General features: G+C 37.3%; 94 protein-coding genes, 5 tRNA genes and 6 pseudogenes (1 of these 105 running past the window's edge). 38 read left to right on the top strand and 67 right to left on the bottom strand.

The window, feature by feature from the left end; all coding sequences use genetic code 11:
* Positions 1-165: 165 nt before the first annotated feature.
* Together NPX99_RS03815 and NPX99_RS03820 are read right to left on the bottom strand one after the other, a co-directional pair.
* Positions 166-239 (bottom strand) — tRNA-Gly (locus tag NPX99_RS03815).
* Between the two features lie 28 nt (positions 240-267).
* A tRNA-Tyr gene (locus NPX99_RS03820) sits at positions 268-351 on the bottom strand.
* A 203-nt stretch (positions 352-554) separates the two neighbouring features.
* Between NPX99_RS03820 and NPX99_RS03825 the strand changes: the two genes are divergently transcribed.
* Positions 555-1385, top strand: coding sequence for a TrmH family RNA methyltransferase (locus tag NPX99_RS03825; RefSeq protein WP_269030587.1), 831 nt, complete (start codon positions 555-557; stop codon positions 1383-1385).
* On the opposite strand, the gene NPX99_RS03830 is transcribed toward NPX99_RS03825, so the two are convergent.
* From NPX99_RS03830 to NPX99_RS03855, 6 genes are all read right to left on the bottom strand, one after another.
* Positions 1375-2115 (bottom strand): rhomboid family intramembrane serine protease, encoded by a 741-nt coding sequence (locus NPX99_RS03830; RefSeq protein WP_269030588.1) that lies wholly within the window; start codon positions 2113-2115, stop codon positions 1375-1377. The two genes, NPX99_RS03825 and NPX99_RS03830, sit on opposite strands and share 11 nt — an antisense overlap.
* A 559-nt stretch (positions 2116-2674) precedes the next feature.
* Entirely contained in the window at positions 2675-3079 is a 405-nt protein-coding gene (locus NPX99_RS03835) for a DUF2155 domain-containing protein (RefSeq protein ID WP_269030589.1), read from the bottom strand.
* Positions 3080-3162: 83 nt separating this feature from the next.
* A complete protein-coding gene (locus tag NPX99_RS03840; RefSeq protein ID WP_269030726.1) occupies positions 3163-3561 on the bottom strand; it encodes an NADH:ubiquinone oxidoreductase subunit NDUFA12 in 399 nt (132 codons plus the stop codon).
* A 186-nt stretch (positions 3562-3747) separates the two neighbouring features.
* Positions 3748-5250: an Asp-tRNA(Asn)/Glu-tRNA(Gln) amidotransferase subunit GatB gene (gene gatB, locus NPX99_RS03845; RefSeq protein ID WP_269030590.1), complete on the bottom strand. Its 1503-nt coding sequence runs from the start codon at positions 5248-5250 to the stop codon at positions 3748-3750.
* 129 nt (positions 5251-5379) lie between these two features.
* The gene (gene tig / locus NPX99_RS03850) at positions 5380-6807 is read right to left on the bottom strand and encodes a trigger factor (protein ID WP_269030591.1); all 1428 of its coding nucleotides are present in this window, start codon (positions 6805-6807) and stop codon (positions 5380-5382) included.
* Between the two features lie 135 nt (positions 6808-6942).
* Positions 6943-7025: transfer RNA gene (locus tag NPX99_RS03855), tRNA-Leu, on the bottom strand.
* 165 nt (positions 7026-7190) lie between these two features.
* On the opposite strand from NPX99_RS03855, the gene trmFO reads away from it, so the two are divergent.
* A complete protein-coding gene (gene trmFO / locus NPX99_RS03860; RefSeq protein ID WP_269030592.1) occupies positions 7191-8603 on the top strand; it encodes a methylenetetrahydrofolate--tRNA-(uracil(54)-C(5))-methyltransferase (FADH(2)-oxidizing) TrmFO in 1413 nt (470 codons plus the stop codon).
* Between the two features lie 835 nt (positions 8604-9438).
* Here the strand turns inward: trmFO and NPX99_RS03865 are convergent.
* The 5 genes and pseudogenes from NPX99_RS03865 to NPX99_RS03885 form a co-directional block, all read right to left on the bottom strand.
* Positions 9439-9717, bottom strand: coding sequence for an HU family DNA-binding protein (locus NPX99_RS03865; RefSeq protein WP_074380782.1), 279 nt, complete (start codon positions 9715-9717; stop codon positions 9439-9441).
* Between the two features lie 230 nt (positions 9718-9947).
* Positions 9948-12371, bottom strand: coding sequence for an endopeptidase La (gene lon, locus NPX99_RS03870; RefSeq protein WP_269030593.1), 2424 nt, complete (start codon positions 12369-12371; stop codon positions 9948-9950).
* A gap of 173 nt (positions 12372-12544) precedes the next feature.
* Positions 12545-13819, bottom strand: a complete 1275-nt coding sequence (clpX, locus tag NPX99_RS03875; protein WP_269030594.1) for an ATP-dependent Clp protease ATP-binding subunit ClpX — start codon at positions 13817-13819, stop codon at positions 12545-12547.
* Positions 13820-14000: 181 nt separating this feature from the next.
* Entirely contained in the window at positions 14001-14633 is a 633-nt protein-coding gene (gene clpP / locus NPX99_RS03880; protein WP_269030595.1) for an ATP-dependent Clp endopeptidase proteolytic subunit ClpP, read from the bottom strand.
* Positions 14634-14771: 138 nt separating this feature from the next.
* Positions 14772-15511: pseudogene (locus tag NPX99_RS03885) on the bottom strand (hypothetical protein).
* Between the two features lie 93 nt (positions 15512-15604).
* Here NPX99_RS03885 and NPX99_RS03890 point away from each other — a divergent pair.
* Complete coding sequence (locus NPX99_RS03890; RefSeq protein WP_269030596.1) at positions 15605-15874, top strand: hypothetical protein; 270 nt, start codon at positions 15605-15607, stop codon at positions 15872-15874.
* Positions 15875-16061: 187 nt separating this feature from the next.
* Here NPX99_RS03890 and NPX99_RS03895 read toward each other — a convergent pair.
* From NPX99_RS03895 to NPX99_RS03910, 4 genes and pseudogenes are all read right to left on the bottom strand, one after another.
* Positions 16062-16225, bottom strand: a pseudogene (locus NPX99_RS03895) (thiamine pyrophosphate-dependent enzyme); the annotation flags it as partial.
* Complete coding sequence (locus NPX99_RS03900; RefSeq protein ID WP_269030597.1) at positions 16200-16478, bottom strand: hypothetical protein; 279 nt, start codon at positions 16476-16478, stop codon at positions 16200-16202. The pseudogene NPX99_RS03895 and the gene NPX99_RS03900, both read right to left, overlap by 26 nt.
* Complete coding sequence (locus tag NPX99_RS03905) at positions 16475-16657, bottom strand: hypothetical protein (protein WP_269030598.1); 183 nt, start codon at positions 16655-16657, stop codon at positions 16475-16477. The genes NPX99_RS03900 and NPX99_RS03905 overlap by 4 nt, the downstream gene beginning before the upstream one ends.
* 198 nt (positions 16658-16855) lie before the next feature.
* Positions 16856-18640: pseudogene (locus NPX99_RS03910) on the bottom strand (hemagglutinin repeat-containing protein); the annotation flags it as partial.
* A gap of 256 nt (positions 18641-18896) precedes the next feature.
* Here NPX99_RS03910 and NPX99_RS03915 point away from each other — a divergent pair.
* Complete coding sequence (locus tag NPX99_RS03915; RefSeq protein WP_269030599.1) at positions 18897-19682, top strand: DUF1499 domain-containing protein; 786 nt, start codon at positions 18897-18899, stop codon at positions 19680-19682.
* 689 nt (positions 19683-20371) lie between these two features.
* Here NPX99_RS03915 and NPX99_RS03920 read toward each other — a convergent pair.
* The gene (locus NPX99_RS03920; protein WP_269030600.1) at positions 20372-20809 is read right to left on the bottom strand and encodes a hypothetical protein; all 438 of its coding nucleotides are present in this window, start codon (positions 20807-20809) and stop codon (positions 20372-20374) included.
* 249 nt (positions 20810-21058) lie between these two features.
* Here NPX99_RS03920 and NPX99_RS03925 point away from each other — a divergent pair.
* From NPX99_RS03925 to NPX99_RS03940, 4 genes and pseudogenes are all read left to right on the top strand, one after another.
* Positions 21059-21879, top strand: a pseudogene (locus NPX99_RS03925) (ABC transporter transmembrane domain-containing protein); the annotation flags it as partial.
* Positions 21880-22161: 282 nt separating this feature from the next.
* Entirely contained in the window at positions 22162-22725 is a 564-nt protein-coding gene (locus NPX99_RS08760; RefSeq protein WP_329957935.1) for an ABC transporter ATP-binding protein, read from the top strand.
* Positions 22715-24040, top strand: a complete 1326-nt coding sequence (locus NPX99_RS03935; RefSeq protein ID WP_269030602.1) for an HlyD family type I secretion periplasmic adaptor subunit — start codon at positions 22715-22717, stop codon at positions 24038-24040. Before NPX99_RS08760 ends, NPX99_RS03935 begins: the two co-directional genes overlap by 11 nt.
* A complete protein-coding gene (locus NPX99_RS03940; RefSeq protein WP_269030603.1) occupies positions 24040-24504 on the top strand; it encodes a toxin-activating lysine-acyltransferase in 465 nt (154 codons plus the stop codon). The genes NPX99_RS03935 and NPX99_RS03940 overlap by 1 nt, the downstream gene beginning before the upstream one ends.
* Before the next feature lie 191 nt (positions 24505-24695).
* On the opposite strand, the gene NPX99_RS03945 is transcribed toward NPX99_RS03940, so the two are convergent.
* From NPX99_RS03945 to NPX99_RS03960, 4 genes are all read right to left on the bottom strand, one after another.
* Complete coding sequence (locus NPX99_RS03945; protein ID WP_269030604.1) at positions 24696-26081, bottom strand: amino acid permease; 1386 nt, start codon at positions 26079-26081, stop codon at positions 24696-24698.
* A 497-nt stretch (positions 26082-26578) separates the two neighbouring features.
* The gene (locus tag NPX99_RS03950; protein ID WP_269030605.1) at positions 26579-26947 is read right to left on the bottom strand and encodes a hypothetical protein; all 369 of its coding nucleotides are present in this window, start codon (positions 26945-26947) and stop codon (positions 26579-26581) included.
* Between the two features lie 346 nt (positions 26948-27293).
* Positions 27294-28832 (bottom strand): histidine ammonia-lyase, encoded by a 1539-nt coding sequence (gene hutH, locus NPX99_RS03955; RefSeq protein WP_269030606.1) that lies wholly within the window; start codon positions 28830-28832, stop codon positions 27294-27296.
* Positions 28833-29771: 939 nt separating this feature from the next.
* A tRNA-Arg gene (locus NPX99_RS03960) sits at positions 29772-29848 on the bottom strand.
* A 253-nt stretch (positions 29849-30101) separates the two neighbouring features.
* Between NPX99_RS03960 and NPX99_RS03965 the strand changes: the two genes are divergently transcribed.
* Both NPX99_RS03965 and NPX99_RS03970 read left to right on the top strand, forming a co-directional pair.
* Positions 30102-30875, top strand: coding sequence for an NAD kinase (locus tag NPX99_RS03965; RefSeq protein ID WP_269030607.1), 774 nt, complete (start codon positions 30102-30104; stop codon positions 30873-30875).
* A gap of 148 nt (positions 30876-31023) precedes the next feature.
* On the top strand, positions 31024-32427 hold the full coding sequence (locus NPX99_RS03970) for a DEAD/DEAH box helicase (RefSeq protein WP_269030608.1): 1404 nt from the start codon (positions 31024-31026) through the stop codon (positions 32425-32427).
* Between the two features lie 62 nt (positions 32428-32489).
* On the opposite strand, the gene gltX (NPX99_RS03975) is transcribed toward NPX99_RS03970, so the two are convergent.
* The 7 genes from gltX (NPX99_RS03975) to NPX99_RS04005 all read right to left on the bottom strand — a co-directional run bounded on the left by gltX (NPX99_RS03975) (position 32490) and on the right by NPX99_RS04005 (position 42731).
* Positions 32490-33869 (bottom strand): glutamate--tRNA ligase, encoded by a 1380-nt coding sequence (gene gltX / locus NPX99_RS03975; RefSeq protein WP_269030609.1) that lies wholly within the window; start codon positions 33867-33869, stop codon positions 32490-32492.
* Between the two features lie 10 nt (positions 33870-33879).
* Positions 33880-35541: an NAD+ synthase gene (locus NPX99_RS03980; RefSeq protein WP_269030610.1), complete on the bottom strand. Its 1662-nt coding sequence runs from the start codon at positions 35539-35541 to the stop codon at positions 33880-33882.
* 117 nt (positions 35542-35658) lie between these two features.
* On the bottom strand, positions 35659-37038 hold the full coding sequence (locus NPX99_RS03985; RefSeq protein WP_269030611.1) for a class II 3-deoxy-7-phosphoheptulonate synthase: 1380 nt from the start codon (positions 37036-37038) through the stop codon (positions 35659-35661).
* A 72-nt stretch (positions 37039-37110) separates the two neighbouring features.
* Positions 37111-38502 carry a glutathione-disulfide reductase gene (gene gor / locus NPX99_RS03990; RefSeq protein ID WP_269030612.1) on the bottom strand — a complete coding sequence of 464 codons (1392 nt, stop codon included), beginning with the start codon at positions 38500-38502 and terminating at the stop codon, positions 37111-37113.
* Positions 38503-38702: 200 nt separating this feature from the next.
* On the bottom strand, positions 38703-39260 hold the full coding sequence (locus NPX99_RS03995; RefSeq protein ID WP_269030613.1) for a DUF2059 domain-containing protein: 558 nt from the start codon (positions 39258-39260) through the stop codon (positions 38703-38705).
* Between the two features lie 110 nt (positions 39261-39370).
* Positions 39371-40075 (bottom strand): ribose-5-phosphate isomerase RpiA, encoded by a 705-nt coding sequence (rpiA, locus tag NPX99_RS04000; RefSeq protein WP_269030614.1) that lies wholly within the window; start codon positions 40073-40075, stop codon positions 39371-39373.
* Between the two features lie 316 nt (positions 40076-40391).
* The gene (locus NPX99_RS04005) at positions 40392-42731 is read right to left on the bottom strand and encodes a ComEC/Rec2 family competence protein (protein WP_269030615.1); all 2340 of its coding nucleotides are present in this window, start codon (positions 42729-42731) and stop codon (positions 40392-40394) included.
* Between the two features lie 115 nt (positions 42732-42846).
* On the opposite strand from NPX99_RS04005, the gene gltX (NPX99_RS04010) reads away from it, so the two are divergent.
* The 7 genes from gltX (NPX99_RS04010) to NPX99_RS04040 all read left to right on the top strand — a co-directional run bounded on the left by gltX (NPX99_RS04010) (position 42847) and on the right by NPX99_RS04040 (position 50825).
* The gene (gltX, locus tag NPX99_RS04010; RefSeq protein WP_269030616.1) at positions 42847-44271 is read left to right on the top strand and encodes a glutamate--tRNA ligase; all 1425 of its coding nucleotides are present in this window, start codon (positions 42847-42849) and stop codon (positions 44269-44271) included.
* Between the two features lie 696 nt (positions 44272-44967).
* Positions 44968-46263 carry a citrate synthase gene (gene gltA, locus NPX99_RS04015; protein WP_269030617.1) on the top strand — a complete coding sequence of 432 codons (1296 nt, stop codon included), beginning with the start codon at positions 44968-44970 and terminating at the stop codon, positions 46261-46263.
* A gap of 320 nt (positions 46264-46583) precedes the next feature.
* Positions 46584-47336 carry a transporter substrate-binding domain-containing protein gene (locus tag NPX99_RS04020; RefSeq protein WP_269030618.1) on the top strand — a complete coding sequence of 251 codons (753 nt, stop codon included), beginning with the start codon at positions 46584-46586 and terminating at the stop codon, positions 47334-47336.
* A gap of 381 nt (positions 47337-47717) precedes the next feature.
* Positions 47718-48470 (top strand): transporter substrate-binding domain-containing protein, encoded by a 753-nt coding sequence (locus NPX99_RS04025; RefSeq protein ID WP_269030619.1) that lies wholly within the window; start codon positions 47718-47720, stop codon positions 48468-48470.
* A gap of 75 nt (positions 48471-48545) precedes the next feature.
* Positions 48546-49265, top strand: coding sequence for an ABC transporter permease (locus tag NPX99_RS04030; RefSeq protein ID WP_269030620.1), 720 nt, complete (start codon positions 48546-48548; stop codon positions 49263-49265).
* A complete protein-coding gene (locus tag NPX99_RS04035) occupies positions 49265-49972 on the top strand; it encodes an ABC transporter permease (protein ID WP_269030621.1) in 708 nt (235 codons plus the stop codon). The genes NPX99_RS04030 and NPX99_RS04035 overlap by 1 nt, the downstream gene beginning before the upstream one ends.
* 79 nt (positions 49973-50051) lie before the next feature.
* Positions 50052-50825, top strand: coding sequence for an amino acid ABC transporter ATP-binding protein (locus tag NPX99_RS04040; protein ID WP_269030622.1), 774 nt, complete (start codon positions 50052-50054; stop codon positions 50823-50825).
* Positions 50826-50828: 3 nt separating this feature from the next.
* On the opposite strand, the gene lpxB is transcribed toward NPX99_RS04040, so the two are convergent.
* The 13 genes from lpxB to NPX99_RS04105 all read right to left on the bottom strand — a co-directional run bounded on the left by lpxB (position 50829) and on the right by NPX99_RS04105 (position 64939).
* Entirely contained in the window at positions 50829-52034 is a 1206-nt protein-coding gene (gene lpxB / locus NPX99_RS04045) for a lipid-A-disaccharide synthase (RefSeq protein ID WP_269030623.1), read from the bottom strand.
* Positions 52027-52899: an LpxI family protein gene (locus NPX99_RS04050; protein WP_269030624.1), complete on the bottom strand. Its 873-nt coding sequence runs from the start codon at positions 52897-52899 to the stop codon at positions 52027-52029. Before NPX99_RS04050 ends, lpxB begins: the two co-directional genes overlap by 8 nt.
* 2 nt (positions 52900-52901) lie before the next feature.
* Positions 52902-53726 (bottom strand): acyl-ACP--UDP-N-acetylglucosamine O-acyltransferase, encoded by an 825-nt coding sequence (lpxA, locus tag NPX99_RS04055; protein ID WP_269030625.1) that lies wholly within the window; start codon positions 53724-53726, stop codon positions 52902-52904.
* A 25-nt stretch (positions 53727-53751) separates the two neighbouring features.
* Positions 53752-54219, bottom strand: a complete 468-nt coding sequence (gene fabZ / locus NPX99_RS04060; RefSeq protein ID WP_269030626.1) for a 3-hydroxyacyl-ACP dehydratase FabZ — start codon at positions 54217-54219, stop codon at positions 53752-53754.
* 1 nt (position 54220) lies between these two features.
* Positions 54221-55267 (bottom strand): UDP-3-O-(3-hydroxymyristoyl)glucosamine N-acyltransferase, encoded by a 1047-nt coding sequence (gene lpxD / locus NPX99_RS04065; protein ID WP_269030627.1) that lies wholly within the window; start codon positions 55265-55267, stop codon positions 54221-54223.
* A 64-nt stretch (positions 55268-55331) separates the two neighbouring features.
* Positions 55332-57728: an outer membrane protein assembly factor BamA gene (gene bamA, locus NPX99_RS04070; protein ID WP_269030628.1), complete on the bottom strand. Its 2397-nt coding sequence runs from the start codon at positions 57726-57728 to the stop codon at positions 55332-55334.
* Between the two features lie 203 nt (positions 57729-57931).
* A complete protein-coding gene (locus NPX99_RS04075; RefSeq protein ID WP_269030629.1) occupies positions 57932-59071 on the bottom strand; it encodes a M50 family metallopeptidase in 1140 nt (379 codons plus the stop codon).
* A gap of 15 nt (positions 59072-59086) precedes the next feature.
* Positions 59087-59902: a phosphatidate cytidylyltransferase gene (locus tag NPX99_RS04080; RefSeq protein ID WP_269030630.1), complete on the bottom strand. Its 816-nt coding sequence runs from the start codon at positions 59900-59902 to the stop codon at positions 59087-59089.
* 756 nt (positions 59903-60658) lie between these two features.
* Positions 60659-61219 (bottom strand): ribosome recycling factor, encoded by a 561-nt coding sequence (gene frr / locus NPX99_RS04085; RefSeq protein ID WP_269030631.1) that lies wholly within the window; start codon positions 61217-61219, stop codon positions 60659-60661.
* Positions 61220-61256: 37 nt separating this feature from the next.
* Complete coding sequence (gene pyrH, locus NPX99_RS04090; protein WP_269030632.1) at positions 61257-61976, bottom strand: UMP kinase; 720 nt, start codon at positions 61974-61976, stop codon at positions 61257-61259.
* Positions 61977-62132: 156 nt separating this feature from the next.
* Positions 62133-63056, bottom strand: a complete 924-nt coding sequence (gene tsf / locus NPX99_RS04095; protein ID WP_269030633.1) for a translation elongation factor Ts — start codon at positions 63054-63056, stop codon at positions 62133-62135.
* Positions 63057-63161: 105 nt separating this feature from the next.
* A complete protein-coding gene (rpsB, locus tag NPX99_RS04100; RefSeq protein WP_269030634.1) occupies positions 63162-63956 on the bottom strand; it encodes a 30S ribosomal protein S2 in 795 nt (264 codons plus the stop codon).
* Positions 63957-64114: 158 nt separating this feature from the next.
* Positions 64115-64939 carry a cell envelope integrity EipB family protein gene (locus NPX99_RS04105; RefSeq protein WP_269030635.1) on the bottom strand — a complete coding sequence of 275 codons (825 nt, stop codon included), beginning with the start codon at positions 64937-64939 and terminating at the stop codon, positions 64115-64117.
* 145 nt (positions 64940-65084) lie between these two features.
* Here NPX99_RS04105 and NPX99_RS04110 point away from each other — a divergent pair, with 145 nt between their 5' ends.
* Together NPX99_RS04110 and NPX99_RS04115 are read left to right on the top strand one after the other, a co-directional pair.
* Positions 65085-65546, top strand: a complete 462-nt coding sequence (locus NPX99_RS04110) for a RidA family protein (RefSeq protein ID WP_269030636.1) — start codon at positions 65085-65087, stop codon at positions 65544-65546.
* A gap of 123 nt (positions 65547-65669) precedes the next feature.
* Positions 65670-66092, top strand: coding sequence for an HIT family protein (locus tag NPX99_RS04115; RefSeq protein WP_269030637.1), 423 nt, complete (start codon positions 65670-65672; stop codon positions 66090-66092).
* Between the two features lie 7 nt (positions 66093-66099).
* Here NPX99_RS04115 and clpA read toward each other — a convergent pair whose 3' ends face one another.
* Positions 66100-68451, bottom strand: a complete 2352-nt coding sequence (clpA, locus tag NPX99_RS04120) for an ATP-dependent Clp protease ATP-binding subunit ClpA (RefSeq protein ID WP_269030638.1) — start codon at positions 68449-68451, stop codon at positions 66100-66102.
* 6 nt (positions 68452-68457) lie between these two features.
* Complete coding sequence (gene clpS, locus NPX99_RS04125) at positions 68458-68877, bottom strand: ATP-dependent Clp protease adapter ClpS (RefSeq protein WP_269030639.1); 420 nt, start codon at positions 68875-68877, stop codon at positions 68458-68460.
* Positions 68878-69061: 184 nt separating this feature from the next.
* Between clpS and NPX99_RS04130 the strand changes: the two genes are divergently transcribed.
* A complete protein-coding gene (locus tag NPX99_RS04130; RefSeq protein ID WP_269030640.1) occupies positions 69062-70411 on the top strand; it encodes a D-alanyl-D-alanine carboxypeptidase in 1350 nt (449 codons plus the stop codon).
* 31 nt (positions 70412-70442) lie between these two features.
* Entirely contained in the window at positions 70443-70721 is a 279-nt protein-coding gene (locus NPX99_RS04135) for a hypothetical protein (protein WP_269030641.1), read from the top strand.
* A 1039-nt stretch (positions 70722-71760) separates the two neighbouring features.
* Here NPX99_RS04135 and NPX99_RS04140 read toward each other — a convergent pair.
* From NPX99_RS04140 to NPX99_RS04150, 3 genes are all read right to left on the bottom strand, one after another.
* Positions 71761-73158, bottom strand: a complete 1398-nt coding sequence (locus NPX99_RS04140; RefSeq protein ID WP_269030642.1) for an L-serine ammonia-lyase — start codon at positions 73156-73158, stop codon at positions 71761-71763.
* 311 nt (positions 73159-73469) lie between these two features.
* The gene (locus NPX99_RS04145; protein WP_269030643.1) at positions 73470-74150 is read right to left on the bottom strand and encodes a nitroreductase; all 681 of its coding nucleotides are present in this window, start codon (positions 74148-74150) and stop codon (positions 73470-73472) included.
* Between the two features lie 384 nt (positions 74151-74534).
* Positions 74535-74744: a hypothetical protein gene (locus tag NPX99_RS04150; RefSeq protein ID WP_269030644.1), complete on the bottom strand. Its 210-nt coding sequence runs from the start codon at positions 74742-74744 to the stop codon at positions 74535-74537.
* 252 nt (positions 74745-74996) lie between these two features.
* On the opposite strand from NPX99_RS04150, the gene NPX99_RS04155 reads away from it, so the two are divergent.
* Positions 74997-75134, top strand: coding sequence for a hypothetical protein (locus NPX99_RS04155; protein WP_269030645.1), 138 nt, complete (start codon positions 74997-74999; stop codon positions 75132-75134).
* 320 nt (positions 75135-75454) lie between these two features.
* On the opposite strand, the gene NPX99_RS04160 is transcribed toward NPX99_RS04155, so the two are convergent.
* Positions 75455-75595 carry a hypothetical protein gene (locus NPX99_RS04160; protein WP_269030646.1) on the bottom strand — a complete coding sequence of 47 codons (141 nt, stop codon included), beginning with the start codon at positions 75593-75595 and terminating at the stop codon, positions 75455-75457.
* Between NPX99_RS04160 and NPX99_RS04165 the strand changes: the two are divergent.
* Both NPX99_RS04165 and NPX99_RS04170 read left to right on the top strand, forming a co-directional pair.
* Positions 75588-75905, top strand: a pseudogene (locus NPX99_RS04165) (hypothetical protein); the annotation flags it as partial. The gene NPX99_RS04160 and the pseudogene NPX99_RS04165 sit on opposite strands and share 8 nt — an antisense overlap.
* Positions 75888-76150 (top strand): annotated as a pseudogene (locus NPX99_RS04170) (tyrosine-type recombinase/integrase); the annotation flags it as partial. The pseudogenes NPX99_RS04165 and NPX99_RS04170, both read left to right, overlap by 18 nt.
* Before the next feature lie 72 nt (positions 76151-76222).
* Here the strand turns inward: NPX99_RS04170 and NPX99_RS04175 are convergent.
* Positions 76223-76297 (bottom strand) — tRNA-Gln (locus NPX99_RS04175).
* Positions 76298-77173: 876 nt separating this feature from the next.
* Here NPX99_RS04175 and NPX99_RS04180 point away from each other — a divergent pair.
* Positions 77174-77776 (top strand): superoxide dismutase, encoded by a 603-nt coding sequence (locus NPX99_RS04180; protein WP_269030647.1) that lies wholly within the window; start codon positions 77174-77176, stop codon positions 77774-77776.
* Between the two features lie 79 nt (positions 77777-77855).
* Here NPX99_RS04180 and NPX99_RS04185 read toward each other — a convergent pair whose 3' ends face one another.
* The gene (locus tag NPX99_RS04185) at positions 77856-79949 is read right to left on the bottom strand and encodes a S9 family peptidase (RefSeq protein ID WP_269030648.1); all 2094 of its coding nucleotides are present in this window, start codon (positions 79947-79949) and stop codon (positions 77856-77858) included.
* 847 nt (positions 79950-80796) lie between these two features.
* Between NPX99_RS04185 and NPX99_RS04190 the strand changes: the two genes are divergently transcribed.
* Positions 80797-81234 (top strand): MucR family transcriptional regulator, encoded by a 438-nt coding sequence (locus NPX99_RS04190; protein WP_269030649.1) that lies wholly within the window; start codon positions 80797-80799, stop codon positions 81232-81234.
* 92 nt (positions 81235-81326) lie between these two features.
* Here NPX99_RS04190 and NPX99_RS04195 read toward each other — a convergent pair whose 3' ends face one another.
* Together NPX99_RS04195 and NPX99_RS04200 are read right to left on the bottom strand one after the other, a co-directional pair.
* A complete protein-coding gene (locus NPX99_RS04195; RefSeq protein ID WP_269030650.1) occupies positions 81327-81740 on the bottom strand; it encodes a SufE family protein in 414 nt (137 codons plus the stop codon).
* 111 nt (positions 81741-81851) lie between these two features.
* Positions 81852-82229, bottom strand: a complete 378-nt coding sequence (locus NPX99_RS04200; RefSeq protein ID WP_269030651.1) for a DUF5330 domain-containing protein — start codon at positions 82227-82229, stop codon at positions 81852-81854.
* A 954-nt stretch (positions 82230-83183) separates the two neighbouring features.
* On the opposite strand from NPX99_RS04200, the gene NPX99_RS04205 reads away from it, so the two are divergent.
* On the top strand, positions 83184-84029 hold the full coding sequence (locus tag NPX99_RS04205) for a peptidoglycan-binding domain-containing protein (RefSeq protein ID WP_269030652.1): 846 nt from the start codon (positions 83184-83186) through the stop codon (positions 84027-84029).
* A 415-nt stretch (positions 84030-84444) separates the two neighbouring features.
* Here the strand turns inward: NPX99_RS04205 and ppdK are convergent, their stop codons facing one another.
* The 3 genes from ppdK to NPX99_RS04220 all read right to left on the bottom strand — a co-directional run bounded on the left by ppdK (position 84445) and on the right by NPX99_RS04220 (position 88531).
* Entirely contained in the window at positions 84445-87111 is a 2667-nt protein-coding gene (gene ppdK / locus NPX99_RS04210) for a pyruvate, phosphate dikinase (RefSeq protein WP_269030653.1), read from the bottom strand.
* 179 nt (positions 87112-87290) lie between these two features.
* Positions 87291-87947, bottom strand: a complete 657-nt coding sequence (locus tag NPX99_RS04215; protein WP_269030654.1) for a DsbA family protein — start codon at positions 87945-87947, stop codon at positions 87291-87293.
* Positions 87948-88030: 83 nt separating this feature from the next.
* Positions 88031-88531: a DUF721 domain-containing protein gene (locus NPX99_RS04220; protein WP_269030655.1), complete on the bottom strand. Its 501-nt coding sequence runs from the start codon at positions 88529-88531 to the stop codon at positions 88031-88033.
* A gap of 204 nt (positions 88532-88735) precedes the next feature.
* Here NPX99_RS04220 and mutY point away from each other — a divergent pair, with 204 nt between their 5' ends.
* Positions 88736-89797 (top strand): A/G-specific adenine glycosylase, encoded by a 1062-nt coding sequence (gene mutY / locus NPX99_RS04225; RefSeq protein WP_269030656.1) that lies wholly within the window; start codon positions 88736-88738, stop codon positions 89795-89797.
* Positions 89798-90048: 251 nt separating this feature from the next.
* Here mutY and NPX99_RS04230 read toward each other — a convergent pair whose 3' ends face one another.
* Positions 90049-91185, bottom strand: coding sequence for a site-specific DNA-methyltransferase (locus tag NPX99_RS04230; RefSeq protein ID WP_269030657.1), 1137 nt, complete (start codon positions 91183-91185; stop codon positions 90049-90051).
* 319 nt (positions 91186-91504) lie between these two features.
* Here NPX99_RS04230 and NPX99_RS04235 point away from each other — a divergent pair, with 319 nt between their 5' ends.
* The 7 genes from NPX99_RS04235 to NPX99_RS04265 all read left to right on the top strand — a co-directional run bounded on the left by NPX99_RS04235 (position 91505) and on the right by NPX99_RS04265 (position 101329).
* Positions 91505-92206, top strand: a complete 702-nt coding sequence (locus tag NPX99_RS04235; RefSeq protein WP_269030658.1) for an HAD family hydrolase — start codon at positions 91505-91507, stop codon at positions 92204-92206.
* A gap of 952 nt (positions 92207-93158) precedes the next feature.
* On the top strand, positions 93159-93515 hold the full coding sequence (locus tag NPX99_RS04240; protein WP_269030659.1) for a hypothetical protein: 357 nt from the start codon (positions 93159-93161) through the stop codon (positions 93513-93515).
* Positions 93516-93694: 179 nt separating this feature from the next.
* Positions 93695-94060: a hypothetical protein gene (locus tag NPX99_RS04245; RefSeq protein ID WP_269030660.1), complete on the top strand. Its 366-nt coding sequence runs from the start codon at positions 93695-93697 to the stop codon at positions 94058-94060.
* Between the two features lie 209 nt (positions 94061-94269).
* A complete protein-coding gene (locus NPX99_RS04250; protein WP_269030661.1) occupies positions 94270-94629 on the top strand; it encodes a hypothetical protein in 360 nt (119 codons plus the stop codon).
* A gap of 618 nt (positions 94630-95247) precedes the next feature.
* Positions 95248-96645 carry a threonine synthase gene (gene thrC, locus NPX99_RS04255; RefSeq protein WP_269030662.1) on the top strand — a complete coding sequence of 466 codons (1398 nt, stop codon included), beginning with the start codon at positions 95248-95250 and terminating at the stop codon, positions 96643-96645.
* Positions 96646-96728: 83 nt separating this feature from the next.
* Complete coding sequence (locus NPX99_RS04260) at positions 96729-98003, top strand: M16 family metallopeptidase (RefSeq protein ID WP_269030663.1); 1275 nt, start codon at positions 96729-96731, stop codon at positions 98001-98003.
* 440 nt (positions 98004-98443) lie between these two features.
* The gene (locus tag NPX99_RS04265; protein WP_269030664.1) at positions 98444-101329 is read left to right on the top strand and encodes an EAL domain-containing protein; all 2886 of its coding nucleotides are present in this window, start codon (positions 98444-98446) and stop codon (positions 101327-101329) included.
* A 36-nt stretch (positions 101330-101365) separates the two neighbouring features.
* Here NPX99_RS04265 and NPX99_RS04270 read toward each other — a convergent pair whose 3' ends face one another.
* Positions 101366-101950, bottom strand: coding sequence for a YqgE/AlgH family protein (locus NPX99_RS04270; protein WP_269030665.1), 585 nt, complete (start codon positions 101948-101950; stop codon positions 101366-101368).
* Between the two features lie 71 nt (positions 101951-102021).
* Here NPX99_RS04270 and NPX99_RS04275 point away from each other — a divergent pair, with 71 nt between their 5' ends.
* Entirely contained in the window at positions 102022-102900 is an 879-nt protein-coding gene (locus NPX99_RS04275) for a protein-disulfide reductase DsbD domain-containing protein (RefSeq protein WP_269030666.1), read from the top strand.
* Between the two features lie 33 nt (positions 102901-102933).
* Here NPX99_RS04275 and rnhA read toward each other — a convergent pair whose 3' ends face one another.
* The 4 genes from rnhA to cyoE all read right to left on the bottom strand — a co-directional run bounded on the left by rnhA (position 102934) and on the right by cyoE (position 106528).
* Positions 102934-103395, bottom strand: coding sequence for a ribonuclease HI (rnhA, locus tag NPX99_RS04280; RefSeq protein WP_269030667.1), 462 nt, complete (start codon positions 103393-103395; stop codon positions 102934-102936).
* 5 nt (positions 103396-103400) lie between these two features.
* Positions 103401-104360 (bottom strand): homoserine kinase, encoded by a 960-nt coding sequence (locus NPX99_RS04285; RefSeq protein ID WP_269030668.1) that lies wholly within the window; start codon positions 104358-104360, stop codon positions 103401-103403.
* On the bottom strand, positions 104360-105409 hold the full coding sequence (ispH, locus tag NPX99_RS04290; RefSeq protein WP_269030669.1) for a 4-hydroxy-3-methylbut-2-enyl diphosphate reductase: 1050 nt from the start codon (positions 105407-105409) through the stop codon (positions 104360-104362). The genes NPX99_RS04285 and ispH overlap by 1 nt, the downstream gene beginning before the upstream one ends.
* A 186-nt stretch (positions 105410-105595) precedes the next feature.
* On the bottom strand, positions 105596-106528 hold the full coding sequence (cyoE, locus tag NPX99_RS04295) for a heme o synthase (RefSeq protein ID WP_269030728.1): 933 nt from the start codon (positions 106526-106528) through the stop codon (positions 105596-105598).
* 378 nt (positions 106529-106906) lie between these two features.
* Here cyoE and NPX99_RS04300 point away from each other — a divergent pair, with 378 nt between their 5' ends.
* Both NPX99_RS04300 and tldD read left to right on the top strand, forming a co-directional pair.
* Positions 106907-107446: an invasion associated locus B family protein gene (locus NPX99_RS04300; RefSeq protein ID WP_269030670.1), complete on the top strand. Its 540-nt coding sequence runs from the start codon at positions 106907-106909 to the stop codon at positions 107444-107446.
* Positions 107447-107551: 105 nt separating this feature from the next.
* Positions 107552-108970 (top strand): metalloprotease TldD, encoded by a 1419-nt coding sequence (gene tldD, locus NPX99_RS04305; protein WP_269030671.1) that lies wholly within the window; start codon positions 107552-107554, stop codon positions 108968-108970.
* A 62-nt stretch (positions 108971-109032) separates the two neighbouring features.
* Here the strand turns inward: tldD and NPX99_RS04310 are convergent, their stop codons facing one another.
* From NPX99_RS04310 to aroC, 6 genes are all read right to left on the bottom strand, one after another.
* Positions 109033-110286: a class I SAM-dependent RNA methyltransferase gene (locus NPX99_RS04310; protein ID WP_269030672.1), complete on the bottom strand. Its 1254-nt coding sequence runs from the start codon at positions 110284-110286 to the stop codon at positions 109033-109035.
* Positions 110283-111029 carry a TlyA family RNA methyltransferase gene (locus NPX99_RS04315; RefSeq protein ID WP_269030673.1) on the bottom strand — a complete coding sequence of 249 codons (747 nt, stop codon included), beginning with the start codon at positions 111027-111029 and terminating at the stop codon, positions 110283-110285. The genes NPX99_RS04310 and NPX99_RS04315 overlap by 4 nt, the downstream gene beginning before the upstream one ends.
* A 7-nt stretch (positions 111030-111036) precedes the next feature.
* Entirely contained in the window at positions 111037-112953 is a 1917-nt protein-coding gene (gene dxs, locus NPX99_RS04320; RefSeq protein ID WP_269030674.1) for a 1-deoxy-D-xylulose-5-phosphate synthase, read from the bottom strand.
* Positions 112954-113185: 232 nt separating this feature from the next.
* Positions 113186-113440, bottom strand: a complete 255-nt coding sequence (locus tag NPX99_RS04325; protein ID WP_126602778.1) for an exodeoxyribonuclease VII small subunit — start codon at positions 113438-113440, stop codon at positions 113186-113188.
* A 7-nt stretch (positions 113441-113447) separates the two neighbouring features.
* The gene (ribB, locus tag NPX99_RS04330; protein ID WP_269030675.1) at positions 113448-114554 is read right to left on the bottom strand and encodes a 3,4-dihydroxy-2-butanone-4-phosphate synthase; all 1107 of its coding nucleotides are present in this window, start codon (positions 114552-114554) and stop codon (positions 113448-113450) included.
* A gap of 3 nt (positions 114555-114557) precedes the next feature.
* Positions 114558-115343 carry the 3' portion of a chorismate synthase gene (gene aroC, locus NPX99_RS04335; protein WP_269030676.1) on the bottom strand. 315 nt of this gene lie beyond the right edge of the window, so only the last 786 of its 1101 coding nucleotides appear in the window; its start codon lies off the right edge, out of view; the stop codon is at positions 114558-114560.

The following is a 115343-nucleotide window of genomic DNA, read 5'->3' on the forward strand; positions in this document are numbered from 1 at the left end:
CGCTATCAATCTCTTTTTTTAGCACCTAGAAACAGAACTGCACAACCGAATTAAACTAAATTTGCATATCAGTTCAACCATTACAACTCTTAGACAAAAAAAACCGTCTAACGTGACAACAGAAAAACCTCACATCATATTAGTTGCCTAGCTATTAATAACTTTTGGAGCGGGTAGCGGGAATCGAACCCGCATATTCAGCTTGGAAGGCTGCTGCTCTACCATTGAGCTATACCCGCAACCATGTACTAACTCTCCTTCGATGAATGGTGGAGGGGGTTGGATTCGAACCAACGTAGCATACGCAACGGATTTACAGTCCGCCCCCTTTAACCACTCGGGCACCCCTCCATTACATCGGCAAAGTTGTACAATAAGGCATCACCACAATACTTTGATCACTCATTCAATTCAATAGGTTGCGGGGCGGTTATGACGATTACTATCGCCTCTGTCAACAGAATAAATATGATTCTGTACAAATTTCCTGCTAATAATTTTAAATCACAGCTTTTTTCTATCTTTTTTTGCTATGAATACGCTATAAATAAGCTATGAAAGAAGAAATATCAAAAAATTCTCATTATGCTCGTTTGCGTCGCCGATATCGTAATACAAAAGGCTCCCATTCTCGCTCGGACACCTATCTGAAAAAGAAAGCTGTTTTCCCGCAACAAGAGAAAATTCATCTTTATGGCATCCATTCGGTTCACGCTGCTTTAAAAAACCCAAAGAGAATTTTTGGGCATCTCTATGTTACAGAAAATGCCTTAAAACGATTGAATATACCCGAATCAGATTTACCTTGTCCTATTACATTATGTTTACCCAAACAACTTGATGCACTCGTTGGAAGTGATGCAGTTCATCAAGGTGTTGTTGTGGAAACTGCTCCCCTCAAACCATGCCAATTGCCTGAACTCATCAATACCGATCTTGTCATCATAATGGATCAAATTACCGATCCCCATAATGTCGGTGCTATTATGCGCTCTGCTGTTGCATTTAAAGCTGAAGCTCTTATTACCACTTATCGCCACTCACCCCAAGAAAGCGGAGTTCTCGCTAAAGCCGCATCTGGAGCTTTAGAACTGATTAATTATATCACCGTGCGAAACCTTGCCGAAACACTCCAAGAACTTCATAAAGCAGGTTTTATGAGCTTTGGACTCGATTCAGAAGGTGAAATTCCTTTAGAAACAGCATTAACAGGAAATAAAATTGCTCTTGTTGTAGGAGCAGAGGGAAAAGGACTCCGTAAAAAAACACGAGAAACCGTTTGTGCATTAACGCGTCTTGATATGCCTGGAAATATTAAATCACTCAATGTTTCAAACGCAGCAACAATAGCGCTTTATGCAACGCATAAGTATCTTAGATCGTAGTGTTACATTTTTTTGGCGAAACATCAAAAAAACCAATCAACAAAAAGCCCGCAAAAAAACCACCAATATGAGCCTCCCACGCTATTGAAATACCATCTCCTTCAAACAGAAGAGAGGAAATGCCTATAATAAAATCAACACCCAGCCATATGCTGACATAAACAAGTACACCCTTTGAACAAAGAGCCTGTTTGAGAGATAATAAGGAACCTAAAAATCTTTCATTGTGTGTATTGCTTCCTAAATAGATCAGAGGAAAACCATAACGCACAATAGCACCCATCATCCCAGACACTGCACCCGATGCACCAACAAGCGGTACCACGCTCTCTTGATGAAAGACAAAATAAGTCAAAGCAGCTATCATTGCTGTTGTTGCCCAAAAAATCAAAAAGCGTATCCCGCCAATCTGTCTTACCAAAGGAGACCCAAAAATTAAAAGCCAAACCATGTTAAGAGTGACATGTCTCACACTACCATGCATGAATGAATAACTCATCATGGTATAAAAAAATGTTAAAGGCTCTGTTTTAAATACTACGGGGATAAATGAAAAAAATCCAAGACTTTTAATATAGAGCTGATCAGAAAAAAAATACTGGTGAACAAAATAAATACAAAAACAAAGCGCTATCAAAACGACTATAGTGAATGGAACATTCAACAATGGTTCTCTAGGTTGTTTGGGCAAAAAGGGAGTATTTCTAAATTGATGATCAATATTTTTCATTATAAAAACCTAATTGAATAAATCTCATACTCTCTGAAGAAGAGCTCGTTGCGCGAAACATCTTTTTATTGATCGTAAGAGATTTTTAAACTTGGTACCTTCTTCGTTTCCCGTTTCTAAACGTTAAATATCTCTTTGTAAAAATACTTGTATCTTAAATATAAGATATCTTAAAAGAACTGGATATGAAGAGTATTATCTACAAAATTCCGTACCATACTAAATGAAATGGAATCGTTTAAGATATCTGAAGCTTTTATGGGCTTAAGAAATCTTTTATTTCTCAATCGAAAAAACTCTCTCCATCCATTGGTGATGTCTTTATATAGTATAACAATCTAATAATTCACCAATTTGATAGCGAGCCCCCTCATAAAAACCGATATAAAGGTGAGATAGACACCTTGCCAATGAAATACAAAAATATCAACAAGCCTTTACCTTCAATATCTAAACACTATAGCTTCAAAAGTCATCGCGAGAAAATATTCATTAATTTGAAACTTGATTTCAATACATTATTTGTAAAATAAAGCTTCTTGAAGTAGTGCAGCCTTTATTAAGATTGCTTACAATCTTTTAACCAAACATCGTAAATAGGATGCTCTACAGCATTCAAGCCAGGACTATCTGCAAACATCCATCCTGTAAAAATACGCCGTATTTTTTTATCTAATGTTACCTCATTGACTTCAATAAATCCGGTTGTACGAGTTGGCTCATCCTTAGAACTCGTATAACATGCCCGCGGCATCACCTGCAAAGCACCATATCGATAAACCTTACCAAGCGAAACCTCAAAACGCGTAGTCCGACCCGTAATTTTATCAAGACCTGCAAAAACAGCAATGCCATTGCTAATACGTTCAGCCTGTACTCCACCAGCAGAGAACATAACTACGATAATTTCCATGAATAAAAGACAAAAAAAGCGCCTCAATCCTAACACTAAAAAAACTCTCATCACTTCAAATGAATCACATCTAAAAAACAATTCTAACCATAAGATAGCGCAAAATAAGAAAAATACACACACATCAAAATATTTTACTGTTTAGGTGACCATGCATCATAATCTTCATGCACACAAGGACGTTTTCCACTGTAAGTGATCGCCCCCTTTGGTCGATAAGCTTCATTTGTCCCTGTCATATTCGCAACATGAGGCTTTTCCCATTCATACGCTTTATAATTCTCCTGCGGAGGTGGACACTCACAACGATGATGAATCCAGCCATGCCACCCTGGTGGAATAGTAGAAGCTTCGGAATAACCTTTATAAATGACCCAACGGCGTGGATATCCATCTTTATGAATGCCGCCCTCATAATAAATATTCCCAAACTGATCTTCCCCTATACGCTTACCTTTCCACCATGTAAAAAAGCGCGTATTTATGGTATTTCCGTTCCACCATGTAAAGATTTGCTTCAAGAAACTAGCCATCTTCTCTTTCATCTCTTCTAATATACCTACGAAATTAATCCTTAGAACAAATATGTTATGACACTTTAAATGAATGGAAACAAAATCTTACTGGTAAAAACCGATTGCCTCTTCATTTGAGAGACACATTCATATTCCTTAACGACAAAACAGTCTATCTATGAGTTTTTCTCTCTTCTCTAAAACTTAATCCTCTAAGCCAAGTTTTACCCTAATCAATTCATTAACAGTTTGAGGATTTGCCTTTCCCCCCGTCACTTTCATGACTTGTCCAACAAACCAACCAGCTAAAGCAGGCTTTTGTTTTGCTTGCATCACTTTCTCAGGATTTTTGGCAATAATTTCATCAACGGCATGCTCAATAGCTTTTGTATCCGTTACCTGCTTCATATTGCGCTCTTCTACAATCTGACGCGGATCCCCACCCTCATTCCAAATAATCTCAAAAAGATCTTTGGCAATTTTTCCAGAGATTGTTCCTTCTTTGATAAGATCAATAATACCCCCTAATTGCTTTGGTGTCACCGGCGTCGCTTCAATCCCACGATTATCTTTGTTTAAAGCACCTAAAAGATCATTAATCACCCAATTGGCAACAATTTTTCCATCACGCCCCCGTGCTACTTCTTCAAAATAATCAGCAATGGCTTTTTCTGTCACAAGAATAGAAGCATCATACACTGTCAACCCCATCTCCTTGACAAAACGTGCTTTTATGTCATCCGGTAATTCCGGTAATTCCGCCGCCAAAGCATCAACAAAGGCCTGATCAAATTCCAACGGTAAAAGATCTGGATCAGGAAAATAACGATAGTCATGCGCTTCCTCCTTTGAGCGCATAGACCGCGTTTCACCTTTAGCGGCATCAAACAGTCGCGTTTCTTGATCTATTGTACCGCCATCTTCTAAAATTGCAATCTGACGACGTGCCTCATACTCTATCGCTTGCCCAATGAAACGAATAGAATTCACATTTTTAATTTCACAGCGTGTTCCAAAACTCTCACCAGGACGACGAACTGATACGTTAACATCCGCACGCATAGATCCTTCATCCATATTGCCATCGCAAGTCCCCAAATAACGAACAATTGTACGCAATTTAGTCATATAAGCTTTGGCTTCGTCTGATGAACGCATATCTGGTTTGGAAACAATTTCCATAAGAGCGATACCAGAACGATTGAGATCTACGAAAGACATTGTTGGATGTTGATCATGCATCGACTTTCCAGCATCCTGCTCAAGGTGTAATCTCTCAATCCCAATTTCAATGTCCTCAAACTGGCCATTCGAATCTGGACCAACAGATATCATAATCTTTCCCTCTCCTACAATTGGATAGTGAAATTGAGAAATTTGATATCCCTGCGGTAAATCTGGATAAAAATAATTCTTACGATCAAAAACAGATTTTAAATTAATCTTTGCCTTTAATCCCAAACCCGTTCGAACAGCTTGACACACACATTCTTGATTAAGTACAGGCAACATACCAGGCATAGCAGAATCAATAAGCGAAACATTATTATTTGGCTCAGCACCAAATTTTGTTGACGCACCTGAAAAAAGTTTTGAATTTGATATGATTTGTGCATGAACTTCCATGCCAATTATGACTTCCCAATCACCTGTAACACCAGAAATGAAACGTTTAGAATCAGGAGTGCGCGTATCAACGATATCCATTGCCAATCCACTATCAATATTTCCGAATACATCTGATGGCTAATCTAAAATCACTCTGAGTGCAAGCTTAGAATATTGTTCTCATAAAAAAAGCCCGGTTTTACCGAGCTTTTTTTATGAATGTAAATATTAATCTTTTTTAGGCGCTTTCTTTTTCGCTGGAACCTTCTCAGTACCTTTTTCTTTTGTTTCAGATTTTTTCTTTACCGTTTTTTTTTCTATTAAATCTGTTTCGTCATCCTCTTTCATCAGCTCTTCAACTGACACTTCTTTATCTGTGACTTTTATTCTTGCTAACAAATGATCAATGACTTTTTCTTCAAAAATTGGAGCACGTAAATTTGCAACAGCCTCCGGAGTCTTACGGAAAAAATCCATAATCTCCTTCTCTTGTCCAGGATACTGGCGAACCTGATCAAAAACCGCTGCTTTTAGCTCATCTTCACTTACTTTAACACCAACCTTCATTCCAATTTCAGAAAGCACCAAACCTAAACGAACACGGCGCTGTGCAAGTACACGATATTCTTCTCGTGCCAGCTCCTCTGTAACACCTTCATCTTCAAAACTGCGCCCAGCCTTTTTTAAATCGTCATTAACCTGAGCCCATATATTATTAAATTCGATTTCTAAAAGCCCTTCAGGAATCTCAAAATTATAATCAGCATCTAAAGCATCAAGGATCTGACGCTTAATTTTTTGACGTGTCATTGAGCCATATTGACTTTCAATCTGTCCGCGGACAACTTCACGCAAGCGATCTAGAGATTCTAAACCAACTTTTTGCGCAGCCTCATCATCGATCTTTAGCGCATCAGGTTTAGAGACAACTTTAACAGTGATATCAAATTCTGCATCCTTACCAGCCAAATGCACTGCAGTGTAATTATCAGGAAATTTAACAGAAATTGTTTTAGCATCTCCTGCTTTCACACCAATCAATTGTTCCTCAAAACCAGGAATAAACTGTTTTGAGCCAAGAACTAATTGTGCATCACTATCTGCTCCCCCCTCAAATGGAACGCCCTCAAGCTTGCCAAGATAATCTATTGTAACACGATCTCCTTCTTCAGAAGGACCATCTTTTAGTGAATAATTACGTGTAGAAGAAAGGATACGCTCTACTTGATCATCAATCTCTTGTTCAGGAATAGCCGCAATTTCGCGGGTAATTTCAATATGTTCGAAATCTTTAATTTCAAATTTTGGCAAAACTTCATATTTTAAACGAAAAACAAAGTCAGCTCTACCGTCCAGAATTTGTTCATCTTCATCTATATCAATTTGCGGCTGCATTGCCGAACGTTCATTGCGATTAGCTAAAACAGAATGCGGCGCATCATTGACAATCTCATTGAGAATTTCCGCCATAAAGGACTTACCATACATTTTTCGTAGGTATCCAGCAGGAACCTTACCAGGACGAAAACCATTAAGCTTAATCTTACTCTTGGTATCATCTAACCGTTCATTTAACTTTTTTTCTAAATCTCGCGCTGGAACCACGATCTTAATTTCGCGCTTCAGTCCTTCATTAAGCGTCTCGGTAACCTGCATGAAACAACCTTTATTTTCTGAGGAGAGTGAATAAGCTCACTCTAATAATACTACCATTCTAACACTTGAGTGTTAAATCACCATGAAGCGGAATTCCAAACACATAAAAATTCTTAGTGCTCAGAACAATTCCTTTGGTGCGGATGGAGGGACTCGAACCCCCATGGTCTCCCGCCAGAACCTAAATCTGGTGCGTCTACCAATTTCGCCACATCCGCTCAAGCTTACAAGCCAATAACCTTATACAAGCGGCGTTTCTATAGCATTAATTAAAGAAAAAAAGCAAATAAATATATTAAAAAAAACAAATATGCATCATTCTTACAAAATTATAAAAAAATCTATGCTTCCCATATAGAAATGCTTCCGCTAAAAGTTAAGTTATGTCAAATACATTGAATACTCCAATTCATATCATCGGCGGTGGTCTAGCAGGCAGTGAAGCATGCTGGCAAATTGCTCAATCAGGAATCCCCGTTATTTTGCATGAAATGCGTCCTCATAAGAAATCTGAGGCCCATAAAACCGACAAGCTTGCAGAACTGGTCTGCTCAAATTCATTCCGTTCTGATGATTCATCAACAAATGCCGTAGGACTTTTACATACCGAAATGCGATTGGCAAAATCCCTTATTATGAAAGCCGCTGATGCCAACAAAGTTCCAGCTGGAAGCGCTCTTGCCGTTGACCGCGATGGTTTTTCCAAAGCTGTTACAGTCGCACTTGAAAATCACCCTCTTATAACAATAGAACGTGAAGAAATTCAAGAGTTCCCTGAAGATTGGCATCATATTATCATTGCAACAGGTCCTCTTACCTCACCAGCACTGACACAAGCAATACAAGCAATAACCGGAACAGAAGCGCTTTCTTTTTTTGATGCCATTGCTCCTATTATCTATACTGACAGTATTGATATGGATATTTGTTGGTATCAATCTCGCTATGACAAAATCGGACCAGAAGGAACGGGAAAAGATTACCTTAATTGTCCTCTTAATAGAGAACAATATGAGGACTTTATTCAAGCGTTAAAAAGTGCGGAAAAAACAAAATTCCGTGACTTTGAAAAAACTCCCTATTTTGATGGATGCCTACCAATTGAAATTATGGCTGAACGCGGGTTTGAAACCCTCAGACATGGTCCTATGAAACCTATGGGATTAACCAATACTCATAATCCCACAGTTAAACCCTATGCAGTCGTCCAATTACGCCAAGATAACAAGCTTGGAACCCTATATAATATGGTTGGTTTTCAAACAAAACTGAAATACGGAGAACAAATCCGTATTTTTAGAATGATCCCTGGTCTTGAAAAGGCTGAATTTGCACGCCTTGGTGGTCTCCATCGCAATACCTATCTCAATTCCCCCATCATTCTTGATCAAACACTTCGTTTAAAACAAAAAAACCAACTGCGTTTTGCAGGACAAATCACGGGATGTGAAGGTTATGTCGAATCATCCGCCATAGGGCTTCTTGCTGGGCGTTTTGCCGCTGCAGAATATCACAATAACTGCCCTTGCCTACCACCATTAACCACAGCATTTGGAGCCCTTTTAAACCATATTACGGGAGGACATATCGTAGACAAAGAAGAAAAAAAGCAATCCTTTCAACCAATGAATATCAATTTTGGACTTTTCCCCCCTGTCAAGCCTATGAAGCACTTAGGAAAGCGCTTACCAAGCAAAGAAAAAAAAATAGCAAAAAAACAAGCACTAACGGCCAGAGCTCTTAATGATTGTATACAATGGTTAGCAAATAAAGAGCAAAACAGCTCTTTTCTATGAAAAACGCACTCTCTGTTCAATATATCTCAATGACTTTCATAGCAAATCATTCTAAATGACTTTTTATGATACTGACTATCATACTTAATAAACATCGCACTCCAGTCTATTATTTATGAAACACTATCAAAAATCTTAAAAAACTTCTTTATTGTAAAGGAAACCCATACTACCGTAAAAATTAAAATATATTCCAATTATTTAAGATAACGAATAATATAAAATATCTCATCTCAAATAAGACAATTAAACATATACCAAACTCTCACGAGAATGACTTGTTTATCGCTTACATTGTCACTCTAATATATTGATTATAATAATAACCTATCGTTTTGCATATTAAATTGAGAGTTCAAGATAATATAAATTTCACGCATTTATAACCTAATCATGATAAATTAAAGCCCTCCCCTTGCACATCACAAACGGGATTATCATGTGAGTAAAAAACTTGAAGAATGGAGCAACAATGCCTCCAACAAACTGCTTCAATGCAAGAGTTATTGCAACATAGGGAGCTAAAAAATACAATGATAGTACTCACTTACTCCTTGATAAGCGTAAAGATAGTGAAACCCAACAGCTTTTGCGTTATATTATTCATATTATTTTCGGATAGGTATCATTGCATAATGGGCTTGAAAGTATTGAGAATGTTTCTTTAAAACAGCCCATAAATTTGCAACACAAAACTAAACTCTAAAATTTTTAAAAAGCACTAAATAACCTTAAAGTAAATACATACTATAACTACCCACGTAAATAAGCACGCAAAAAACCTCTAAAAAAACCCGATTTTATTTATAAGCGGGTTTTTTTAGGGCTATTCAAATTACTTTTTATTAACAGCTTCTTTAAGACTTTTTCCTGCAGAAAATTTAGGCACAGAACGTGCTGGAATATTAATTTCAGCACCCGTTGAAGGATTCCGTCCCTTTGTAGCAGCACGATGAGAAACTTCAAAAGAACCAAAACCTGGAAGACGAACATCTCCTCCTGAAGCCAAAGCTTCTGTTACAGAAGCTATAAAAGCGTCGACAACAGAGCCAGCTTGCGCTTTCGAAACACCCGCTTTTTCAGCAACGGAGCTAACCAATTCACTTTTATTCATGGAACATTTCCTTTCCTACATTACCGAATAACACAACTTAATCGTGTTATTGAACAGTTTATTGAAAAGTACAGCAAACTGAAGCCTTATTTTTATACAAAGCATTGTTTTTTTAGCAATAATCACAGTTATTCACGGAATTTTTTACTTTTTTTCAAAATAAATAGAAAAACAACTACAAAAATACCTTCTGCTGCTTTTAAAATGCTATTTCAAATGGGATAAATGAATCAGTGTGCAATTTGTATTCCCTCACTGTCACTCTCTGCCCTAAGAGGAACAGGCACCGTAGAAGGCTCTGTCCATTCAATAGGTTCAGGAAAACGAACCAAAGCGTGCTTAAGAACTTCACTCACATGATTTACCGGAATAATTTCCATATTATTTTTGACATCATCGGGAATATCAACCAAATCTTTTGCATTCTCTTCAGGGATAAGTACTTTTTTTATTCCTCCTCGAAGAGCTGCCAATAATTTTTCTTTTAAGCCTCCAATCGGTAAAACACGCCCACGTAAAGTAATTTCACCAGTCATTGCTATATCTTTATGTACTGCTATCCCTGTGAGGACTGAAACAATTGCCGTTACCATCGCAACCCCTGCTGATGGCCCATCTTTAGGTGTAGCACCCTCTGGAACATGAACATGAATATCACGTTTATCAAAAAGTGGAGGTTCAATACCAAAATCAACTGCACGAAAACGCACATAAGATGCGGCTGCTGAAATTGATTCTTTCATAATATCACGTAAATTTCCAGTTACAGTCATTTTGCCTTTACCCGACATCATAACGCCTTCAATGGTCAAGAGCTCTCCACCAACTTCTGTCCACGCAAGGCCTGTCACAACACCAATTTGATTTTCTCCTTCAATCTGGTTGTAGTGATAACGTTTAACACCTAGGAAATCATCAATATTATCTTTTGTAATCTTTATGGATTTTTGGTGTGTTTTAAGAATTCTTGTCACTGATTTACGTGCGACTTTCATTAATTCGCGCTCAAGGTTACGAACTCCTGCTTCACGTGTGTAAAATTGAATAATTGACTTTATGGCGTCTTCAGAAACACTGAATTCTTTTTTAGTCAAACAATGATCTTTCAATGCTTTTGGTAAAAGATGCTGTTTAACTATCTCTATTTTCTCACACTCAGTATAGCCCGCAATACGAATAATTTCCATTCTATCCAATAACGGCCCTGGAATATTAAGCGTATTTGCAGTTGTAATAAACATGACATCAGAAAGATCGTATTCTACTTCTAAATAGTGATCAATAAATGTACCATTTTGTTCAGGATCAAGTACTTCCAATAAAGCTGATGAAGGATCTCCACGAAAGTCTTGCCCCATTTTATCAATTTCATCAAGTAAAAAAAGCGGATTCGATTTTTTAGCTTTTTTCATAGATTGAATAATTTTTCCGGGCATAGAGCCAATATATGTCCGGCGATGCCCGCGAATTTCCGCTTCATCCCGCACTCCTCCTAAGGAAATGCGAACATATTCACGCCCCGTCGCTTTTGCAATAGAGCGCGCTAGTGATGTTTTTCCGACACCCGGAGGTCCCAATAAACAAATAATAGGACCTTTTATCTTCGATGCACGACTTTGTACCGCTAAATATTCGATAATGCGCTCCTTGACTTTTTCAAGACCAAAATGCTCATTATTCATAACTTTTTCAGCAAAGTCTAAATTGTTTTTAATCTTCGATTTTTTGCCCCAAGGCATTGCTAATAGCCAATCAAGATAGTTACGTACAACTGTCGCCTCTGCAGACATAGGGGACATATTCCGTAATTTTCTCAATTCTGCTCCAGCTTTTTCGTGCGCTTCCTTCGAAAGTTTTGTTTTCTTGATGCGTTCTTCTAATTCAGAAAGCTCATCACGGCTATCATCACCCGCTCCCAACTCTTTCTGAATAGCCTTCATCTGCTCATTGAGATAATATTCTCGTTGGTTTTTTTCCATTTGCCGTTTAACATGTGAACGGATACGCTTTTCAACCTGTAAAACAGAAATTTCTCCTTCCATGAAAGAAAGAACACGTTCAAGGCGACGACGTATAGGTAATAACTCTAATATCTCCTGCTTTTCTGAAAGTTTAATCATTAAGTGAGAAGCAATAGTATCAGCAAGCTTAGAAGGATTATCAATCTGTCCAATAGCATTGACAACTTCAGGAGAAATTTTTTTATTAAGTTTTACATAATTTTCAAAATACGAGATTACTGACCTTGAAAGAGCTTCAATCTCAACACCATTCTCTCTAGATTCTTCTGTAGCAAAAGCATAGGCCTGATGATAATCCTCATTCGCAGCAAACTGGCTAATTTTTGCACGTGCTGTGCCTTCAACCAAAACCTTTACAGTTCCATCAGGAAGCTTTAAAAGTTGAAGGATATTCGCAAACGTACCAATATCATAGATATCCTCTGATTTTGGATCATCATCAGAAGCATTTTTTTGTGTGACTAAAAGTATTTGTTTGTCAACCGCCATTGTTTCTTCAAGAGCACGAATCGATTTCTCTCGACCCACAAAAAGCGGAACAATCATATGTGGGAAAACAACAATATCACGAAGAGGTAAAACAGCATAAAACCCCTCTCTTACTTCATCTGTCTTTTCATCAATATATTGCATAACTCTCCTTTCTGGAGCCTATAATCTACCCACTACACAAACCCACCCTTAGAAACCTCAACTTTCCACAATACATGAAGTGGTAACTGCGAACATATAAATCAAGCATTATGACTATAATATTCAGAAACATCCATCCTCAAATAGTTTTTATTACCACTTATCACACGACATCATGCCGATACATTTTCTTTATCTTCTACACGTTCTGAGTAAATGTAAAGAGGACGTGCTTTTTCATCAACCACATCACTTGAAATGACCACTTTTTGAACACCTTCAAGAGACGGTAGTTCAAACATCGTTTCAAGAAGTATTTTTTCCATAATAGAACGTAAACCACGCGCACCAGTTTTACGCTCAATCGCCTTCTTAGCAATAACCCGTAAAGCATCTTCATGAAATGCTAACTCAACATTTTCCATCTCGAAAAGACGCTGATATTGCTTCACCAACGCATTTTTAGGTTGTGATAAAATTTGAACAAGGGCATGAACATCCAAATCCTCCAAGGTGGCTACAATAGGAAGACGCCCAATAAACTCTGGTATCAAACCAAACTTTATAAGATCTTCAGGCTCTAAATCACGGAAGATTTCACCTACACAACGTTCATCAGGTGCCTTAACGGTAGCAGAAAAACCAATAGAAGTTTTCTCACCACGTCCTGAAATAATCCGTTCTAAACCAGCAAAAGCCCCCCCACAAATGAATAAAATATTTGTTGTATCAACCTGCAAGAACTCTTGTTGTGGATGCTTACGACCACCTTGAGGAGGAACAGAAGCAATCGTTCCTTCCATAATTTTTAACAATGCTTGCTGAACACCCTCCCCCGAAACATCCCTTGTAATAGAAGGATTTTCAGCTTTGCGAGAAATCTTATCGACCTCATCAATATAAACAATACCACGCTGCGCACGTTCAACATTATAATCAGCAGCTTGAAGAAGCTTTAGAATAATATTTTCAACATCTTCACCGACATAGCCTGCTTCAGTTAAAGTGGTTGCATCTGCCATCGTAAAAGGCACATCAATAATACGCGCCAGCGTTTGTGCTAGATAAGTTTTACCACATCCCGTTGGACCAACAAGAAGAATATTTGATTTTGCCAACTCAATATCATTGCTCTTAGACTGATGCGCAAGTCGTTTATAATGATTATGGACAGCAACAGAAAGAACACGCTTTGCATGTTGTTGACCAATGACGTAATCATCAAGAACTGTTATAATTTCCTGTGGAGTAGGAACACCATCACGTGCCTTAATCCCAGAAGATTTATTTTCTTCACGAATAATATCCATACAAAGCTCTACGCATTCATCACAAATGAATACAGTAGGCCCTGCGATAAGCTTACGCACCTCATGCTGACTTTTGCCGCAGAACGAGCAATAGAGAGTATTTTTTGATTCGCCCCCACTATTGCCAATTTTGCTCATTTTTCTTTCCTTTCACCACAGTATATGAATACTTCGTCTTTTCAAAGGAAGCTTTTCATAACAAAAATTAAAAGACATATAAAAACTGCGTTTCATAATATCTTTAGGTATTTTTCCTTATATTTCACGATACTCTTACAAAGCTCTCTTTTTAAAGTAGTTCTTTTTTCTATAAAAACTCTTAATCTTTTTCTTCTTTTTCAGTTTCTACTCGATATTGTATAACATCATCAACTAAACCAAATTGCTTGGCCTCTTCCGCCGTCATAAAATGATCACGATCAAGAGTCCTCTCAATAACTTCATAACCCTGACCTGTGTGTTGAACATAAATTTCATTTAAACGCCGTTTCATCTTTATAATATCTTGTGCATGCCGTTCAATATCTGAAGCTTGACCTTGAAAACCACCAGATGGCTGATGCACCATAATACGTGCATTTGGTAATGTAAAACGGTGACCTTTTGCTCCAGCCGTTAAAAGTAATGATCCCATAGATGCAGCCTGCCCCATACAAAGTGTAGAAACAGGCGGGCGAATAAACTGCATAGTATCATAAATTGCCATACCAGACGTCACAACACCACCAGGTGAATTGATATAAAGACTAATTTCTTTCTTAGGATTTTCGGCTTCCAAGAAAAGCAGTTGTGCACAAACAAGCATCGCCATATTATCTTCAACAGGACCATTAATAAAAATAATTCGTTCTTTTAAAAGACGAGAAAAGATATCATAGGCCCGCTCACCACGATTAGTCTGTTCAATAACCATAGGCACAAGGCTTAAAGCTGTTTTCATTGGATCACTCATGTTTTTACTTTCTGTTCATATAACAATCGCTCTTTACGCATTCAATGTATTTTCCATAGGCTAATATCTTACAAAAGTCACCATTAATGCTCTTCAAGCAAGGTTAAAATCCCAGTGGTTAAAATAGTAATAATAACTCTATCTAAACAAATCGCGCCCATCAGGTATGCGAGACACTGCCCAATGGTAAAAGTTTTCCTTCTGAGCTCTTTGAATAGTCTTTATCTTTCTGTGAATATGAAATCCTATTAAACATGAATCTGTAAGCAGTTTAACACCAAAAGCAGGGTCAAAGATATGTTCAGTTTTTTGCCTCATCCAATAATAAAAAATTTTCTTTTCCTTTGCTTCATGAAAAAAACATATCGTTTAGCTAATTGGAGAATACTACCATTGCCAAATATCATAACCCCAAGACTTCCGGGTAAAATTGGCATTTTTTCCTCTTTAACCAGAATAGTTTCCAAACACAACGTTTAAATCCAAGCCAATTGGGAATAATCTCTGTTCCTGCCCAATAATCTTCAAACACTTTTATAATAGGGTTATCGAATGGAAAATAAAGTACAGAAACACCTACTTTTTTTGCAAGCCAAATTTCATCCGCATCTGGATGAAATTGTTTAACGAGATAAACATTTTTATCTCACCAATCGCCTTGCCAATATTTCATCAGCATAACACGAAAAAAATCTGAAAATTGAACAAAAATTGAACAATTGTGCAACTCTTTTTACTATCAGAAAAAAATGCGGGAGAATTGATTCGGATTCGTGCTATTTAACATCAACTGGTAAATTTTCTATTTTATCATAGCAGAAAAGTTTAACGTGTTGTCCAGTTTTAATCGTTAAAAACAAAGATAGTCTATCAATCAGCCTTAATTGTCTCCCATATGGTGGTCTTGAATATTCGGTTGAGCTAAAAAAATAGTATTTTCGCTGCTACCACAGAGAATATTGACAATTCTTATGAATCAAAAGGTGTCTATTACCCCGAGACCATATTTAATCTTTGAAAACCTTCCAATTGATAGACAAATTAATACGTCACCTCATCCCTATAATTTAGATGCGTCTTGTAAAAGTGGCTATATGAGCGAAAATTTAATTATGATGTTTTCTTTATTGATCGGAGAGCCTTATTCAATTCAGTTTGAAGGCGGACATATAGTAAATAACCTAGTTCCTTTAAAGGATAATAAAAAAGATGATACAGGATTAGAATCTGAAGTTGAGTGAGGTTTTCATATAGAAAATGCTGCACTAAAATTTATAAGTGGTTTTAATTTATCTTCTAAAGGGATATTTTTATCTGGTGTTCGCAATGATGTTAATGGTCCGTTGTTGAGAATATCTGATGCACGTCTCACTTTAAAACTTTTAAGTGAGGAGAATGTGCGTAGCTTAAGGGATAATTTATATATTGGGAAAAACGATTGCCATGCAAACAATTGTTGCCATTGGCGAACCATACCCATATACTGATTATTTAAAAAAAATTTTCACCGGCGTATTATGCTGCATTGCTGTTGCAAGCTCTTGAATATTCATCTAGATTGAAGTGTCACTGGAAATACATACGACAAGTGCATACTGTCATAGCGCCACGGCTATGTGCATTCGTACGCAATCCTGTATTGCCATAAAGAGAGAGCAGATTCTGGTACTTCTTGGTCGAATTGGTTAGGTCTACAAAATTACCTTCTAGAAATTTTTGATACCCCGCAATAAATCCCTCTACCAAAAAGGAATCACTCTGTGGAAAGACCAAAATATAGTGAGAATCCTTCTTGTTATCAGCCAATTGAACCGCATTACGCGCTGCGTCATCTGGTGTCGTCAAAATACCATTGAGGAAAATATGAACCAGACCATCAAAGCTTTTTTTAAATGCTGTTCTTCCTCTGGCTTTAAATAATAATATAGTGGCTGTAATTCTCCATTACTGTCTTTTATATATTTTCCATTTTCATCGGTTAAATAAAGTACATTACCATCTTTATCGTGCTCATCAGTAGCCAAATAATGTTCTTTGTACAACATGTTTAGAAAGCCCTGACAGCGATTTCAAATCATTCTTCCAATAATCCTATTGAACCCTGGCGCATTACCATAGCTATATTTTCCAGTTTTGCTACATCCAGCGGCACTACAGCTTGATGGGCTGCTGCGGTGTTGCGGTTGAGAGAGGCGATAATTTGTCCAGCGTCTTGCCCCATCGCCCTTTGGTTTTTCGAATGCAATATCTGCATATTCAGATGTTTCGGTGATAACCGGCGTGCTATCGGCTTCGTTTTTGAGGGTGGTAGTCTGGATATTCAAGTTTCCACCGGCTTGAATAAAACCTGCTTTGTTGACAAGCGAAAGGCTCTTGCCCATGCCCTCTGCATTGCTGAACAACAAATCCCCCTCTGCCATAATGGCACCAAAATCATTCAACACTGCGCCATCAACTTGTAAAGCACCATTGCCCTTCACATAGATTAAACCTGTTTTGCTGTTGGTGACATCGCCCGTAACGTTAAAGATTAAATCCTGTCCCGATGCCAATTGACCGCTATTCTCTAAACGGCCCGTTTTGATCACAAAATCGCGCGCCGCTAAAACCGATGTAGTCTCATCCACCATAACGCCTGGAGCAACAAAGAGAATATCTCTTGTCCCGCCTTCATCCCTTATGGCACGTAAAAGAGCATGGGTACTGTTAAAATCCAATCCCCCATAAATCAATGTGCTCCCAGAAACATCAATATGATCCCCCTGCAAAAACAGCGTTTGCGGCGTGTAAATATGAGAACGATCATTGCTTAAATCGAGGGTTGTTGCCGTCAATCGCACATCCCCCTTAACAGACAGCACATTCTCAACACTAATCCCTCCAGACTCCGACGTCAGGGTCGCTGTACCATAGCCCATAACATGATCATAATAAATATCGTTGCCAGCAAAAAGATCAATATTCTCACCACTAACAATCTGCCCAACGGTTATCCCTTCGCGCGCTGTCACCGCAAAAGAGCCTTTATCACGCAAAACAATCTCCCCACTCCCCGTCGATTGGGCAAAATCAACAGCTGTTATAACGGTTCCAGCAGCCAAACTGCCAACAGTTAAAATGGCATCATCGCCCGTCATCAAAGAGGCAAAATCAACCGCTCCACCCTCAATCCTAGCCTTGCCATAGGCTAAAAGCTGTCCAAAATGAACAGGAGCATTGCTGTTTGGTTGCCCATGGATGAATACATCGTGATGCGACAAGATCGTTTGAGAAACAAAAAGCCCATCATGCGAAACCAGTCGCACATCTCCTGCCCCATAAATATTGGCGGCATGAATGCTTCCTCCCACACTTTCGAGCGCAACATCCCCTTGAGCACCAAGAACAACAACACCCGCAGCACCCGTGGACTCCATATCAACACCACCAGCTAAAAAACCCGCCTTAATATTTCCACCAGCCTGTGCTTTGAGAGCCCCTTGGACTAAAACAATCCCATCAATGTTGAGATCGCCCCCTGTCGCAAAGGTCAAATCCGCTCCAGAGCCAACTTGAGAAACTTTCATAGCATCCCGTGAAGACAGCTGCATATTGCCCCCAGAGGTCGCTTTGCCTGAAATCGATAAAACCCCACCTTGCGCATCGGCTCTCAAATGACCATCCGCTCCAACTTTTTCTAACGTGACATCCTTGGAAGCGGAAATCTCAACATCCTTTTTCGAGGTGATGCTTTTTGCCAAAACGCTCTTGCTCTTTGATTTCAGGACAACACCGCCATGACCAAAAACATTCTTCAAGGAAATTCTCCCGTCCGCAGAAAGCTGCAATTGCCCCGCATTCGTCGCCATATCATGACGCATCCGAACGCCAACACCTTGTTCTGTCGCTACAAGTTTAATGCGATCCCCCTGTAAGGCACCCAACGCAGAACCATCTATCGCATATTCCGGTTTGCCCGTAATATCCGTGAGGTCTTTCATTTGACGGGAAGCATAATCAAAGTAACCCTTTCGAGAACATCGTCATATCTGATAGAAAAAGTCTTCTCATAAAATTGAGACAATTATGATAAACTATAGAGGAAATGATTATTCTCCTCAATGAATTCGCCTAAATAATCATTGGAAATTAAGAGAGCATCACGCGTCCTTGACCTCAAAAATAAGTGCTTTACTTTTGTCATATGATCAGAAGTATTCTGTAAGATATGAAATCTGAAGAGAATTTTGCTTATGGTTCATAGTTGAGGGAAAAGAGAACTTCATGAAAAAAAATTATGTTCAATTAATTTCAAGAGCAGCAGTATGGTCCCCTCGCTTTGGTGGATTGGCATTCTTTATTTTATTATTTTCAGTGTTTTTACAGCGTTTTTCTGTAATCCATGTCATCGACTTTATAATTTTAACTGTCATTTCTGCTTGCTGTATTGCTGTTTCTCTTTTTCTTGCATTCAAAGCACTTTACAGTTTATGGGTGTTTGGCGCTCTGGGGGGAATGAAAGCTTTAAAAGGAATCATTTATTCCTTGATTACTGCCATACCATTGGTACTATTTCTTTGGGGATGGTTTACTTTGCCAGCTCTTCATGATGTTTCTACTGATACACAAAATCCACCAGCTTTTTTTCGCACCATACGTCCAAGCGATGCTTTGCCGCTCAAAAGTGTTTTGACTGAACAAGCCACATTACAGATGTCGGCATGGCCAGAAATGTCGGGACGTCGTTATGATGGCTCACCCGATCGTATTCGCAATTCGGTTCTGAATGTCTTAGCTGCTCATGATTGGCCTATTGTCGCACAACGAGAATTCAAAGGAAAAGAAGATGAAATTTATATTGAAACAATGGCAAAGACTTTTTACCTTGGTTTTATTTCGGATATTGTCATTCGTTTAACCAGTGAAGGAGATACGACTTTTGTTGATATGCGTTCTGCTTCTCGTTATTTGCCTAGAGATTTTGGCACGAATGCTGCTTTTATTCTTGATTTTATGGATGCCCTTGATACAGAAGTCGCCCTACTCCCTCTTTCTGAAGATGATGAATAACAATCAAGAGAGATAAGGCATTTTATGTCCATAACAATTGCCTATTTTTCAATAAACATGATACATAAGCAAACAATCACTTTTCAAAAACTATAAACTGATAATCCTTATACAAAAGATAATAATCTCAAAACAACCCATGATTGAAATAATTAAAAAGATTTAAAATAGGAAATAAAAAACAGAATTCTTGATGATAATACCGATTTTAAAGTATCTACCCTAATGTAATCAGTAAACATTTTTTTAAAAATAAATAGTATATAAAAATAACAACTTATTTTTTATAAATAACTCTACAAATAGCAACTTATAATTATATTCTTAAAATAATATAACAACTTTATTTTATATTATTTTAAAATTCCCATATATTCAACTAATAAATTTCCAGCATAATATAATATAAAAAACATAATTGTTGATAATATTGCCCTTTTTATACTCCAGTTCTTACCTTTAAATCTTTTGAAAAAAAACGTTAAGAATCCAAATCCAATTGCTGTTACTAAGGATCCAATAAAAGTATTCATAACAAAAATATCCAAAATGAAATATCTATTATTATACACCAAAATATCCCTGAAATCAGTTTAGCTGTAGCTTTAAAGTATGTTTACAATATTACTGATCTCAGAAATATCTTTATAGCTATTTTCTAAATAAATTAGAAACAGTGTTCCTCCATTTTACGGATGACATTGATTGTACTTATCTATCAAACCGTTAGCAGCTCCTCCTAATCCGCCTACTAGTGCTGTTTCCGGACCAAATGGTGCACCAGCTACTGCTCCTATGCCTCCGTGTATGGCAGCTGCTGTAACATAATCGCTTGTTTCACAACTTGGTGCCGTATGGCATTGATTGTATTTATCTGCCAAGGTGTCACCAGCTCCTGCTAATCCACCTCCTATTGCTCCCTTGACAAAGCCAGTAGCGACACCTCCCGGTCCAGAAAAAATACCTCCAACTGCACCAGCAGCACCTCCCATTAATGTTCCTACGATACCGCCTGCACCTGATGCTTGGGAATGAGCGCCTACACTACAATCATCTTCTTTTGGAAAAAGCCAACTTGATGAATGTGAACTGCTGTATGAATCACTTGATGAGCTTGAACTACCCATTTAAATCCTCTTTTAATTATTAAAATGACGTATCATTATGATACGGAGAATTTATTCCATGCATCGCAAATTAGTGTCAAACATAATTTTAACAAAATTGATAAAAGTTTTTCATAAACAATAAACACATTATGTATATGTTGTTGTTTATAAAAATATAACTTTTAATTAAATAATAATACTATTTACAATACTGTTTAAATATGCGACATGATGCGCTGTTTTCTCTTAACAAAATCATAAAAGCGAATGAGTAATTCTCCTGAAAAGTTAGTATCCTTCTCTTGGTTTACAAGAACAACAAAGAAATATATTTATTATGTCATCGAACTCAGTTGCGTTGCTGTTGTTTTGCGTTTGCTGGGCTTGGTAAACCCTTTTATTTTTCAAGCAATTATTGACCGTATTCTTCCTTTTCAACGCATTGAAAGCCTCTATGCTATCGTTATCCTTATGATTGCTATCATGCTGTTTAGCACAACTCTTAGCTCCCTCTCAGGCTATTTAGGAGCTTATTTAGCCAATCGACTGACATTAGAGTTTGGACGTCGCATCTATACCCATGTGTTAAGCCTCTCCTTGCCTATTTTACGCACTTGGCAAGTAGGAGAACTGTTCACACGAATCGGAGAGGTTGATACAATTCGCGGTTTTTTAACGGGAACCATTGCGACAACCGTACTGAATGTTCTTTTTGCCATTATTTATATTGCTGCACTCTTTTCCATTAGCCCACAACTCACTTTTATCGTTCTTATCATCTTACCCTTACAAATGGCTTCTTTAGCATTGGTTGGTCCTTTTTACGGCACCAATTACGCCGTGCTTTCACCCTGCAAGCTGCTCATCAATCGCGTCTCATTGAAAGCTTTACTAACCTTGAAGCGATCAAAGCGCATGTAAAGGAGCCAACCCATACGATACGCATGCAAGAAACTTTAACTCTTAGTTTAGATCAAAGCCTCACAACCAGTAAACTGCATCTTCTCAATGGAGCCATGAGTCATATTTTTGGTGATCTTTTCACTATTTTTATTATCTTTTTTGGTGCTCAAGCCGTTCTTCAAAATCAAATTACCCTAGGGCAGCTTATTGCCTTTCATCTCCTCGCTGGTAATGTTTCTGGTCCTATCTTAAGCCTTGCATCCCTATGGGAAGAATGGCACCACTTAAAAATCTCTCGTCTTCGTTTGGGCGATATTCTTAACTCCCCTCCAGAATGGGCAAAGGAGAAACCACCTCTTCAACTTACTACAATGCCTCATCTTGAAGCTAAGAACATCTGCTTTTCTTATGGAGAGAAGTCCATTATCAAGCATCTTGATGTTTGTTTACAACCTGGGCAACCAATTATGTTACTTGGTCCTTCAGGGTGCGGAAAAACAACCTTGGCCAAGCTCCTTTGTGGTCTCTATCCTCCTACAAGCGGGCAGATATTGATTAATGACCAACCTTTACAAAATTTTGATGTCCGTAGCGTGCGTGAAACAATCGCGTATTTTCCCCAAAATCCTTGCCTTTTTTCCGGAACCATTCTTGAAAATATGCTTCTTGCTAAACCAAATGCCACTAAAGATGAAATAGACACTGCGCTTTATGCTAGTGCCTGCCATGATTTGATTGCTCAATTGCCTCAAGGACTAGATACCCAAGTGGGTGAGCAAGGAGGATTTTTATCAGGTGGTCAGCGCCAACGTTTGGCTTTGGCTTGTTTCTTTCTGATAAATCCAAGCCTTCTTATTTTGGATGAACCTACTTCCGCATTGGATGATACTGTCAGTGCACAGATTGTTGAGCATTTATATAAACTTTCGCAAGAACGCATCGTTCTCGTCATTACCCACAAACGTGATCTCTTTCCTCAGCACGCAACTGTCTTAAACTTTGCTGATCTGGAGGTAAAAAATGGCGGATAAGACTCCTTGTTTACGCCCTTTGTCACCAACGCTTCATATGGTGGTTGCTGTTTTAATTGCCTTATTCCTCTTTATTGTGATCGGAAGCTTTATTGCAAAAACAGAGATTGTTGCACGAGGACAAGGAAGTGTTATTCCCACCGCTTACGTTCAGCTGGTCCAAGCACAAAATACAGGTCGCATTGAGAGAATTCTTGTAAAAGAAGGGCAATTTGTTCATCAAGGTGATCTCCTTATTCAATTAGATCAGCGCGAAGCTATTAATGAACGCGCACGTGTTCAAGCAGATATCGAACAGCAGACTCTTCAAGCACAAATCGCAACAGCTATTTTAACAGCTTTGCATGAAAGTGATCCTTTAGATAAAGATTTTGTAACCAAAGGTCTTGCCTATCTGCCAGTTCCTCCTTCTAGCAATAAGACTGCAAGAATAGAAGGGGAAAAACTCATTAGCGCTACCCTTCAATCTCTCCAAGATAAATTAAGAGCACTAAAAGCACAAGCGGACCGTGTCGAGCGCAGCGGTGCAACACAACATGCGCAATTAGATAGGCTGGAAGATGATCGTCAATTAAGCCAAGGAAAATTAAAAGCTGCAAAAAGCCTGATGGAAACAAAAGTCATCAGCCAAGCTCTTTATTTAGAGCGTTTACATGATCTTAAAAATGTAGAGCATGAGATTTTAACCAATCAAAGGCGCTTGGAAGAAAATGCCGCCGAACTAAACACCCTCCAGCAACAACGACAAAGCCTCATTTCCGATGAAGTCGCCCGATATCGTCAGCTTTCGCGTGAAACAGAACTGAATCTTCAAGGATTAAAAGCAAAGCTTGATAGCACTCAATACCGCCTTGACCATTTATCACTCTATGCCCCCGTTGATGGCCGGATTGATGATCTAAGTATCCACACTTTGGGTGGTTTTGTCGAGACTGGGAAAACTCTCATGTGTATTGTCCCAAGCGCAGGAGGTCTCATTGTTGAAGCGTTTTTTGATAACCGTGATATTAGCTTTTTAGAAAAGGGCCAACGTGCTTATATAAAGTTTTCTGCCTTTCCGCCTGAACGGTTTGGTGTTATCTACGGTACAGTTGTTAATGTGGGCACGACAGCACGCTATGATAAAGAAGTTAATGGTGCCTATGCTGTTTTGATCAAAATTGATCAAAATTATATTAGTTTGAATGGTAAACAGCTTAAATTTATCCCAAGAATGACCGTGACAGCTGATGTCATTACAACAAAACGGCGTCTCATTTCCTATTTCTTTGAACCTATCACTAAAATTTTAGAACAATCCCTACAGGAAAGATAATGTGTGCAAATGAAAACTCTTTACCATCACTCATAGACCCTCTTACAGCTTTAGGAGCTATGATGGTTTTAATGCTTCAATCCCCCTTACACCGCCGTTGGCGGATTTGGGATGTCGAATTCAATATAGGACCAGCCTTACGAACTGGGCAGTACAAACTCTATAAAAATGAGCGCGGAGAATTTTGTGCCTTTGTCACTTGGGCTTTTTTAGATGAAAAAAATCATCAATCTATGCTTGAAAAAGGAGAGCTTTTATCCAATGCCAATTGGCAAGGTGGAGAATATATATGGTTCATTGATTATATCGCACCATACGGTAATACTGCTGTTATCGTACGCGATATGCAACGGCATGTGTTTCCTCATCAGCAGTATTGTTATGCGGTCCGACGTAATGAAGATGGTGGAATACGGAAAATTACCCGCTGGTGTTGCTATAGAGCGCAAAACCCATCCAAGTAGCTTTCTAGCCCAAGTAACGAGAACTTTATCCCCCTCTTCCAGACGCTCTCATGAATTAAAACCTCAAAAAATCACTTTTTAAAATATTTGTCTAAACTGTACTCAACATTCGCCGAGACGCCTTGGGTATGGCTTTGTTTGGAGCCCCTCTTCTATGAAATTATCAGCACTCTTTCTTAATTTCATTCTTATTATTCGTGTTTTAGTGCGCCTTGTTTTTTTAAATTATAAAATTTAAGTGCATAGAAACAAATAATAAGCCAAATAATCCAACTAAAACCTATAATCAAAACTGGCCGCGTATCATCAAAAAACCATAACAAAATAAAAATAAAAACCATAAACAAAATAGAAAAAATCGATCCTATCGGCCACAAGGGAATTGGAAATTTTAAACCGCATTGCTCTTCTTTAGACATTTTAAGCCGCATAAAAACCTGAGAAAGTAAAATCATCATCCAAACGAAAACCGTTGCAAATGTTGCCATTGCTGCAATGAGAAAGAAAAGCCCTTCATGGTAAAAATAATTAAGGACAACACCAAGAAGGAAAATGATAAAAATTAATAAAATCACAAAAATTGGTACACCATTTTTTGACAAATATTGAAATCTCTTTAAAGCATAACCTTCCTGTGATAGCCCGTGTATCATACGACAAGCACCATACATTCCGCTATTCATCGCCGAAATAGCTGCTGTAACAACAACAATGTTTAGAATATTTGCGGCGGATGAAATCCCAAGATTTTCAAAAATTGAAACAAAAGGACTATCCATCAATCCAATTTTATTCCAAGGATAAAGTGACATTAAAATAGCTAAGGTCATGACATAAAATAATAAAATACGAACTGGAGTAGAATTAATTGCCTTTGAGATCGTTTGATGAGGATTTTGCACTTCCATCACTGCCATCCCTATGATTTCTATACCACCAAAAGCAAAGACGACAACGCTAAAACAAGCCAAAAAACCAAACCAACCATTGGGAAAAATACCACCATTTTTCCATAAATTATGGATACTCACAGGAGAGGAATTTGCACTTGTATTCCAACCATACAAAATAATTGCTATCCCTAAAACAATCATGGCAACAATCGCAATAATTTTAATGGAAGACAACCAAAACTCTAGTTCACCATAGACTTCTACTGCTGCTAAATTAATCCCTGTAATGATGAGTGTAATACTCAGTGCCCATATCCAAGGTGCAACATCAGGATACCAAAACCCCATATAAGTGGCAAAAGCTGTAATATCAGCCAAACCAACAAGAATCATCTCAAATACATATGTCCACCCTGTTAAAAAACCGGCCAATGGTGATATATAATTTGCAGCATAACGGGCAAAAGAACCTGGCAGCGGATTATGAATAATCATTTCACCCAAAGCCCGCATAACCATAAAAATAGCTAAACCCGCAATACAATAAGCAATCAAAACACTTGGACCAGCAAGCTTAATTGCTTGAGCAGAGCCGTAAAAAAGACCGGTTCCAATAGCAGAGCCAAGAGCTAAAAAAATAATTTGGCGCTTGCTCATACCTCGCTTCAGTTCATTTGTTCCCATTTCTTTCTTTCTTCACTGAAATGTTGACCAAACCCCATACCTCAACACTCGCTTTATGATAAATAAAGCTTCATGTTTCTCTCACCAATATATCGTAAAAAAGCACTAAACAATGACTAGGCAGAAACTCTACCTTAAGCAATGAAAAAATACTTTTATTGTGAATAATTCAGATTTTTTATAGCCTGCAATTTTGTATCATTTTCTTTAGATCAAGTGATAATAAATTTTTCAATAATTGTCATTGAATTCATTTTTACAATCTCTCTTTTTCTACAGAAAACATATCAGCTTTAATGCAATATCACCCTCCTTATACTTTCTTTTCAGTTTACTGAGATAAATGCTTAAAACTCGTACTGCTATAGCTTAAAAGAAAATACATTCAATTTTTTTAGTGATTTGAAAAAACTCTCTCTTTCTTTTTGAGCTCATAACAATCACAAACTATAAACAATGACGTATGAATAAACTTCTAAAACCAATTAAAAATTTATTCAATGATAATGATAAAGTGAATCGCGCCAATCTTCAAAGGCTTGAGAAAGTGCAGCCCCAGTCCATCTTTTAAGAACTCTAACCGCCTTAAACGCTAGTCTTCCAAGGAAAAAAACGATTGCAGAAAAAACAGCCTTTTCAATCTGTTGTCCAATAATAGATCTACGATTTTCTCCGGCATTTTGATCTGAAATACGCATAACAGCTCTCTTTTTTACCTGAACAAGAATATCTTTCTCTTGTGCTACCATAGCAATAAAAACGCCCCTTTGAGTTCTCCTTTTCCAAAGATTCGCATTAACCTCCACAATTTGCGCAAACAAAAAAACAACGGCTATTAAAATACATAGTATACTATTTCTAAACATTTGTTTCCTCTTTGTTTTAATTTTTAAAATATAAAACTATAAAACATTTAAAAATAAAAAGAACAAATAATAAATAATTTTATTTTATAAAATTATACATAATAAACTTTGTATAATGATAAACTATAATTTATTTCCGTATCTATAATATACTAATAATCTGTTTCTAAAATATTAGCTTTTATTGATAAATCAGCCAACCATGAAATACAATATTCAGAAAATAATTGGACACATATCTTTTTAAATATTCAAATATATTCTTGCTTTCTCTCAATTTTCTATGAAAATCTATGAGAATTCAAAAATCAAATACCTCTTCTTTATTATTGGTCTTAAAACCGTATTATTCTGGTTCTAATTGAGGAAAAATTGTTTCCGGTAATACAGATAATAAATACCCTTCACGCACCAGAATGTGCCCCTTATGAAGATCTGGAGCCAGATAGCGATCTTCCTTAAGAGTGTCAATATTTTTACGTAAATATTCCATAACAGATTGCAAGAAAGAGCTTGTTTTTAAAGGTGCACGATATTCGATCCCTTGTGCTGCAACAAGCGTTTCAATGCCAATGATCATAAAAAGATTTTCACTCATTGCTAATAACCGACGAGCACCATGGCAAGCCATTGAAACGTGATCTTCCTGATTTGCTGAAGTTGGCGTTGAATCAACTGAAGCAGGATGTGCCATTTGTTTATTTTCAGACATTAAAGCAGCTGAAGTTACTTCAGCAATCATAAAACCTGAATTAAGACCCGCATTTTGTGCTAAAAAAGCTGGAAGTCCATAAGAGACTGCTGGATCAACCATAAGAGCAATACGCCTTTGAGAAATAGAACCTATTTCACATAAAGCAAGAGCAATCTGATCGGCAGCAAATGCTACAGGTTCAGCATGAAAATTTCCACCTGATACAACCTCACCATCACTTAAAATCAACGGATTATCTGTAACCGCATTTGCTTCAATAATGAGTGTTTTTGCTGCTGCAAGAAGAATATCAAAGCAAGCACCCATAACCTGTGGTTGGCAACGTATACAGTAAGGATCTTGTACACGATCATCACCACGCAAATGTGCAGCTCGAATTCCTGAATCCTCTAAAAGCTTTTCTAATGTTTGCGATATAGCAATCTGCCCATAATGGCCCCGTAAAGTATGAATATCAGAATGAAATGGTGCCGTTGATCCCATGATAGCATCTGTTGTTAATGCTCCCGCAAGAAGCCCACCACACAATGCACGATGACTATGAAAAAGACCAGCAAGAGCAAGTGCGGTTGATGTTTGAGTACCATTGATAAGCGCTAGACCTTCTTTTGCTTCTAAAATAATAGGAGATAACCCTGCTTTCTTGAGAGCGGACGCCCCACTCATGCGCATATTTTGAAAGAACGCTTCGCCCTCTCCCATCATCACAGCAGCCATATGAGAAAGTGGGGCAAGATCACCTGATGCACCAACAGATCCCTTTTCAGGAATGACAGGAATAACGCCTTTCTCAAGCATATTTTCTAGCAAATGTATTAACTCTAAACGAACACCGGAAGCCCCTCTCCCTAAAGAAAGAAGCTTCAGGGTCATCATTAAACGCACTATATTTTCAGCTAAAGGTTCTCCCACACCACAACAATGTGACAAAATAAGATTTCTTTGTAAAAGAGCTACATCATTTGCATCAATTTTAATCGACGCCAATTTGCCAAAACCAGTGTTGATGCCATAAACTGGCTTACTTCCAGCAGCAATTTCAGCAATGCGTTCTGCTCCCTTCCTGATAACGGAGTGCGTATCATTGTGAAGTTTGCTCACTTCCCCATTGAAATAAATAGTCTCAAGTTCGCTAAGCGTTACCTCACTCGGTTTTAGTATAATAGTCATAATTTTCTTTCTTCTTTATAGATTAAGTATAATACTTAGCATTCTTGATCTTTCTATAAAACAAAAAAGATATGGCCTCTCTTTAGACAAATGAAAATCTTCCAGATAAATAAATTCTGCTTATTTTTTCATTATAACAACAAGATCAAGCATTTACCTTTTTAAGCACCACTTTATCAGAAAAATCTTTTATGCATCCTTTCCCAGCTTGAGATAGGATCCGCCTTTTTATTGTTTGAGAAATCTATTGCGTATTTTCTGTGTTCCAAATTCCCTTTTAGAATACTTGAAATCCTTTTGATTAAGTTATTACAAGTATAAATATTTTTTATGTGCAATAGAAAATAATATTTAAAGTATAAATAAAAAAATAATAAAATTCATATAATAATATACAATATATTGTAACTTTGTTAAGTTTTTTACTTAATAAATAATAGTTTATTTAAAATAATATATCATCTAACGAAGCAGTTATGATAATGAAAAACTTATATGTTATACATATTTGAAATTTATAGATTTTTCTATATTAATGTTATGGGAATGTACCAAAAATAGATAAGCTCAATTATATAATTAAATTTATAAAAAACATGTAAATAAAAATTATGAATAATATAAATCGATACCGTTTTACGAATATTTTTATAAAATATTCTCTTAAGTAGATAACAAAATACAGTTCTTATATTTCAATCCATTTCTGACGTAATAAAATAAAATGGCTTTACGTGATAAATTTTTTATTGCTCATTTTTATCTAAATGCGAAGAACGCGAAAAAAAAGATTACACAAACAGCAAAAAAAATTAATTCGCTAACATCATTTGTTTATCTGTACATAATGAATCAATATCACCCATAACTACTTCACAAAAAATAGTTTTGCTTTTCTTAGATAAGATATCACATGATATAAAATGAAATTGAAAAGTTTGGTGCACCCGACAGAATTCGAATCTGTGACCTCTGCCTTCGGAGGGCAGCGCTCTATCCAGCTGAGCTACGGGTGCGTATAACTGAACAGTGACCTTTTAACTGATCATACTCTCAGCTTCAATGAAGAATTAGCATTCTTTTAAAAATACTTGTTTATGGTTTATATCCTCACACAATCTTTTCGCGCTCTTCTGCTCTGATACATTAGCTTAAACAGATTACTTTTTATACATAATCTGTTTTCTTACAAAAACGGCTTTTATATACAGCTTCAAAATTCCTCCAAAATGCGCTAAAAATAAATTGTGAATATCAGGATAATTCTTAATGATGACATTACCAAACCGCTTTCATTTTATTTCCTCTGAAACTGAGGAAGCTATCAGAGCTACTCATAAATTAATCTCTGTTTACGGTCATTTTTCCCTGAAAGAAGCTGATGTTGTTGTTGCAATCGGTGGCGATGGAACAATGTTACAAACGGTACGGGACGTTATGAATACCGGAAAACCTATTTACGGTATGAATCAAGGCTCTGTAGGATTTCTTATGAATGAATTTCACGAACAAGAATTGCCAACCCGTATTGCAGCCGCGCATAAAAAAGAAATCCATCCTCTGCGTATGATTGCAGAAGCTGAATGTCAAGGAACTATTGAAGCGCTAGCAATTAATGAGGTCTCTCTCTTTCGTCAATCTTATCAAGCAGCTAAAATTCGTATTAGCATTGATAACAATATACGTATGGAACAGTTAAGTTGCGATGGTATCCTTGTTGCTACACCAGCAGGATCTACTGCCTATAATTTATCAGCACAAGGGCCTATTTTGCCCCTTATGGCCCCACTTATGGCACTCACTCCTGTTAGTCCTTTTCGCCCTCGTCGCTGGCATGGAGCATTGCTTCCCAATACGGCAATAATACGCTTTGATATGCTCGAACCAGACAAACGCCCTGTAAATGCCGCAGCCGATAATGTTGAAGTAAAATCTGTCCATTCAGTTACTATTTCAACAGCAAAAGAAGTAACAGCCTCAATCCTGTTTGACTCTAACCATTCATGGGATGAACGGATTTTATCAGAACAATTTCGCTATTAATTATTGTATTATACCTCCTATACGTATATGGCTGTTATAGTTGACTTTTTTGTGAAAGCGCCTTAACCCTCTTAAAAGAGAGTAGACTCCTTAATCTTATAGATAGTTCGGATAGAGAAATTAAAATCACAGAGCAATTGATAGAAAAATGATACCATCTTTAAAGAGTTTTGATGATTTAGGTCTTTCGACAAAGGTTATTAAAGCAGTAAAATCCGCAGGATATACAGTTCCAACGCCTATTCAGAGTGGGACAATTCCCCATGTACTTCAAAGAAAAGATGTTCTAGGAATCGCTCAAACAGGAACGGGAAAAACAGCTTCTTTTGTTTTGCCTATGCTCACACTCCTTGAAAAAGGTCGTGCAAGAGCACGAATGCCTCGGACTCTCATCTTAGAACCGACACGAGAGCTGGCAGCCCAAGTTGAAGAAAATTTTGATAAATACGGTATAAATCATCGTTTGAATGTTGCACTTTTGATTGGTGGCGTTTCTTTTGAACAGCAAGATCGTAAACTTGAACGAGGAGCGGATGTTCTTATAGCAACACCAGGACGCCTGCTTGATCATTTTGAACGCGGTAAATTGCTGATGATGGGTGTTGAAATTCTTGTTATTGATGAAGCTGATCGCATGTTGGATATGGGATTTATTCCTGATATTGAACGTATCTGTAAACTCACCCCTTTTACGCGTCAAACTTTGTTCTTTTCCGCAACAATGGCACCAGAAATTACCAAACTAACAAAGCAATTTCTCCATTCTCCTGTCTCTGTTGAAGTGACAAAAGCATCCTCAACAGCAACAACAATTACACAGCGCCTCGTCAAATCTGGAAATAAGTCATGGGATAAAAGAGCTGTTTTACGAGAACTTATTCACAATGAAGGTGATGAACTCAAAAATGCTATTATTTTTTGTAATCGAAAGAAAGATATCTCTGAACTTTTTAGATCCCTCGTCAGACATAATTTTAGTGTAGGCGCACTACATGGGGATATGGATCAGTATTCACGTACAAATACACTCAATGATTTTAAAAATAATAAACTCAAACTGCTTGTTGCTTCTGATGTTGCTGCCCGTGGACTCGATATCCCAGCAGTAAGTCATGTTTTCAACTATGACGTTCCTACACATGCCGAAGACTACATTCATCGAATTGGTCGTACAGGACGTGCAAATCGTAGCGGCAAAGCTTTCACAATTGTCACAAAGGATGACCAAAAATATATCAGCGCCATTGAAGAAATGAGCAACGAAAAAATTGAATGGCTAAATGGAGATCTCTCTACTTTAACAACCAATGATCAAGAAGACAAAATCGTTTTAAAGAAAAAATCTCCAAAATTAGCAAAGAAAACGGCTTCCAAAGAGCGTACCATTCAAACGAAAAAGTCCTTGCAAAACGATAAGCTAGATTACATCCAAACTGCAAATAATAAAGCAAAACCTTCTGCACAACATTTCCTTCGAAAAAACAAAGACTCTCCCTTGCTTGGATTTGGTGATAATATCCCAGCATTTATGCTCATAAAAATCCGTAATTAGTCCAGAAATTTGCTATCTTTATGGGGCAAAAAACAAATAAAATGCTCTCTGAAAATGATTTTTCATTCTCCTTGACGCATCAGTCTTTCTATTATCTTCTCACGTCCCAAAAGCGGTAAAAACTTTCCCATTTCAGGTCCATAGTCCATCCCCGTAAGGGCTTGGCGCAATGGCATGAACAAAGCTTTCCCACTACGACCGGTTTTTTCTTTTAATACGGTCGTCCAAACTTTCCAACTTTCATCATTCAATGTACCTTTAGGCAAAAAATTGACTGACTGACGAACAAATGCGCGATCCTCAGGAGTTACAATATCAAAGTGCTGTTCATCATGAATTATTTTCCACCACAAAATAGCATCATTTACTTTGTTAATATTGCCTCTTATCGCCTTCCAAAAACACTCCGCCTTTTCCCCATCAATAGAAAGATTTTGAAGTCGCGTTTTAACCTCCTCATAGGTCAACGCGTGAACAAGATGACTATTCAAAGTCAAAAGATCAGCAATATCAAACTTAGCAACCGATCGTGATGTCTCCTGAAGATTAAAATGCTCTAAAAGTGCTACTTGATGAGGATAGGGATGCACATTTTGCGATGTCCCAATCAAAACAGCAAGGCATTGAACAACTATAGATTCAAATCCTTCTTCTCGTAGAGAACGAATAGAAAGATCATTATCCCGTTTTGAAAGCCCTTTTCCTAAAATTGTCGCCAATAAATTAATATGGCCGAAAACTGGTAATGCTGCACCCAGAGCTTTAAAAAGAGCAATCTGAGCGCCTGTATTTGTAATATGATCATCTCCACGAATAATATGTGTCACAGCCATATCTATATCATCTACGACAGAGGGTAATGTATAAAGGTAGCTTCCATCTTCACGAATTAAAACAGGATCTGAAAGAGAGGATAAATCAATTGTCTGCTTTCCTTTTACTGCATCATCCCAGCAAATTTCTGTTCGCTTTGTTTGTAAAGGATTATCTTCAAAATTAGGAAGAAGAAAACGCCAGTGAGGCTTACGGCCTTGCGATTCAAATGCTTCTTTATCTTCTGGTGTCAATTTTAATGCAGAACGATCATAAATGGGAGGCAATTTTCGTGAAAGCTGGATCTTGCGGCGTCGATCTAACTCTTCTGCAGTCTCATAACAGGGATAAAGAAGACCGCGTTGTTTGAGTGTTTCTGCAACTTCATCATATCGGCTAAAACGCTTAGATTGATAATAAATTTCATCTGGTTGAATACCAAGCCATTCAAGATCAACTGAGATAGCATCAATATATTCCTGTTGAGAGCGTTCAATATCTGTATCATCATAGCGCAAAATAAAGGCTCCATTATGCGCTTGTGCGTAAAGCCAGTTGAACAAGGCAATACGAATATTACCAATGTGAATATAGCCTGTTGGAGAGGGTGCAAAACGAACTTTTATCATAAAACAATGCTCAATTTCTATCGCGAAAACGATTAACAATGGGATAACGACGATCACGTCCGAAATTTTTATGACTGATTTTTACGCCAGGCGCAGATTGTCGTCTTTTGTATTCTGCACCATAAAGAAGCTGTTCAATTTTCTCAACCGTTTCCCGCAAATACCCACGTTTAACAATATCACAAACGCTCATGTCATTTTCTACAAAAGATTGCAAGATATCATCCAGAACAGGATATGGAGGAAGAGAATCTTCATCTTTTTGATTTTCCCGAAGCTCTGCGGAAGGCGCTTTTTCTATAATATTTTGTGGAATAACAATTCCTTCAGGTCCTTCAAAATTTTGCAAGTGGTTTTCATTGCGCCACTCTGCTAGTGCATAAACTTGCATTTTATAAATATCCTTAAGAGGATTAAACCCTCCATTCATATCACCATAAAGTGTTGCATATCCCACAGCCATTTCTGACTTATTGCCTGTTGTTACCACCATGGAGCCAAATTTATTGGAAAGCGCCATCAAGATGGTGCCGCGTACACGACTTTGAAGATTTTCTTCTGTAACATCAGGAGGAAATCCTAAAAAAACGGGCGCCATTGTTTTCAAAAAAGCTTCAACAGGTTGCATAATTGGGATTACTTCATAATGACATCCTAAAAGATGCGCACACTCCTTAGCATCCTTCAATGACTCTTGTGAAGTATAATGATAGGGCATCATTACAGTGCGAACTCTCTCAGTACCAAGAGCATCCACCGCCATTGCCGTACAAAGAGCTGAATCAATCCCTCCTGAAAGTCCAAGAATGACATCCTTAAAGCGGTTTTTATGAACATAATCTCTCAAACCCAAAACACAGGCTTGATAATCAGCAGCGAACCCACTGAGAAGATTTTCATTTGGACCAGAAATACATTGCCATTCTGTCGCTTTCCGTTGCCAATGCGTTAAAGCAATTTGGCTTTCAAAATGTTTCATTTGAAAAACCATTTTACCTTGCCCATTTAACGCAAACGAGCCTCCATCAAAAACGAGTTCATCTTGCCCCCCAACTTGATTAGCGTAAATAACAGGTCTACCCGATTGAAGCGCTTGCACACGAACAACCTCTATTCGTTTTAATGTTTTATTACGAGAATAGGGAGAGCCATTAAGGGCAAGGATAATCTCAGCTCCTTTATCACCAAGCTCTGCACATAGAGAGGGATCATTCCAAATATCCTCACAAATTACTATTCCTAATTTTATCCCGCGATAGAGAATTGGCTCAGGGCGTGGGCCAGGAGAAAATAGGCGCTTTTCATCAAATTCAGCATAATTAGGTAAATCAAACTTATAGCTTTCAGCAATGATCTTCCCTTCATCAAGAAGCATGGCACCATTGTAAATGTTATTATAACGCCTGAGAGGAAGACCAATTATAATGCCTGGTCCCCCTATTGTTACTTTTGCTAATTTTTCAACAGCATCTTCACATGCTTTGGTAAAAGCAGCTTTGAGAACAAGATCTTCCGGCGGATAAGCACTGATAAAAAGCTCCGTGAATAAAACAAGATCAGCCCCCCCTTTCTTCGCTTTTTGATGCGCCATTATAGCAAGAGAAAAATTTCCTTCAATATCACCAACGACAGGATTTAATTGGGCAATTGCTACCCGAAAATCATTTTTCATAAGCCTTTGTATCATTTCATCAGTTTAGTAAGCGTAACTCCGCTCATTATCAAAAATATTTCTTTTTTAATGTTCTTCCATAAACAGTTGAAACAAAAAATATATGCGATTTTTTGTCTAACTATTTGCTGCAAGAGCAAATGAATCAGCATGACGATTTTTTTTAAGAAGTTCCGCAACAAGAAAGGCTAATTCTAATGCTTGATCTGCATTTAACCGTGGGTCACACTGTGTATGATAGCGATCAGATAAATTTTCTACAGAAATGGCGTGTGCTCCACCTGTACATTCTGTAACATCACGACCCGTCATTTCAATATGAATGCCTCCTGGATAAGTTCCCTCCCCATAATGCACGGAAAAAAACTTTTCTACCTCCTTTAAAACATAATCAAAGGGGCGTGTTTTATAGCCATTTACAGTAACCGTATTACCATGCATGGGATCGCACGACCATATCACCTTACGCTTCTCACGCTCAACGGCATGAATCAATTTAGGAAGGTATTGTTCGACCTTATCATGACCAAAACGTGTAATAAGTGTCAATCGCCCCGGTTCATTTTCAGGATTTAAAATATCGATTAATCTTAAAAGCTCATCAGGATCAAGAGAAGGACCACACTTCAATCCAAGTGGATTTTCAATACCGCGGCAATATTCAACATGAGCATGATCAATCTGACGTGTACGATCACCAATCCATAACATATGCCCAGACGTTGCGTACCAATTTCCAGAAGTTGAATCAATCCGCGTCAAAGCCTCTTCATAGCCAAGCAAAAGTGCTTCATGGCTGGTATAGAAAGATGTCTCTCGTAATGAAAAATTCGTTTTTGACGTAATCCCTATAGAACGCATGAAATCAATGGCTTCTGAAATACGCTCTGCCAATAACTCATAACGTGCGCCCTGTGGACTATTAGATACAAAACTTAACATCCATGCATGAACATTTTCTAAATTGGCATATCCCCCTTGTGAAAAAGCACGCAACAGATTCAACGTTGCCGCAGATTGGCGATAAGCCATAGACATTCGTTGTGGATCAGGAATACGAGAATCCGCTTCAAACTCAATGCCATTAATAATATCCCCCCGATAAGAAGGAAGTTCAATCCCTCCTTTACTTTCTGTATCAGAAGAGCGTGGCTTTGCAAATTGACCAGCAATACGACCTATTTTAACAACGGGTTTAGAATTACCAAAAGTTAAAACAATCGCCATTTGTAAAAATACACGAAAAAAATCACGAATGTTATCTGCTTCATGTTCTGCAAAACTTTCTGCGCAATCGCCACCCTGCAATAAAAAAGCTTGGCCTTGTGCAACAGCTGCTAATTCATTTTTCAAATCACGCGCTTCACCGGCAAAAACTAAAGGAGGATAGCTGCGTAGCTTTCGCTCAACATCTGCTAATATAGATTTATCCGGATAATTCGGTACTTGTTTAATTGGCCTTGCTCGCCAAGAGTCAGGCGCCCATTCTTTTATCATTACACTCTCTCCAGAGCTTATACTCACTGTTTGTTATCTTGAAAAATCTATCAATTTTCCCAATATGTCTGTTTAATTTTCTATTTTTTTTCCATTTTTATAGATATAACTTGGTTTATACATTGTTACCAACTCTTCTGCCATCGTTGGATGTACTGCCATCGTTTCATCAAAAACATCCTTCGTCAACTTTCCCTTGAGAGATATCCCTATGAGCTGCGCCATCTCACCAGCGTTCTCCCCTAAAATATGAGCACCTACCACAATCCGGCTTTCACCATCCACAATAAGCTTCATAAACATTTTTTCTAAGCTTCCAGAAAGGGCATTACGCATAGGACGAAAAGCTGTACGATAAATCTCAAGATGCTTATAACGATGGCGTGCTTCTTCTTCTGATAAACCAACCGTTCCAATCTCTGGCTGTGAGAAAACCGCTGTTGTGATCAGATCATAATCAGGTGCAGTAGGGATATTTTCAAACGCAGTCTTCACGAAACACATTGCATCATGAATCGCAACAGGTGTCAATTGAATATGACCTGTGACATCACCAACAGCCCAAATGTGAGGTATGTTTGTTGTCATTCTTTCATCAACAATAACGGCACCCAATTCATTCACTTTAACACCAGCCCGTTCAAGCCCTAAACCTGTTGTATTTGGCACACGCCCCGTTGCCAACATAACCTGATCGGTCGTGATCGTTTGTCCATTTGATAAAACAACGTCATAACAATTTTCACTCGCTTGTACTTTGGAAACTATCGCCCCATAAATAATAGAAATCCCTTTTTCAACCATTGCATTATGAAGCAACTGTCGCAAATCATAGTCAAAGTTACGAAGGATTAAATCACCACGATGAATTAATGTTGTTTTCACACCTAATTCATGAAAAATGTTCGCAAATTCAACACCAATATACCCACCACCAACGATGACTATTGATTTTGGAAGCTCATCAAGATCAAAAATTTCATTAGAAGTAAGACAAAAATTACTGCCTCTGATAGCCGTGTTTGGCGCAATTTTTGCCCCCGTTGCGATTAAAATCTTTTCTGCGCTGACCCGTTTGCCTGTTCCTGTAAGCTCTAATGTATGATCATCCACAAAAACCGCACGGCTTTCATAAATATGAACATTATTATTTTGCAAGCCCTTGCGATAAAGCCCTTCTAATCTTGTTATTTCTTCATTTTTAGCTGCAACTAATTTTTTCCAACTAAAAACTGGGTTAGCGTATTCCCATCCAAAACCAACGCTCTTCCTAAACTCTCTTGCGTATTGTGAAGCATAAACATACAATTTCTTAGGAACACAACCACGAATAACACAAGTTCCCCCTATCCGATATTCTTCTGCGATAGCAACACGCTTTCCAAGACCTCCAGTAAGGCGTGCAGCACGCACTCCACCAGAACCACTTCCAATAACGAACAAATCAAAGTCAAAAGATCTCACGAACTATTCCTTCTCACATGTCTGCAACAATAGGCTATGGTCATTTATAACAAAATGAAAGACCTTTTTGTTTCCAAGTACTCTTTTTTCTACACAGCACTCTCCTTTAAAAAACCTCTTTTTATTAAAAACGGCGGAAAACCCGCCGTTTTTTTTCTAAATAAACTCAAAATCGCACAATTGTTATAATGCCAATCCAACTATTTTTGCTTTTCTGGAGAGCTTGATTTATTAGGTGCAATGGAATTGTTCAAATTAAGTGTTTCAGACATCTCTTTTTTTACATTTTTTATAAGATCCTGCATAAGCGCAGAACGCCATGTATCGAATGTAGCATAAGCATCACGTGCAATATTGGGAACCTCTGTCAGAAACTTCTTACCGGTATCAGAATTGTAGAATGCCGTTATTGCATCAAGCTCTTTTTGCGTGAAATATTTTGCATAAACATGGGCAATCTCTTTCTCTAAATTAGAACGCCGTTTAGCCAAAGCAAGTGCTTGCTTGTCAACAATATCAGAAATAGCAGTTGCTAAATTAGGGTCATCCCTGATGAGTTCATTTTTGAGATCATCTGCTGCATTCGGTAAAAAATTATCAAATTGATCAGTTGCATGAATGGCACGTATAGCCTTTCTAGCTAAATCTAAATGTTGATCGCTCACACCTTGCGCATAAACCATTCCAATATTCATAAGTAAAACGGCAACGACACCTAAATATACGACAAAACGCTGAAAAGAAAATATTGTTTTCATTTAATGATTATCCCGATAATTAATTATAATTCAAATGCGTTATTTATTCAAAATTTCAATACTTTTTATCTACCGTATTGTGCTAACATATCATTATGAAACTGCCTTCTCTAAAAATCAAAAGATTCTAAAATTTTTGTTTGACCATCTGCCATAGCAACAATTGCACGTGAAGCTAATCCTAAAAAAAGACCATGCTCTACAACACCAGGAATTGCAAGAAGCGCTCCTGATAAGAGTTTCGGTTGCAAAATACATCCCCAAAATGCATCAAAAATAAAGTGACCACCATCTGTTTTAAAAGGAGCTTCTCCATTCATCCGTAATACAATTTCTCCAGAAAGCCCTAAATCATCAGCAACTTTTTCGATGGCTCTGCATGTCGCATGCATACCAAACGGATTAACTTCTATTGGCAGTGCAAAAGCACCAAGTTTTTTTACTAGCTTTGTTTCATCAGCAATGACAAACATTGTACGGGATGCAGACGCGACAATTTTTTCATGCAACAATGCCCCACCTCCCCCTTTAATGAGAGACATCTCTGGACCAATTTCATCTGCCCCATCAATATCAAGATCTAGTTCAGACATTTGTTCTAAAGTGCTGAGAGGCACTCCAAATTCATAACAAAGTTGTTCAGAATATCGTGAGGTAGCAACACCTGTTACACGCAGACCATCCGCAACACGCTCACCAAGAAGGCGAATAAATTCATTAACTGTCGAGCCAGATCCGATACCAATCCTCATACCATCTTCAACAAATTCAAGCGCCTTAAGAGCCGCCTTTTTTTTTAAATGCTGAACATTCATTAATATCTTACCTTTGTACCAACCAGTGATATTTAATCAAGACTTACAACTAAAGAGTATCCCATTGTATCAACCTACCATAAAGTTATTTATCACCATTTGATTAAAAAAATGTTCATTTAAAACATAAACCAATAATAAAACAGAATAATTAACAATTTTATCTCTTTATAAAATTTATTGACATTTTCCATAATCAATAAGCCTTTTTAAGTTTTCACTATCAAAAAATTGTTCGTTTCTTTTTAAAAACCGTGAATAATCAGTTAGCTTTTAGAAATTGATAATCCCAAAATAGAAAATTAACAAAGCATAGTCAAAAAATGCGCCTATCATTTTCCATTCTATAGTTCTCTAGAAAAGATGGAGAATGCGATAAGTTATATGATTTTTGTGAATGCTGTCTGTGTATATTCCATGGTCTATAAAACCCCATGGATGACCAAATGATATCGCCATTTTGAGTCATTATAACACTTCCTCGTGATAACAATTGTTGGCGCGTAAATATTATTTTTGCTTTTTTGTCGCATGTTCGATCACTCATTGCAAATGTCTTAATCAGAATGTCTGCTTTAACACATTGATCTGTTTCTCCCTGTAAGACAACTACTCTTAATCCATTTTCTAATAAGGACGCACATACATGATTATTACAAACAAACTGTCCCTTAAACGAAGGACCATATTTCGTTGGTTTAATTGTTTCGTTCACACGAAATGATGTTTCCCATATGGAGGTCGTGAACTGAGAAAATTGGTAACGATCAATATATAATTTCTTTTTATTAATAACACCCACAAGCCTCATATTGTCTGCTATAATTAGTTGTACAGGTGAATGCATCCAGAAAATATAAAAACCAGCTAAAATAAAAAAACCAAAAAAGAACCTGATGGATGTTTTGCAAAAAATCAGTCCAACCAAACCTATACTCAATAAAACCAATGCAGATAACGGCATAAATCCAGGATTCAAATCAGGAGAAATGTTCTTTATAGCGTGAGCAATTTTTATCACAAGACCAACCCCCACACCCATAATTTGAAGTGGCAACCATTCAAGTCCCCAAAACATCGCAAGAACTGCGATTAAACCAAAAGGTATGATGAGGATTGACACTATAGGCAAAGCTAAAGCATTACTGATAATGCTAAAAAATGCAATATTGGAAAAATGATAAGCTGCATAAATTCCGCTAGCAGTTCCCGCTACAAACGAAGATGAACATATTGAAAGTATGGATAAGAAAGCAAAATGAATCACTCCACCTCCAACATAAGAGGGTGTTGTTTTTCTTTTACGAAAAAATGACCGCCCACTCCACCAGTCAAAAGAAGCAATTAAAACTGCGGTTGCAGAAAAAGACATTTGAAAGCTTGGTCCTAATATTTCATGTGGACTAACAGCTAAAGTTATCAAACCCGCAATAGAAAAATTACGCATTGTGATAGCAGAACGATTACACAATACAGCAACCAACATAACTGCAATCATCACAAAACTTCTCTGTGCTGATACGGCCATGCCAGACAATAACAAATAAAAAGCTGTCATTATTAATGCTGCAATAGCAGCAAATTTTTTAGCGGAATAATAGGATGAGAAAACTGGAAAAAGTGCTAAAAAACTACGGATACTGACAAGAACTATGCCACTTAATAAAGCCATATGTAAACCTGATATTGATAAAATGTGCGCTAATCCAGCTGTACGCAATGCTTCGTTTGTATCCTTTGAAATACCTCCCCGTTGTCCCGTTATAAGAGCAGCCGCAACGCTACCCTTTTCTTGATCAAGTACCATATGGATTCTTTGCGTCATGTTCGTTCGTAAATTTTCAATTTTTTGCAGGACTATTCCTAATATTCCATCAGGCTGTGAAACTGATATTTTGGCTGGCTTTCCCAAGAAAATTCCCTGCGCCCCAATTCTTTTAAAATAATTATGGAAACTAAAATCATAACTTCCTGGACGTACCGGCCCAGATAATGCACGCATTTTGACTCTCCCATAAAGTCCATCACCAATTGCCAACCCATATGGTAAATGTCTTGTAGACAAACGAACACGATGAGGCGCATGATATAATACTGGCTTTTCTGTACTCAAAACATCTAGAACTAAACGAAATTCTCCTTTTTGCCTTGATTCAATAGAAAAAATTCTTCCTGTTAACGTGGTGACAATATCGTTGCTCAACATGGGTGTAGAGATACGCCATGTTTCTATTTTTGCAGCCAAAGCACCCAATACAATACAAAACAGAAATCCCGCAATAATCCATATTCTCCGGTAAAAACGCAGAATAAAGAGAATTCCCAAAAAGAAACTCACCAACGCCCCCAATTGTCCCCAACTTGGCTCTCGTTCTAAACTAAAATAAAAAACGATTCCTATGGAGAAAAAGACTAAAATAAACGAAAAAAGAATGCCCAAAGAAGTTTCTTTGTTTATGCAATCTACCAACCACTTCCAGAAAAAAATTATTGCCTCTTTTAAAGGCATAAATAAAAAAATCTTTTGTTTTTTATAGCAATCGTTATTTTGTTCATAAAGGATCGAAAACACATTTTTCCATAGAAAACTCGTGTTTTTTCTTTCTGTTATACTGCTTCTGGATAAACCATCCTTAACTTTATTGTGTTTAAACATCTGCAAATCCCCAACTTTACTTGCAACGCAGCTATTGCACACCCTATCACCTATGCTAACATAATTTTTCCATAGAGTTCTATAAATAACATCTTAATTTTAAAGGAAGATATCCGTGTCTGTTATTACCCGCTTTGCTCCCTCACCAACAGGCTTCCTTCACATCGGAGGAGCCCGTACTGCTCTCTTCAATTGGCTTTATGCAAAACATACTGGCGGCAAAATGCTTCTCCGTATTGAAGATACTGATCGAAAACGCTCGACAGAAGCAGCTGTAAAAGCCATTATAGATGGCTTACACTGGATGGAACTGAGTTATGATGGCGTCCCTATTTCGCAATTTGAACGGGCAGAACGTCATCGCCAAGTTGCTGAACAATTGGTAAAAGATGGCAAGGCTTATTATTGTTATGCTTCTCCTGAAGAATTAGCTGAAATGCGTGAAAATGCCCGCGCAGAAGGACGTCCACCACGTTATGATGGACGTTGGCGAGACCGTGATATTTCTCAAGCTCCTAAAGACATCAAACCTGTTATTCGCATCAAAACACCCCAAGATGGGGAAACAATTGTGCATGACCATGTTCAAGGTGATGTTCGTTTTCCTAATAAAGATCTGGACGACTTTATCATTTTACGTTCTGATGGCTCACCTACCTATATGCATGCTGTCGTCGTTGATGATCACGATATGGGTGTAACCCATATCATACGCGGTGATGATCATCTTACAAATGCAGCGCGCCAAATAATCATCTTCAATGCGATGGAATGGAATATTCCTATCATGGCACATATTCCACTTATCCATGGTGAAAATGGTGCAAAACTCTCAAAGCGGCATGGTGCATTAGGTGTCGATGCCTATCGTACAATGGGATACCTTCCCGCTGCTTTGCGTAATTACCTCGTCCGTCTAGGTTGGAGTCATGGGAATGATGAACTCATGTCACTCGAAGATATGATTTCTTGGTTTGATATTGATGATATTAATAAAGGCGCAGCGCGGTTTGATCTTAAAAAGCTCGATGCTATCAATGGACACTATATACGTACGAGCAATGATCAAGACCTCTTTGATGCTGCTCTTAACATTTTACCAGAAATTGAGGGTGGATTACAAATAATGAAAAGCCTTGATGAAAAAACCCGTGCCCAATTTCTAAAAGCGATACCAAATTTGAAAGAACGTTCAAAAACACTGTGCGAACTCATTGACAATGCCTCTTTCATTTTTGCACAACGACCATTACAGCTTGGTGAAAAAGCACAAATGCTCTTAGATAAAAATGGACAATCCATTTTAAAAGATCTTTATCTTACCCTGCAAGCGTGCCCCTCTTGGGAGTCGAAAACGCTCGATGAGACTCTTCGCTCTTATGCGAAAACACAGGACCTGAAATTTGGATCTATTGCTCAACCACTTCGAGCTGTTCTCACAGGGCGCACCACATCGCTTGGAGTCTTTGATGTTCTTCTTTTATTGGGACGAGATGAATCTCTCAACCGCATCAATGACCAATGCATAAAAACAACATGAACGTAGCTTCTCAATTCAAGAGAAATTTATAGTTCAACCATTAATTTTAAAAAATAATTTGCTGTTTTATACGCTCAATGAGAGAACTGCATACTGTCCTGTAAGATTTTTTCATTTCAATCTCATAATGAATTAGAAAAAACTATGCGCTTGCATAACACACGAGAGAACAATGTTCGAATAAAAACATTTGAGAATAGATGTGGAAATGCCTCTTACAAATCATCTTAATGCAAGAGCAGCGCAATATTGAAAGATGATAAGAATGCTGCCGGCTTATTATTCATAAGTGTAAAGATAATAGAACCCTCTGGATTTTCATTATACCATTCACATACCAATACTTCCATACAAACTAAAAATTATCTTCTCTCTTGAGTTATTAAAATATACATTTTCTAAAATTACAGATAAAAAGCATTTTTTAGATTACATGTGTTATCTTTTAGGGTAAATCCATCCTTCAATACAGGAGGAGAAGCTTCAATTATATGTTTCCCCACTTGAAAAAGCAAAATTTTGATTTTTAGAAACGGAGGATCTGAAAGGAATATATAATGTCTGAGAATAAAACATATATTACAGTGCATAATAAAAAAATAGAGCTTCCCGTACGTAAAGGTACTCTTAGTCCTGACGTTATTGAAAAAGCAAAATCTTGATTTTTAGAAGCGGAGGATCTGAAAGGAATATATAATGTCTGAGAATAAAACATATATTACAGTGAATGATAAAAAAATAGAGCTTCCCGTACGTAAAGGTACTCTTGGTCCTGACGTTATTGAAATTGCTTCTCTCTACAAACAAACCGATACTTTTACTTATGACCCTGGCTTTACATCAACTGCTTCTTGTGAATCAAAAATCACGTATATTGATGGTAATAAAGGAATATTGCTTTATCGCGGTTATTCTATCGAGCAACTGGCTGAAAAAGGAGACTTTCTCGAAAGCTGTTACCTTTTACTTTACGGTGAACTCCCAACAAAACAGCAAAAAAGTGATTTTGACCGCTGTATCATGCAGCATACGATGGTACATGAGCAATTTGCGCGCTTCTTTCATGGCTTCCGTCGTGACTCGCATCCTATGGCTGTTATGGTTGCGTGCCTTGGAGCTATGTCAGCATTCTATCACGACTCAATTGATATTACAGATCCTCAACAGAGAATGATTGCTTCTGTTCGGCTTATCTCAAAAGTTCCCACTCTTGCTGCTATGGCTTATAAATACAGTATCGGGCAAGCATTTGTTTATCCACGCAATGATCTGAGTTATGCTGCTAATTTCCTCCGTATGTGTTTTTCTGTTCCTTGTGAAGAATACAAAACAAACCCTGTACTCACACGAGCAATGGATCGAATCTTTATCCTTCATGCAGATCACGAACAAAATGCTTCTACATCCACTGTACGCCTTGCTGGGTCATCAGGCGCTAATCCATTTGCCTGTATTGCTGCAGGTGTTGCTTGTCTTTGGGGCCCCGCACATGGAGGAGCCAATGAAGCATGCCTAAAGATGCTACAAGAAATAGGTTCTGTTAAGAGAATCCCTGAATTTATTGCACGTGCAAAAGATAAAAATGATCCTTTCCGTCTTATGGGATTTGGTCATCGAGTCTATAAAAATTATGATCCACGTGCAAAAATCATGCAAAAAACCTGCCATGAGGTTTTAAAAGAACTCAATATTCAAGATGATCCACTTCTTGATATCGCTATAGAACTTGAAAAAATCGCCTTAAATGATGAATATTTTGTTGAAAAAAAGCTTTATCCGAATGTCGATTTCTATTCTGGCATTACGTTAAAAGCTTTAGGATTTCCAACCGAAATGTTTACTGTTCTTTTTGCATTAGCACGTAGTGTTGGTTGGGTTGCGCAGTGGAAAGAAATGATTGAAGATCCTGCACAAAAGATTGGTCGTCCTCGCCAGCTCTATACAGGTTATACCATGCGCGAATATGTTCCCATAGAAGAACGTATAAGTTAAATGAAGTTTAAAAACAAACAATGAAGCTTCAATTTACTGAAGCTTCATTGTAAACGATTAAATGGTACAATCTAATAGTATTTTTATAAATCTTGATTTTGAAACCCTTTTTGCAAGTAAGACTACCATAGAAGTTGTACAGAAAATTTTCTGATCATTTTTCTCAATAAATCAATAAAATTACGAATGCTCTTTTTCATACGAGATAATAATAGCAAGAATGAACTTAAATAAATTTTTGCATTGCTCCAAAAGAGCTTACAGATTATAAAAAAGCATGACAGTCTTATATTTTTTCGCTTATCCAATAGGAGACCATAATGAAATTATTAGTAGTAGCTCTTATAATAAGCGCAACACTATTTAATCAATTTGCCAATGCTCAAACGCTGAAAATTGCGAGTGATGCCTCCTACCCTCCATTTAGTTACATTGACTCAAATAATAAACTTCAGGGTTTTGATATTGATATATCTTATGCCCTTTGTCAAAAAATGAATGTCAAATGTATTCTGATCACTCAAGATTTTGAGGGAATGATTCCCGGTCTTCTTGCGAAAAAATATGATGCGATCATTTCTTCCCTTGCTCCTACACAAGAACGCTTGCAAAAGATTGATTTCACAGATCCTTACTACAATACAGAATTGGCTGTTATTGTTAGCAAAAATTCAGAAATTAAAGAAATCTCAGCAGAAGCTTTTAAAGGTAAAAATCTTGGTATGCAATCAAATACAACACAAGCTGCCTATGCAGAAGATCATTATGCCTCAGAAGGGGCAAATATTAAACTTTATCCTACAATCATAGAAGTGAATCGTGATCTTTTAAGCCATCGGCTTGATGTTGTTATCTCTGATAAAATAAAAGCTCTTAATTGGCTTGAAAATGAAGGAAAAGATTGTTGCAAACTTCTAGGAATTTTGAAAGAAAAGAAATTTCCTATTGCAATTGCTCTACGTCAAAACAATAATGATCTCAAAAATAGATTTAATAAGGCGATAAAAGAAATCCGTTTGGATGGAACTTATGATAAAATTATGAAAAAGTATTTTTCGTTCGATATTTATTAAATATCAATATGTATGAGAATTAAACAAATTGTTTCTTTCTAAAAACATTCATATTGATCAAAAGATCTGTTCTATATGTTCTTCGATAGCTAAGATCTTCTTCAGCTTTCATTGGATAGTCTTTTCTCAAAGCTAAATTTTGATTTTTTTTTGAATAAAATGATAAAGATAAATTATCTCATAAAAAATAATATGTAATATGATCAATGAGAAAGTTCTTTCTTCTCTGAAGTTTATGGTAGGGACATTCATAAAAGATTTTCATCGTCATGATATCAAAATGAACACTTCTAAATTTTTTGCGTTGCTCCCAGAAGAGCTTACAGATTATAAAAAACATGACAGTCTTATATTTTTTCGCTTATCCAACAGGAGACCATAATGAAATTATTAGCAGTAGCTCTTATAATAAGCACAATACTGTTCAGCCAATCAGCCAATGCTCAAACGTTGAAAATTGCGAATGAAGGCTCCTATCCCCCATTTAGTTATATTGACTCAAATAATAAACTTCAGGGTTTTGATATTGATATCTCTTATGCCCTTTGTCAGAAAATGAATGTCAAATGTATTCTGATCACTCAAGATTTTGAGGGAATGATTCCTGGTCTTCTTGCGAAAAAATATGACGCGATTATCGCTTCCCTTGCACTCACACAAGAGCGCTTACAAAAGATTGACTTCACAGATCCTTACTACAATACAGAATTGGCTGTTATTGTTAGCAAAGATTCAAAAATGAAAGAAATTTCGACAGAAGCTTTTAAAGGTAAAAATCTTGGTGTGCAATCAAATACAACACAAGCTGCCTATGCAGAAGATCATTATGCCTCTGAAGGGGTAAATATCAGATTTTATCCGACAACAATAGAAGTTAATCGTGATCTTTTAAATCATCGGCTTGATGCCATTATCGTTGATAAACTTCAAGCATTAAACTGGCTCGAAAATGAAGGAAAAGATTGTTGCAAACTTCTAGGAATTTTGGAGGAAACAAAATTTCCTATTGCAATTGCCCTACGTCAAAACAATAATGATCTTAAAAACAAATTTAATAAAGCGATAAAAGAAATCCGTTTGGATGGAACTTATAATAAAATCATAAAGAAGTATTTTTCATCCGATCTGTATTAAATATCAATATGGACTAAAATTGAACAAACTGTTTATTTCTAAAATATTATCTAACTCTTTGTGAGGAGTGCAAGAATGATTGAAAGTTTAGCATTGCTATCATTTAGCAATGGTGGATGGGGTGCAGTTATACTTTCTAGTGCAGGAATAACATTATCACTGGCTTTATGTTGTGGGCTTTTGGGACTGCCTCTAGGACTTCTTGGTGCAGTGATGATTCGATCCAATATTAAGACAGCAAAAGCCATGGCAGCCCTTTTTTCATCAGTATTCCGCGGCTTACCAGAGCTTTTGACCTTATTTTTAGTTTATTATGGCTTGCAAAATATTATTCAAATTGTTCTTGATTACTTTAATATTGAAATAATGTTTAGTATTAACGCTTTTGTCGCCGGTGTTGTTGCACTCAGTATGGTGCTTGCAGCCTTTTCTTGTGAAGTTTGGCTTGGAGCATTCAATGTTTTTGATAAAGGTCAATATGAAGCAGCTAAAGCTCTGGGACTTTCAAAATCCACCACATTTTTTCGTATTGTCTTTCCTCAACTGTTCCGAAATGCCTTGCCAGGACTTTCTAATAATTGGCTTACCCTACTGAAAGATACATCCCTCGTGTCAACCATTTCACTTGTTGATCTCATGCGGCAGACAAATTTAGCAGTTGCTGCAACTGATAAACCTATGCTGTTTTATCTTGTCGCATGCTTACTTTATTTGTTATTTTCAGCGTTTTTTTCTGCAATTCTGCACGCTCTGGAAACATATACTCAAGCAGGATATAGAAAGGTCTTGAGCTGATGATTCCAGAATGGCTTTATTTCCTTTTTAATCCTGCTCTTCTAAACCGTTATGGACTAAAATTTATTGATGGCTTTATTATTACTTTTGAGCTTGTTTTTATTGCTTGCTCTATTGGTTTTTTCCTTGGGATGCTTATTACCTTTGCACGTTTATCAAATAATAGGTTTTTGCAATATTCTGCATATGCTTATGTTTATTTTTTTCGCGGATCTCCTCTACTAGCCCAACTCTTTCTTTTCTACTACGGACTTGGTTCAATGAGTAATTTCTGGCAACAGATTGGCTTATGGTGGTTCTTTCAAAACGCATGGTATTGTTGTCTTTTCATTTTTGCACTCAATTCTGCTGCCTATCAATCTGAAATCTTTAAAGGAAGTTTTCTCTCTGTAAAAATTGGACAACGTGAAGCATCAAAAGCTTTAGGATTGAGTCGCTCTGTAACATTTTTTAGAGTTATTCTTCCGCAAGCAATGGTCATAGCATTACGCCCTTTAGGAAATGAATTGATTTTAATGATTAAATCCAGTGCCATCGCCTCACTGGTTACTGTTTATGACTTAATGGGTATTGCCAAGCTCACTTACTCACGTACATTCGATTTCCAAGTTTACGTTTGGGCCGCTCTTATTTATCTTCTTATCGTTGAACTCATTCGTCGTTTTGTTATTTTTATCGAAAATCGTCTAACCCAATATTTACGGTAAATAAAATGATCGAGAAAACCTTTACCAAATCAGAATGTGCAATTAAGCAATTTATTTATTAATGAAAGAATATAATAAAATGAATTTGGAAAATAATAAATTTGTTCATACTGCTCAAAACTCCGTCATTTCTATTCGGAATTTAAATAAATGGTATGGAGATTTCCAGGTACTTTATAATATTAATTTCGATGTTCAAATTGGCGAACGCATTGTTATCTGTGGTCCTTCCGGATCAGGAAAATCAACTTTAATTCGTTGTATTAATCAATTAGAAAAAGCACAAAAAGGTTCAATTTGCCTTCATAATATTGATATTCATGCTGCCCCTCTATACCAACAAAAAAATATTCTCCGTAAAATAGGAATGGTCTTTCAGAACTTTAACCTATTCCCCCATATGAGTGTTATGCAAAATTGCATTTTAGCACCCATGACAGTTCAAGGGCTTTCTAAAAAACAAGCAAAAGAACGGGCCATTCGTTATCTTACAGACGTTGGAATTGAAAAACACTGTAACAAATACCCTTTACAACTTTCTGGCGGACAACAACAGCGTGTTGCAATTGCTCGTGCACTTTGTATGGAACCTGAAGTGATGCTTTTTGATGAGCCAACATCAGCTCTTGATCCAGAAAGCGTTGGAGAAGTTTTAGAAGTCATGGTTCAATTAGCAAATACAGGAATGACAATGCTTTGTGTTACCCATGAAATGGGTTTTGCACGCGAAGTTTCAGAAAGAATACTTTTTCTAGAAAATGGAACAATTATTGAAGATACAGCCTCTGAAAAATTTTTTACTAATCCTAAAAGCCAACGTGCTTGTGATTTTCTTGCTAAAATTAAACATTAGCCATCAACATTGTTTTACTGATACAATTTGAGTCCTATCTTTTAAAACAGTCATAATTGTTTGTGCACCAACAACTCCTGGTGGCAACTCCGTTTTCATTTTCTGTTCCATCATCTCAAAGGCGTCGAGCTGTGCCTGTCGCACTAAAGGATTACATAAAAGCTGTTCTATCTGCCTTGCTAACATACCAGGACGTAAAAATTCATTAAGATATTCTGGAACAATAGGTTGATCGGAAATAATATTGGGAAGAGCTGCAGTCCATAGCGCTAGTTTAGGAAAAATGAATAATTTAGAAAAATAATCAAGTTTATAGCAAAGAATCATGGGAATTTTTGCTAATGCCAATTCCAATGAAACCGTGCCAAGTGCTGCAAGTGCAACATCTGCTTGTGCAAAAGCACGCCATTTTGCATCTTCACCAACAACAACTTCTACTTTACTTTTCCAACCCTTTACAAAATCATGAATTTCATCCACCAAATGCGGTAGTGTTGGTAAAATAATCCGTAAATGAGGGTTACGTTGTACAAGAATTTCTATGGTTTCTCGAAAAATCGGCATTAAAGAGCGAATTTCTAAATTGCGTGATCCTGGCAAAAGAACCAATGTAGATAATGAAATTTGTGCACTGTGTTCTTTTTCTGATTGGCGCTTTTTTTCTGATTGAACAGTCAAGAGTGGAGGATGCATTAAAAGATGATGTCCAACATAAGTAGTAGCAGGCCCTCCCAAGTCCTGCATAATTTTTTCCTCAAAAGGAAAAATTGCTAAAACATGGTCAACAAATGTGCGCATAGCTTTCGCGCGCTTTGGACGCCATGCCCAAACAGTTGGTGCAACATACTTAATGATAGGAATAGAAGGTGCCAAAATACGCACCTTTTTTGCAACACGATGGGTAAAATCAGGGCTATCAATAATAATGAGACAATCAGGTTGTTCTTGTGCAATAAATTTAGACAAATTGCGAATATGCATTAATAATAATGGTAGTTTTTTTAACACTGCACCTAAACCTATTAAAGCAATATCATGAGGATTAAAAAAGCTTTTTAAACCTAGTGCCTTTAAATGCCTTCCACCAATGCCAATCAAATGAATTTTGCGCCCTGTCTGTTGTGATAGACAAGAAATTAAATCTGCTCCAAGTAAATCACCAGATTCCTCTCCTGCAACAACAGCAATTTTTAAGGAACAATCATTCATGATCAAACTCTTCAAATGTTTCTATAAACAGAGAATATTTATTGGCTTTTTCTATCGTTGTTTTCACTGATAATATCAGACTTTTATTCGCCTCAACTGCAATGCCAGATAGTCCACTCTTTGCAATATTTATTATTGTCGCAGGTCCAATTGACGGTAAATCAACGCGATGATCTTGTTGTGGTTTAGCACATTTAACAAGAACACCACCTTTAGGTGGAATTTGCCCTCTTTCTCGCATTTCACACACCCGCCAAAGCATATTATCAGTTCCCTCTGCTCCTTCAACCGCAACCACTCTACCATTGATAGCCACAGCTGCCTGCCCAATATCTAATCGACCTAACAGCTTTGCTGCTTCTACAGCTAAAAAAATATCTTTTTTCTCTTTTTGAGTAGCCCGCCGTAAGGTTAGATTAAATTTCATTGGTGCTAAAAGATCTGGGACTATTTCGTGAGCACCAAGTACACAAAAACCATGCGTTTCAATAAGCCGTATAAAAGCTTTTAATAATGCATCATCCCCACCTCTCAAAGCCCTGATTAATTGAGGTAGAGCTAAAAATGTCGTCCAATCGAGTCGTAATTGTGTAATAAGGGGACGTTTTCTCACTCCACCTGCCAAAACAATATTACAAATTCCAGCTGTTTTTAAAATTTTAATGAGTCGCCCTAACTCTACAATTGACAACTCGCAATGCTCATAGCGATAAAGCACATCATCAGCCTCACCACGCAAAAGTATAAGAAAGGGATTCTGTCCATCCTTCTCAAGAGCCTGAGCAACACTGATCGGCAAAACACCATTTCCTGCTATAATAGCGGTGCGGCCGGAAAGAAAACTTCTGGCACCCAAAACAGACATTTTTAATCCTTATTTTCTTTTATTCTATGATCTTCAAATTTCGGTATGCAATAAAAACGTTTTCCTTCTTCTTTAATAAAATTAATGACATCAATAACAGACTGAGAAGCAGAATAGATAGAAGCAACGTCGCTAACACGCTCTTTAAACGGTTTACTATGATCAAAAAGCATAGTAACTGCATGACGTAAAGCATGAATATCTTTACGCTCAAGTCCTGCACGCTTCATACCAATAATATTTAATCCAGCAAGTTTTGCCTGTACACCTACAGCTGTCCCATAGGGAATGAGATCACCAACCAGCGCAGAAACACCACCAATAAATGCATGATGCCCAACACGAACAAATTGGTGAACAGCAGCACCACCACCAATAATAACGTGATCACCAACAGTAACATGACCAGCTATCATCGCATTATTTGCAAATGTCACATGATTTCCTACATGACAATCATGCGCAATATGTGCATAACAAAAAAATTGGCAATTATTGCCAACAATCGTCATTCCTATACTCGAGTCGGAGCCCCTATGCATTGTTACGCCTTCACGAATCGTACAATTTTTACCAATTGAAAGAGTTGTATGCCCCCCCTTATGTTTATTATTTTGCGGATCTGCCCCCAAAACTGCATGTGAAAAAACTTTACTATTGGCTCCTAACGTTGTCTTCCCCATTATCACAACATGACTCATCAAACTGCATCCATCACCAATAACAGCCTCTGAACTAATATGACAAAATGGCCCAACTCGTACATTCTCACCAAGCTGCGCTCCCTTCTCCACAAGGGCAGTTGGATGGATTTTCGTACCGGACATATTTTTAAATTCCCATCAATATCGTTTACTCTTCTTCGATAATCATCGCAGCAATTTCTGCTTCAGCAACGCGAACATCCTCTACTTTTGCAACACACGAAAAACGCCTCATACCAGACCTCTTTTTTAAAAGCTGCACATGAATCTTTAGCTGGTCACCAGGCACAACCGGTTTACGAAATTTCGCGTGATCAACAGTCATAAGATAAACTAAATTTGTTTGCTTATTTTCTAATTTTAAGAGCGAAATTGCCCCCGCTGTTTGTGCCATAGCCTCTAAAATCAAGACCCCAGGCATAACTGGTTTTGCAGGAAAATGTCCCGTAAAATGTGGCTCATTAATTGTTATATTCTTAATACCAATAGCTTCTTGCTCACCATCAATTTCAACGATGCGATCAATCAATAAAAATGGATAACGATGTGGTAATATTGACAGCAATTTTTCAATATCCACAGCTTCTAGACTTTTCATTTCTCCGGTATTGACCATATTAGCTTTTCTCCTTTTTAACTTTGCCAATATTACGCAACGCCGCTACTTCACGGAACCACTGCTTAAATGGTCGAGCTGGACTTCCTCCCCATTTTTCTCCATCCGGAATATCATTCATAACACCACTACCAGCCGCAATTTGAACGCATTTACCTATTACAATATGATCTGCTACCCCTACACTCCCGCCAAGTTGAGACATATCACCTATCGATGTACTTCCGGCAATTCCGCATTGCGCAGCAATAAGACAATAGCGACCAATTTTTACATTATGGGCAATTTGTACGAGATTGTCGATCTTGCTCCCTTCACCAATAATGGTGTCTTCAAATGTTCCACGATCAATCGTTGTATTTGCACCAATCTCCACACCATCCTCGATGATAACACGGCCAAGCTGGGGAATTTTTTCAATTCCAGAAACACTCCCAACATAACCAAAACCATCTTGCCCAATACAAACACCAGGGTAAAGCTGAACTCTATCTCCTATTAAAGAATACTGAACTGTTACCTTGGGGGCAATATAACAGTCGCGCCCAATACGACAATTTTCACCGATTACAGCAGTGGATGAAATAAGAGTCCCTGCACCAATTTCAACATTACGGCCAATAACAGCCCCCGCTTCGATACACACATCATGTGCAAATTTAGCACTTGGATGAATATGCGCATGTGGTGAAATTTCTCTCTGGCCAAACCAAGGCACTGGCTTTATAGAATCAGGAAATAAGATGCGGCCAATCTGTGCAAAATCACGCTGCGGCGTGGATGTCACCAAAATCGCCATAGATTCAGGAACTTTAAAAACAATTTCACTCGTACAAAAAACAGCAACAGCCAAACTGCCTAATAGAGCATCGGAAAACTTCCGATGCTCCACAAACACAAGCGAACCTTCTACAGCACTCTCAAGTGAAGAAAGAGTATTTATAACTGTGTTAGAAAACTCTGGATTAAGAAGTTTAGCACCTGTTAACTCTGCAACATTCGCAACTGTCAATCGCCGGGACGGCGTAAAAAAAAATGTATCCGCCATCAAAACACTTTCTCTCCCAGCCTAACCCATTCTCTTCAATTTTTCCTTCTCAAGAAAATTTAAATCAGAATTTCGTAGAAATACCAAAGTTTAATTTCTGTAAACGGTCACCTTCCTGCTTCTTTATTGGCCAAGCATAATCAAAACGCAGTGGGCCAAATGGCGAATCCCATATTAAACTTACACCTGCAGACGAACGCCAAGCATTTTTGGTATGCGTAACAGGCGCCTCACCCTGAAAAACGGGTTGATACTTATTTCCATAAAGTGTTGCAACATCTGCAAATAAAGCACCACGCAATCCTAACCCTTCAGGCACAACAGGTATAGGAAATTGCACTTCAGCAGTTGCATTTATATATGTTGTTCCACCCAAGAAAGAAGCTTCACCTTTATTGGAAACCTGTCGAGGACCTATTCCATTGTATTTGAATCCTCTAATCATATCAGTATTTGCTTTAAACATATCGAAGATACGAACACCATCTCGACCCATTCCATGAATATAGCCACCTCCAAAAGAAAGCAAACCAACAAGATCCATTGGTTCAGAAAGCGTTTTATACATCATCGCTTTACCAGTTGTCTTCAAGAACTTCGCATTTCCACCAAGACCCGCATACTCCTGAAGGACACGCACGTACCACCCATCATGTGGATTTTTCATATCGTCAATAGTATTATAGGTTAAACCATAACTAATTGATGAACGTTTCCAAGGACTGTGCTTGGCTGCTTGTACAATTGCCCCAGAATATTTTCCATATAATTCTCTTATATCAGCCTCTTTGTTTAAGTCATAATCTTTACCAAAATCATATTCTTCTTGCACATAAGAATAAGCTAAATTGGCAGATAATTGATCATTAATAGGTATGGCAAACCGAAGCGATCCACCTGTCTGCCGCACATCATATGCTTTATCAGCACGGTAAGTACTGCGAAAAATATCAACACCAGCAGATAAACGATAACCCAAAAAATAAGGATCAACAAACGACAAATTGTAATTACGAGACTTTTCTTGCCCAGCTCCTAATCCTAACCGAACATATTGACCTCGTCCTCCAAGGTTACGCTCGGTAACAGATACCTCAAGTGACATACCAGGGCTTGTACCACCCGTTGTATATCCTCCAGATAAAGAAAGATCTCCTGTCGAAGCTTCAACAACATCTATAACTAAGGTAACCTGATCAGACTGATCTGTTGGAACCATTGAAATATTAACAGCTTTGAAAAAGCCTAAACTTTCCAAACGACGCTTTGCTCGCTGTACGAGAGTTTGATTGTAAGCATCCCCTTCGTTTAAATCAATCTCACGGCGAATGACATAATCACGCGTCTTTTCATTACCACGGATTTCAATGCGCTGAATATAAGCTCGCGGACCTTGTTCAATATTATATAAAATCGAAATTGTATGATTTGCCAAATTACGATTTCCCCGCGGCTCAACCTTAGCAAAAGCATATCCAGAATCAGCAACCTTATTGTTGATAATTGCAACAGACTGTTCAATACTCTCTGCACTGTAAATATCCCCTGATTGAGTTTTAAGAATCCCTTTTACAGATTGAATGTCAACTCCATCAACATCACTTTCAACCTGAATATCACCAATTTTATAGCGAACCCCTTCATCAAGAACAAAATAAATGTTATATGTATTACTCAATTCATCAAAAGTTGCTTTGGAGGAAACAATGCGAAAATCTGCATAACCGCGATTATAATAAAAACGACGAAGAGCTTCTTCATCTGCAGCTAAACGCTCCTCACTATAAACATCCCCCCCCAGTAACAAGGAGAACATTCCCGAAGACTTTGTTGAAATCACATCTCGCAAACGACGGCTTCCAAAAGCATGATTTCCCTTAAAAACAATGTTTCTAATCTTTGTCTTCCGCCCTTCAGAAACATTAAAAACTATATTTACACGCCCTTTTCCCAAATTAATAGTTTGAGCTTTTACAGTGATATTATTACGACCAACAGTCTTATAAGCTTCACGAATCGTATTAATATCAGCTGAAAGCTTAGCAGAATTAAAAGGTTCATTCGATTTTAAAGAAATAAATCGTTTAAGATCAGGATCCTTAAGAGATTTATTTCCCTGAAACAATACTTGGTTAACTACCTCATATTCTTTGACGAACACGACCAGCTTGTCACCAACTTGATTTATTTTCACTTCATAAAATAAACCCAATCCGAAAAGACGCTTTACCGCAGCATCGACATCACTACTGGAAAAACTCTGCCCCGTTTTAATGTCCATATTGTCACGAACTACCTGAGCACTTACAAATTTATTCCCGCGAACCTCAATAGAACGAACCACAGATGCCTGCACTTCCCCAACCATTGCACTTGACATAAAGGCTGTTGTTGGAGCAACTATCCCCATATTTAACACCAACACAGATACTGCATTTAAAAATTTCGAATTTGTAGTCATTGGCTTTTTTTACCTTATCTTATTCCTTGGACATGATGCCTCAAAAAGCTAACTGCCATAACAACTTTTTTATTCACAGCAAGACTTTCCACCCCTTAATTCATTATAACACACGACGCCACAATATTTTGTGGACATGGTAAACGACCTTTAATTTATTTTTTCCATTATTACCTAATTTATAAAATATTTTCCATCATTTATTAGCTAAACCAACAAAAATAATCATTAAAGAACGCAAAAACCATAAAGAGGAGGACAACAAAAAAGCCTACACGGAAAACAATTTCTCGAATTTTAGCAGATATTGGCCTCCTCGTAAGAGCCTCAATGACATGAAGTAAAAAATGTCCACCATCAAGTGGCGGGATTGGAAAAAGGTTAATAAGACCAATGCCTATCGAGAGAAAAGCTGTAAAATTCAACAAAGAGATAAAACCTGTCTCACTTATTTTCCATGCAATTTTGACGGTTTTAGAAGGCCCACTTAGCTGGCAATGATCTTCTTTTCCCCCCATTAAACGACCCATAAAAAAAATTGTTTGCGTAACAATAGACGTAGCACGTTCCGATGCTTCTTTTACAGCTCTTACAAAACCATAGTGAATATATTTTACATAAGCTGGATCTAAACGCGTAGGATTATCTGGATCAACAGGAACACCTACCCCTATCATACTAGTTTGAACCAGATTACCAAATCCATCATCTCTTTCAATCACTTTGGGTGTAATCACCGCCGTAAATACTTGCCCCATACGTTCTATTTTAAATTCTATAGGATCTTCACCATGGAAAGCTATATAATTCATCAAACTTTCAAAGCTTTCAACTCGTTGTCCATCCATCTCAACAAAACGATCCCCTAATTCCAAACCGGATTGGATAGCAGGAAAATCTTTTACTAAAGAACCAACAATTGGTTCAGTGGCTATACGACCATAAATGAAGAAAAAAAATGTTAAAATAACAATGGTAAAAAGAGCATTGAATAAGGGACCAGCAAAAACAGTTGCGGCTTTTTTCCAAGCATGCGCACTAGCAAATGAACCGCTAACAATCGGAGATGATGGCACATTTACCCCTTCTTCATCTCCAATAAACTTTACATAGCCCCCTAAAGGAATAAGCGCTAAACGCCATTGCGTGCCATGTTTGTCTGTATATCCCGCTATTTTTGGACCAAATCCAAGCGAAAAAACTGATGCTTTAATACCACACCATCGTCCCATAAGATAATGCCCAATTTCGTGCACAAAAATGATAATCATAATAACAAAAAGAACACTTAAAACTCTTAAAAGCAAATCGCCTACAGTGATCATATGATTTAAAAGCTCCAAAATATTTCCTCCCAATTAAACCATACAAAAAAAATTAAAAGGTGTATCCATATTAGACATAAACGAACCAATTAAATAAAGAAGGAAAGCAGCCCCCACCAAACCATCCATACGGTCCATAAAGCCACCGTGTCCAGGCAAGAAAGAGCTAGAGTCTTTAACAGAAAATTGTCTTTTTAGCCATGATTGTCCTAAATCGCTTAATTGCGAAACAATGGATAAAACAAGTGCGAGCAATGGTACAAAAAAATTCGTTAAATTGATGTCAAAAAATCGAAAAGCAATTAATATACCACCAGAAACTCCAAAAACCGTACCACCAATCGCCCCTGCCCATGTTTTATTAGGAGAAAATTGTGGTGCTAACTTAGGACCACCCAATGCCCGTCCGCTAAAATAACCAGCAATATCCGTTCCCCATACGATCGTAAATAAAAAAACAACAGTTTGGAATCCTAACGTTTCAGAGCCTCGTAAAAAGGATACAGCGACAACCGGAAAAGATGCATATAAAAACCCTGAAAAAACCCAACCAGTCTTTTTCATAGGCCCAATGGCCAACACTGCTGCCAAAACGATCAAAATACAAAAAATTAATGAAGCGGAAACGCCCAATAGCAAAAAAAAACCAAAAATCAAATAAAAAATACTTGCTAATATTTTTTGTGAAACATGCCATTTTTCTTTAGTAATATGCATCCATTCATAAAGAATAAAACCGCCAATACCCCACACAAACAAAAAAAATAAAATTCCTCCAAACCATGTTAAACACAAAGCAATGATGCCAAAAACAAAAGCAGTCAAAATACGATAAATAAGATTAGACAAAACACTATCCAAAAAATAAAAATAGAAAATACAAACTCAAAAATTGACGCAAGCAAAAACCTTTATTATGGGGACCCTCTGTGTTCATACTTTTGTAGATTTTTTTACAATCTATTATACATGATTTGATATACCAAGATAGCGTTCATAAGACTAAAAAGTGAAAAAACATCAAAGGATTACGTATTAAAAGACATTCACACATATATTTCCTAACACTTTAGTCTATCTTAAATAATAAAAAAAACTACCGTTTATTTCCTATAGAAATTGTGAAATTTAGATCTGATCTTTTCTTCGTGTAAAAACATTTTTCTATCACCCTCTCAATATATCCGAAAATAAGCTGCGGCAAACTGCATTTTTCATAATGAAAGTAGCAAAGTTAAGATAGAATCTATACGTTACATTTTTTTTCAAACATCTACCATGAAAGATTTGAATGACATCCTCAGATCTTTATCTAAATAACGAAAATATTTTTATCAGCTAATGCAAAAAAATGCGTACAATTTTTTATTTTCTTATTATACATCCCCCCCCTCCCTTTAGCAGAGAATCTCTTTCAATATTTAGATAAAGATCTTAAAAATATCTGCTACTTCAAATCAATTTTATCTTACAACATAGAAATGGACTAAAATGCACTTCTTCTCGCCTCACGCTCTCTATTAATAAAATACTTTATTACTCATTCTTATCCATAAAAAGATGTTATACAATATAGATATAATATTTTCTAGTGATTAAGCCGCCTTAAACATGCATAATTTCAGCTTCTTTTATAGCCAAAATCTTATCAATATCAGCAATAGTCTCATCCGTGAGTTTTTGAACTTTGTCAGATAAGCCATGCGCTTCATCTTGACCAATTTCACCTTCTTTTTCTAATTTTTTCAAATTATCCATACCATCACGACGGACATGGCGAGTAGCAACACGCGCTTGTTCTGCATATTGATGTGCAATTTTTACAAGCTCTTTACGGCGCTCTTCATTTAATTCAGGTAAAGGAATACGCAAGTTTACACCGTCAGTAATGGGGTTCAAACCAAGACCAGAATCACGAATAGCACGCTCTACAGCTCCTACCATTGCTTTATCCCACACAGAAACTGAAAGCATCCGCGGCTCCGGAACAGAAATATTCGCGACCTGATTTATATGTACAACAGAACCATAAGCTTCAACCGTCAAAGGTTCTAATAAACTAGACGAAGCTCGTCCAGTCCGCAAACCACCTAATTCATGTTTAAAAGCGGAAATAGCACCATCCATACGACGTTTCAGATCATCCATAATAGATATAACATTCATATTTCTGTCTCCTTCAATTAAGCCTTGAAGATTATCTTCATTCCGACACTATTGTAAACCGTCCAGTTCCATTCAACACTTTAGCCAAACCACCTTTTTCATGAATGGAATATACAATAATCGGTACACCATTTTCACGTGCTAAAGTAACCGCTGTTGTATCCATAACAGACAATCCCCATTGCAAAATCTCAACATGTGTTAATTGGTCAAAACGTTTAGCTGTAGGATCTAGCTTTGGATCTGCAGAATAAATACCATCCACTTGTGTTCCTTTCAAAAGAACATCTGCACCAATTTCTGCTGCACGTAAAGTAGCAGCAGAATCAGTGGTAAAAAATGGATTACCCGTACCGCCTGCAAAAATAACGACTTTTCCTTGATTCATATAACCTATTGCTTTACGCTGTGAAAAACTTTCACAAATTTGTGGCATAGCAATCGCAGACAATACAACTGCCTCAACCCCTAGCTTTATCAACGATGTTCGCAATGCTAAAGAATTAATAGCAGTTGCAAGCATTCCCATATGATCACCTGTCACACGATCCCCACCATGTGAAGCAACAGCAACTCCACGAAAAATATTTCCCCCACCTATAACAATAGCAACTTCTACTCCTAATGCTCGCACTTCAGCAACATCAGCGGCAATACGATCTGCAACGGAAACATCAATCCCAAAGCTCTGTTTTCCCATAAGGGCTTCACCAGAAACCTTTAAAAGAATACGTTTATATTGTAGCGCTAATGTCATTGACAATCTCCCCAAAAGCACATTTATTTTTTGCTTTCGACACCACTAAGGGCACCACTTTATCACGTGACGCCCTCTCAATAATTATACATTTTATATCAAAAATTTCATAACCAACGATATAGTTTAAAATCTCTGACAATAATTTAAAAACCACTACCCCTTTGCGGCCGCTGCAACTTCTGCTGCAAAGTCAGTCTCTTCTTTTTCCACACCTTCCCCTAATGCGAAGCGCACAAACCCTGTAATTTTCGCGGGTGCACCAATCAACTTTTCAGCATCCTTTAAAGCCGATTCAACACTCATATCAGGATTCATAACAAAAGCCTGAGAAAGCAGAACAACCTCTTCAAAAAACTTACGCATGCGCCCTTCTACCATTTTTTCAATGATATTTTCAGGCTTCCCAGACTGGCGCGCCTGATCTGAAAAAATGGCTTTTTCACGCTCAACAGCGCTCACATCAACATTTTCCGCGGTCAGAGCTAATGGATTAGTTGCAGCAATATGCATCGCAACTTGCCGACCAAAAGCGGTAGCAGCTTCCTTATTTCCCGTTGTTTCAATGGCAACCAAAACACCAAGTTTACCAAGCCCATCAGCCACACTATTATGTATATAAGTAGCAACAACGCCATTCTCAACAGAGAGTTTTGCAGAACGCCGGAATGTCATATTTTCGCCAATAGTACCGATCGCATCTTTAATTGTAGCCTCTACAGTCTTCTCAGAACTAGGGTAAAGAGATGCGGAAACAGCATCAACACCCCCCTTTGTCCCTAAAGCAGCTATAGCCACTTTACGTACAATGTCTTGGAATACGTCATTGCGTGCTACAAAATCTGTTTCAGAATTAATTTCAACTAAAACCGCGCTTGAATCGTTTGATGCAACTCCGATTAATCCTTCAGCAGCCGTACGACCAGCCTTCTTATCTGCTTTGGCTATTCCTTTTTTACGAAGCCAATCAACAGCGGCCTCCATGTCACCATTGGTCTCTGCCAGCGCTGCTTTACAGTCCATCATACCAGCACCTGACAATTCCCGAAGTTCTTTTACTTGTGCAGCAGTAATGCTCATATTTGCCTCTTTTATTTTGTAACAATAAAAGCGTGCGAGAAATAAAATCTGTGCACGCCCGTAATCTCTCTTTAGAAATAAGTACCTTAACAGGCGTTTTTTAATTTACTCAGAAACTGAAGCAACATTTTCCAAAACGGGTTCCACATTTTCCAAAACGGGTTCCACAGGCGCATCAACTTGAGCTCCCAAATCAACTCCCATCGCACCTTGTTGACGTGCAATACCATCAAGCGCAGCACGCGCGAAAAGATCACAATAAAGAGTAATTGCACGTGAAGCGTCATCATTGCCTGGTATTGGATGCGTAATGTTATCAGGATCACAATTGGTATCAATAATAGCAATAACGGGGATACCTAAACGTTTTGCTTCTTGAATTGCAATATTTTCTTTGTTTGTATCGATAACAAATATAAGATCTGGAACGGAGCCCATATCCTTAATACCACCAAGCGCACGATTAAGCTTTTCACGATCACGCTCAAGATTCAAACGTTCTTTTTTGGTAAAACCCTGAGCTTCAGCAGCAAGAATTTTATCAAGCTTACGCAAACGATGGATCGAATGGGAAATCGTTTTCCAGTTTGTGAGCATACCGCCAAGCCAACGTGCATTAACATAATATTGTGCCGAACGATTCGCGGCATCAGCAATAATGTCAGATGCCTGCCGCTTCGTACCAACAAAGAGAATGCGTCCACCACGCGCAACTGTATCGGAAACAAGTTTAAGAGCTTGGTGCAAAAGAGGAACAGTCTGAGAAAGATCAATAATATGAATATTATTACGCTGACCGTAAATATAAGGAGTCATTTTTGGATTCCAGCGATGCGTCTGGTGACCAAAATGTACGCCTGCTTCTAAAAGCTGATGCATAGTAAAATCGGGTAGTGCCATAATTTATCCTTTCCGGTTTAACCTCCGCGGAAAAAGCAGAAAAAACTGCTACCGGCGGACGTCTGCTAAATTTTTCTCGCAAACACCCAAACTCCGCGTGTGGAATGAGGACAACATACTAATATTTGATTCTTTTTCAAGTCATTTTCTGCAACCATTTAATATTTACATTGATCATTATTTTTCCCAAGGTCGAGGAATTCAAGACTATTCAATTTTGCGCGCACTGCAAAAGTTCCATAATCTATATGAAGATTACGCATAACACCATTTTCATGTAAGAGAAAACTGGTACGATAGATTGGTAAGCCATCTTTTTTTTCTACATCATCAAAATAAGAAATTGTAACAGGCCAATATTTCTCTTCATCCAATTTTCTCATTTCTTCCGTTTCAGTATCAGACAAAAGCGTTTTCTTTTCCCCAATGACTACACTTTCCTTGATAACTTTATCTGCTTTATCTGTTCCATCAAATACTGTAACATAGTAAAAATGATGACCTGCTTTTGCATGGCGAATGATATTTTTGAGTTGCATGATTGGAAATTCAGCTGTTGCAAATTTATATTCTTTTTCCTTTGGCTTTTCTAATTTAACGACAATACCATCTTGAATACGCTCAGCTACTCCTTGAGAGCGACGTACAACCTCTTGTCCAACTTGATCTGTAACACTAAAACGGAACATACGGCCATCACCCGTTTCATAACTCGTTGTCTGTTGGTCCGTTAAATGTACTGGCATATCTTCACTCTGAATACGGCTGACAAAACGGAAGCGTGTCGTATAGCCTTGACATGCTGAACCTGTGAGTTCGTAAACCATTCGCCCAGACATCCCAGAAATTGTCATTTCATGAGAAACACTGTCGAGATGAAAATCGTAAATTGCTCGATGAGGTACAATAAAAACGGGCTCTTCAGCCTTCGCAGGATATAAAAGAATAACATATAAAATTATTACAAATAATGATCTGTTCATTCTCAACTTCCAATTCTGTCCCCGTTGCATAACACCATATAATAAGGCAAAAAAGACTAACTTCTCAATTAACCACACATTTCCTTAAATCAAAAATTAGTTTATGCAATGGATATATTGTAGAATAAGCTACGGAGTTTAAATTATGACCAACGTGATTGAAAACAACTTAAAAACATTTGGAATTACTCTTCCCGAAGCAGTGAATCCCATTGCCAATTACTTAACAGCTTCACAAAGTGGCAATCAACTCTTTATTTCTGGACAACTCCCTCTTGTTGAGGGAAAACCACTAACAATCGGTAAAGTCGGCTTAACTGTTAGCATTGAACAAGCAAAAAAAGCATCTGAAGCTTGTGCACTCAATATTTTAGCACAAATCAAAGCAGTTCTTGGTGACTTAAACAAAATAAAACGCGTCATAAAAATCACCGTTTTTGTAGCTGTAGATCCTCATTTTACCGATATTCCTCTTGTTGCCAATGGCGCTTCTGATTTGTTTGTCAATATTCTTGGTGAAAGAGGAAAACACGCTCGCTCTGCTATTGGTGTCGCCTCTCTTCCTATGAATGTTCCAGTAGAAGTTGAAGCTATTATAGAAATCTAAACTTTATCAAGAACAGCGTATCACCATAAAGTGATAACCAAGTGCAAAATTTGTTTTTTAACCCTATACCAACCATTGCACGCTCCAGTCTTAAAATTAAAATGCATAAAAGGAAATATTTGTATGAAACAAGCTTATGACAATAACAATATTTTTGCTAAATTGATTCGCAATGAAATCCCTTCTGTTCGTGTCTACGAAGATGATAATGTCATTGCCTTCATGGATATCATGCCACAAGCCCCAGGACATACGTTAGTTATTCCCCGAAAAGGCTCTAGGAACCTATTGGATGCGGATACTGAAACATTATTTCCAGTCATTAAAGCAGTTCAGAAAATCGCCAATGCTGTAAAAAAAGCTTTTCACGCAGATGGTATAACAGTCATGCAATTGAATGAAGCAGCAAGTCAACAAACCATTTATCATCTCCATTTCCACATCATACCACGTATGGAAGGAATAGAGCTTGCACCCCATAATAATGTTATAACACCTACAGAAATCCTTGAAGAGAACGCAAAAAAAATCCGTGCAGCCCTTTAAAGCGCTTTTAAATCGTTGAACTTTTTTTCTTGACATATTTTTTGGTAAAATGTGTCGTTTTTTTATTCTTTGCGCCAACAGATATATTAGAAGATGAAATCTCTAACTGCAATTTCTCTTTTCCCCCGTTTGATTTTTGTGTCAATACGCGCACCATGCCACCATTGCGCAACTTTCCGAATAAAATTTCGTCAGCTAATGGCTTCTTAATATGCTCTTGTATAACACGGTTCAATGGACGTGCCCCCATCTGGGAATCGTATCCTTTATTCGCAAGCCAAACCATAGCAGAACGACTTAATTCAAAACAAATTCCCCGATCAGCTAATTGTGCTTCAAGTTGAAAAATAAATTTTTGCACGATCTGATTGATGATTAACAGAGATAAAGGGGAAAACGGAATGATCGCATCTAGCCGGTTACGAAATTCCGGTGTAAAGAGCCTATTAATTGCTTCAATATCATCACCATCGCGATACAGTTTGCCAAATCCGATAGCCGACTTTGCCAACTCTGAAGCACCGGCATTAGTTGTCATAATTAAAATAATATTGCAAAAATCAATTTTTTTGCCATTATGGTCTGTTAATTTACCGTAATCCATCACCTGCAATAAAATATTAAATAATTCTGGATGCGCTTTTTCAATCTCATCCAACAATAAAACTGCATGCGGTTTCTGATCAACTGCATCTGTAAGGAGACCTCCTTGATCAAACCCTATATAACCTGGAGGAGCTCCAATTAAGCGCGCCACTGTATGCCGCTCCATATATTCTGACATATCAAAGCGTAATAATTCAATGCCTAAAGAAGATGCAAGCTGTTTTGCAACTTCAGTTTTTCCCACACCTGTTGGTCCTGAAAATAAATAACTTCCTATTGGTTTGTCTGATTCGCGCAATCCTGCTCGCGCCAATTTAATTGATGAAACCAATGCGGAAATTGCCTGATCTTGCCCATAAACAACATGCTTGAGTTCTCCTTCAAGCTTGCTCAGCGTCTTTTGATCATCGCCCGAAACTGTTTTTGGTGGAATCCTTGCCATAGTAGCAACAGTTGCTTCAACTTCTTTGACACCTATACTTTTTTTCCTTTGCTTTTTTGGCAAAAGCTTTTGTGCTGCACCACTTTCATCAATAACATCAATTGCTTTATCCGGTAATCGGCGATCAATTATATAACGTGCGGACAATTCTACAGATGCCTTCATCGCCTGATCAGTGTATTTAATTTGATGAAAATTTTCAAAATAAGGCTGCAGCCCCTGCAAAATCTTAATTGTATCAGCAATCGACGGCTCGTTAACATCAATCTTCTGAAAACGGCGCTCTAAAGCACGATCTTGTTCAAAGATTTTACGATATTCTCTGTAAGTCGTTGAACCAATACATAGAATAGTTCCGGAAGATAATGCAGGTTTTAAAAGATTTGCCGCATCCATATTTCCTCCCAATGTAGCCCCTGCTCCAATTAAAGTATGAATTTCATCAATAAATAAAACAGCGTTTGGAGACTGCTCAAATTCTTTAATAACGTGCTTTAACCGTTCTTCAAAATCACCACGATAGCGTGTACCAGCAACAAGCCCTCCGATATCAAGGGAAAATATTGTTGCATTTGATAAAACTTCAGGGACCTGCCCATCAACAATACGTTTTGCTAATCCTTCAATGATAGCGGTTTTTCCAACGCCAGGATCGCCAACCAAAAGCGGATTGTTTTTTGACCTTCTACATAAAACCTGAATCATACGTGAAATCTCTACTTCACGACCAATTAATAAATCAATTTTTCCATTTCGTGCCTTACAATTGAGATCAACACAATAAGCAGCCAGTGCACCTGTTACCTTTTCTTCATTGTCTAAAATCTGCTGATCCAATTGCTCTTCAAGTCCCTCAAGTAACATAGATAATCCCTCATCCCGAGCGATACCATGTGAAATAAAACGTACAGCATCATAACGTGTCATTCCCATCTCTTGGAGAAAATATGCCGCATGACTTTCACGTTCAGAAAAAATTGCAACCAGAACATTGGCTCCTGAAACTTCATCTTTTCCAGCTGATTGAGCATGAATTACCGCACGTTGGATAACACGCTGGAAAAATGTTGTTGGTTTTGTATCCTCATCGGCTTTAATCTGTCCATCCAATTCTAACTGGATATAGTTTATTAAGCGCTCTCGCAGTTCTTCTACATCTACCTGACAAGCCTGAATAACTAAATTTGCATCAGCATCATCTAGAAGAGCCAGCAGAAGATGCTCTAATGTCGCATATTCATGCCGCGCTTGAGTAGCAATTGTTAATGCCCGATGCAAAACCTCTTCAAGACTAGGTGTAAAAGATGGCATAACTCCTCACTTCCATTCCATTACACATTGTAATGGATGTTCATTTCGACGTGCACACTCTCTAACTTGTATCACTTTCATTTCAGCTACTTCATAACTATAAGTCCCGCATTCGCCTACCCCATTCTGATGAACATGTAACATGATACGTGTTGCTTCTTCTAAACTTTTTTTAAAAAAATTTTTTAAAACAAAAACAACGAAATCCATAGGCGTGTAATCATCATTAAGTAAAAGCACACGATACAGCATAGGTTTTTGAAGTTTTAATCTAATCCTGGACATTATAAAGACATCTCGGCTACTTTTATCCCAATTCTTGCCCTTTTCATTATGCATAATGTGTACTATAGAATTTGTTATTAGTTTTTGTACCACTACTATTTCCTGTGCTGTATATTTTTTATTAATTTTAAGTTCTTTCATAACTATTGCAACAGCTGTTTGTATAAAGAAAAAACTTTCTTTTTTGGTTAGGTTTTAAAAAGGGGGAAATCACAAAATAATTTCTGTAAACAAATTAGTAATATCATTCATCTAAATTGTGTCAGCGTAAAGAAAAAACTTTACAAAAGTTTTTCAGATTAAATGGAGAAATAGGATACTGCCAGTGTATATTAACTGCCAAAAAATTGCGTGTTTCTACCAAAAGGTAACAATCGCTTTTATTATTTTAGTTCTTTCTTACTCTGGAGCATCAGCTACTCCTCAAGGAGCCTATCCTGATAAATATGCCGCAATCGTTATAGATGCAAATACAGGAAAAACTTTATTTCAAGCCAATGCAACCCTCAAACGGTATCCTGCATCTTTAACAAAAATGATGACACTTTACATGCTTTTTGAATCCTTGCATATGCGTCGTCTTACCCCCAATACACCAATTCCCGTCTCACATTATGCAGCAACACGGCCACCAACAAAAATCGGATTTAAAGCAGGTCAAACAATTTCTGCAGAAGCCGCTGCAAAAGCTCTCATTACAAGATCAGCAAATGATGTTGCAACTGCCATTGCAGAGTATCTCGGCGGTAATGAAAAAAAATTCGCTCGAATGATGACTGCTAAAGCCCGCAAACTTGGCATGACACATACACATTTCGCAAATGCTTCAGGGCTTCCTGATGTGCGTAATTATTCTACAGCGCGGGATATGGCCACTTTATCATTAGCCTTGCGCAAAAATTTTCCACAACAGTATAATTTGTTCAAAATCAAAAGTTTTACTTTCCGCGGACATACAATTAACAACCACAATAAGCTTGTCAAAATCATGAAAGGTGTAGATGGAATTAAAACCGGCTACACACAAATGTCAGGTTCTAATCTAGCGACTTCGATGCGTCTTGAAGGACGATCTATCGTTGCTGTCGTTATGGGAGGTAAATCATCTACCGCACGTGACGAGCATATGGCCAGCTTATTGAGCCAATACTTGCCAAAAGCAAGTAGGGCGAAAAGTAGTAGCCCTTTAATGGCTTCTGTACACTATAATTTACCTAAAGGTATAAATATTCCTATACCAAGTGTTAAAGCTGAACCAACCAATTTCGATGATGAAATTTCCACTATGTTAACAGCATTTGCAGAACAGCCTAGAAATTCCAATATGGCAATAGCTGCTGTCAACCAAGCAATTATACCAATCCCTAATCCTCAAAAAGCTATGCCCGTTGAGACTCATAAAATTTTTACAGCTTCTTTGTTCACAAACGCCGGATGGGCTATCCAAATTGGTTCTCTTCCTAGTGAAGAACAAGCAAAAAAACTACTTTTAAAAGCAAAAGACACAGCTTATTCTGCTTTAAAGCGCACATCTTCACATATGCAACTTTTTGAGAAAAGTGGACGTCATTATTACCGAGCTCGATTTATAGGCTTTCAATCAAAAAAAGATGCTCTCAATGCTTGTTCTACATTAAAGAAAGCAAATTTTAACTGCTATACTGTAGCTTATTAAAAGTTTTTGAATTCGCGTTAAGGATAGTATCATGACCGATAATGCTCTTGCTTCATCCATTAAAAAAGAAAAATTATTGAAGCAATCATCTCTTCTCTCATTGCGTTCTCTTCACGATGCTGCAACAAAACTTGCTAATTTAAGATATAGCCCAGCTGCGTTAGATACACCGTCTCTTGTTAACCTTCTCATTTGCCAAACGATACGAAATCGTCGTCTGTCCATGCCTCCTGTACGCATTCATTTACGCGTAGCAAGCCAAACCGGTAATGTACCTATTAAAATCCATCTAGGTGCAACAAACGCCTAATTCTGTAGATCATGTCCGCAAAAGCTATTTTGTAAATTAAGAATATTCACACATTGTCTACAACTTAAAAAAATCTTTTAGTACACGCAACTTCTTCCTCAAATTTCAAACATCGCGCTTGCAGGGTTCTCTTCAACTCTCTGATTAGATTTTTAATAAAACCATCTCTTAAGGCGCATAAAATACCAAATGTCAGACTTACCTTTGGATTTAATATCAAAGATTATTCTTGATCTTTTTTCATAAGAAGAAATAGTCCCATCGGATGCAAAGTTTTCTCATTGGTTGGGCACAACCATAATAACTCACTGAAGAGAATTCTCTTCAATAAAGCATAAATTCACCCATGCAACATAAGCCCCATATGACATAAGCATTGTATAAGATTTCCTAAATTTTTTGAGTCAACTCGTGTTTTCTTTTAAAAGAAAAGCAACTTTAAAATACAACTCCTTATAGTTTCTCACTCTCTACTTTTCGCGAAAAACTATGAATCGTATAACTCCCACAAGCCTCTACACCCTCACTTTTACACAGCCAGAGCCCAACTATCACCCCTTGTATTTATTCGTACTCATGTGTCACCACTATTCTTGTACTCAAAAAATTTTTTACACGTATGCTCATCCACCTTTCGCACTGTGATTCAATGAGTTCTGGTGATTTATTGGTAATAATGCGTAAAACAAAAACGTCTTACAATATCAAATAGTTTGACATAACATGAAAATAATTAATTTGTTAGCGTCTAGCGAAGACAGCTTTAATAAAGCTCATTCATCATTTTACAACTTCAATGAGACCGCAGAATACAAGAATATTCTCTTATGATAAATTAATTTTGTTCTCTTGCACATCACACGCGAAATAGCTCTGTGAAGCCGTTTAAGCAGAGACTCAATATATCTCTTTATAAACCGTTTTAATACAAAAGCTTCCAGCCAATACTGAGAACTCACAAATACAATGATGGTGCCCGCTGTTACTTTCATAAGCAATAGACAGCCAGAATTTACCAGATTACAATCCGTTGCACGCTTTAACAGGATATTGCATTGACTGCGAGACCAGCTTTACTCGTTTCTTTATAGCGTTCACTCATATCATGTCCTGTCTGACGCATTGTTTCTATACAAGCATCAAGAGAAACAAAATGATCCCCATTACCATGCAACGCAAGAGAAGAAGCTGTCACCGCCTTAACAGCCCCCATTGCATTGCGTTCAATGCAAGGAACCTGCACAAGACCTGCAACCGGATCACATGTCATTCCCAAATGATGCTCCAGCGCAATCTCTGCAGCATTTTCAATTTGAGCCGGTGTACCACCCAACGCGGCTGTTAACCCTGCTGCTGCCATTGAAGATGCTGTCCCAACTTCACCTTGACATCCAACTTCTGCACCAGAAATAGAAGCATTATGTTTAATCACCCCCCCAATGGCTGCTGCCGTTAACAAAAAATTATGGATTCCCTCCCGATCTGAATCATCATTAAACTGGAGATAATAACGCAAAACTGCAGGCACAACTCCAGCTGCTCCATTCGTTGGTGCCGTAACAACACGGCCACCTGCAGCATTTTCCTCATTTACTGCTATGGCATATACCGAAAGCCAATCATTAGCCCAAAGTGGATAATTGCGATTTTTCTTTCGATTTTCTAAAAGCTTTTCATACAGCTTTTTAGCACGCCTTGGAACATGCAATCCACCTGGCAATACGCCTTCTTGTGAAAGACCTCTATCAATACAATTTGTCATAGCGGAAAAAATTTCATCAAGACCCGTATCAAGAGCCGAACGCTCCATCTTCGTCTCTTCGTTTATGCGCTTCATTTCAGCAATGGAAAATCCTGATTTTTCTGCCATTGACAACATTTCACGTGCAGAATCAAAAGGATATGGCACTTCAAACGTTTCCTGTTGCGTATTACTATTCATATGGCTTAATTCATCCTCAGTCACAACAAAACCACCGCCAATAGAATAATAAATCTGCCGCAAAAGAATATTCCCCTCATTATCAAGCCCTTCAAACGCAAGTCCGTTAGCATGTCCAGGTAGAACTTTTTTTCGTTCAAAAATAAGATCACTTTGCAAATCAAACTGATAAGCAGGATGGCCTTTTGGTTGCACTTTTTTTTCACGTATAACTTTTTCTAAGAGGAATCCCATACAATCAGGGTCAACAGTAGATGCTTTTTCGCCCAAAAGCCCTAATATAATAGCTCCATCTGTAGCATGCCCAATTCCTGTAAAAGCCAAAGAACCATAAAGATAAACACGTATACGGAAGACCTCAGCTTCAAGTGGCTGAGAGAAATTGCGTGCAAGAATCTCTTGCAAAAACATGTTAGCCGCCGTCATGGGCCCCATCGTATGTGAACTAGAAGGACCAATACCAATTTTAAAAAGTTCAAAAACAGATAAAAACACTCATCACCCCAAAATTCCACAAACTCTGAGTATACGCTTTTTTATCGCGTTTGTCCCATTTAAAATCAAATTGCAAGATAAGCTAAAAGAATAACAGCAATAAATACGAATGTCGCTCGTCTTGCTACCATCCAACATTTTTTTTCTATAGCGCTTTCCATAGCCAACCCTCGAAACGGACAATAATCATCCTTTTAATTTTGTAAGCGTAGTAAAATAAAAATTAATATGCAATTTAAAATTGAATAAGAATGAGAAGTTCTCACCGAAATGTTTTTTATAAATCCAAGATCTAAAAAAATGACACCCACTTACATAAAGCGCACAAAATTCTCAATTGGCTCACGTTCAGTTTCAAAATTATTTTCTGGAGCATTCATATCGCGATAGCCAAGTGCCATACCACAAATAATTTGCCGATCAGAAGGCACTGATAAAAGTGTACGAATTTGCTTATGATAATCAGCAAAAGCAGCTTGGGAACATGTATCCAACCCAAACCCACGTGCTGCTAACATAATGGTCTGCATAAACATCCCCAAATCAAGCCAGTTTCCCCTTTCCATGTCGTAATCCATTGTAAACAAAAGCCCTACAGGCGCACCAAAAAAGGAAAAATTTTGCGCTTTCTGGTGAAGCATTTTTTCCTGCTCATCTTTTTGAATTCCAAGGCTTTTATAAAGATCCAAACCAATTTTTCGACGCCTTGAAAGATAAGGTTCACGCCATTGGCGTGGATAATAAGGAACTTCACGTTCGCCTTTTACACCCGAGAGCACGAGTTGTGAAAGTTCTTGTCCTACTTTCTGCAATACATCCCCTGTAAGAACAATGACTTGCCATGGCTGAATATTCGTTCCAGATGGTGCACGTGCCGCAAGTTTTAAAATTTCTTTGATTATTTCCTCTGAGACTGGCTGATTGGTAAAAGCTCGAATCGACTTACGTGACAGAATAGATTGGAAAACATTAATAGAAGAATCATCTGTCATTATTTTTACTTTCTCTTTTGAAAAGTGAATTTGTTGTTTGCTCATTCAAAGCCAATGCGTTGCAAGAACACCTTTGCAACCCTTTTTATTTGTCCTACTCTTCCTGAAAAGCTTATACATTGCACACCCTCTCAATGCAGACCATTAAAGAATATACAGCCATTTAATGATTCATGGAAAGAAAATCATCCAAAATGAATATGGAATAAATTTTATAAGCAACGATTAACTCTCAATTCAACTAAACTCTTAAAAAAATTTTCTCGATGCGTTCTAAATCATGGTGGAGATCATCAATATCACCCTGTATCTGCGACCCGCGTCCTCCAAGCTGCACATACTGCTACTGTGCTTGCAAATATCGGAATAAGTTTTGCTACAATCTTAATCTGCTTGGTCATCATCAATTAATGGAACTGCTTTTACATCTCCCATCATTTTAATCACTTCACCATATACAGATAACCTGTAATGGCAACACTTTACTGAAAAACGCTGAAGAAACAGCTGGACAATCCATAGCTTGCTCTTCCAAATATAAGAGATTAAACTTTCATGGCCTATTTTATCGCAAGTATCCTCAGCAGTACTCATCGCTGCCTCTTTATAAACAGAAGTCACTTCATTTGCACTACCTTTTATAGGATTTTCATTTTTATCTCCGAGATAGATTATATTGCCGTCTTTTTCTCAATTAACCACAACAATAAGGAGTTCTTTGATAAACATGGTTTTATAGGATTCATCTCTGTATTTAAATCCCTCTTCCAGAAATTGAGTTGCCATTTCGTGGTTTTAACGAACTATTTATTCCAGCTTGCTTACATCTAGTGTTTGTATGCCTTTATGCGCTGTAGCGGTGCACAATTAAGGGAGGCAATTGTTTGTTCACTCCCCTGCCCCATCAATGCCTTTTACCCTCGCTTCATCAGTAATGATGATAGTGCTGTTACTGATAGCGGATTTGGTTTGCCTTTCCACTGAATTATGCGCTTTAGCATAATTTAAAAACATTCTTAGCAACATTTCTCTAATGATGCCATATGTGCTCTGTTTTAAAGTCACGCTCCCTGAAACATTAAACTCTTGACTTCTGGCTTGGGCATCGGCACTGTTGGTAATGTCCGTATGTGTTATCTTTTTACAGTGATGCCAAAACCACCCCAGCTTTGCCCCCTAATTACTCCACAATACTGTTATAATGGCTGAAGGATTTATCCCTTTTGGAAGGAGAGATTTTTGATGCTGCATCAGTTTTTTCCCGCCATTATAACCGAATGAAACCAATTTCTGCTTAACTAAATTTACTCCGTAGCATTGCAGCTGGTGATCGTAAAAACATCCTCCACATCCATTTTTACATGTTTACCAAAACCATTGACCCAGCCAGTGTGGTGTTTTTCCCACTGTTGGTGTGAACAATGCTCGTAAAAATGCAATGCCATCTCTCAAGCAATGGAAAAGATTTTAACTGAATTAGACAAGAAAAATATTGTAGAGGTGTCGAAAGAACCTAAAGAATTCTATGACAGTGTAAAATTATGTTCTTCTGGTATTACCGAACCTCATGCAAGACAAAATCTTATTATCAAGCTTTATGAAAGTTTTTTTACCAAAGCATTTTAAAAGACAACTGATAAACTTGAAATTGTTTAGCCCCCTGTTGAGGTTGCGGATTTTATTATTCGTTCTGTTGATGAGATTTTACAAAAGGAATTGGGAAAAAGCTTGAGATCACGTGGTATTTCTATTCTTGTCAAAGAAGGTTTTTGTAACCTATTTCGTGAGACACGAAACAATACGGCGGGAATTAAAAAACAGCCCATGGAGTGAGATTGAAAAAGTGACCAGTAACACGCGCAGCAAATGCTAGTGCTATAGTTTCCCAAATGAAAGTGCTTTTTAGCCGAACAAAAGATAAAATACCGTCACTTTATATTAAAACAGCAGATAGAAAACGACTTGCAATAGAAGAAATCAAAAAAGTTAGGGATAGGTAGAAAATAAGTTAAAAGAATCAACGGAATTAAAACTCCCGAACTTTTATGCAACCTATTGATTTGATTAAATATTGGCTGGGGTACCTGGATTCGAACCAGGGAATGCCGGTACCAAAAACCGGTGCCTTACCGCTTGGCTATACCCCAAAAAACACGATCAACACTACTTTTGCACCTTATAGCGATTCCTATGAAGGTACGCAATATCTGAAAAACAAAGCTTTTACTTTTTTATTATAAAATTTTGAAATCTTACACGTATTATATTTTCGCAAAACTGTAGCAGAAAGCTCCCACCCGTTTACACTTTCAACATAAGCAATGGCTATTTATCTATTTTTCATCTCCTGACAACACAAAACGCAAATTTTATAATTACCAATGTGTTTAAAAATTATCATAAAATATTCTTTTCTCTTAATGCATTTAAATCTAAGCTCTTTAAATGAGAGCAGAAAACAGAGACTTTATATTATTGATGAGCTTTTACCTTCATTCATTGCATTCTTGCTGATTCAATACACAATAATTAATCTCTCTCTCTTAACTTACAGATTAGAACAATAACGCACAATGAACACCATTACTTATTATAAGATAAATCCCATTTTTAGCTAATATGTATAAACTATCAGTGGTTACTAGAATTATCAAATATTTCTAAGGTTTTTGCAAAAGATACCCACGCGTCCTCCGTTGCCAACACTGTGATAAAAGTAACAACACATTTTAGATAAAAAAATAAGCTATTGATAGCTCTCTCGCTCACTTTTATTTAAAAAGATAATTAATTGCATTTTTTGCGCGTGCATCGGTATAAAAATTTCTTCCGAAAGACACTGATATAAATCAGTGCTATTTCGAGTGATTGCGCGTGTACATCTCCTAAAAAGACCTTTACGAAGAGATGATTACCGAATTAATTCATACAAACGGATATTCAACATTTGCTTTTAGATGAAGTAAATGGCACATTAAGTTTGTGGAGTGAGCTTAACAAAATAGAATCGAGGAGATTTTCAAATGGCTTTTGAATTGGCTGCGTTGCCTTATGATTATGACGCCCTTTCGCCCTATATGTCACGTGAAACGCTTGAATATCATCATGATAAGCATCACCTCGCTTATCTGACCAATACCAATAATTTTGTAAAAGAATTAGGCTTAGAAAATGAAAGCCTTGAAGATATTGTTAAAAAAAGCTTTGGGAAAAATATAGGTTTATTTAATAATGCAGCGCAATATTACAATCATAACCATTTTTGGCATTGGATGACAAAAGGTGGTGGTGGTCAAAAACTTCCTGAAAAACTAGCAAAAGCTGTTGAGGCTGATCTAGGTGGCTATGATAGATTCCGCACTGATTTTATTGCCGCTGCTACTGCCCAATTTGGTTCTGGGTGGGCATGGGTTGCTGTTAAAGATGGCAAGCTTGAAATTATGAAAACACCTAATGGTGAAAATCCTTTAGTTCATGATGCTCAACCTATTTTGGGAATCGATGTATGGGAACATTCCTATTACATTGATTATCGCAATGCACGCCCCAAATATATCGAAGCTTTCATAGACCATTTAATTAATTGGGATTATGTTTTGAAGCTTTATGAAGATTGTGAACTTTAAGCTATTTACACAGCTCTTTGTGAAAGGCTTCGTAAGCTAATGCGTGATGGAGCCTTTCTAAAAGAGACAGATGTTTAAATTAGCAGCAGTTTTTTCCTACTATTTTTAGAATATATGCATAGATATATGCAATTTCTTCTATCTTTGAAAAACGTCCCGCTGCACCTGCATGACCTGAATCCATATTAATGCGTAATAAAATTGCATTATCGTCTGTTTTCAAGTCTCGTAATTTTGCTACCCATTTCGCAGGTTCCCAGTAAGTTACACGAGGATCTGTTAATCCTGCCGTCACAAGCATAGGAGGATATTTCTGAGCTTTGACGTTATCGTAGGGAGAATAGGAAGCGATAAAATTATAGTCCTCTTCTGATTCAAGAGGATTCCCCCATTCTGGCCATTCTGGGGGCGTTAGGGGCAATGAAGCATCTAACATAGTATTTAAAACATCAACAAAAGGCACATTTGCTACAATTCCAGCAAAATCCTGTGGAGCTATATTAGCAATAGCTCCCATCAACATTCCTCCTGCTGAACCACCTTGGGCAATAAGACGGTCATGAGAAGTAAATTTATTGTTCACAAGATAGCGTCCACAAGCAATAAAATCTGTAAATGTATTGTATTTAAAAAGGTGTTTTCCCTTCTCATACCATTCAACTCCTTTTTCTTTCCCTCCACGAATATGGGCTATGGCATAAATAAAACCTCTATTAACCAAAGAAAGTACATTGCTATTGAAACTGGCTGGTATGGAAATTCCATAGGCTCCATAACCGTAAAGCAAACAGGGTGCACGACCGTTAAGAGCGGTAGCTTTGTGATAAAAAAGCGAAATAGGAATTTTTTCACCATCGTCTGCTATCGCTATAACACGCCGTGTTATATAGTCATCTTTATTATGCCCAGAAGGAATGGTTTGCGTTTTTAAAAGCATCCGTTTGCGGCTTTTCATTTCATAATCAAACACTTGATCAGGTGTCGTCATAGAGGAATAGGAAAAACGAATGGTTTGACTGTTGTATTCTGCTGCACCTTGTAGCCCTAAAGAATAAGCCTCCTCAGTAAAAGCAATGGAATGAATTTGTTTAGTAGTACGCTCCATTATTTTTATACGAGGCTGTCCTTCAAAACGCTCAAGCCAGATAAGAAAATCTTGATAAGCATCATGCGATAGTATCAGATGTCCAAGCTGGTGTGGCACAAGTTCAAACCAATTTTCCGATTGCGGAGATGCATATGGCGCTACCATAATTTTAAAGTCTTTTGCGTTATCCAGATTGGTTAGAATATAAAAGACATCACCACCTTCTGTAAGTGAATATTCAATACCTTTTTGCCGCTTCCGTACACATTGCGGAACAGTGAGAGGCGCTTCAGCTGGAATCAACCAAACCTCTGATGTTTCATGATCATGAATGTTAATATAAATAACGTCATTAAGTTTAGAACCGCTTACGTGTAAGAAAAATCCTGGATTATCTTCGCGAAAAATAAGCTTATCTTGTGATTGATTAGTGTTTAATCGGTGATAATAGAGCTCTGAAGGCCGATGATTTTCATCCATCTTCGTATAAAAAAAACCTTCAGATTTAGCATCCCATACAATTTGTCCTGATGTGTCAGTAATGGTATCCATACAATCAGACAATGTTTCCAAATTACGAATTTTAGCTTTATAAAATTCTGATCCTTTGTCATCATAAGTCCAGACAACATGTGTATGATCAGGAGATTCTTGAACTGAACCAAAATTAAAATATTCTTTTCCTTCAGCCAAAGCATCACCATTAAGGTAAACGTTTTTTTCTCCCCCATTTCTTGATATACGGAAATAATGTGGTTGTTGGCCTCCGGTAACATAAGAAAATCCATAAGCAAAAGGCCCATGTTTTATAGGAACGGAACTGTCATTTTCTTGGATACGTCCTTTCATTTCAGTAAAAAGCAAATCTTGTAATGGCTTTGTATCAGCCATTTGAGCAGCCTGATAAGCATTTTCATTTTCGAGATGATATCGAATATTTAAGTCAAGACAATGAGGGTTTTTAAAAACATCTTGCCAATGAGACGCACGTAGCCAATGATAGGGATCATTACGACAAATACCATGATATACTTCTTTATGTGTGATTTTAGATGCTTTAGGGGGAATTACAGAAGAGCCAGTCATGCACGATCCTAATGTTAAATACAAACTCACGACTTCGTATATGTTAGAATCGCATTGTTTATGCAAGTGTGTAAATCTGTAAATTCCGCTTACTTACAAAAATACAGCTGTGATAGTTTCTACAATGGCATTATATATTTCTGTTTATCCATATTACAGGCATTGTCTTCTGTGTATAATACCCTATAAAAGTCACAAGCTAAGGAAATAAGGCTATTATGTAGCAGAACTGAATTTTTCTTCAAATAGTAGAACTAATTTTCGGAATAAATAATAGAATCCACTTTAAAAATATATGTAGCTATGTTGTTCTTATTTTTTAGCAATAATATTTTACTGTACCATATTGATAGCTAATTGTATAATACATATTTATTAAGATAGTATTACAAATAAATTTTAATTTATTAAAAGTATTTTTAAATTTAAAAAACAACAATAAGTTAATTTTACATTTAACGAGATTATTTCATAAAAATAATAATAAATAATAAACATATTAAATAAAATATTAACTTATGTTTTATATTTTCATTTATACAATCTCTCTAAAATAAATTGATTCATTTTATATCATTTTTTACATTTATAATATATTTTGTTTACGAGATTTTATATAAAAAACTATATTCTAATAGGTCAATAAGTTGGTTCTTCTTGTTGTATATTATGGCCAAAAAGAGGTGTTTATTTGATTTTTTTGTGTTTTAGCAATTTTATAGAATAATTGAATTGACAAAAAAGATTTTTGTACAATATGAAACCTGTGTGCATGCAATCTCATGTCATGAGGATATGTGCTGTATCTCGATTTTAGATTACTTAATTCAAATTAAAGGAAAGAAGAATGGAACATCATCCAGTCTTAGAGACTGAAAGCAATTTAGTTATTACATTGGTTGCTGATATTGTTGCTGCCTACGTAAGTAATAATTCTATCCGACCGACCGAAATACCAAGTTTAATTGCTGATGTTCATGCCGCTTTTCGTAAAGCGGGGAATGTAGAATTAACAGAAGTAGAAGTTGAAAAGCAGAGACCAGCCGTTAACCCAAAGCGTTCAATCTTTCCAGATTATCTCATCTGCCTTGAAGATGGGAAAAAGTTTAAATCTTTAAAGCGTCATCTCATGACTCATTATGGAATGTTGCCAGAGGAATATCGTGAAAAATGGCAACTAGACAGCTCTTATCCTATGGTTGCGCCGAATTATGCAAAGGCACGCTCAGCTTTGGCAAAAGAGATGGGACTTGGGCGCAAAAGTAAACGGAAGAAAGCAAAATAACAGTGTCTTCTAAAAAACTGGTCGCCTTCGGTATATAATGTAAAGCGTTTTTTCAGTAAATTTGGTATAGTTTTTTTATAAAATATTGATTTTTATACATGACTTTCTTTACGAATTCGTTCAATCATCGATTTAAGACCATTTGACCGTTGTGGTGTAAGATTTTCTTTTAAACCAAGTGTTTCAAAAAAACCTTCCGCATCGGCATTGCGGATTTCAGAGGCTTTTTTTCCTGAATAAAAGGCAAGAAGAATGTAAATAAGTCCACGTACAATATGGGCATCAGAATCACCTTGAAATGTTAATGTTGGATTATCCGAAGTATTATCACGTGATGATAAAAGCCATACTTGGCTAACACATCCCCGCACTTTGTGATCATCATTGCGAGCGCTTTCTGGAAAAGGTGGTAATTCATGTCCAAGTTCAATGACATAACGATAACGATCTTCCCAATTATCCAAAAGAGAAAAGTTTTCTATAATATTCTCAATCGTTTCTGCCATAATCTCAGTCCTGTTCTTCTTTTATGATTATCTTACATGTATTTACTTGAAAGATAAGTAATGACTCTTCTCATGAAGCATAATACCTATAATGAACGTTCAAAAAATATTTCAAGGTAATGTCGTATATTTCTGTTTTTGTGTAGACTCTTGTGCCTCCCTCTTAGACGTAATTTTGGGAGAGGTTGCCATATTCTTATCACCCAGTATGCGTCCAAAATATTCGTAAGCTGCTCTTGCACCATAATATGCACGCTCGCCAAGTGAACTTAAAAAGGACTTTCCTACTTTGCAGGCTTCTATATTACGATCACAAAATGTTCCTAAATCACTTAAAGCTTCCTTAAAAGCAATAATCACATCACTCGTTATTGTCTCATGATCTTTTTGAGAAAAGGAATAATTATTACTCGGTTTTTCTACAAAAAATGAAATGATGACAAAAACAAAAAACAAAAAAAAGAATAATTTGATCAAAAAACGTATCATGGGCAACCAATGCACCGCAGTTGTAAATGAAACACAAGCAGCAGTCTATACTCTTCTTCTTTATAAAAAATTTATAAGATAAGTCCTTTATAAAATTGAGTATTTGTGTATCAGATGTGTAGCATTCATTATGTCATCATAAGACATGATGTAGCTAAAAACAAAATCGCATGCACTTTTTATTAAAAAATGAACATAAAAATTGCACAGTGAAAAAATAAAAACGTTGAAGTATGTGAGATTGTGCTTTCATGACATCTTATAAACATACATGTAGTATAAAAGACAAAATGATACCTCATAATCATAACAATAAGTGAGGTTTAGATACCTAACGATACCCTTTATAAAAAGCACAATATAAAATTATAAGAATTAAACCACCAACCACTTTTCTGCAGATATTTTAAAAATCATGTCTGTTGAATTTTATGAAATTTATCGAATATTAGCAAAATAGATTTATGCTAGAATATATATGATATGAGAAAAAATTATGCTCATCAGCATTGTGTTGAAATACAAGTTATATACATACGAGATATTTGGAAAAGATATAATACTTTTCTCAGTTCTAAAACGTGATAAATATAATGCTGTTTCAATTTGATTGCAAAGAATAGAAAATATATACGTAAAAAAATGAAAAAATGACGTAGCACTTTCAGTTGAGATGATGATATGTGACGATATAATTTCAAGCGTAAAAACGGTATTGCATAGGTAGAGTTTTTCTATACATACTAGAAATTCTGTAAAATATGAAGCGAAGACAACTGGGTAAAAACTATTGTTAATTTATTATTGGCTTATAGATTTACATGACGAATTTGTTGGTTTTAATAATTTGAAAAAAAAGAGTAACAACATAAAACTCTCTCCCTCTTACTGAAAGTGAAAATAATTTATATTCATTTCTGTATAAAAAACAATTACTCTTGAAAATAAAAAATAATGGCAAAAAAACGAAAGACGCGCAGAACAAAAACGGTAAAAAAGCGTAAACACTATAGTAGTATTGTTATAACATTTTTTCTCATAAGCTGTCGGTTTGTTTTTTGGATAGCAAAAACACTTTATTTCTATACACGGAAAAATGCTCTGTTTTTCATTGGCTCACTTCTTTTCATCATTAGTTTTGGATTTGTTTCATTTAATGCTTTATTTTCACAAATGATAATGCATCAAGATGCCTTGATGAAAATGAAATTTATATTTTCTCAAAATAGAGAAAAAAACTCTCCTTTATCTGCAAAAGAAGCAAAACTTAGCGCAGTGTCTCCTGATCCTTCTGTAGATTTTCCAAGCCAACTACACAAAAACTTATCTTCACATGCTTTGTCAGAAAACACATTAAAAATGCAAAAGAAGTTGGCAAAATTGGGGCTTTATGATGGTCCTTTAGATGGAATAGAAGGACCTAAAATGCGTCGTGCTATAGCACTTTGGAAACAACAAACCACTCATGGAATACAACATAATATTTTATCCAATCCAGAAACGGATGAAATTACAGTATTAATTAAGCGTAATGAAATAGAAATGGCAAATGAAACAACAAAAATAAAAGCTATGCCACGCTCAAAAGAAACTGTTTTAAAGCATCCTGTTGCAGATATCATGCAAGTGCAAAAAGCTTTACGTATTTTTGGTCATCAAGAGGTTATTGTTACGGGTATAGAAGACCAAAAGACAACAGATGCTCTAAAACAGTTTCAAAAAATGTTTGATCTTCCCATAACAGGTAAAATTGATCACACCGTTTTGATGAAAATGCGTGAAGTTGGTTTGTTGAATTGATGGCAAAATTCATCTTATACAGTGAATACTGAAAACATAGTGATAATGCGTTCCTCTGCTTTATGCTTTTTCTCATAAATACATCAAAGACATAGCTTCCTTTTTCCCACGCATACAACTTAGAGTGTATTCTAGAATTTTTTCTTTTAATAAAGAAAAAATATGTATTCTTTCTGCGTTCTGCAATTAAGATTTTGATTTACAAAGAAAATCTATCGTTCTTGCCAGTCAAAAAACTCTGAGTACAGTGAAATTCTCTTATTTCAACTCCTTTTATCATAAATCAAAAAAAGCGTTTTCTTATAAGTTACAAAAAATAAACGTATGGGTAAAAAATTCAAAAAGTAAATATACCTCTTATAAATAGCCTCAATGCAAAAACAGTTGCCACACACTGAAAATTGCCTTGAAATCTCTATGCTTTTTTTGCAATAGCCGACTGTGCTGCTGCTAAACGTGCAATTGGCACCCGAAAAGGAGAACATGACACATAATCCAGATCATTTTCTTCACATAATGCAATAGAAGCAGGATCGCCCCCGTGTTCACCACAAATGCCCAGTTTAATTTTTCCACGCTGTGAACGACCACGCTGTGCCGCAATAGAAATAAGCTCTCCTACTCCATTACGGTCAATTGATACGAAAGGATCTTGCTCTAAAAGTCCTTTCTGAAAATAAGTTACTAAAAAAGGAGCCGCATCATCACGTGAAATTCCAAAAGTGGTTTGCGTCAGATCATTTGTTCCAAATGAAAAAAATTCAGCTGTCTCAGCAATTTCATCTGCCCGAAGAGCTGCTCTAGGAAGCTCAATCATGGTCCCAACCATGTACTGAATACTCCTTCCCTTTTCCTTCATCACCTCATTAGCAACCTGATCAATACGCGCTTTAACAAAATCAAGTTCAGATTTCAGTGCAACAAGCGGCACCATAATTTCAAGCATAACAGGAGATCCAGATTTTTGATCAGCTTCTGCGGCTGCTTCAAAAATGGCTCGCGCCTGCATTTCTGCAATTTCAGGATATGTAATAGCTAAACGGCATCCTCGTAATCCAAGCATAGGATTAAATTCATGTAACTGCTGAGCGCGTTCAGAAAGCACATCGACCGATACTCCCATAGCAGTGGCAACATCAAGAATTTCTGCATCCGTTTTTGGCAAAAATTCATGGAGTGGCGGATCAAGCAAGCGGATAGTAACAGGCAAACCACACATAATTTCAAATAATTTGCTAAAGTCGGAGCGCTGCATAGGCAAAAGTTTATCCAATGCTTTACGACGGCCGTTTTCATCATGACTTAAAATCATTTCACGCATGGCAATAATACGTTCACCAGAAAAAAACATATGTTCCGTACGGCAAAGTCCAATACCTTCTGCCCCAAAGGAACGCCCCATCCGTGCATCAGAGGGCGTTTCAGCATTAGCGCGAACTTTTATACGCCGCATCCCATCAGCCCACTCCATCAATTTTGCAAAATCTCCACAAAGCTCCGGCTGCAACATCGCAACCTTCCCTTTCAGAACTTCTCCACTTCCACCATCAATCGTAATAACATCACCCTTTTTAAAATTTTCCCCTGAAGCAAACATCGTGTTTGTGTTATAATCAATCCGTACATTGCCAGCACCAGAAATACACGGCTTTCCCATGCCACGTGCAACAACAGCAGCATGACTTGTCATCCCACCGCGCGTTGTTAAAATCCCTTGCGCAGCATGCATTCCATGAATATCCTCCGGACTTGTTTCTACACGCACCAAAATAACTTTGCGCCCCTCTGCTGACGCAGCTTCTGCCTCTTCTGACGTGAAAACAATTTCTCCAGTCGCCGCTCCTGGAGAAGCAGGTAAACCACGTGCAATAACAAAACGTGCTGCTTTGGGATCAAGTGTCGGATGTAAAAGCTGGTCAAGCGATTTTGCATCTATTCGCATTACCGCTTCTTCACGGCTTATCAAACCCTCCTCAACCATTTCTATTGCCATTTTTAGAGCAGCACGTGCCGTCCGCTTTCCCGAACGAGTCTGCAACATCCACAACTTACCTTTTTCAATCGTGAATTCGAGATCTTGCATATCTCGATAATGCTGTTCAAGCTTCTGCGCAATTTGACACAGCTTCAAAAAAGCTTCCGGCATAATTTTTTCTAAAGATGGCTTATTTGAACCCGCAACAATACGCGCATTTTCTGTGATATTTTGGGGAGTGCGAATACCTGCTACAACATCTTCACCCTGAGCATCAACTAAAAATTCACCGTAAAGTTCTTTTTCTCCTGTTGAGGGATTGCGTGTAAAAGCAACACCTGTCGCCGAATCCTCACCCATATTGCCAAATACCATTGCCTGTACATTAACTGCCGTCCCCCAACTTTCAGGAATATTATGTAAACGACGATAAGTAATTGCACGTGCTGTCATCCAACTTGAAAAAACCGCTCCAATAGCCTCCCACAACTGTTGTTCAGGATCTTGCGGAAAAGGTTTATATAACTGTTCTTGAACATATGCCTTATAAGAAACAATAATATCTTTCCAATCATCTGCTGTCATTTCTGTATCGACAGCATAACCTTTGCGCGCTTTTGCCTCATCAAGAATCTCTTCAAAAGACGTATGATCCAAACCTAAAACAACATTAGAATACATTTGGATAAAACGGCGATAACTGTCGTAAGCAAAGCGTTCATTATTGGTTTGTAAAGCAATTGCTTTTACAGCTTCATCATTCATACCAAGATTAAGTACTGTATCCATCATCCCTGGCATAGAAGCCCTTGCACCTGAACGAACAGAGAGTAAAAGTGGCCTTTTTTCATGTCCAAATTCACGTCCCGTTTGTTCACTAATGCGTTTAAGCGCTTGTTTAACAGCTTCCTGTAATTCTTCGGGATATGTTTTACCATGTGCGTAATAAAAATTACAAACCTCTGTTGTAAGAGTAAACCCTGGAGGAACAGGCAAACCAAGATTACTCATTTCTGCCAAATTAGCTCCTTTACCACCAAGAAGATTGCGCTCACTTGCACTTCCTTCTGCATGGCCATCCCCAAAACTGTAAACCCATTTCTTCATAGTACAAATCCTCCCATATCAGCATCGAAACATCATTTGATCCGAGCTAATATCATCAAAACAATATTCGACAATATTCGATCAAAATTGGCTAAAAAATATTGCTTTATAAATGCATAAAATCAATCTTTCCAAAAGAAAAACGACCACAATCAACACCCATCTCTTGGAAAGAAGATTTAGTTTTTAAGAAAACTATCAATCACCGAAAAGAAGGACTCCACTGACATTGCACCTTCATACTTGTTCCCATTAATAAAGAAGGTAGGTGTTGCTGTCACACCAAGCTCTTTACCACGTTTAAAAGACGCATTCACTTCATCTAAAATAGACTGATTTTTCAGGCAAGCAGTAAAACTTTCATCCGTAAAACCAGCCATTAAGCCAATTTTTTTCAATGGTGTGAGAGCGTCTTTCTCCCAGACCCACTCCTGTTGTTTTTGAAATAAAACTTCTATCATAGGAAAATAACGATCTTCTGGAACACAGCGTGCTAACATAAAACCCGCTGTCGCTCGCGGATCAAAAGCATAATCCCGAAAAATAAGTTTTACTTTTCCCGTTTTGATATATTTTTGACGAATTTTGGGAAGGACATCATTATAAAAATGCGCACAATGACTACATGTCAATGAAGCATATTCAACAATTGTTACCGGTGCATTTTCTTCCCCCTCAAATCTATCCTTAGCCTTGCCTGATTGAAGGAGTTCATCCATATCAACAGTTGAAACTGGTTTAATATCGCTAGCGATAGCAACAGTCGTACTAATTAGTCCAGAAACCATTAAGATAAAAATTATTGCAAAAGATAAAAAAGAACGGCAGCTCATCATAAATAATACTTTTCTTTTGTTATTAACAGACAAAAATCTAACAATTCCTTTATATACTAAAAAAACGTATAAAACACCTTTCTCTATTTATTATTTTTTTCCGCAAAAATGCAACAACCAAGTTCATAAAGCGATTGACGTAAACTTTCGTCTTCAATCTCTTTAAGCATTTTTTTTATACATTTTTTCTCTGTTTCACTCGGATCTGCCTTCATTGGCAAATTATTTTTCAAAGCAGATATAGATCTTTGTTCAATCTTGATGCGATCCACAGCAATATACCCAAAAAAAACATTAATTCTATGGAGCAATTCATTTGTCTCATGTATCAATTTTAAAGCAAGAAATCCCTCACAGGCCACCACAAGTGTTGCTGGTTGGAAAACTTCATCTTGATTAGCACGCCGTTTCCAAATAATTTTAAGCGGCATTGTATGTTCACCGATATCATGACCAACAATCTGTGACCAATGCTCTATCAGTGCGACATTAAGCCCTGTCCGTTTACATAAAACAGGATCAAGAATTTTGGATACCGTCTCAGAAAGAGAATAAAAATGGCGCTTTTTAAATTGTTTGCTCATCTTTCTAGATCATCATTCAGTCATATACTGAATTATAACGGTTTCTTTCATTTCAAAAATACTCCCCCGCATATCTCATCAAATATGAACATATCAACAAAATCCAATTCTCATCTAACAAAAGTTTTCATAATTAAAGGAGAAAAAGTAAAATAGGCGTTTTTTTCTTTTGCATTTTATATCTTCCTATGGTTCAAAACAATCATGCATGAAATTTCTTCGCGCCTCCTTTCTTGGTACGATCAAAAGCACCGGCATTTACCATGGCGTATTACCCCAGAAGAACAAAAACAAGGCATCAACCCTGATCCCTACCGCGTTTGGCTTTCTGAAATCATGCTTCAACAGACAACTGTCGAAGCGGTAAAGCCTTATTTCCAAAAATTTCTAAAACTTTGGCCTAACCTCTCTTCTTTAGCAAAAGCCTCACAAGAAGATATCATGAAAGCGTGGGCTGGACTTGGTTATTATTCACGAGCACGCAATCTTAGAAATTGTGCTAGGCAGCTTGTTGAAAACTACGGAGGACAATTTCCACAATCTGTAAAAACATTGAGAACTCTTTCAGGTATTGGAGACTACACAGCCGCAGCTATTGCCGCAATTGCTTTTAATCACCCTGTCGCAGTCGTTGATAGTAATGTTGAGCGTGTTGTAACCCGCTTATTTGCTATCGCTTCAATATTGCCAAAAGCCAAAGCTGAAATTAGAGAAAAAACACAAAAAATTACCCCTTTAAATCGCCCTGGTGACTTTGCTCAAGCGATGATGGATTTGGGAGCGACCCTTTGTACGCCGCGTAAACCATCTTGTTATCTCTGCCCTCTTCAAAGCTTGTGTAGAGCCGCAAAGATGAAAATAACAGAGTCTTTTCCTGTCAAAGCTCCTAAAAAAGAACGCCCTTCAAAAATTGGTGTTGCTTTTGTTGTACTGAATGAAAACAAACAAATTTATTTAGAAAAACGACAAGGCAAAAAGCTTCTTGGTGGAATGACCCAAATCCCTAACAATATTGGAACAAACAACGACAATAGACTCCAAAATGCCCCCTTTATCGCCAATTGGCAGTTCAAAGGACAAATTACACATATTTTTACCCACTTTTCTCTAAAACTCGACGTTTACTACACTACTAACAATACGCACAAAATGAATCATGAAAATGGCTGGTGGTGCGATATCCATCATCTTGGCGAAGAAGCACTCCCTACAGTTATGAAAAAAGCTATTTCCTTGGTAATTCCTCATTCTTTTCGATTGAAATAATTTTTTTAGTTAAATGCACAATATTTTTTTATAAAAAATTGATTTATAATGATAATTCATATTTTATAGCTTGAGTAGAAACCTCGAATATATTGGATTTTCATTTCAACGGCTTTTTATGATGATTATCAAAAAAAATGCTCACTTGCACATTACAAGCAGAGATAATTATGTGAATAGAAAACATCTAAATATTAAGTGCGCAACATTGAAGCTGGCTAACATAATAGTAATGCAGCCAGCTTAGTTCTTCATACAACACCAGTTTTTAACATCTGTGTACGTATGACCATTCTTAAATCATCTATGGGTTTTAAGCGCCCGTTTTCTTCATAATACCAAAAAGTCCAACCGTTACAGCTTTGTGAAGCTTGAGCCTTTCGTCCCATTGCATGAATAGAACCAGCTTCACCACCATGCATGACTGTACCATCAGCCCTTACGATAGCAGATACTTGCTTCTTACGATCATAAAGAACCTCTCCAGGATGAAGTAAACCTGCTTCAAGCAAACTGTTGAATGCTACACGCGGTTCTGTTTTCTTTCTATCCAAAATTGCTAATTCTGGTTTAGCTAAAGGTTTAACCGCAGCAATCCTCTCACATGCTGCATCAATATAGTCTTGCTCACGTTCAATACCCACAAAATCACGCCCCAAAAGTTTGGCAACAGCGCCTGTCGTCCCCGAACCAAAAAACGGATCAAGAATGACATCATCAGGCTTACTAGAAGCCATAATAATACGAGCTAATAAAGCTTCTGGTTTTTGTGTTGGATGTAATTTACGCCCTGCCTCATCTTTTAAACGTTCAGCACCAGTACACAGAGGAAAAAGCCAATCTGAACGCATTTGCAGATCTTCATTCGCAGCTTTTAAGGCATCATAATTAAATGTATATTTTTTATCCTTTTGATCTCGAACAGCCCAAATAAGCGTTTCATGAGCATTTTGAAAGCGACGACCTCGAAAATTAGGCATAGGATTATTCTTACGCCAAATGATATCATTCAACATCCAAAAACCTAAATCTTGTAAAGCTGTCCCCACACGAAAAATATTATGGTAAGATCCTATAACCCAAATCGTTCCGTTGGGTTTCAACACACGACGACAAGCAAGCAACCATGCACGCGTAAAAGCATCATAAGCAGCAAAACTCTCAAACTGATCCCATGCATCATCAACCGCATCAACAAGCGAATAATCTGGACGATACAAAGCACCATCCAACTGCAAATTATAAGGAGGATCGGCAAAAATCACATCAACTGAATGTTTCGGAAGTTTTTCCAATACTGCAACACAATCTCCTTTGAAAATTTTATTGCGCCATGGTATCCGTGAAAGAGTATGAACAAAATCTTTTTGAAGCTGAATAACTGTCATGAAAAACCCAACGAAATGGACTGAATTTGCCCTATAATCAATTAAAATAGTTTATAGGCCCGCATTACCATTCCATATTTACAAAATAGAGTAAACGTATCGTTAAAATTCCACAAAATTAATAGATGTTTTTACTATTTCAGGAAAAGTAAAGAAAATCTATCCTGATAAATCCTTATTTTTCTTCCTTTCAAGTCATCGTTCCCATATCTTTATTTTATCATATGTATAAGAATCACTTTCAAAGCATGTTCTTATACAATAAAATCGTCTCAATGGCATTTTCGTGAAAGTTTTTAATATAATAAAGGAATATCTCATGCCTCAGATAGATCTTGTTATTTTTGATTGTGATGGCGTTTTAGTAGACTCTGAATATCTCGCAGCCAAAATTGGATCTCAATTACTTAAACAAACAGGATATGAAATCTCACCTGAGGAATTGAGTGAACGTTATGCAGGGCTTATTTTTCGCGATATTCTTAAACAAGTTGAACAGGAAACAGAAAAACCAGTTTCTGCTCATCTCATAGATCAAATGTCAAATCTTTTTCGAGCACAAATAGCAACTGAATTACATGCTATTGATGGTATAAAAGAAGCAATAGAGATTATTCAAACACGTTATCCGTACTGTATTTGCTCTAATGCAAAAAGCGTAGATATAAAAGAGATGCTCTCTACCGTTGGTCTTTATGATCTTTTTAATGATAAAGATAAAATATTTTCTGCCCCAGAAGTTGGAACAAAAAAAACTAAACCCGCCCCTGATGTTTTTCTTTTTGCCGCACAAAAATTACATGTAGAACCCCAAAATACCATTGTGATAGAGGATTCACTTCATGGCGTACATGCAGCGTCAACAGCAGGCATGCGCGTTATCGGTTTTACTGGAGGATCACATAGTTACCTTGGTCACTCTCATGCCCTGGCAGAAGCTGGTGCTGAAACGGTTATCGCTAAACACGCTCATTTACTAGAGGTCCTAGAAGCAATGGCTGTATGGCGCGATTTATCATAAAAAAAACTTTTAGAAATTTATCAATTTAAACTCTCTTAAAGAGCACTTTTCAGGTGGCTTATCCTCGTAAAGCATATCTACATAAGTTAAAACACAGCAGCATTGGCTATATACAATTAAAGCATATAGTATTGTTATAATCTATGAAATCTTTATCTCTTTTCAATTGGATTTACTTATTATAAAAAACCTATTACACTTCACTTGGTATCATAAAAAAATATAAAATCCATACAATTAGGAATAAAATATATTATTTTAAACAGAAATAAAAATTTAATTTAAATTATAAAGATCTATAACAAATATCCTTCTGTATAAAATACAAACAAAATAGTATTTTATTAAATAACTTCTTGAAACAGTTTTTTACATTTTTTAGCTTTAATCATTACACTATACTCAATGATAAAAAGAAATATACAATTTTATCATCTCAATATTTTAAAACAAAACTTATAAAATCTCTTTTATATCTAATAATCTAATATTTTTTTATTCTCAATTATTTTTTTATAATTCAATACTAAACTCTACTCATAAGATATATTATGTACTCGAGCTTATTCCAAAAAAACAGCTTAAAATATAAAATACAAAACAGCACAGAAAACCTTTTTTTCCATGATAGCTCGCCTCTCTCTTACAAAATCATTAAAAATAAGAATTTTACTAAATGATACCATTTTCTATACATAAATACCTTTAGTAAATTTTTGAAAATAAGTTTATTAAATAAAATATAATCTATTTAATACATTATATATTTTTATAAAAATACATAATGTAAATATTTTATTCTTGACTATAAATTCATAATGAAATATATGTGCGCATATTGTGTAATTTATTGGTGCGATATGTATTTATTTTATTATGCTTATTAAGTATATACAGATGCATTTATCTCTTACATATTAATAAAAATATAGAATATTTGAGGTAAAAAATTATGGTCAAATTGTTTAAAAATTATATGTTAAATATTTTTATAGTAGCTGCTTTTTTTCTTTCACAAATTGTAAGTGCTCATGCGAATTATTTGAAAAATATTTCTCAAAAAGAGGATGTTACTGATTACGTATTGGAACAAGTAGCAACGGTAACATCTACAGCAACTAATACCACTGCTTCCTATGTTCCAGCTGTAAGTTACGGAACGATAAATGGGGCTAGCATTGAAGGAAAAGTTGAAAAGGTTGTTGAACCCATGACATTAGGAATTGGGCTTTTATTTGCTGGATATGGAATAAGTTTCATAAGCTCAATAATAGGATGGATAAAAGACATAGTCTTAATGTTCAAATAAAACCATTCAATATAAAGCTATACAAGAAATGGCTTCATTATGAATTTAATAAAATATTAAAAAACATAGTGAAGCATTTCTGTAATAACAAATATAAATAATACAGACTATCCTCTATGTTCACTTACTAATGCAATCATAAACCCACATTGAGGGTAGAAAGTATTTGAGGTAAAATTATGACAAAAATTTTAAAAAATTATATATTAAATATTTTTATAGCGATTGTTTTTATTCTTTCACAAGTTGTGAATGTTCATGCAAATCATTTGAGCAATAATACACAACAAGAAGATGTTTCTGTTTCTCTCATAGAGCAAGCAAAAAAGAAGGTAACCCATATGGCTGCTCTCTATGCTCCAAATTTAAATGATGGAGCAAAAAATGAGGCTACCGTTGAAGGAAGAGTTGAAAAGGTTCTAGAGCCTCTTACACTGGGAACTTTTGGTCTTTCAGTATTAGCTGGATATACAACATCTATAGTGGGTATGTTCTTAGCATGGATGATAAAGGGCATAACATCATTTATCAAATCTCGTGCTTAAACATTTGAAATGTTTATAAGAACAAGATCTTCCAATATCACATCAGAATCTCGCCGTATTATGTGTTCTTATTTTAAACAAAATACACAGCGGTACATTCTGTCAAAAGCAACAAGAGCCACTCCATTTCGTATAGTGAGCGTGTTGAGCGGCTCTATCAATGTATTCCTTCATTAAAGATAAAACTAAAAAATATTTGAGGTAGAATTATGATTAAAGTGCTAAAAAATCATATGTTAAGTATTTTAATAGCAAGTGCTTTCTTTCTTTCACAAGTCGTAAATGTTCATGCAAACCATTTGAGCAATAATACACAACAAGAAGATGTTTCTATCATAGAGCAAGCAAAAAAGAAGGCAATCAATATAGCTACTCTTTATGTTCCAAGTTTAAAGCATGGAACAGAAAATAAAGATACCACCGAAGGTAAAATTGAGAAAGTATTTGAACCTATTACACTAGGAACTTTTACGACTATAGGATCCATGCTTTTTGGTTACTTCACTGGGTTTCTTATGGCTGTCTTCAGTGGACTCATCGGGATAGGAATAGGAAAAACTAAAAAGTAAATCTAAAAAACCAAATAATTCCAAAACATTTTTAATTCCAGCCTGCCTCAAAGAATTGGGCAGGCTTTTTTATGCTTTTTATGGATGACTTTTCTCATTACACATAATACTATGTAGCATAAATAGAATGCCTCTTAACATAAAATAAAAACGGATAATTTAAACTGAACAAATAGTTCTTCCGATGCACAGCTTACGTACGAAATACCATGAAATTATCTCATAAATCCCCAGCATGAACATAATTGTCACTTCGCAGAGATTAATTGTCATACGCATTTTTGATTATACAAGGTTGAAGAAAAAAGTAAGCACTCGCAATGAATTCTCTTCGAGAAATATTATCTTGTATAATGATCAAAGTATTTAGAAAATAACATAAATTATAAAATAACAAATAAAAGAGTTAAATTTTAACAAAATAAAATTTTCTTATTATTCAATATGTTATATTAAAATATCTAAAAACGCTAAAAGTATTTATTCTTCTGCCATTGATTTTTCATTATTCACAAGCATAAGTGAATAAACTTTCATTCATTTAATAATTTCAATCTCTTTAAAAACATGAAATATAGAGTTTCATTAGTTTACTGAAAATAAATGAAAGAAAAACTTATGAAATATATCAGCACAAGAGGCGAAGCCCCCACTTTAGGCTTTACTGAAACTATCATGACTGGTCTCGCTCATGATGGTGGACTTTATCTTCCAGAAAAATTCCCTCAATTATCACCCGATACATTACGCGCGCTCCGCGGACAATCCTATACGACAATTGCTAAAACAGTTCTTTGGCCTTTTGTGAATAACGAAATCGAATATACCTCTTTTGAAAATATGATTGCTGAATCTTATGCCACGTTTCATCATCCAGCGATCTTTCCGTTACAACAAACTGGAGAAAATGAATTTATCCTTGAACTTTTTCACGGTCCTACTTTGGCATTTAAAGATGTTGCAATGCAGTTTCTTTCTAGATTGATGGATTATGTTCTCACTCAAAAAAACAAACGAGCAACAATCATTGCTGCTACATCAGGGGATACTGGTGGTGCGGCAATACAAGCCTTCGCTGGAAGAAAGCGTGCAGATATTTTTATTTTATTCCCTCAAGGACATGTATCATCTGTTCAACAACGACAAATGACTACTCATCAAAGCAGTAATGTTCATGCTATCGCCATTGACGGAAATTTTGATGATTGCCAAGCTCTCGTTAAAGCAATGTTTAACGATCATAATTTTCGACAAAAAAGAGCGCTTTCAGGTGTTAACTCTATAAACTGGGCGCGTATCATGGCGCAAATTGTTTACTATTTTTCATCTGCACTCTCCCTCGGTGCCCCTGATAGATCCGTCTCATTTACTGTTCCTACTGGAAATTTTGGTGATATTTTTGCAGGGTATGTTGCAGCCCGTATGGGATTACCCATTGCACAGCTGATCATTGCAACAAATGATAATGACATTCTCGCACGCACATTAACCAGCGGTATTTATGAAACACGGCCGATAACCCACACAACATCACCGTCCATGGATATTCAAATCTCTTCTAATTTTGAACGCTTGCTCTTCGAAAGTGGCGAACGTGACCCAGTATGGATTCGCAATGCAATGGAAAATTTGAGAAAATCAGGATATTTTCATCTTGATGAAAAACAGCTTAAGAATATTCGTTCTCTCTTTTCTGCTGGGAAAAGTAGTATAACTGAAACAGCACAAATGATTGACCGTATTTATAAAGAAAGTGGTTATCTTGCTGATCCACATACAGCTGTTGCTCTTAAAGTAGCACGCGAAAACAAGCAGCCACATATTCCAATGATTGTCCTTGCCACTGCGCATCCTGCAAAATTCCCTGACGCCATAAAAAATGCCTGTGGACTTAACATCCCCTGTCCATCTTGTCTAGACAATTTAATGGAACGCGAAGAACATTTTATCAATCTTGCTAATAATGAAAAAATAGTAAAAGATTACATTTCTTTAAAATCATGTGCATCTTATTGAAGTTAGCTGCATTGAGTCAAATCAACAATATTCCAATACCCTTACAAATAAGGTATTTGGCTTATTAATGGAGTCATAAATACATGCGTGTAGACATCAGTCGTCTTAGTAATGGTTTGACTATCGCCACACATACAATGCAACAAATTGAGAGTGTAGCTCTCGGAATATGGGTTAAGGTTGGCTCTCGCAATGAAACCTGCTCACAACACGGCATTGCACATCTTCTCGAACATATGGCTTTCAAAGGAACGGAAAACCGTACAGCCTTTCAAATTGCAGCTGATATTGAAGATGTTGGTGGTGAAATTAATGCTACGACCAGCACTGAAACAACGGCTTATTTTGCGCGCGTACTCAAAAATGATATGCCACTTGCCATTGATATTTTAGCCGATATTTTGATGTGTTCAAAATTCGATGAAAATGAATTAGAACGAGAAAAACAAGTGGTTGTTCAGGAAATTGGTGCCGTTCGTGATGTTCCTGATGATATTGTTTTTGATCACTTTACTGAAACAGCTTTTCGTCACCAATCGCTTGGACGCTCTATTTTAGGTACCCCAAAAACAATTCAATCATTTACATCTGCTGACCTCCACAATTTTATGAAGCAACAATATAGTGCAGACCGTATGATCGTGGTCGCAGCAGGAGCTGTACAGCATGAAAATTTTCTGCAAGAAGTTGAAAGCCGCCTTAGCACTTTTCGTCCCCATGCAACAGCACCTCTCACAAATCTTGCAAATTATGTTGGTGGCGATTTTCGTGAATATCGCGATTTAATGGATACCCAAGTTGTTCTTGGTTTTGAAGGGCGTGCTTATCACGCACGTGACTTTTATGCTGCTCAAATTCTTTCAATTATTCTTGGCGGAGGCATGTCTTCCCGCCTTTTTCAAGAAGTGAGAGAAAAACGTGGATTATGCTATTCTGTTTATGCTTTTCATTGGGGGTTTTCAGATACTGGACTTTTTGGAGTTCATGCTGCCACTGGACAAAAAGGACTAAAAGAACTGCTTCCCGTGATTCTTGATGAGCTTTCTAAGGCAAGCAAAAATATTCACGCTAATGAACTTCAACGCGCACAAGCGCAATATCGCGCTAACCTTACAATGTCACAGGAAAATCCTTCTAGTCAAGCACATCTTATTGCTCGCCAAATGCTTCTTTATGGTCGTCCAATTCCAATATCTGAAACAATGGAACGCTTAGATCTCATTACTCCTGCAAGATTAACTGATTTAGCCCATCGTCTCGTTCACAATTCCACTCCAACATTAGCCGCTGTCGGTTCTGTTGGATCGCTCATGAATTTTGATGATTTAACATCAATTCTTTCATATAAAATGAAATAAGATTAAATAAAGGCTTTCCAAAATGTTTTTGTGTGTATTGGAGATATCTTTTTATAAAGCAATAGCACCATCACTTACATAGATTTTATAATAAAATTTACTAAAAAAGTTCTTCTTACTAAATAAGTTTTGGAAATATTTATCAAAGTACTGTACACAACTACCCAACTCCTGCTTCATGTGATAGAGTATTTGATAAGCAAAGGTATATCTATGAAATTTGAAAACTCATGGTGTAATTTTGCCTACAAAAATATAGGATTCTATTGTCTTCAAGCTCACTGAAGCAAATGAAAGGTGAACTTATTTTTGTGTAAAATCGTATAACTTTTCAAAAAATAATAACCGCTTGTTGTATAGAACAAATTATAAAGGTGGACGTTTTTTCTCGAAAATCTAAATTAAACTGAAACATCCTAAAATATTGAGAGTGGGACATTGTGAAGAGTTTGCGTAAAATCATTGATATCGTTTTCATTATAATCGTCAGTTCTTTTATCCACCTTACGTCAGCACAGGCAATTGAGCCTGTTAAAATTTCTTCTCAAGATGCCGCTCTTAACCTTTCAAAAGCAATTGAAATTCACCATACCAATAACTCTATATTTCAAACGAGTACAGCACCAGGACCAGATGGTATTGTATGGCGCATTGAGGTCCAGGCAAAAAGTGAAAATTTTTCTGGAAACTGGGCAGTATTTTCTCTTGCAAATCCAACAGATGAACAAATTGACCGTCTTATCGTGGCTCCCCATTATCGTATGGCGCATTCAGGATTTCTTTGGCCTGACCTCGGATCAGCACGAATTCAATCCATTACTCCAAGTGAAGGTTTTTCTCTCGATCGTCAACCTAGTGCAAACTCTGATATCTTTCGTATTACACTGAACCCTGGTGCTGTCATTACATTTGTTGCCGAACTCAACTCTGCAAATCTACCACAAATCTATTTATGGCAACCTGAAACCTATAAAGATGCAATCAATTCTTATACACTTTATCATGGTATTCTTCTTGGTATATCAGGTCTTTTGGCACTCTTGTTAACTGTTCTCTTTGTCGTTCGTGGAACAGGGCTCTTTCCTGCAACAGCAGCTATCGCTTGGGCAGTACTCTTTTATATTGGTATAGACTTTAACTTTTTAAATAAATTCTTTGCAATTACTCTAACAACGCAGCCGATCTGGCGTGCTGCTACAGAGGTAGCACTTGCTGCTACACTCTTCATTTTCCTTTTTACCTATCTCTGTCTTAATCGTTGGCATTATCATTTCAGTTATGGTGCAATTATATGGACCATTGCTCTTTGTGGACTAGGGGCATTTGCTATTTATGATCCAACTAGAGCAGCTGGTATTGCCCGTATGTCTTTTGGACTCACCGCTGTACTTGGTATCATTTTAATCAGTTATCTCTCTATTCGTAGCTATGACCGTGCAATTATGCTTATCCCAACATGGTTGCTCATTAGTTTCTGGTGTATTGGAGCTTATGCCTGCATAGCAGGATATTTAAACAATGATATTATTCAACCAGCATTAGCAGGGGGATTAGTACTCATTATTCTTCTTATCAGCTTTACTGTCATGCAACAAACTTTTTCCAATGATGCTTTCCATGAAGGAATATTTTCCGATCTTGAACAACAAGTGCTCGCAGCAAAGGGTGCTGGAAATATTATTTGGGACTGGGATGTCGAGCGTGACCGCATTGTTGTACATCCCAATATGACAACTCTTTTTGGTATTGAAAGCCACAAACTTAACGGTCCTATGTGCAACTGGATTTCAGCCTTGCACCACGATGATCGTGAGCGCTTTCAGTCCATATTGGATATCATTCTTAAAAATAAAAGGGGACGTATCGATCAAATTTTTCGGCTGTCTTCTGGTGGTGGCTATTATCATTGGTTTTCTCTTCGCGCACGCCCGGCTATGCAAAAAGATGGGAAGATTACACGTGTCATTGGCACCATTGTTAATATTACCAATCACAAAAAATCCGAAGAACGCTTATTGTATGATGCCATTCACGACAGCTTAACAGGTCTCCCTAACCAACAAATTTTCTTCGATAGATTACAAAACTATGCTTCTTTAGCTAAAGCAAATATCAAAATTAGACCAACTGTCTTTATGATTGACTTTGATAATTTTCGTCAAATTAATCGCAAATTAGGTATAGCTGTTGGTGATACTATACTGCTCATCATAGCACGCCGTTTAAGCCGGCTTATTAACTTTCAAGATACCTTATCACGTCTTTCCGCAGATCGTTTTGCAATTATTTTACTCAGTGAAACGGAGCCACAGAAAATTGCTGCATTTGCTGATCATCTGCACAAAACAATCTCAGCACCTATTTCACTTACAGAAAAAAAAATAACACTTTCAACATCAATTGGACTCGTCACATGGAGTGAAAGTAGGTCCACCGCTAAAGATATTTTAAATGACAGTGAACTCGCGATGATACGTGCAAAACAAATGGGGGGTAACCATATTGAGCCTTTTCGCCCCAATTTTCGCACCTTAGGCATTGAACATAACACTATGGGGAAAGATATTCACACTGCCATAAAACGTCATGAAATAAAAATCCTCTACCATCCTATCCTTAACTTATCAGATGGACATATTATTGGTTGTGAAACAATTATAGAATGGCATCATCCAAGATACGGAAATTTAAATATCTCTGATTTTATTAAGATCGTAGAAAATGAAAAAATCGTTATGGATTTGGCGCAATTTATTATCGATCATGCTGTTATTGATCTTACAAATATACAAGAAAAATTTTCTCAACAATCCTTCTTTATTTCAATGAATTTGCCAAGTACAGAAATGATTCATCCACGCTTTATCAGTCAACTACGCTCGGCTTTACTTCGCACCCCCCTCAACAAAGGAGGCTTGATGATAGAAATATCCGAGTTTGTCTTAAGAAAAAATCCTGAACAATCAGCACACTTTCTTGAGCAAATTAAAGCTCTTGGAATCAATCTTGCACTCGATAATTTTGGAACGGGGTATTCATCACTTACTTATCTCGTGCGTTATCCTTTCGACATGGTTAAATTGGATCGCTCGCTTATCTCAATAGACTCTCTCAAGAAAAAGCTTGTCCTCAAGTCCATTATTAATATGGCAACGGACCTTAATTTGCAAATTATCGCAGAAGGCGTTGAAAATGAAAAAGAAGCGATCTTCCTCCGTCAAGAAGGATGCAAATATGTTCAAAGTACTCTTGTGACTAAGCCAATTGCCATCGAAGAATTAATCATTCTCATTCAGAACCATTTCCCTTATACAACCAAAATATAGTGAATAGGACATCATATACAATCAAATACTTAGACTCTACGCATGCCCCATTTCAGAAGCGAGATAGGTTGGATTGATTCCCATGCGGATTAAACTTTCGTCGTATTTGCGACTTAAATCGCTTTCAAAAAGAAAACTAGGCGATGTAGAGCTAATTAACCAACCATTCGTAGAAATTTCTGCTTCGAGTTGTCCGGCTTTCCATCCAGCATAACCTAATGCTATCAATGCATGCTGCGGGCCTTGTTCACAACTAATCGCTTTTAATATATCAATCGTCGCTGTGAAACAGACCTTATCTGCAATAGAAACAGTTTCTTCACAAGCATAATCATCAGAATGCAACACAAAACCTCGCGAGGGATCAACAGGACCACCATAGCGTACTGGAAACTTTTTTATCGGTTCAGAAAGAACTGTTTTTTGACCACTTGTTATCACCCCAAGATGAAGCAAAAGCTCTGGAAAATCAATATGGTGCAATTGATTGAGAATAATCCCCATAGCGCCTGCATCAGAATGCGCACAAACATAGATAACAGAACGAACAAAACGTTTGTCATTCATTCCTGGCATTGCTATGAGTAACTGGCCCCCCAGAAAACCATTACACTGCTTCATCAATCTGCTATTCTCCATAATTTATATGCTAAAAATCACTTTAGTGAGTACAATAGGAAGATAAAGCTCCAATGAAAAAAATTCCAATATTTATAAGGTTACAAGACATCGCAATTTCTCTTTATAAAAAACTTTTGGTTACTTTTAGCTTAACATTCATAATTTTAGAATTACTTAACTCCCCTGTCAGAGCTCATACAAAACAAAACGCATATCTTTTGGCAACATCTTGGTATGAATCAGATGGTGGGCGTATCAGATTAGCTCTTACCGAATCGTCTCTTTCTGGAATAAGAGAGGGTATTATTGAAATTGTTCTCAAACAAAAATGGAAAACCTACTGGCGCAATCCAGGTAATTCCGGCATGGCACCATTTTTTACCTTCAACCAACAGGTTTCTTATGAAATTTTTTATCCCACACCACAGCTCTATGAAACAGAAAATGACTGGTCATTAGGCTACAAAGATAAAGTCGTATTGCCCTTTATTATTTCTGGTTCAAGCAAAAATTTAAGTGGTACTTTAACACTTGGATTATGTCACAAAATCTGTCTTCCCTTTACTGTTCACTTTGATTTTTCTCCATCGGTTCAAAAAAACAAACGTCTTCCTTTATCCTTGTTAAAGAAAGCACAAGATACTTTACCTCTTACAACACATGATGCATTTAAAATACGTGCTGAAAAAAAGGAAAACACCCTCTTCATTAAAATACAAAATAAACATAAAATTACCCCTCACGCTCTCTTTTTAGATGGAGGAGAACTGCAAATTGGACCAGCAAAAAAAGTAAGTAAAAATGCAAATTATACACTCTTTAGCGCTCCAATCTATTTCATTCCAGATGAAGCAAACCACACAGTTTTTTATACAGTTTCTTTTAAAAACCATGCTTTAAGTGGAACATTTACACTCTCTCGGCAATTATCACCTCTTGCTACTCCGTGATAAAAGAGAAAGACTTGAATAAAAGAGCTTTTTCTAAAAGCATCCCTTTTCACGATATTCAGTAATCGCTTTCCGAGCAAGAGCATCTGCCCGCTCATTCTCTGGATGCCCTGCATGCCCTTTTATCCAATGCCACCTAATAGTATGGTGAGAACAGACGTCTTCAAGAGCCTGCCATAATTCCATATTTTTTACAGGATTTTTTGACGCCGTACGCCAATTATTTTTCTTCCAACCTTCAAGCCACATTGAAATACCATTGCGTACATAAACTGAATCCGTATAAAGATCGACTAAACAGGGTTCTTTAAGCGCTTTCAATGCATGAATTGCTGCCATTAATTCCATTTGATTGTTGGTCGTATGCTCTTTTCCACCATAAAGTTCACGTTCATGACCATTCCAGCGTAAAATTGCTCCCCATCCTCCTACTCCAGGATTACCAGAGCAAGCCCCATCTGTGTAAATTTCAACAACTTTGGATTGATTTAACATAGAATTCAAAAACCCACTTCACTCAATGAATCTACATTGCTGAAAAAACAAAGCTTATGCCAATATTCCCATGGATCTTTCTTAACAACAAAGCTATCTGGCGGTGTATTGAACCAATCATAAAGACGTGTGAGTAAAAAACGTAAAGAAGCACCACGGGCCAATAAAATAATTGCCTTTATTTCTAAAGGTATCAATGGCCTTATTTTTTGATAATTTTCCAATAACTTTCGTGCTTTGGTAAGATTATAGGAGTAATCTTGCTCAAAACACCAAGCATTTAAACAGATAGCTAAATCATAAGCTAAAAAATCATTGCACGCAAAATAGAAGTCTATAATACCAGAAAGACGATGATTCAGAAAAAACACATTATCATTAAATAAATCAGCATGAATAACACCTGTTGGTAAATTTGACGGCCAATTTTCCTGTAAAAAAGATAGTTCCATACTAATTTTTTGCTCAAATTCTTTTAACAACTTATCTTTGCTTTTTTTGCACTGTTCCCATAATAATTTCCAATCCATAATAGAAAGAGTATTTTTACGACTAAGGGTAAAACTCTGTCCTACTAAATGCAATTGTGCTAAACTCGTTCCTACCTCGCCACAATGACATATATTGGGGTGACGAATCCACATTCCTTCTAGAAATGTAATAATAGCAGCAGGGCGTCCTGCTAATTCACCAATCGTTGTCCCATTATTTTGTACGACAGGTTGTGGGCAAGGAATTCCGCGCTCCCTTAAATGCTGCATAAGATTACAAAAAAAGGGCAAATCATCTTTTGAAATACGTTTTTCATAAAGCGTTAAAATAAATCTCCCTTCTGTTGTATACAACATAAAATTAGAATTTTCGATCCCCTCCGCTATGCCTCGATAGGATAAAAGTGAACCTATCGAATAACGTGTTAAAAATGCCTTCAAATCATTTGGATGAATATCTGTATAAACTGCCATTATTTTGCTTTCGTTAGAGGCATACCCTGATTTTCATTTTGCAGCATCTCAGTTCGACCACTGAAAAAAGCCGTATCTTGAGGGGTTAAAGTGACATCACGTAATTCGCGACTCACTAAAAATGTTTCTGTTTCCACCACTGTTTCAGCCAATTCTATTGTAACATCATAACGTTCACGAAAAGCTGAAACAATTTCTTCAATAATAATTTCAGGAGCAGAAGCTCCTGCTGAAAGGCTTACAACAGAAAGAGCTCCTAGACTATCAAAATCAATTTCATCAACCCTCTGAACTAAAACAGCCCGCTGCGCACCAAACCTTTCAGCCACTTCTACCAAACGTCGCGAATTAGAAGAATTTGGTGCTCCAACAATTAAAAATAAATCGCTTCCCAGTGCCGCTGCCTTAACAGCATCTTGCCGATTCGTGGTAGCATAACAAATCGATTCAGCAGCCGGAGCTTCTAATGTAGGAAAACGCTGTTGCAACACATCAAGAATCTCTGCTGTATCTTCAACAGAAAGTGTTGTTTGCGTCACAAATCCTAATTTATTTGGATCATAAGGTTGATAATATAAAGCATCCTCAATCGTTTCAATTAATGTCACATCCCCTTTTTCAAGCTGCCCCATTGTTCCTATTACCTCAGGATGACCAGCATGACCAATTAATATAACATGACGACCATGTCGTTTATGTCGTATCGCTTGCTTATGCACTTTAGAAACTAACGGACATGTTGCATCGAGATAAAACAAATTATAGCGACGTGCTTCTTCTGGTACAGACTTTGGCACACCGTGGGCAGAAAATACAACAGGTTGATTGTGGTGTTTTTCTGGAATCTCATCAAGTTCTTCCACAAAAACAGCCCCCCGCTTTTGCAATCCTTCAACGACATAGCGGTTGTGTACAATTTCATGGCGAACATACACTGGAGCACCATATTTTTTTAATGCAAGAAGAACAATCTGAATAGCACGATCAACCCCTGCACAAAATCCACGTGGACCACAAAGACGCATTGTTAAAGGAGGACGTAGAGACATAAACCATCCTTAATATCTATAACTCTTACTACAATTTTAAACGAACTCTTGTTATGCATGACACAAACTGTGTCAAGAAAAACACTGCAAAACACCATCTTTCCCCGTAAAAACGCCCAATATATGGCACTTTCTTATCGTATTTTGTTAGGCAAAGCTGTTTTTTAAATTCGCTGGTTCATTTCACTATGCTAGAAAATACCAAACTAAGGTTTCAACCAAAAGGGTTCCAAAAAGAGCTAGCAAGTAAAATAACGAAAAGAAAAACGTTTTTTTTGCCATTACAAGAGTCGCATTATATGTGTTAGTTTTCCACAAACGATAAGCAAAATAAATAAAAATAACGCTCAAAATTGATGAAAAAATACCATAAAAAATTCCTGCAAAACCAGTAATATAAGGACCAACAGCACATATGGACATAAGAACAGTATAAAACAAGATCTGTTTTTTTGTTGAATATTCGCCTCGTACATTAGGCATCATAGGAATACCTGCTGCATCATAATCAAGAGATGAAAATAAAGAAAGAGACCAAAAATGTGGTGGCGTCCACATAAAAATGATTAAAAATAATAAAAAACTCTCAATACTCACTGTACCCGTCGTCACAGCCCATCCAATCATTGGTGGGAAAGCTCCAGATGCACCGCCAATAACAATATTCTGTGGCGTTATACGCTTTAGCCAAATTGTATAGATAACGACATAAAAGAAAATTGTAAAGGCAAGGAAAAATGCTGCAAACCAATTAATGAAGCTCCCCATAAGAAACACAGAAAGCACAGAAAGAACCATACCAAAAATAAATGCCTTCTGAGAGCTGATCTTACCAGTGGGAATGGGGCGATTTTTGGTACGTTCCATCACCGCATCAATATCAGCATCATACCACATATTAAGTGCTCCTGCACCACCACCTCCTAGAGCAATACACAAAATTGCTAAAAAACCATAAAATGGATTAATAGGAGCTGGTGACACCACAAGTCCAACCAAAGCTGTGAATACAACAAGTGACATAACCCGTGGTTTTAAGAGCGTGATATAATCACCAATACCAGATTTTGGCGGAATTGGTTTATCACTTGCAGCTGATAATTCCTTTGAAACAAACATCCACTCAAAGACCTTTTCTATTTCTGTCATTCACAAACAAATACTGCTTAGCATATGGGAATGACAAATTAAGAGACAGTGTTCTGAAAACATATAAATACCTCTTCTTTCATCCCAAAAACAGAGGAAAATGTTTGCAACAAAAATACATTTTTTCAACACATATTATTTCTTAAATAACAAGCATACTTTATACATCATACCAAACATCATAAAGCAACGCTAAAAAGCCTCTCTCGTATGACATATTTTATCTTGTGCATATAGATTAATATATTTGGGGAGATAATAGTTTTGTGTTACAATTCTAACTTGAGAATTCATTTTTTATACAGAGCTATGTAGTATAGTGTAGGGATGATGCGGTGAGGGTTTTCTGTGGTACTTCATAAATTGCTAAAAAAAACTTTCTTTGTTGGTGTTTTTCTTTGTGCACTCACTAATATTTCTACTCATCATGCCCTTGCACAAACCTCTCATGTACAAAGTGTCCCCACCCCACAAACCTACGGTGCATGGACAAAAATTTGTTCTCTCCCACCAGGTACACCTAACATGCAATGTGAAGTTGTCCAAAATGTACACACACAAAATCGTCATGATATTACTCTGCGCGTTACATTTTATAAACTTCCTAAAGATCAAGGCGCTTTGATGCGTGTTTTTGTCCCAATCCGCGTGGAATTACGTCCTGGTGTTGGTCTCAAAATTGACGATAAAAATATGGGAAGAGTGGAATATCGCCGATGCCTTGGTGATAATTGTGTTGCTGAAGCTGTCCTTAAAAAAGACATATTACAGCTCTTTTTAAAAGGTAAAATGGCAACCTACTTTATTTTTACAACTCCTGAGCAAGCCGTTGGAGGAATCATTGACCTCAAAGGGCTGAGTGATGCTTATGCAACACTACCAACTTAACAACTTTATGCGTATTGAATCATTAAAACCTCATAACGCACTCTACAGCTTCTAAAAAAGATAACTGGAAGTTTCCCAATTCTTCATGAAAATAGGATAACCACTATGAAATCACTGATTGACCATTTTGATATTGCTTCATCTAAAGTGCAATCACTTGTACAAGAAACACTTCATCATGCTGATGATGGTGAGCTTTACCTTGAGTATACAGAAAGTGAAACGCTTTTATTTGATAATGGACAGCTTAAAAATGGCTCATTTCATCAAGATATGGGATTTGGTCTGCGCGTTGTTGCTGGAGAAGCTACTGGATATGCGCATTCTAGTGAATTAACCGCTGCTGCACTCAAATGTGCTAGTGAAGCGGCTAAAGCTGTTACCTATAATAATCATACAGGACCTTATAGTGTAGCACCTCAACAGACAAACAAAAGACTCTATCACCCCCTTAATCCTCTTGACACTCCATCATTTGAAGACAAAAGTATGCTTTTGCAAAAAATTGATGCCTATTTACGTGCAAAAAATGATAAGTTGCACCAAGTGACTGTTTCTCTTTCCGGTTCTCTCCAGCATATTGAAATTTTACGTGCAGATGGTCATTTGATTCGTGATATTCGCCCTCTTGTACGACTCTCTATATCTGTAGTTGCTGCTGAAGGCAATCGGCGTGAAAATGGCTTCTATGGATGTGGTGGACGCCAAGCGTTTAGCCAGTTTATTCATGAAGAAAACTGGAAAAAGGCTGCTGATGAAGCCTTGCGTATGGCTCTCATAAACTTAGAAGCAGAAGCAGCACCAGCAGGAACATTTGATGTTGTTCTCGCTAATGGATGGCCCGGTGTTATGCTCCATGAAGCCGTAGGACATGGTTTGGAAGGCGACTTTAATCGCAAAAAAACCTCCGTTTTTGCGGGACTTTTGGGTCAACAAGTTGCTGCAAAAGGTGTGACAGTTGTTGATGATGGTACAATTCCTCAGTGTCGTGGCTCACTCACTGTCGATGATGAAGGAACCCCATCAGGATATAACGTTCTTATTGAAGATGGAAAGCTTATCGGTTTTATGCAAGACAGACTAAATGCTCGTCTTATGGGTGTTCATCCAACCGGTAATGGACGGCGTGAATCTTACGCATATGCGCCAATACCGCGGATGACCAATACTATAATGCTAGGAGGCGATAAAACACCTGAAGAAATTCTATCTTCATTGAAAAACGGTATCTATGCTGTTTCATTTGGTGGAGGACAAGTCGATATTACTTCTGGAAAATTCGTCTTTGAATGCACTGAAGCTTACAGAGTAGAAAATGGTAAAATTGTAGCACCTATTAAAGGTGCAACCCTTATCGGAAACGGACCAGATGCTATGAAACATATTACCATGATTGGCAATGATAGCAAACTTGATAATGGTATCGGTATGTGCGGGAAAGCTGGGCAAAACGTTCCTGTTGGTGTCGGGCAACCTCATTTGCGAATCAATAATATGACAATTGGTGGAACAGCACTTTCATAAAATATATCCAATCAACTCATTTAACATTTTCAATAAGATTCAAAAAGACTCTTCACTTGAGGCTAAAGTTTCCAACTTGCTTTTGCTTTGCGTTTGCTCAAAAGTGCAACAACTTCAACATGAGGTGACCATAAAAATTGATCAATTGGTATGATTTTTTCTATTGTATAACCACCTTCTACAAGAAGGGATAAATCACGCGCAAATGTAATAGGATTGCATGAAATAGCCACTACACGAGGTACTGTTGCCTTTGCCAATTCACGGACTTGTTGTTCTGCACCAGCGCGTGGAGGATCAAACACAACGTACTCAAAACATTCAAGTTCCTTCACAGAAAGTGGACGGCGGAAAAGATCACGTTTTTCACAAGTTACTGTTTTTAAATCGGTTGCAAAACGTGCTGCGGAATCTAAATTTGCTAATGCTCGCTCATCATTTTCTACTGCATGGACGTTCATCTTTTTAGCCATGCGTAATGTGAATGTTCCTACCCCAGAAAATAAATCAAGAGCATTTTTTGCTTTTTTAAAATGAGTCAAAATAATATCACCGATCATATTTTCTGCTTCAAAAGTTGCTTGGAGAAATCTACCAGTCGGAAATACAACACTGACGTCTCCGAAATATATCAATGGTTTTTCTTGTTCAACCAAAACTTCACCTTCAACAGACAGACGCGTAATCCCACAAGAAAGAGCTATACGTACCATTTTCTGACGAATTGACTCATTGTGTACAACACAACCACTTAAAGCAACATCAAAACCATTTTCAACAAGTGTGATTGTGATATGAAATCGTTTAGCATAACCGCTTAAACAAGCACAAAGGATCCTGATATCAGCTAGCTTAGATATAAGCTCTGGTCGGCTTACCGGACATTCCTCAAGAGCTATAATCTCATGAGAGAATTGACGATTAAAACCGACTCTCAAACCTTGTGATGTCATGGATGCTGTTAGAGTCATCCGCCGCCGGCTATAAGGCTTACATTCGATTAAAGGAGAAACAACAACATCAAGCTCATATTCTTTAAGTGCATCAACAACCAGTTGTCGTTTCCATTCGCGATAAACATCAGGATGCCAATGCTGAAGTGCACATCCCCCACATTCTCCAAAATGCTGGCAAAGAGCATCAATGCGTTCCGATGATTTTTCCTTTAATGCTCTGAGTGTAGCATATTTTCCATGAACGGTGATTTCAGCACACTCTCCTGGTAAAGTAAAAGGAACATAAACCAAACCATGTAATGTTTTGACGACACCATGACCATTCATCCCCATATGGTCTATTATGATATTGCCATTCACTCTTGTTTTTCTCCAAACAACAAATATTCTAAATTACCATCACCACCTGCAATAGGTGAAGGAAGCAAACCTTTTGCACTCCACCCTCTTTGCATGTTTAACCAATCAAAAAGTCTTTCAGCACTTTCTTTCGCCATTAATGGATTTTTTAATATTCCACCCTTGCCAAGAGCTTCTCGACCAACCTCAAATTGAGGCTTTACTAATAACATGGCTTGTGCTCCCTTCTTAGCTAAAGACAAAACAGGAGGTAATGCAAGTTTAAGAGAAATAAAGCTGACATCTGAAACGATGAGATCAATTTCTCGTCCGCCTAAATGTTCTTGTTTTAAATCTCTGACATTTAAACCTTCTAATAAGGTTATTGCCCTGTTGTTCAATAAACGTGCATCCAATTGATGGTGGCCAACATCAACCGCAATAACATGAGCTGCTCCACGTTCTAAGAGAACTTGTGTAAAACCACCTGTTGATGCACCAATATCAATGGCGGTCACTTGATCTGTTATAATTGGAAAAGCATCAAGTGCACAAATCAATTTTAACGCTGCACGTGAAACATAACTCTGTGCTGGATCACAAACGACAATCTCTGCGTCATCAGAAATAATTTGTCCAGCTTTTAAAATTGCTTTGCCATCAACTTTGACGGTTTGACGCATAATAGCATCACGCGCTCGTGAGCGTGTTATAAAAAAGTTTTTTTCAACTAAAAGAACATCAAGCCTTTTCCCAACAATCATCTCATACTCAAAATTTCTGCACTGTCCGAATCTTGCATCCTAAAGCAGTAAAAACTGTATTAACAATACCAACAGAATCAAGTCCTACACGAGAAAGAACTTTCTCTGGTGAACCATGGTTTAAATATTCATCAGGAAGTTTTAATGTGCGAACTTTTAAACCATGCTCTAAAAGCCCTTCTTGCGCTAAAAACTGTAATAAGTGCGCTCCAAATCCGCCTATTGCACCTTCTTCAATTGTTACTAATACTTCATGCTCACGTGCCAAACGACGCATTAAATCTTTATCCAAAGGCTTTGCAAACCGTGCATCTGCAACCGTCGTAGACAACCCTTCCGCAACCAACACATCAGCAGCTTTTAACACTTCTGACATCCGTGTTCCAAAACACACTAAAGCTATCCTATTGCCTTCACGTAGAACACGCCCTTTTCCAATCTCTAACAACTCACCACGCTGCGGTAAATTCATACCAACACCTTCACCACGCGGGTAACGAAAAGAAAGTGGTCCCTCATCATAAGCTGCAGCAGTACGCACCATATGCATCAACTCGATTTCATCAGACGGAGCCATAACAACAAATTCAGGAAGAGTGGACAAAAAAACAATATCAAAACTACCAGCATGCGTAGCGCCATCTGCCCCCACAAAACCTGCTCGATCAATCGCAAAACGCACAGGTAATTTTTGAATCGATACATCATGGATAATCTGATCATAAGCGCGCTGTAAAAAAGTAGAATAAATCGCGACAAAAGGCTTATACCCCTCACAAGCAATGCCAGCAGCAAAAGTGACCGCATGCTGTTCAGCAATGCCAACATCAAACATTCTTTCAGGAAACTTTTCAGCAAAAGCATCAAGTCCTGTCCCCGTCGGCATTGCTGCTGTTATACTCACAATCTTATCATCATGACCAGCTTCTTCTATTAAAGCCTTAGAAAACACCTTAGTATAAGAAAGAACATTGCTTTGCGCTTTAACCTGTTTACCTGTTACAATATCAAAACGATTAACACCGTGATATTTATCAGATGACGCTTCTGCAGGCGCATATCCCTTTCCTTTATGCGTCACCACATGTACCAAAACCGGCCCATGAGGATATTCACGAACATTTTTCAAAACAGGCAATAAATGCTTTAAATTGTGTCCATCTATTGGCCCAACGTAATAAAAACCAAGCTCTTCAAATAAAGTCCCCCCAACTAAAAAACCACGTGCAAATTCTTCTGAAAGACGTGCTTTATCTAAAAAGAACTTGGGCAATTTTTTGCCTAGTGCCTTGATCCGTTCACGCAAACTACGGTAAGCAGGACGAGAAACCAATCGTGCAAGATGAGCGCTCATAGCGCCTGTAGGTGGTGCAATAGACATATCATTATCATTCAGAACAACAATCAAACGCGCATTCAAAGCACCAGCATTATTCATCGCTTCATAAGCCATACCAGCAGACATAGCTCCATCACCAATTACAGCAATAATATTCCGCTTGTCCTCTGCTTTTAAAGCACTAGCCACCGCCATACCAAGACCAGCTGAAATGGAAGTAGAAGAATGACCGGCACCAAATGCATCATACACACTTTCTGAACGCTTCGTAAAACCTGATAACCCACCCTCTTGGCGCAATGTGCGAATTCGATCTCTACGCCCTGTTAAAATTTTATGCGGATAAGCTTGATGACCAACATCCCAAATAATCCTATCCTCAGGTGTATTAAAAACATAATGCAATGCAACCGTAAGCTCAATAACACCAAGTCCTGCACCAAGATGACCACCTGTTACGGAAACCGCATCAATTGTTTCCGTCCGCAACTCATCGGCTAATTTTACCAAATCAGACTCAGGTAATGCCCGCAAATCATGCGGGACACAAATACGATCAAGCAATGGCGTTAAGACCTGAGACAAAAAAAGCTCCTTAATATTATCGCATCAAGAGAATGAAATAGTAAGAATATGCCTCCTCCCCTCTTCTGTATTTAGCATATTGTTACTGAAAAACGCTCTCTACCGAGACGATTTATGGTTTTTCCCATTCCCTCACTTATTTCATAAAAAAAGAAACTGATAAAATTCCTTCCCTCTAAACTAAGTCACTACTCACCTCTCTTGCAATAAACATCCCAAAATTACTTCACTATTATTCAGAATCAAGAGGCTCTACTCCTTCTGGAGATCCGCCCTCTGAAAGCTGAATTTTCTCAACTTTAGCTTCAGCGACTTTCAAAAGTTTCTCGCAGTGTTTTTTAAGAGATTCACCACGTTCATAAATATCAATTGATTGTTCCAAAGGGATATCCCCGCGTTCCAAATTCTCGACAATCACTTCAAGTTGCTTAAGTGCTTCTTCAAAACTTAAAGCCGTAATATCCCCCTTGTTTATCTCTTGTTTCATACAATCCTCACAAGATGTCTGTTCTAGATATACGAATTCCAAAACCTTCTAAACCTACATAATGGCGCTCTCTAGAAGCATACACAATAACAGAACGAATTCCCAAATGTTTTAAAATTTGTGATCCTAAACCAATTTGACGCCATTCTTCTTCGCGTTTAATGGCCTGCATGTGGTTTTCTGAACCTTCTTTAACCATCTCCTGAATGCCTGTAGCTGATTGTACACCAACAGATCCTTCACGCAAATAAACAAACACTCCACGCTTTTCTCGTTCCATCATACGTTGCATAATAGCCATAATATCTGAAGATTGGCAAAAAACATCATTTATAACGCTTTCACGGTGCAAACGCACAGGAATATCTATACCATCACGGATATCTCCAAAAACAATTGCGACATGCTGAACCGTTTCCCAAGGAAGTTGATAACTTTGAACAATAGCGGGACCTACTGATGTCTCAATATGCATTTCTCCAACATGCCTGATCAACATTTCCTTACGCTGACGATAAGCAATTAAATCTGCAACCGTTATGATATGCAAACGATTATCTTGTGCAAATTTTGTAATCTCATCTCCATGTTTAACGCTTCCATCATCATTGACCAACTCGCCGATAACACCAACTGGCGGCAAACCAACCAATTTACATAAATCAACAGCTGCCTCCGTATGTCCTGAACGCATAAGAACTCCTCCTTCATGCGCTATCAAAGGAAAAATATGTCCTGGACGGACAAAATCATTCGGACCGGCATTTGAATTGGCAAGATTGCGCACTGCTAATGTACGGTCATGTGCTGAAATCCCCGTTGTTATTCCATGTTTAAAATCAACAGTAACAGTAAACTGGGTACGATGTGCTGAATTATTCTCTGGCACCATAGGAACAAGATTAAACCGTTGCGCTTCTTCTTTTGGTAGAGGGGCGCAAATAATACCCGTTGTATGACGAATAATAAATGCCATTTTTTCTTCTGTACAATGGGTAGCAGCAATCGTTAAATCACCTTCATTTTCACGGTCATCATCATCGGTAACTACAACGATTTCACCACGTTCAAAAGCTTGAAGTGCAGAAATAATTTTTTTCTCATCATATGCCATTACTTACCCCTCAAAGCTTCCAACCTGACCGCGATGTCTTAGATAATGGTCCGCAATAGCACAAGCAACCATCGCTTCACCAACAGGAACAGCACGAATCCCAACACAGGGATCATGACGTCCTTTCGTTACAACATTTACATCATGACCATCAACATCAATTGAACGACGAGGTGTTAGAATTGATGAAGTAGGCTTCACAGCAAAACGTGCAATTATTGGCTGCCCATTCGATATTCCACCTAAAATACCGCCTGCATGATTGGATAAAAAGAGTGGCTTTCCATCACTGCCCATCCGCATTTCATCTGCATTTTCTTCGCCTGTCAGGCGCGCTGCTGCAAAACCATCACCTATTTCAACCCCCTTTACTGCATTAATCGACATGAGTAATGAAGCAATGTCTTGATCAAGTTTTGCATAAATAGGTGCTCCTAAACCTGCTGGAACATTTTCTGCAATAATCTCAACAACAGCACCAACAGATGACCCCTCTTTACGTACTTTATCTATATAATCACTAAAAACCTGTACCATCTCTGCATCAGGTGTAAAAAAAGGATTATTACTAACCTCTGACCAGTTCCAACGTTCACGATTAATCGTATGGGGACCAATCGCTATGACAGCTCCCCGTACAATTAAATCAGGAATAATTTTACGTGCGAGCGCACCTGCCGCAACACGTGCTGCCGTCTCACGCGCTGAAGCACGCCCACCACCTCGAAAATCACGAATGCCATATTTAACATCATAAGTATAATCTGCATGACCAGGACGATACTGATG

The organism is Bartonella sp. 220B (assembly GCF_026930205.1).
GTDB lineage: Bacteria > Pseudomonadota > Alphaproteobacteria > Rhizobiales > Rhizobiaceae > Bartonella.

What these genes read in the sequence shown, in the direction of transcription:
- NPX99_RS03825 (WP_269030587.1), top strand. Translation starts at nt 555, where the DNA reads ATGAAAGAAGAAATATCAAAAAATTCTCATTATGCTCGTTTGCGTCGC.
- NPX99_RS03830 (WP_269030588.1), bottom strand. Translation starts at nt 2,115, where the DNA reads ATGAAAAATATTGATCATCAATTTAGAAATACTCCCTTTTTGCCCAAA.
- NPX99_RS03835 (WP_269030589.1), bottom strand. Translation starts at nt 3,079, where the DNA reads ATGAGAGTTTTTTTAGTGTTAGGATTGAGGCGCTTTTTTTGTCTTTTA.
- NPX99_RS03840 (WP_269030726.1), bottom strand. Translation starts at nt 3,561, where the DNA reads ATGGCTAGTTTCTTGAAGCAAATCTTTACATGGTGGAACGGAAATACC.
- gatB (WP_269030590.1), bottom strand. Translation starts at nt 5,250, where the DNA reads ATGGATATCGTTGATACGCGCACTCCTGATTCTAAACGTTTCATTTCT.
- tig (WP_269030591.1), bottom strand. Translation starts at nt 6,807, where the DNA reads ATGCAGGTTACCGAGACGCTTAATGAAGGACTGAAGCGCGAAATTAAG.
- trmFO (WP_269030592.1), top strand. Translation starts at nt 7,191, where the DNA reads ATGTCAAATACATTGAATACTCCAATTCATATCATCGGCGGTGGTCTA.
- NPX99_RS03865 (WP_074380782.1), bottom strand. Translation starts at nt 9,717, where the DNA reads ATGAATAAAAGTGAATTGGTTAGCTCCGTTGCTGAAAAAGCGGGTGTT.
- lon (WP_269030593.1), bottom strand. Translation starts at nt 12,371, where the DNA reads ATGCAATATATTGATGAAAAGACAGATGAAGTAAGAGAGGGGTTTTAT.
- clpX (WP_269030594.1), bottom strand. Translation starts at nt 13,819, where the DNA reads ATGAGCAAAATTGGCAATAGTGGGGGCGAATCAAAAAATACTCTCTAT.
- clpP (WP_269030595.1), bottom strand. Translation starts at nt 14,633, where the DNA reads ATGAGTGATCCAATGAAAACAGCTTTAAGCCTTGTGCCTATGGTTATT.
- NPX99_RS03890 (WP_269030596.1), top strand. Translation starts at nt 15,605, where the DNA reads ATGAATCAAAAGGTGTCTATTACCCCGAGACCATATTTAATCTTTGAA.
- NPX99_RS03915 (WP_269030599.1), top strand. Translation starts at nt 18,897, where the DNA reads ATGAAAAAAAATTATGTTCAATTAATTTCAAGAGCAGCAGTATGGTCC.
- NPX99_RS03920 (WP_269030600.1), bottom strand. Translation starts at nt 20,809, where the DNA reads ATGGGTAGTTCAAGCTCATCAAGTGATTCATACAGCAGTTCACATTCA.
- NPX99_RS08760 (WP_329957935.1), top strand. Translation starts at nt 22,162, where the DNA reads ATGTTACTTGGTCCTTCAGGGTGCGGAAAAACAACCTTGGCCAAGCTC.
- NPX99_RS03935 (WP_269030602.1), top strand. Translation starts at nt 22,715, where the DNA reads ATGGCGGATAAGACTCCTTGTTTACGCCCTTTGTCACCAACGCTTCAT.
- NPX99_RS03940 (WP_269030603.1), top strand. Translation starts at nt 24,040, where the DNA reads ATGTGTGCAAATGAAAACTCTTTACCATCACTCATAGACCCTCTTACA.
- NPX99_RS03945 (WP_269030604.1), bottom strand. Translation starts at nt 26,081, where the DNA reads ATGGGAACAAATGAACTGAAGCGAGGTATGAGCAAGCGCCAAATTATT.
- NPX99_RS03950 (WP_269030605.1), bottom strand. Translation starts at nt 26,947, where the DNA reads ATGTTTAGAAATAGTATACTATGTATTTTAATAGCCGTTGTTTTTTTG.
- hutH (WP_269030606.1), bottom strand. Translation starts at nt 28,832, where the DNA reads ATGACTATTATACTAAAACCGAGTGAGGTAACGCTTAGCGAACTTGAG.
- NPX99_RS03965 (WP_269030607.1), top strand. Translation starts at nt 30,102, where the DNA reads ATGATGACATTACCAAACCGCTTTCATTTTATTTCCTCTGAAACTGAG.
- NPX99_RS03970 (WP_269030608.1), top strand. Translation starts at nt 31,024, where the DNA reads ATGATACCATCTTTAAAGAGTTTTGATGATTTAGGTCTTTCGACAAAG.
- gltX (WP_269030609.1), bottom strand. Translation starts at nt 33,869, where the DNA reads ATGATAAAAGTTCGTTTTGCACCCTCTCCAACAGGCTATATTCACATT.
- NPX99_RS03980 (WP_269030610.1), bottom strand. Translation starts at nt 35,541, where the DNA reads ATGAAAAATGATTTTCGGGTAGCAATTGCCCAATTAAATCCTGTCGTT.
- NPX99_RS03985 (WP_269030611.1), bottom strand. Translation starts at nt 37,038, where the DNA reads ATGATAAAAGAATGGGCGCCTGACTCTTGGCGAGCAAGGCCAATTAAA.
- NPX99_RS03995 (WP_269030613.1), bottom strand. Translation starts at nt 39,260, where the DNA reads ATGAAAACAATATTTTCTTTTCAGCGTTTTGTCGTATATTTAGGTGTC.
- rpiA (WP_269030614.1), bottom strand. Translation starts at nt 40,075, where the DNA reads ATGAATGTTCAGCATTTAAAAAAAAAGGCGGCTCTTAAGGCGCTTGAA.
- NPX99_RS04005 (WP_269030615.1), bottom strand. Translation starts at nt 42,731, where the DNA reads ATGTTTAAACACAATAAAGTTAAGGATGGTTTATCCAGAAGCAGTATA.
- gltA (WP_269030617.1), top strand. Translation starts at nt 44,968, where the DNA reads ATGTCTGAGAATAAAACATATATTACAGTGAATGATAAAAAAATAGAG.
- NPX99_RS04020 (WP_269030618.1), top strand. Translation starts at nt 46,584, where the DNA reads ATGAAATTATTAGTAGTAGCTCTTATAATAAGCGCAACACTATTTAAT.
- NPX99_RS04025 (WP_269030619.1), top strand. Translation starts at nt 47,718, where the DNA reads ATGAAATTATTAGCAGTAGCTCTTATAATAAGCACAATACTGTTCAGC.
- NPX99_RS04030 (WP_269030620.1), top strand. Translation starts at nt 48,546, where the DNA reads ATGATTGAAAGTTTAGCATTGCTATCATTTAGCAATGGTGGATGGGGT.
- NPX99_RS04035 (WP_269030621.1), top strand. Translation starts at nt 49,265, where the DNA reads ATGATTCCAGAATGGCTTTATTTCCTTTTTAATCCTGCTCTTCTAAAC.
- NPX99_RS04040 (WP_269030622.1), top strand. Translation starts at nt 50,052, where the DNA reads ATGAATTTGGAAAATAATAAATTTGTTCATACTGCTCAAAACTCCGTC.
- lpxB (WP_269030623.1), bottom strand. Translation starts at nt 52,034, where the DNA reads ATGAATGATTGTTCCTTAAAAATTGCTGTTGTTGCAGGAGAGGAATCT.
- NPX99_RS04050 (WP_269030624.1), bottom strand. Translation starts at nt 52,899, where the DNA reads ATGTCTGTTTTGGGTGCCAGAAGTTTTCTTTCCGGCCGCACCGCTATT.
- lpxA (WP_269030625.1), bottom strand. Translation starts at nt 53,726, where the DNA reads ATGTCCGGTACGAAAATCCATCCAACTGCCCTTGTGGAGAAGGGAGCG.
- fabZ (WP_269030626.1), bottom strand. Translation starts at nt 54,219, where the DNA reads ATGGTCAATACCGGAGAAATGAAAAGTCTAGAAGCTGTGGATATTGAA.
- lpxD (WP_269030627.1), bottom strand. Translation starts at nt 55,267, where the DNA reads ATGGCGGATACATTTTTTTTTACGCCGTCCCGGCGATTGACAGTTGCG.
- bamA (WP_269030628.1), bottom strand. Translation starts at nt 57,728, where the DNA reads ATGACTACAAATTCGAAATTTTTAAATGCAGTATCTGTGTTGGTGTTA.
- frr (WP_269030631.1), bottom strand. Translation starts at nt 61,219, where the DNA reads ATGAATGTTATATCTATTATGGATGATCTGAAACGTCGTATGGATGGT.
- pyrH (WP_269030632.1), bottom strand. Translation starts at nt 61,976, where the DNA reads ATGACATTAGCGCTACAATATAAACGTATTCTTTTAAAGGTTTCTGGT.
- tsf (WP_269030633.1), bottom strand. Translation starts at nt 63,056, where the DNA reads ATGAGCATTACTGCTGCACAAGTAAAAGAACTTCGGGAATTGTCAGGT.
- rpsB (WP_269030634.1), bottom strand. Translation starts at nt 63,956, where the DNA reads ATGGCACTACCCGATTTTACTATGCATCAGCTTTTAGAAGCAGGCGTA.
- NPX99_RS04105 (WP_269030635.1), bottom strand. Translation starts at nt 64,939, where the DNA reads ATGAACAGATCATTATTTGTAATAATTTTATATGTTATTCTTTTATAT.
- NPX99_RS04110 (WP_269030636.1), top strand. Translation starts at nt 65,085, where the DNA reads ATGACCAACGTGATTGAAAACAACTTAAAAACATTTGGAATTACTCTT.
- NPX99_RS04115 (WP_269030637.1), top strand. Translation starts at nt 65,670, where the DNA reads ATGAAACAAGCTTATGACAATAACAATATTTTTGCTAAATTGATTCGC.
- clpA (WP_269030638.1), bottom strand. Translation starts at nt 68,451, where the DNA reads ATGCCATCTTTTACACCTAGTCTTGAAGAGGTTTTGCATCGGGCATTA.
- clpS (WP_269030639.1), bottom strand. Translation starts at nt 68,877, where the DNA reads ATGAAAGAACTTAAAATTAATAAAAAATATACAGCACAGGAAATAGTA.
- NPX99_RS04135 (WP_269030641.1), top strand. Translation starts at nt 70,443, where the DNA reads ATGACCGATAATGCTCTTGCTTCATCCATTAAAAAAGAAAAATTATTG.
- NPX99_RS04145 (WP_269030643.1), bottom strand. Translation starts at nt 74,150, where the DNA reads ATGACAGATGATTCTTCTATTAATGTTTTCCAATCTATTCTGTCACGT.
- NPX99_RS04150 (WP_269030644.1), bottom strand. Translation starts at nt 74,744, where the DNA reads ATGAGTACTGCTGAGGATACTTGCGATAAAATAGGCCATGAAAGTTTA.
- NPX99_RS04155 (WP_269030645.1), top strand. Translation starts at nt 74,997, where the DNA reads ATGCGCTGTAGCGGTGCACAATTAAGGGAGGCAATTGTTTGTTCACTC.
- NPX99_RS04160 (WP_269030646.1), bottom strand. Translation starts at nt 75,595, where the DNA reads ATGGCATTGCATTTTTACGAGCATTGTTCACACCAACAGTGGGAAAAA.
- NPX99_RS04180 (WP_269030647.1), top strand. Translation starts at nt 77,174, where the DNA reads ATGGCTTTTGAATTGGCTGCGTTGCCTTATGATTATGACGCCCTTTCG.
- NPX99_RS04185 (WP_269030648.1), bottom strand. Translation starts at nt 79,949, where the DNA reads ATGACTGGCTCTTCTGTAATTCCCCCTAAAGCATCTAAAATCACACAT.
- NPX99_RS04190 (WP_269030649.1), top strand. Translation starts at nt 80,797, where the DNA reads ATGGAACATCATCCAGTCTTAGAGACTGAAAGCAATTTAGTTATTACA.
- NPX99_RS04195 (WP_269030650.1), bottom strand. Translation starts at nt 81,740, where the DNA reads ATGGCAGAAACGATTGAGAATATTATAGAAAACTTTTCTCTTTTGGAT.
- NPX99_RS04200 (WP_269030651.1), bottom strand. Translation starts at nt 82,229, where the DNA reads ATGATACGTTTTTTGATCAAATTATTCTTTTTTTTGTTTTTTGTTTTT.
- NPX99_RS04205 (WP_269030652.1), top strand. Translation starts at nt 83,184, where the DNA reads ATGGCAAAAAAACGAAAGACGCGCAGAACAAAAACGGTAAAAAAGCGT.
- ppdK (WP_269030653.1), bottom strand. Translation starts at nt 87,111, where the DNA reads ATGAAGAAATGGGTTTACAGTTTTGGGGATGGCCATGCAGAAGGAAGT.
- NPX99_RS04215 (WP_269030654.1), bottom strand. Translation starts at nt 87,947, where the DNA reads ATGATGAGCTGCCGTTCTTTTTTATCTTTTGCAATAATTTTTATCTTA.
- NPX99_RS04220 (WP_269030655.1), bottom strand. Translation starts at nt 88,531, where the DNA reads ATGAGCAAACAATTTAAAAAGCGCCATTTTTATTCTCTTTCTGAGACG.
- mutY (WP_269030656.1), top strand. Translation starts at nt 88,736, where the DNA reads ATGCATGAAATTTCTTCGCGCCTCCTTTCTTGGTACGATCAAAAGCAC.
- NPX99_RS04230 (WP_269030657.1), bottom strand. Translation starts at nt 91,185, where the DNA reads ATGACAGTTATTCAGCTTCAAAAAGATTTTGTTCATACTCTTTCACGG.
- NPX99_RS04235 (WP_269030658.1), top strand. Translation starts at nt 91,505, where the DNA reads ATGCCTCAGATAGATCTTGTTATTTTTGATTGTGATGGCGTTTTAGTA.
- NPX99_RS04240 (WP_269030659.1), top strand. Translation starts at nt 93,159, where the DNA reads ATGGTCAAATTGTTTAAAAATTATATGTTAAATATTTTTATAGTAGCT.
- NPX99_RS04245 (WP_269030660.1), top strand. Translation starts at nt 93,695, where the DNA reads ATGACAAAAATTTTAAAAAATTATATATTAAATATTTTTATAGCGATT.
- NPX99_RS04250 (WP_269030661.1), top strand. Translation starts at nt 94,270, where the DNA reads ATGATTAAAGTGCTAAAAAATCATATGTTAAGTATTTTAATAGCAAGT.
- thrC (WP_269030662.1), top strand. Translation starts at nt 95,248, where the DNA reads ATGAAATATATCAGCACAAGAGGCGAAGCCCCCACTTTAGGCTTTACT.
- NPX99_RS04260 (WP_269030663.1), top strand. Translation starts at nt 96,729, where the DNA reads ATGCGTGTAGACATCAGTCGTCTTAGTAATGGTTTGACTATCGCCACA.
- NPX99_RS04270 (WP_269030665.1), bottom strand. Translation starts at nt 101,950, where the DNA reads ATGAAGCAGTGTAATGGTTTTCTGGGGGGCCAGTTACTCATAGCAATG.
- NPX99_RS04275 (WP_269030666.1), top strand. Translation starts at nt 102,022, where the DNA reads ATGAAAAAAATTCCAATATTTATAAGGTTACAAGACATCGCAATTTCT.
- rnhA (WP_269030667.1), bottom strand. Translation starts at nt 103,395, where the DNA reads ATGTTAAATCAATCCAAAGTTGTTGAAATTTACACAGATGGGGCTTGC.
- NPX99_RS04285 (WP_269030668.1), bottom strand. Translation starts at nt 104,360, where the DNA reads ATGGCAGTTTATACAGATATTCATCCAAATGATTTGAAGGCATTTTTA.
- ispH (WP_269030669.1), bottom strand. Translation starts at nt 105,409, where the DNA reads ATGTCTCTACGTCCTCCTTTAACAATGCGTCTTTGTGGTCCACGTGGA.
- cyoE (WP_269030728.1), bottom strand. Translation starts at nt 106,528, where the DNA reads ATGTTTGTTTCAAAGGAATTATCAGCTGCAAGTGATAAACCAATTCCG.
- tldD (WP_269030671.1), top strand. Translation starts at nt 107,552, where the DNA reads ATGAAATCACTGATTGACCATTTTGATATTGCTTCATCTAAAGTGCAA.
- NPX99_RS04315 (WP_269030673.1), bottom strand. Translation starts at nt 111,029, where the DNA reads ATGATTGTTGGGAAAAGGCTTGATGTTCTTTTAGTTGAAAAAAACTTT.
- NPX99_RS04325 (WP_126602778.1), bottom strand. Translation starts at nt 113,440, where the DNA reads ATGAAACAAGAGATAAACAAGGGGGATATTACGGCTTTAAGTTTTGAA.
- ribB (WP_269030675.1), bottom strand. Translation starts at nt 114,554, where the DNA reads ATGGCATATGATGAGAAAAAAATTATTTCTGCACTTCAAGCTTTTGAA.